This is a genomic window from Pseudomonas sp. 14A (genome assembly GCF_018132745.1).
GTDB lineage: Bacteria > Pseudomonadota > Gammaproteobacteria > Pseudomonadales > Pseudomonadaceae > Aquipseudomonas > Aquipseudomonas mercuritolerans.
Genome location: NZ_JAGRQJ010000010.1, coordinates 113568 through 228910 on the forward strand (window position 1 = coordinate 113568; position 115343 = coordinate 228910).

Here is a 115343-nt window from a genome sequence, read left to right on the forward strand (position 1 = left end):
GTGCCAGGGCGATGCCGTCCAGAGTGGTTTCACCGCTGCTCAGATCCATCGCGCCGCCCAGCGCTTGCAGCAGCGTCGACTTGCCAGCACCGTTGCGGCCGAGCAGGGCGATGCGCTCGCCGGGGCGGATGCTCAGGTCGATGTTGTTGAGCGCCGGGGTCGACTCCTCGCTGTAGCGAAAACTGGCCTGACGCATGCGGTAGTCGCCGCGAATCGCCGGCAGGTGCACGCGCTGACTGCCTTCGGGATGATCCACCGGCATCTGCATGATCCGGTTCAAGCCTTCGAGCGCGACCTTGGCCTGCTGCCATCGGGTGAGCACGTGGGTCAGTTGCGCCATCGGCCCCATCATCCGCGACGACAGAATCGACGCCGCGACCAGACTGCCGGTGGTCAGGTCGCCGGCAATCACCATTGGCGCGCCGAACACGATGACCACTGCGAACACTCCGCCCTGCACGTTCTGCGTCCACGCCACCAGGCTGTTGGTCAAGGTGCGCAGGCGCAGGCTGCTGTCCGCCGAGGCGGCGTTGTACTGGTTCCACTGTTGCTGGAAACGCTGCTCGGCCTGCAATGCCTTGATGTCGTCGAGGCCCTGAATACTTTCCACCAGCATGGCGTTGCGCAGCGCCGCTTCACGCATCGAGGCATTGGCCAGACGCGCCAGACGCGGTTGCGCGATGATCCCCGGCAGCAACATGAACACCAGCGCCACCAGTGGAATCAGCACCAGCGGCCCGCCGATCAAATAGAACACCAGCAGGAACAGCAGGAAAAACGGCATGTCCGCCAGTGCCGTGGCAGTGCTGGAGGTAATCAGATCGCGGATCTGCTCCAGCTCGCGCAACTGCGAAATGAACGAACCGGTGGACTTCGGCCGCGCGGAATTGCGCAGACGCAAGGCGTGGCCAAAGACCAGATCGGAGACGCGCAAGTCGGCGCGTTTGCCCAGCACATCGGTGATGCGCAGACGCAGAATGCGCATGACGAAATCGAACAGCAGCGCCAGCATCACCCCACCGAACAACACGTACAGGGTCGGCAGCGACTCGGCCGGAATCACCCGGTCGTACACCTGCATGGAAAACAGTACCCCGGCCATGCCCAGCAGGTTGGCCACCAGTGAGGCGATCATCACTTGGCTGTAAGGGCGCAGATCGGTGAGGACGATGCGGCGGAACCAGTGCTCGTCGTAGGGCTTGATGTAATCGTTGGTGCGCACGTCGGCCACCGGTTGCGTCGGACGCAGAATCACCGTGCGCAATGCCTGCTCGGCGAGCGCGCCAGCCTCCATGCGACTCTGCAAACCCTGGTCGCCACTGAAGCAGATGCCCAGCTCGCCGGTTTCGCCGATGCTTTCGAGCACGCCGACCTGACCGTCGCGCAGTTGCACCACCAGCGGCGTGCGCCAGCGGCTCAGGCTCTTGTTGTCGAATACCGCGAATTTCACGCTCAAACCGGCCTGACGCGCCATGTGCCGAACCACTTCTTCGACACGGCCTTCGCTGTGTACCGAGGCCAGACGCACGCTTTCCGGCGAGACGTCGAGGCGATAGTGACGGGCGACCTTCAGCACCGCTTCCAGCCACGGTGAATAATCTTCGCGAGCTTCGGCAGCAGCGGGTTCGGGAACAGTGATGCTGGCATCGGTCATGGCAGGATCTCGACATTCTGGATGGCGCTGTGGTCAATGCCGAAGACCCGGCGAATCGCACCGCTGTTGTAGAAGCAGTCGATCTGCAGGCGTTGCAGATCAGCCTGGGTGTTGACCAGATCGAAGCGCGACTGATGGATTTCCTGCTCGGCGTTGAGCAGGTCGAGCAGCGGCCGCGTGCCCAGTTCCAGGTACTGGCGGCCATACAACATGCGCGCCTCGGTGATGCTGGTCTGGCGAAATTCCAGCGAGCGCAGCCGCCGGTTCAGACCCGAGGTTTGCGCCTGGGCTTCGGCCAGACCCTGGCGCGCTTGCAGACGGGCGAAGTCTTCGGCCGAATCCGCTGCGGTCAGCGCATGCCCGGCGGCGCGGCTGCGCGCACTGATCGCACCGCCCTGGTAGATCGGCACTTCGAGGTTGAGGAAGATCCCCACCTGGGTGCGATCAGCGCGCGAGTTCTGATCGTCGTAGTGGTCGTCCAGGTATTGGTTGACCGACGGTTGCAGCGACAGGGTCGGGTAGGCCTCGGCTTTGGCCTGGGCCAGCTCGGCCTGGGCCTGAGTGCGTTGCGCGGCGGCCTGGAGGACGGCGGGCAGGGTGTCGGAGATCTGCGAGGCGTCGCAGGCCTGGGTTAGCGTCGGCGCGGCGGCGTCGCTGACCGCCGGCGGCGTGCGCCGTCCGAGCAGACTGGTCAGGGTCGCTTGCCAGCGTGCGTATTGCGCCTTGAATTCCTGCAACGTCGCCGTCGCGCCTTCGGCCCGGGACTGCGCCTGAACCATATCGGAGCGGGTGCTGGCGCCCATGTCGCTGCGTTGCCTGGCCAGGTCGACGATGCCGCCGATGCCCTGAATCTGCTCGCGCGCAACCTCGAGCAGACGCTGATAACGCTGCACCTCGATGTAGGCCCTGGCGGTGTCGCGGGCGATGTCGTCGATCGCCAGCAGAATCCCGGCCTGACTGCGCGCCACCCGGGCACGGGCGGCGTCGACCGAACTGGAAACCTTGCCGAAGTCATACAGCATCTGCTTGAGGGAAATGTTCACCGACTGGCTGCCGGCATCGCTGCCGTAACCGCTGGTGTAGCCACCCTTGATGCCGCCGGTGACCTGCGGGTAATAGCCGGATTCGGCGACGTTGACCCCTTCGCCTTGCTGGAACAGGGTGCCGATGGCCTCGCCGATGCGTGGGTGCCAGTCCACGGCGAGCCTGACCGCTTGTTCCAGCCCCAAAGTATCTGCGTTGGCGGCCGTTTTTGAAGCAGGGGCAGGGCGCTGACGATTGTCAGTGCCTGCCGGTTGTTGCAGTTGCGACGGGCTGATGCTGCGCAAGCTGATGTCGAGATTGTCGTCGGCGCGAACGCCGACGGTGAAAGCGGGGTAGAGGCCGATGGTCAACAGGACCGCCGGCCATTTCTGGCGAAAAACTGACTCCACAGACTTCCCTTACTGTTGAGAGACCAACGTTCGATGGCTTGTTTCAAACCACTTGAATGCCGTTCTGTACCCACAAGTGGTGGCTCGGATCCTCCTGCGCCGTGTATTGAACATAGTCGATGCCGTCGGCCTGTTGCGTGCCATCGGCGACCCAGCCATCGGTCATGTGCACGCTGTCCCTGTCGTCACCCTTGATCAGCAGGGTGTTGTTGTCCGAGGACGTGATCGCCAGCAGATCGCTGAGATTCAGTGTCAGCGCAACCGCACTGGAATGGTTGAGGTCGAGGATTTCGACGTTGTGGATCTTGCTCTGCAGATCGCCGAGGTTGATCGACACGTCGCCACCGGCCCAGAGCAGGGTGTCGGTGCCGCTGCCGCCATCGACTGAAGCGAACTGCTGGTCGGCGACGATCAGCGTGTCGTCGCCGCCGCCACCTTGCAGGGTGACGGCGCCCCCGTGCGAGCCGTCGAGGGTGTCGTTGCCCTCGGTGCCCTGGATCAGTTCGCTGCCAGCGACATGGGCCAGACCGAGGTCATCGCTGGCCAGCGCCGAGAACGCGGTACTGGCGAAAGCGCCGGCCTTGTTCAGGTCGATGGTCAGTGTGGCGGTATCGACCGTGCCGTTGGGGTGGGTGAGCTGATAGGTAAAAGTGTCTTCCTGACCGATCACGGCATCGGTCAGCCCGGCCTTGAGCGTGTAGGTGTAGTTGCCGTTGGCCTGCACCACCAGGGTGCCGTAATTGCCGACCAGCGAGACGCCGTTGTAACCCGGCGCGACGTAACTGCCGGCGACCAGCACGCTGAGCAAGGTGTAGACCGAGCCCAGCACATCGGCACCGCCGCCCGCGGTGTCAGTGAGCAGGTTGCCCGACACCGGTGTGTAGCTGCCGACCACGAACTGATTGTTGTAGGTCGCGACGTTGATCAGGCTGGTGTTGACGCTGGTCAGCAGGCCGAGGCCGCCTACTGCCACCCGCACCTGATAACTGCCGGCGGTCTGGTCGTCGAACTTGATCCCGTAGTTGCCACCGCCGAGATTGACCAGCGCGTTGCCGCCGTAACTCTTGACCAGTACGTACTGGTTGGTGGTGGTGTTGAGTTTGTACAGGCCCACCGTCATCGAACCGAGCAGCGCCAACAGGTTGCTCGAATTGACCACCACGGTCAGGTCACTGACGGTATCGGCCGCGACCACCGTGTTGTAGTTACCGCTGCCGCCGCCCAGCAGCACATTGAACGTGCCAAGGGCAGAGTTGGTGGTGACTTCGCGGTTGATCAAGGTGACGTCGGTCGAGGCGATGTCCGCTGTGGCATCCACCACCAGTGCCGGGCTGCCGAGGCTGGCGTCATTCCACACTTCGCTGGCTTGCGGGCTGTCGATGCGCACGTACAGATTGGCGGTGTCGCTCAAGCCGTTCGGGTGCACCAGTTGATAGTTGAACACGTCGACTTTGCCGACGCTGCCGACACTGCCGTTCGGTTTGTAGCTGTAGTTGCCGTTGGCGTCGATGGTCAGCGTGCCGTACAACCCTTGCACCGTGGTGCCGGCACCGGCGCTGACCCAGGTGCCGTTCTTGAAGATCTGCAACTGCGCGCCGTTGTCCGGGCCGGTCTGATCGGCCGTGCCATCGACGCCGACGTTGGTGATGACGTTGCCGGTCACCGCTGGCCCGGCAATGCCATTGAACTGGGTCAGGCTGCTGACGTCCAGTTGCAGCTGGGTATTGACCGTGGTCAGCACGCCGATGCCGGTGCTCGAAACCGTCAGTCGATAATCGCCTGACAGCAGGTTACCGATGTCGACCCGCACACCCTGGCCGGCCAAGGCAATCAGGTCGAGCAGGCCGCCGCTGCCATTGACATCCAGAGTCACCCAGTTACCGCTGGCATCCTTGACTTGCAGGGTGTAGACCACGCCATCGATCAGCGAAATCAAGCTGCTGGTGGTCAGCGTCAGGGTTGGATCAAGACGCGTGCCGCCGGCGACGGTGAAGGTGAAGGTTTTCGAGAATCCGGCCAGCAGCGTAGTGAACGAGTCGTTGAAGGTCTGCGAGGCGGTGACCGGGGCCAGGGTGACGGTGCCGACGGCGAGATTATCGCTGGCGACCACGGGCGCGTTGACGTCGACGTCCGGCGCAATGACGTTGGCGGCTACCGAAACGTTGCCGCGAGCGTCGCTGAGATTGACGGTGAGGTTTTCGCCGTTGATCTGCGCACTGCTCAGGGTGACGGTAAACACGCCGAGGTTGTTGACCGTGCCGGTGCCCAGAACGGTGCCGCTGGCCGACTTGATGGTCACGGTTGCGCCGACTTCGCCGGTACCGGTGACGGTCAGGCCATCGGCACCGACCAGCAGCGCCGTGGCGGCAGCGGGTGGTGTCAGGTCTGGCGCCGTCGCAGTCGCCGCAGCCGATACGTTGCCGCTCGGATCGGCCTGGGTGACGCTGAGTACCTGGCTGTTGATCTGCGCTGAGGCCAGTGCCACGGAGAAACTGCCGTTAGCGGCGACGGTGGCGGTGCCGAGCACCAACCCGCCGGCGCCGAGTACGCTGATGGTCGAACCGGGCACGCCGACGCCAGTGAGCACGGTGCCGCTGCCATTGACGCTGACGCCAGTCGGCGCGCCGGGGGCGGTGCTGTCCGGCGCTGTCAGGCTGGCGTTGGGCGACAGGTTGCCGGCCGGGTCGACCAGACGCACGGTCAACAGCTGTCCGTCGAGTTGCGCGGTGTTCAGGTCGAAGCTGAACGTGCCGCCACTGCCCACGGTGGTGGTGCCGATTAGCGCACCGCCCGGGCCGTAGACGTTGACCGTCGCACCGGCTTCGCCCGTACCGCTGAGGGTCAGACCGTTGCCAGCGAGCGTCAGACCGCTGGCTGCGATCGGCGCCTGCACGTCAGGGGCCGTCAGATTGAAGACCTGCGACAGATTGCCCGTCGGGTCGGCTTGTTGGACGTTGAGCTGTTGGCCGTTCAGTTGCGCGCTGGACAGTTGTACGGTGAAGGTGCCGCCAGCATTGACCACAGCGGTGCCGAGGACGGTACCGGCTGCGTTGGTCACGCTGACGGTCGCGCCGGCTTCACCCGTGCCGCTGACCGCCAGGCCGGTGCCGTTCAGGCTGACATTGCTCAGCGGTGCCGGCGCGGTGGTATCGGCGACGCTGAGGTTGGTAACCGGCGAAACGTTGCCCGCCGCATCGCTCTGCGTGACGCTCAGTTGCTGGCCGTTGAGTTGCGCCGATGACAAGGTCACCGAGAACGAGCCATTGCCCGCCACCGTCGCCGTGCCCAGCACCGTGCCACCCGCACCGCGAACAGTGACGGTGGCGCCGGCTTCACCGAGCCCGCCGAGCACCAGACCGGTGCCGCTGAGGACCAGCGCCGTGGGCGCCGCCGGAGGGGTGATGTCTGGCGCGGTTACGTTAAGCCCGGATGAGCTGTTGTTGGCCGCATCGGTCTGAGTCGCATTGAGCACCTGACCGTTGACCTGCGGCGTATTGAGCTGCGCGCTGAAGGTGCCATTGGCGCCAACCGTCGCATTGCCCAACACTACGCCGCCAGTGCCGGTGATGGTCACCGACGCGCCGACTTCGCCGCGACCGGTGACCAGTGTGCCGCTGGCATTGACCGCCAGATCGCTGAGTGGCGCCGGCGCCGAAGTGTCGCCTGCGGTGATTTCAGTCGGCAGCGAGGCGCCACCCAACGCAGTGTTGGCGGTGACTTCGAGGCTTTGGCCGTTGGTTTGCGCAGGCGTCAGCACCACGCTGAACGTGCCATCCCCGCCGGTGACGCCGGTGCCGATCAGGCTGTTGTCCGGCGCGTAGACATTGATGGTGGTGCCGATCGCCGCCGTGCCGGTCAGCGTCACGCCGTCGGCTGTCAGTACAAGATTGTCCGGCGCAGCCGGGGCTGGCACTGCCGGAACAGTCAGGTCGGCGTCTGCGGACACGTTAGTCGCGACGTCTGTTTGATTCACTGTCAGCACCTGGCCGGCAGTGATGCCCGGATCCAGATCGATCAGGAATGTGCCGTTGGCCGCGACCGTGCCGGTGCCGACAACATTGCCCAGCGCATCGGTCACCTCGACACTCGCGCCGGCTTCGCCACGACCGGCGAGTTGGCTCAGATCGCCGCTGATGGTCAGACCGGTGACGGCATCCGGAGCCGTGGTATCTGCCGCCGGGTAGAGCAGCTCTGGCGATGCGTTTTGCGCTTCGTCCGTCGCGATCACCGACAACAACTGACCGTTGGCCTGGGCCGGATTCAGCGTGACTGTATAGGTGCCGTCGCCCAATGCCACTGCTGTGCCGAGCACGGTGCCGGTGGCGGACAGCACAGTCACGGTGCTGCCGGCTTCGGCGGTCCCGGCGAGCAAGGTGCCGGCGCCGGTCAGCGATGTCACCGTTGGTGCGATCGGCGCAGTGCTGTCCGGCGCGTCGACCACTCCGGGCTCGGACTGGTTGTTTTGTGCGTCGGCCTGTACGACCGACAGTGCGCGACCATCGAGTTGCGCAGCCGACAACGTGACGCTGAAACTGCCATCTGCCGCCACCGTCGCTGTGCCGAGCACCACCGCACCGTCAAGCACGGTGACGGTTGCGCCGGGCTCGCCGGTACCGGTCACGGTCAAGCCGTCCTGGCTGACATTGAGGTCGGCCACTTCCAGCGGATCAGTGCTGTCGCCCGCTTGCAGAGGTGCTGTGGGTGAAATGTTTGAAGCCGGATCAGTCTGATTGACGCTCAACAGCTCGCCATTCACCTGCGGCGGATTGAGGGTCACGCTGAACGAGCCATTGCCGGTCACGGTTGCCGAGCCCAGTACCGTGCCAGTCGCGCTGAGTACACGCACCGTGGCGCCGGCTTCACCGGTACCGGTCAATGTCACGCCGTCGGGCGCGAGAACGAGGCCGCTGGGCGCAGCGGGCAGGGTGATGTCCGGCGCAGTGACGGGCACGATCGGCGAAGGGTTGCCCGCCGCATCGCGCTGGATCACCGACAAGGCTTCACCGTTGAGCAGAGGCTGATCGAGGATGACGCTGAAACTGCCATCGGCCGCCACGGTGCCGGTGCCGACGATGGTGCCCACCGCGTTGGTGACGACCACTTGCGAGCCAGCCGCACCGGAGCCGGTGATGAAGCTGCCGCTGACGTCGATCTCGACATCGGTCAGTGCGGCGGGAGGCGTGCTGTCCGGTGCGCTCAGCGTGCCGGCAGGCGAGGCATTGCCGGCAGCATCCGCCAACACCACGAACAGCGCTTGGCCATTGGTCTGCACCGGAGTCACGGTGATCTGGAAACGGCCATCGCTGCCCACGGTGCCGGTGCCCAGCTCGGTGCCGTCTGCGGATGTCACGCGGACAATGGCGCCGACTTCGCCGGTCCCGGTGAGGGTGTCGCCATCGGCATTCAGTTGCAGATCGGCCGGCGTCGCTGGCGGGGTCAGATCCGGTGCGGTGATCGACACCGGGGCGCTGACGTTGCCGGGTGGATCGGCCTGCTGCACGCTGAGGATCTGTTCATTGATCTGCGGCGGATTGAGGGAGACGCTGAAGGTGCCGTCGCCGAGCACCACGCTGGTGCCGAGCAAGGTGCCATTGGCATCGCGCACGGTCACGGTCGCGCCGGGTTCGCCAGTACCGATGACCAACGCGCCGGACGAGTTGATATCGACGTTGTCCAGTGGATCAGGCGGGGTGAAGTCCGGTGTGGTCAGGTTCACTGCCGGCGAGTCGTTGCCCGCTGCGTCGGCCTGGACCACGGTGATCACTTCGGCGTTGGTCAACGCCGGGTTCAGTGGCAGGGTGAAGGTACCGGTCGCGCTGACCACGGCGGTGCCAAGCACGTTGCCGTCGCTGTCGATGACCCGGACCTGCGCGCCCGGTTCGCCGCGCCCGGTCAGGCTTGCGCCGTCGCCGCCGATGCTCAGTTGCGAAACGGCCGCTGGCGGTGTGCTGTCGACCGAAGTGAACGGCGTGGCTGCCGAGGTGTTGCCCGCCGCATCCGTCAGCGACACGGTCAGCGCCTGGCCATTGGCTTGCGGCGTGGTCAGGGTGATCGCAAACGTGCCGTCGATGCTCACGGTGCCGGTGCCGACCAGCGCTCCGGCGGCGTTGTACACGTTGACCGTGGTGCCGGCCTCACCGGTACCCGACAGCAAGGTGCCGTCAGCGCTTGCCACCAGCGCCGCCGGCGCATTGGGGGCAAGCAGGTCCGGGGCGATCAGGTTGACGCTGTTGGATTCGTTGCCGGCGGCGTCGGCCTGGCTCAGGCTCAAAGTCTGGCCAGAGGTCTGTGCCGGGCTGAGGGTGACGCTGAAGGTGCCATTGGCCGCCACCACGGCGCTGCCGAGAACCACTCCGCCGGTGCCGAGCACGGTCACCGTGGCGCCGGTTTCACCGCGCCCGGTCAGGGCCGTGCCGTTCGGTGCCAGACTCAGTTCGCTGAGCGGCGTTGGCGCGGCGATGTCGGCAGCGGTGTAGTCGGTCGGTGACGAATTGATACCGGTGCTCGAGGTTGCCACGGCAGACAGCTCTTCACCGTTGAGTTGCGCGGCGTTGAGGGTGACGCTGAAAGTGCCATTGGCCGCCACCAGCGCGCTGCCGAGCAACACGCCCGAGGCATTGCGAATGCTCACGGTACTGCCGGCGGTGGCCGAGCCGGTCAGGGTCAGACCGTCGGCGCTGAGGGCCAGATTGGTCGGTGCACTTTCCGCCAGATTGCCCGGCGCAGTCACCGGCGCCGCCGGTCCGGTGTTGCCGGCAGCATCGATCTGCACCACGGAAAGATTCGATCCAGCCACCGCCGCCGGGGACAACGTGACGCTGAAATTGCCGTTGCTGGCAACGGTCGCAGTACCCAGCAAAACACCGCCGGCATCGCGAACTTCCACGCTGGCGCCGACCTCACCAATGCCGGTCAGGGTGGCACCATTGGCGCTGACCGCCAGATCGCTCGCCACCAACGGCGCCGTGCTATCGACCGCATTGACGATTGCCGGGGCCGACGGATTGCCTGCCGCATCGGTGGCCGTCACGTTCAGCGACTGGCCATTGGTTTGCGGACTGTTGAGGGTAATCTGGAAAGTGCCGTTTGCGGCCGCCGTGGTGGTGCCGAGAAGATTGCCCTGGCTGTCGCGTACGGTCACGGTACTGCCGGCCTCGGCGTTACCGGCCAGTTGCACGCCGGCAGCATTGAGTGTCAATGCGCTCGGAATCGCCGGCGCGGTCAAATCCGCGGCGATGACTTCAACCGCCGTCGAAACGTTGCCCGGCGGATCTTCCTGAGTGACGGTCAGCACTTCGGCATTCAATTGTGCTGCGTTGAGGGTGACAGTGAACGCGCCGCCGCTGCCGACCTGCGCGGTGCCGAGCAAGGTGCCGTCGGCGCTGCGTACAGACACGGTGGCGCCGGGTTCGCCGTGGCCGGTAACGGTGACGCCGTCGGCATTCACCGCGACTTGGGTCAGTGCCGCCGGTGGGCTGATGTCGGGTGCGTTGACACTGGTCGACGGCGAGACATTGCCGGCAGGGTCGGTCTGGCTGATCGCCAGCGCCTCACCATTGGTCGGCGCTGGCGCCAGGGTCACAGTGAACGAACCATCCGCGCCCACCACGGCGCTGCCCAGCACGGTGCCGCTGGCGGTGGTGACATTGACCGTCGCGCCAGCTTCACCCGTGCCGCTGAGGGTGCTGCCATCGGCGCTGATCAGTGGATTCTGCACAGCGGCCGGCGGGGTGCCGTCGACGGTGATCACGCCAGTGGAAGTCGAGGCGTTGCCGTTGGCGTCGGTCAGAGTGACCTGCAGGGTTTCGCCGGTGTTCTGCGCATTGGGCAAGGTGACCTGGAAGTTGCCGCTCTGATCGACTACGCCGGTGGCCAACACGTTACCGGCGGCATCGCGCACGGTCACGGTGCTGCCGGCTTCGCCCTGGCCTTTGACCACGGTGCCGACGTCATTGATGCTGACGCCAGTCGCAGCAGCTGGCGGTTGCAGATCGGTAGCGATGATGCCGGCGGGTTGCGACAGGTTGCCGGCGGCGTCGCTCTGGATCGCGGTGAGCGCTTGGCCATTAAGTTGTGCCGGCGTCAGCGTCAGGCTGAACGTGCCATTGCTGGCGACCAGTGCAGTACCGAGCACGGTGCCCGTAGCGTCGGTGACAGTGACCGTCGCCCCGGCCTCTCCGCGTCCAGTGAGTGTCGTGCCGTTGGTATTCAGCGCCAGATTGCTCACCGCGTCCGGCGCTGTGCCATCGACCGCCGTCACCGTGCCCGGAATCGACACGTCACCGTCGGGACTGGTGGCCGTCACCTGGAGAACTTGCGCGTTGATCTGTTTGCTACTGAGCAACAGGGTGAAGCGGCCGAAGCTGTTGATCAGACCTGAGCCGAGCACAGCGCCGCTGCTGCTGGTCACGGTTACGGTGCAACCGGGCGTTCCGGCGCCGGTCAGGGTGAAACCATCGGCACTCAAGGCCAGATCGGTCGGGGTCGCGACCTGGCTACCGTCCAGTCCTGCCAGCGGCACGACGGGCGAATCATTGCCGCCGCCATCCGTGCTGATGACTTCAAGATTGCCGCCAGGCTCTGCCGGTGGGCTGAGGGTCACGACAAAGCGGCCATCCGCATCCGCCGTCGCGGTGCCCAGCACAGCGCCACCGCCGGCAATGCTGACGGTGACCGTGGTGCCGGGTTCGGCAAGGCCAGAGACCTGCGTGCCGGCGGGGTTGAGCGCGAGATCGCTGACCGCTGCCGGCGGGGTGCTGTCCGGCGCGGTGACGCTGCCGGGAAGCGAACTGTTGGCGCCATCTGACACCACGACTTGCAAGGCTTCGCCATTGGTCTGAGCCGTGTCGAGGTTGACCGTGAAGGCGCCCGTGCCGTCAGCGGTCGCGGTGCCGATGACGTTACCGTCGGCATCCAGCACCTGCACCGTGTTATTGGGCTGCGTGGTGCCGGTGACCGTGGCACCCGATGGATCGACGACCAGCCCGGTCGGTGCAGGCGGGGCGGTGATGTCCGGTGCGGTGACCGGCGTGGCCGGCGAGGGCAGGGCGCTCGCGTCGGTCTGGATCACACTCAACACCTGACCGTCGAGCTGAGCCGGACTCAGGTTGACGCTGAAATTGCCGTCGCTGGCGACCACCGTAGTGCCAAGCACCGTGCCGTCCGCTGCGCTGACGGTTACGGTGCTGCCCGCTTGCCCGGTGCCGGTCAAGGTCACGCCGTTACTGGCGAGCACGACATTGTCCGGCGCCAGCGGCGCGGTGGTGTCCGTCGCCGTCAAAGGTGTGCTGGGGGAAACGTTCACGCCATCCGATTGGCTGACTTGCAGTTGTTGGCCTTCGATCTGCGGGCTGTTCAGCGGCACTGTAAAGGCGCCTGTGCCGTCGACGATCGCGGTGCCCAACACATTGCCGGCCGAATCCTTGACCGACACCGTGGCACCGGGCTCGCCGGTGCCACTCAGTTCAGTGCCGCCTGCATTCAGCGTCAGATCCGAAGGGGCAGTGGGAGCCTGGATATCCGGCGCTTCAACTGGAACTGCCGGCGAGCCCGACGGCGAGCCATCGCTCTGCACGACGCTGAGGTTCTGGCCATTGGTTTGTGGCGAGGACAGGGTGACCTCGAACCGGCCGTTGCTGCCGACGACAGCTGTTCCCAGCACGGTCCCATTGGTGTCAGTGACAGTAACGGTGGCGCCGATCTGACCCGCGCCGGAAACTATGGCGCCATTGGCGGAAATGCTTACATCGGTCACGGCTACCGGTGTGGTCAGATCGGGTGCTATCACGTTGACCGGCGCCGATGGATTGCCGTCCGCGTCGGTCTGGATCACTTGCAGTTGTTGCGCATCGGTCTGTGGTGTGGAAAGTGGAATGGTGAAATTGCCGTCAGCGCCCACCGTGCCGGTGCCGATGATGTTGCCGGCCGGATCGCGCACGGTAATCGAAGCGCCGATTTCGCCTGTGCCGGTCAGAGTCTGCCCTTGGCCGTCGAGCGTGACGCCCGTCAGCGGCGCCGGCCCTTGGGTGTCAGGCGTCACATAGTTCAATGGGGCAGAGGTGTTGCCAGCCGCATCACTGGCACTGATCTGCAACGTTTCGCCATTGTTTTGCGGACTGCTCAGTTGCAGGCTGAACGTGCCGTCCGCTGCCACCACTGCCGTGCCGAGCAGATTGCCGTTGGCGTCACGCACCGTCACGGTCGAACCGGGCTGGCCGCGTCCACTCAATTGCGTGCCATCGACGCTCACTGCGATGTCACTCGGTTGAGTCAGCCCGTCGAGGTCAACCGCGATGATAGTCACTGCTGGCGAAGGGTTGCCGGCGGCGTCGGTGACCAGCACGCTCAGCGCCTCGCCATCGATTTGCGCGGGGTTGAGTTGCACGGTGAACGAGCCATCGGCGGCGACCAAAGCTGTCCCCAGCAGCGTGCCTTGCGCATTGGAGACGCTGACTGTGCTGCCGGGTTCGCCACGGCCGGTCACCGAGAGGCCATCGCTGCTCACCGCTACATCGGTCGCCGCGGCGGGGCCGGTGATGTCTGGTGCGTTGAAGGTAACGGCCGGCGATTGCGCACCGGCGCTGTTGACCGCCACGACACTGAAGGTTTCACCGTTGGCCTGCGCACGAACCAGCGTCAGCAGGAAAGTACCGTCAGCGGCCACCGCCGCGCGCCCGAGCAATTCGCCGTTGGCGGCACGGACTTCAATGGTGGTGCCGGCCCGGGCGGTGCCGGTCAGTTGGCTGCCGTCGCTGCTCAAACCAAGATTGCCTGGCGTCGTCGGTTCGACGATCTCCGGCGCGCTGACCGTTGCGCCGGTCGAGATATTGCCTGCGGCATCGGTGGCATTCACTGTCAGCGGCTGACCGCCGGTTTGCGCAGGGCTGAGGACGACGCTGAAGGTGCCATCGGCCGCAACCACGGCGCTGCCGAGCAGGCTGCCATCGGCGGCGCGCACCTGGATGGTCGAGCCGACTTCACCGGTGCCGCCGAGTTGCCTGCCATCGGCGCTCACAGCGAGGTTGCCAGGCGCAGTGGGCGCGGTGGTATCCGGCGCAGTGACCGTACCCGGCGTCGAAACGTTGCCCGCAGGGTCGGTGAGCGTGACGTCGAGCGGCTGGCCATTGTTCTGCGGCGTACCCAGGTCGACCTGGAAACTGCCATCGGCGCCAACGGTACCGGAACCCAAAAGGTTGCCGGCTGCATCGCGTACCTGAACGACACTGCCAGCTTCGCCAATGCCACTCAGCACCCGGCCATCAGCCGACAAGGTTAACCCGGTAGCGGGCGCAGGAGGCGTCGCGTCTCCACCGCCACCATCACCACCACCGCCGCCGCCCCCACTTCCGCCGGCAGCGGCTGCTGCACCACCCGCGCCCAACAGGCCAAGCCCGGCAATCGCCCAGGCCGGCGTCGCCCCATCCACCACACCGACGCCAGCGATCAGCTCGTCCAGCGAATTGATTTCGTCAAAGGTAAAGCCATTGAACGGCTCGGCGCTGTAGCGCGCCTGCCACAGCGTCGCGTCGTCACCCTGAAAGACAATGTCATTGGGCACGCCGTCAGGGCTGGTGACAAAGAAATTGGAGATTTTGATTTGCTCGCCAGACTTCAGATTGACGATCAAATCCTGACCGCTGCGACTGGTCGACGCCAGTTGGTCGGGGCGGACCGGCATTTGTACAACTGAAGGCTGACTGAGCTGAACATTGCCCCAGTTCTGGGCAGTGAGCTGAGAATTGGCTTTGTCGGCAATGACGATGTTGTCCATTACTACTCCCTGTAAATGGGTGGGTGGACGTCCACGGATGGTTTTAAAACCATAGATAGGGAGTTTGAAATAAGGCTGCCTGATTTTTGGCGAGTTACCGAAGTGGCATTTTTCCGATGACTATCCAGCTGAAATCAAAAGAAATTTGTAAGGCTACCGTTTGTCGGGCCGTTGGATCCAACGAATAATTGGATGAAACAAAATGTGTCTTTTTTAAAATTGGCAAAAAAGACCGAAGAGGAAGCAGAATCGCAACCGTAACGTTGATGGCTAATTAGTATTGAAATTATTAAGCGCTATAAATGCATTGCGCAGTCGTCCATTGGCGAAGGTATTAATCAATAAGCGCAGGAAGGACGACAAGCTTTGTATAAGTATTTACGCTTTTTCGTTTCAGCGGATTTTTCGCCTCCACATCACTTCATGCGCTAGCTATCGATCGCCGAAGTGATAGAGAACGGATGTGCACTAGTGTTTACGTGGCACAGAGCGCATCGCGATTTCTTTCAAACTCTCTGAACCGCTCAAGGTCAATCCTTGTAACGGTCACGTCATTCACATCAGAGGTGAAGGAATGGATAACTACCACATCAGTAAAAACCAGCAGCGCTGGGAACTGGTCAAAGAGGGCGCGCAGCGTGCGTCGAAAACGGCTGCGACCAAAGCCGAGATCACCCAAATTGCCAGCGACTATCTGCAGGACAAAACCGCCTCGCTGAAAATCCATAAAGAAGACGGGACGATCCAGGAAGAACGCACCTTTCCGCGCGCAGCCGACCCGCGAAAAACCAAAGGCTGAGGAGGCTGTTCTTTTCTGTGTTCATCGTTTCTTCAGAAGGGTCTGATTTATGGTCATTGCATGTCTGGGATGGGGCTCGCTGATCTGGAAGCCGGACGGTTTGCCCTTGGCAAGCGAATGGTTCGCGGACGGGCCGCAGATCCCGATCGACTTCGTTCGCGTCAGTGACACTGGCGAGTTGACTACAGCCATAAGCGCGAACGCGCCGCCGTGCAAAGTGCTGTGGTCGGTCCTGGACGTGACCGATCTCGATCAGGCCCGCGAACTCCTGCGTATTCGAGAAGGCGTGCCGGAGGGCAGGGAGGATGGCATCGGCAGCTTCACCCTCGGTCCCTCGGCGATGGGCGTGCTTGCTGAATGGGCAATTCCTCGGCAACTCGATGCGGTGATCTGGACGGCGCTGCCCGGCAGATTCAAGAACATTGAAGGCCTGGTGCCGAATGTCGACGACGCAGTTTCTTATCTGGCCGGGTTGAGCGGCGCGGCGCACGAACAAGCGCGCGACTATATCGAACAGGTGCCGGCGCAGATCGACACGCCGTATCGCCGTGAAATCATTGCCAGGCTTGGGTGGAAATGATGAGCACCCGTAGCCAGGCGCAGATTGCCGCGATCTTCGATCAGCTGTTGGCACTGCGAGAAAGTGTGGACATTCTCCAGCACGTGGAGAGCGCCAGCGTCGAGTCGCTGCGTGGCCATCAGACCGTGGACGCTCCCGAGTCGCTGGATCTGGTGTTTCAAAAGCTGCAAGAAGACATCGCCAGCATGGAGGAAACGTTGGCGACGATTGCCGAGGCGACCGGGGACGTGCCGAAGTTGTGAGGGTGTCGCGGGGCTGGCATGCAGAGATGATGTGGCTGGTCTGGCGCCTTCGCGAGCAGGCTCGCTCCCACAATTGATTCGTGAATCGATTGATTTCCGGGGTCTGACGCAAAATCCTGTGGGAGCGAGCCTGCTCGCGAAAGCGCTGGGTCAGCCTTGCCATCAATTCACTGACTTGACGCCTTCGCGAGCAGGCTCGCTCCCACAATTGATTCGTGAATCGATTGATTTCCGGGGTCTGACGCAAATCCCTGTGGGAGCGAGCCTGCTCGCGAAAGCGCTGGATCTGGCACTTACTCTGTTGGATGTGCCGACGTTATCGCGAGCAGGCTCGCTCCTACAGCGGGGCTGGATCTCTCCACGCGCAACGCATCCACCACCAGTGAAAACGCCGGCGACGGTTGGCGGCGGCTGGGGTAGTAGAGGTGGAAGCCGCCGAACGGTTCGCACCAGTCTTCCAGCACTCTGACCAAACGCCCTTCGGCCAGATGCGCACCGAACTCGTCTTCAGGCAGGTAGGCAATTCCCAATCCGTTCACGGCCGCGTCGGTGATGTGCACGGTGGAGTTGAACACCAGTTGGCCGTCGACCCGCACTTTCAGCTTTTTGCCCTGACGCTCGAATTCCCAGGCATCGACACCGTCGTAGGTCGGAAATCGAATGTCGATGCAGCGGTGCGCCGCCAGATCGCGCGGATGTTGCGGGGCGGGGTGCCGGGCAAAGTAGTCGGGCGAGGCGACGACGGCCATGCGCAGCGGCGGGCCGATCGGTACGGCGATCATGTCCTGGGCGACGGTATCGCTGAAACGCACGCCGGCATCGAAGCGATCGGCAACGATGTCGCGGAAACCGTAGTTGATATCGAACTCGAGCTTGATGTCCGGGTACTGCAGCAATAGTGGCGTCAGCTTGGGCAGCAGAGTGGTCTTGATGATGTTGTCGCCGCAGGTGATGCGCACCGTACCGGCAGGCTTGTCGCGCAACTCGGTCAGCGCGTCCAGCTCGGCTTCGATTTCATCGAAACGATGACCCACGGTGTGCAGCAAGCGTTCGCCGGCCGCTGTCAGTGACACGCTGCGTGTGGTGCGGGTCAGCAGGCGAATTTTCAGACGCGCTTCCAGCGCCGAGACTACCTGGCTCACCGCCGATTGCGTCACGCCCAATTGCACCGCCGCGCGGGTGAAACTGCCGGTGCGGGCCACGGTGACGAAGGCGAGCAGGTCATTGAAGTTGGGTTTAGCCATGGCGTGACGCTCGGGTTTATTGATTAGCAGTGTTTATAACCGCATTAAGCACTCATTAGCTAATCAAAGCCTCGCGCTTGCGCAACAATACCTCCATCCCGGCCTCGCCTGGTTTCTCGATCAAGGACGCCCCCATGAAACGACTGTTCATACTGCTCGGGTTTCTCCTGAGTTCATTTACTGCATTCGGAGCTGACATGTCCCACGGTGCCGACAATTTCTTCAAAAGCGACAAGGTGACCGTGCAGAAGGTCAGCTTCAAAAATCAATATCAACTCACCGTGGTCGGCAATCTCTTTGTCCCCAAAGGGCTCGACCCGGAAGCGCGCAGCGCGGCGATAATCGTTGGCCATCCGATGGGCGCGGTAAAGGAGCAGAGCGCCAATCTGTATGCGCAGAAACTGGCGGAGCAGGGCTTTGTCACCCTATCGCTGGATCTGTCGTTCTGGGGCGAAAGCGAGGGCGCGCCGCGCAACGCGGTGTTGCCGGACATGTATGCCGAAGACTTCAGCGCGGCCGTCGATTACCTCGGCACACGGCCATTCATCGACCGCGAGCGCATCGGCGTGTTGGGCATCTGCGGTAGCGGCAGCTTCGTGATCAGCGCGGCGAAAATCGATCCACGCATGAAAGCCATCGCCACCGTCAGCATGTACGACATGGGCGCCGCCAACCGTGACGGCCTAAAGCATTCGCAAAGCCTTGCGCAGCGCAAGCAGATCATTGCGCAAGCGGCAGAGCAGCGTTACGCCGAGTTCACTGGCGGCAAGGTCGCATACACCGGCGGCACGGTGCTGGAACTGAAGGCCGACACCCATCCGATCCAGCGTGAATTCTTCGATTTCTACCGCACCCCGCGCGGCGAATTCACCCCGCCCAGCTCGACGCCGCAACAGACCACGCGTCCGACGCTGAGCAGCAACACCAAGTTCATGAACTTCTATCCGTTCGTCGATATCGAGAGCATCTCGCCGCGTCCGATGTTGTTTATTGCCGGTGCAGACGCGCACTCCCGTGAGTTCAGCGAAGAGGCGTTCCGGTTGGCGGGGCAGCCGAAAGAACTGGTGATCGTGCCGAATGCCGGCCATGTCGATCTGTACGACCGGGTCGAGCTGATTCCTTTTGCCAAGCTGACGCAGTTCTTCAAGAGCAACCTGAAGTAACTTTCAACGCGACGGAGCAAAGCGATGCGGACTTTTGCCAACGGCTGGAAGGGATTCGTACTGATGGCATGGCTGCCCGTTGCTCTGTCTGCACCGACCGCTATGGAGGCCAGCACGATGTGGATGACCGTCGGGGAACAGCGTTTTGCCATTGCTCTTGAGGACAACCCGAGCACTCGGCAATTGCTCACGCGATTGCCGCTGAGCCTGGACATGGCTGACCTGCACGGCAATGAAAAATACGCCACCGTGCAGCCGCCATTGCCCACCCAGCCCTACCGGCCGGGCACGATCCACAACGGCGATTTCCTTTTGTATGGCGACGATACGTTGGTGGTCTTCTATAAAACCTTCGATTCGTCCTACCGCTATTCGCGTCTTGGCCGCATCGAACGCCCGCAGGACTTGGCCGAAGTCTTGGGGCGCGGCGATGTGCGGGTGACGTTCACTCTGCATGAGTGAGGAGAGTCATTGATGAACCAGAAATCGTTAAATCAAGGGCGTCTTTTGCGCATTGTGGCCCTCGGCTGCGCGGTCCTCGCCAGTGCAGCCTGCGTGAATCCCCTCTGCGCCAATCCTTCCCGATCACCGGAGAAACCGATCATGAAAGAACAGCCTCTGACGCTTAGACAACTGGCGATCGCCCCGATTGCCGCCAACGCTGCCATCGGCGACATGCCGCGTTTGCACGACGCACTCAATCGTGGTCTCGATGCCGGGCTGAGCATCAGCGAAACCAGGGAAGTTCTGGTGCAGCTGTACGCCTACGCCGGGTTCCCGCGCAGCCTTAACGCCTTGTCATTGCTGATGAAGGTTTTGCAGGAACGCGCCGCGCGGGGCATCGAAGACGTGCCGGGACGCGAGCCGGGTCCGGTTCCGTCGGGATATGCGCTCACCGAACTCGGCACCGACAATCAGACCCGCCTGGTCGGCGCGCCAGTGTCCGGCCCACTGTTCGAATTCGCCCCGGCGATCGATCAGTTTCTGAAAGTGCATCTGTTCGGCGACATCTTTGCCCGCGACAATCTGACATGGACGGATCGGGAACTGGCGACTGTCGGCGCGCTGGCGGCAATGGCTGGGGTCGAGTCGCAACTGGAGTCGCATTTGAAGATCAGTCTGAATGTGGGATTGACGGTTGAGCAGTTGCGGCAAGTGGCGCAGGAGTTGGAGGCGCGTGGGGATTTGCAGGCTGCTGAGCGGGTGGGCGCGGGGCTGGCCAAAATCCAGCGGTGAGGGCGGCTCGGATTCATTGCCGCTCTGTTAATGCAATTCCTATAGTGCGCGCTGGCGCCGACTCGCTCCCGGTGAGTTTCCTGTTATCCGCTTGAACGCACGACTGAACGCCGCTTGGGAGGTGTAGCCCAAGCGCTGCGCCACTTCTTCGATTGGCAGTCTTTCCAGCGTCAGCCACTGACTGGCCAGGCGCATCCGCAGTTCGGTGGCGTAGCGCAGCGGCGGGGTGCCGAGGGTGCTCTGGAAGCGTTCGGCAAAGACCGAGCGTGAGGTGTTGCACAGCGTTGCCAGTTCAGCGACGCTCCAGTCGCGCCCCGGTTGTTGGTGCAGGGCCAGCAAGGCCTGCGCCAGGCGAGGGTCGCGCAGGGCGGCTACGAGACCGGAGGCATTGCCGCAAGCGCATTCGACCCAGCCGCGAACAATCATTGCCGCCACTACGTCGGCAAGGCGCGCGAGAATGCCGGCAAAGCCAATGCGCGCTGCGCTGACTTCGCGTTCCATGGTCGCGAGAATCGGCATGAGTCCCGGATAGCGCTGGCCGCCGGCGTCGATCAGCATAAGACCCGGCATCAGCCGACCGAGGCCTTGCAGGCTGCCGAGTTCGAACTCCATACAGCCACTGAAGAGCAGGGCGCTATCGGGCGAATCGGCGCTGTGCCCGACCTGCACCGCGCAGACCGTATCGCCGAGTGGCGCGGCGACGGCGCTGTCAATGTCCTGTACTTCAGCTCCAGCGTGTGACAGCAACTGGTGCGCGGCACCATGAGCAATGAATACCGCATTGCCTGCTGACAACTCGTACAGGCTGCCGTCCTCCAGTCGCAATACCGTCGATCCAGCGGCGACGAAGTGGAAATACGCATGGCCCGATTTGTCGCTGAAACCCAGACCATACGGCGGACCGGCGTGGATCCGACGATATTGCACGCCACGCAAACGCATGCTGCGCAGCAACTCGGTGATGAGGTCTGAGGACACAGAGAAGGAATCAATGCTGCTCATATTCGGGGTTTCGATCAAAAGTTCAAGACTGTGCATCATAGATCATCCGGTTTGCCGCCAATAGACTGCCCTCTCGAAATGTCCGAGGGAGTCTTGAAATGAATGAACGTGTAGGTGATGGGCGAACTGACGGGGAGCCGCTGGTGCCTGCGTGGATGGCGGTGTTTTCACTGGCGATGGGTGTGTTTGGCCTGCTCACGGCGGAATATCTGCCGGCCAGCCTGCTGACGCCGATGGCGCTCGATCTCGGCGTCAGCGAAGCGCTGGCCGGGCAAGCGGTGACGGTGACCGCAGTGGTGGCGCTGTTTGCCGGATTGCTCGTACCGGGGTTGACGCGCAGCCTTGATCGGCGCCTGGTCTTGCTCGGTTTCTCGGCACTGATGATCGCATCGAATCTGCTGGTCGCGTTGTCGTCCAGCCTCGCAGTGTTGCTGATCATGCGCATCCTTTTGGGCATAGCTCTGGGCGGATTCTGGAGCATGGCGGCGGCCGTGGCGATGCGCTTGGTGCCGGCGGCGCTGCTGCCGCGTGCGCTGTCGATCATCTTCAGCGGGATCGCCGTGGGGACCGTGGTGGCGGTGCCATTGGGCAGTTATCTCGGCGGTCAGTTTGGCTGGCGCAGTGCGTTTTTCGCAGCTGCGGCGGTTGGCGTGGTGACGCTGGTCTTTCAAATGTTCACGCTACCCAGTCTGGCGCCGCATCGTCCGTCACGCCTGCGCACGGTGCTTGAGGTGTTGCTGCGACCGGGCATTGCCATTGGCATGTTTGGCTGTGTATTGGTGCACACCGGTCACTTTGCGTTGTTCACCTACATCAGGCCATTTCTGGAAAGCACCACCGGCGTCGGCCCGCAGACGCTGGCACTGATGCTCCTTGGTTTCGGCGTGGCGAACTTTGCCGGCACGCTGTTCGCCGGCTGGCTGTTGCAGCGCAATCCACGCGCAACACTGGTGCTGATGCCGGTGTTGGTGGGCGTTGCTGCTCTGGCGTTGGTCGGGTTACCGGCGTCGGTCACCGGGCAGGCGTTCCTCTTGGCGCTGTGGGGGATGGCTTTCGGTGGCGTGCCGGTCGCATGGTCGAACTGGGTGGCGCGCTCGATACCCAATCAGGCCGAAAGCGCGGGCGGCATGGTTGTGGCGTCCGTGCAGTCGGCAATTGCCGCAGGCGCCGCCGCTGGCGGTTCGGTGTTCAGTTTCAGCGGTATCAATGGCGTGTTTGTAGCGGCTGGAATTCTGATGTTGCTGGCCGCGTTGCTGATTGCCCTGAAGGTCAATGTCGATGTGCCCGAGCCTGGCTCAGCGGCTTTGCCAGTGCATTTGTGATTTGATCAGGGCGGGGCGGTGGCGAAGCACTGAAGCCCCGCCGATCCCTCTCTTCAACCGCGCTTCGGCAGTTTCCAGTCAGGCCGGATGAAATGGCAAGTGTAGCCATTCGGAATCCGCTCCAGGTAATCCTGATGCTCGGGTTCCGCTTCCCAGAACGGCCCGGCCGGTTCGATTTCGGTTACCACACGGCCCGGCCACAGCTTCGAGGCGTCGACATCGGCAGCGGTGTCTTCGGCGACGGCACGCTGCTCGTCGTTGAGGTAGTAGATCGCCGACCGGTAGCTCGGGCCAAGATCGTTGCCTTGACGGTTGGGCGTGCTCGGGTCGTGGATCTGGAAGAAGAACTCGAGGATCTGCCGGTAGCTGATTACCGCCGGATCGAATTCAATCTCGATGGCTTCGGCGTGGTTGCCGTGGTTGCGATAGGTTGCATTCGGCACATCGCCGCCGGTATAGCCGACGCGGGTTTTCAGCACACCCGGATAGCGGCGCAACAGATCCTGCATGCCCCAGAAGCAGCCGCCGGCGAGAATGGCAGTTTCGGTTTGAGTGGTCATGGTGTGTGCTTCCTCTCGAGACGATGGGGGATACCCACTGTTATGAGGGCGGGTTGAGAGAATCCAAGGTCACGCTTATCAGAATCGATCACTGGCCTGCTGATCAAGCGGCATGCAGGCGTGTCAACCAAAGCCAAAGAACGAACGCAGCTTGCTCGGTGACTTGCGCTCGTAGAACGGTTTGGTCTCCCTGAGGAAGTAATCACTCAGCCCGGCTTGTCCCGTCAGCACGCGGCAAAAATCAACCGGCCCGCCATCAGGGGCTGTGTCCGCAGCGACATTGCCGGCTTCGCGCATGACCTGTTCGATATCACCATCCGCTTCGATGCCAACGATCAGATGCGGCTTTTCATCAACCGAGGCGTCGTGCATCAGCGCCACGAACGCGCGTTTCACATTGGCGTGTTTGGCCAGCAGTTGCGAGAGCGAATGGACCATCGTCGATGGGTAGTCCGAAGGCTGTCCAAGCAACACGTTGGTTTCTTTTTCGACGGTACGCTGCGTGGCGGGCCGGCCGATTTCGCCTGAGAGCAGGCGTTGCACTTCCTCCGGAAGGAATTCCTTGCCGTACGGCGACTTCGGATTCAGAAAGAGCCGCGCGCCCAGCGTGATTTCGAACAATGATCGGGCCGGTATCTCCACATAGCTCTGCTCGCTGTCGATGGATTGTTGCAGCGTCGGCAGTGAGGAGAAGAACGGAATGACCGGCGTGCCATCCGGCTTCTGCCAATGAGCGATGCTGATATTGCTGCCGGCTTCGAGATTGACATGGCCTTGCGCCGCACCGGCGGTGCCGAGGATGTAGACGGTCGAGTCCAGCAGGGTGCGATAGAACTCAGGGCGATGCGCGGGTTCGTCCGCGGCCAGCCGGAGTGATGTTTCCAATGGGTTTTCTTGAGAAGTATCCATGAGGTCAGTCCGTTATTTTCAATGGAGAGTGATGGTTATCTGATCAGTTCGAGGAGACGTGCTGTCACGATGATAATCGCCAAAGATTTCGAATCCTGCGCCGTTCTAACCAAAAGCACAAAGCCAACTGTGGGAGCGAGCCTGCTCGCGAAGGCGTCGTGTCAGTCAAATAATGCACGACTGATCCACCGCTTTCGCGAGCAGGCTCGCTCCCACATTTGAATCTCGCGTTGGGTGCTATAGCAAACTCCACGAAACCCCAACATAAACCCCCATCCCTTCACCCGGGGTCGACCGCGCAGCATCCAGACCTTTGTCGTCATACCCCGGGGTGACCGTTGCCGCATAACGCTTGCCGGTCAGGTTGCGCATGTCGACCCAGCCTTGCCAGTCGCCCTTCGGCGCGTTGTAGCCCAGGGTGGCGCCGAACAGGGCGTAAGGGTCGGCGTAGTAGCTGTTGGCGTAGTCCACGGCAACTTTGGACACCAATTGTGTGTTCACGGCGGCGAAGAAACCCTGCGGCCAGTCGTAACGCAGTTCGCCCTGGTAATAATGCATCGGCAGGCCCGGCAGGCGGTTGTCGCCGAAGCGTTCGTCGTCGCGGTAGTGGAAGTCGCTGAAGGTGTAGGCCTGGCGCAAGCTCAACTGGCGGCCGTCGGCGGTGGTCCAGAGTTTGCTGTTGAGGCTGGCCTCGATGCCCTGGTGCACGGTCGGGCTGGCGTTGAGTTCGTAGGGCGTGACGGCGTTGGCGTCCGGCAGTACCGAGAGCAGTTCGTGACGAACTTGCGCGTAGTACCAGGCCAGGCTCCATTCGCCCAGTTTGCTGTCGCCACGGCCACCGAGTTCCAGAGTGGTTGCGGTCTGGTTTTGCAGTTCGACCGGGTCGCGCTGGGTGCCGGTGGCGGCGCCGTTGCCGGCAGGGAAGCGCACGTTGGAGCTGTAGATCAGCGACCACGGGTGCGGTGCTTCGACGGAGCGGCTGAGATTGCCGAACACTTGCACGTCGGGGGTGATCTGATAGCGCAGGCCGATGCGCGGTGCATAGTCCCAGTCGCTGAGACTGGTTTTGCCGCCGCCCTGCGGATAGGTCACGGCGCTTTCGCGGCGGGTGTAGATCGCGGCGAGGCCGGTGGTCAGCCAGAGGTCGTCGGCAATTTCCAGGTCATTGCCGAAATGCAGGACAGTGTCCGAACCCTGATAAGTGAAGTTGCGCATCCGCGTGCCCGGTGCATAGCTGGCGGTGTTGCCACTCGGGATGCGCACGAACTCGCTGGCGCCATCGTTGGGCAGGTGCTTGGTCACGCGCAGGCCGACATTGCTGCGGCTTTCCATGCCGAACAGGGTGTCGCGGCGCTTGTAGTCGAAGGTGCCGCTGACGTCGGTATAAGCCACTTTCAACCGGTTCGGGCCTTCGCGCAAATCCATCGGGTAGTCGTGGTAGACGAGGCCGGTCTGGATGCTCGAATCGTCGTCGAGGTAGAACGTGGTCTTGTTGCCGATGAAGGTGCTGCCGGGCTGCTTGCGGCTGTCATCGCGGGCCACATACGCCGGGTTGGCGGCCCGTGGGCTGTGTTCGATGGAATGCTTGGTCACGCGACCGGCGAGGTCGTTGTCGGTTTCGCGATAGCGGAAATAGAAGCGGGTTTCCAGATTCGGGTTGAAGCGATAGCCGAAGTTGGCGATCAGGCCTTTGCTCTCGCTGGCGGTGTGGTCCTGATAGCCGTCGGCATTGGCATCGGTCAGCGACACGTAGTAATCGAAATCCCCCAGCACTTGCCCGGAGCTGACCTGGCGCTGCTGATAGCCATGGCTGCCGGTGGCGTAGCGCACTTGCAGCTTCGGCGCGGTGTAACCGGTGTGACTGACGTAATCGATAGCGCCGCCCAGCGCCAGCGAGCCGCGATCGAAACCGTTGGCGCCGCGCAGCACTTCGACATGGTCGACCCACAACGGCTCGAGCAATTCATACGGTGTGCCGCCGGGGCCGGTGAGGGGCAAGCCATCCAGCATCGTGTAGAGCCCCGAGGCGTGGGCACCGGGTGCGCGGTTGATGCCTGAACCACGGATGGAAATCTTCACGCCTTCGTTGCCCGCCGACTGTGCATACACCCCCGGCTGATAGGCGAGCACATCCTGATTGCTGGCAACACGGCCCTGCAACGGCTGGCGCATGTCGACCACATTGGCGCCGCCGGGAACCTGCTCAAGGCGTTCCCGCGCTTCTTCGACCGCTGCATCGCTGCCACTGCGCTGATCTGCCGAAATCAGCACTTGCCCCAGCTGCAGACCTTGGGTCTCGGCCATCGCCGGGCAGGCCAGGGCCAGACCGAGCAGGGCAGTGGGCAATGATTTGGACGACGGCATCGAAAAAACTCCAGCAAACAGGGGATCGGGCAATGAACAGTGCGACGTCGGAACAATCTCAGGAAACACATGGCGACAGGGCTTTTTTGCCCGGCAATGGCAAACAACCGGGCGTGAACTAACCTCACGGATCAGGCCCTTCGGGTCAATAAACAAATTCAGCGGGCTGTTGAAGCGCGAGGACAGGTTCATGGCGAAAGACAAGAAGAAACCTGCAAAGGCAATCGAACGTCCGCGCTTGAAAAACAAGGACTATCTGCAACAGCTGCGCAAGCTGCACATTGAACTGGTGAAGCTGCAGGAGTGGGTCATCGCCAAAGGTGTCAAGGTGTGTATTGTTTTCGAAGGGCGCGACGGTGCGGGCAAGGGCGGGGTGATCAAGGCGATCACCGAACGCGTCAGCCCACGGGTGTTCCGCGTGATGGCATTACCGGCGCCAACCGATCGAGAAAAGAGCCAGATGCATGTGCAGCGCTACCTGCCGCATCTGCCGGCGGGCGGTGAGGTGGTGATCTTCGACCGCAGTTGGTACAACCGCGCCGGCGTCGAACGGGTCATGGGCTTTTGCACGGAAGAACAGGCTGACAAGTTTCTCAAGTCGATCCCTTGGGTGGAGAACGCCATCGTCGATTCGGGGGTGATCCTGCTCAAGTACTGGCTTGAGGTCAGTCCGGATGAACAGACCCGCCGGCTCGAAGCGCGGATCAATGACGGGCGCAAGACCTGGAAATTGACACCAATGGATCTGAAATCCTACAGCCGCTGGTTTGACTACTCACGAGCGCGGGACGAGATGTTCAAGCATACCGATACCGATTGGGCGCCGTGGAGGGTTGCCGACTCCAATGACAAACGTCGCGCGCGGCTGAACATCATCACTGATCTGCTCAGTCGCATCCCCTATGAAGAAGTCAAGCGCGACAAGGTCGAGTTGCCGAAACGGCAGAAGCCGGGCAAGTATCGGGAGCCGGATTATCCGTATAAGCGGGTGGCGGAGCGGTTTTGACATTTGCGGGGTTTTTGGGGGCTTGGCGGCCTTTGGGCCGGCCATGCTCTGGGGGTTTTGGGTGAATATCCGTTTTTGCGGTGTTGCGGCTGGCGGTTTCGCCCTTACGGCGAGTCACCTTTTTCAGACGCCAAAAAGGTAACCCAAAAGGCTTGCTCCTACGTTCGGCCCTCGCAGGCTCGGGTTCCTTCGCTACGGGACTGATCCGGGCGCAGCGGCTACGGTTTGCTTCGCTGCACCTCCTTCCGCTGTGTTCGACTTCGTCGAACGGTCGCTGCGCTCCCACGCCCGGATCAATCCCTCCGCTCAGCCTTCCGACGTCGCCCGTGGATCAAGATCAAGATCAAAAGCACTCGAGCTTGCGCTCATTGTTGAGTGGGGCGGCTTCGCCGCGGGCAGCTGCGCTGCTTTGGTTTTGTTTTTGTGGGAACGAGCCTGCTCGCGAAGGCGGCCTGCTGGTCAACGAATTTCTATCGATTCACCCGATCCAACTGTAGGAGCTGCCGAAGGCTGCGATCTTTTGATTTTGTTTTTCTGTGGGAGCGAGCCTGCTCGCGAAGGCGGCCTGCTGGTCAACGAATTTCTGTCGATTCACCCGATCCAACTGTAGGAGCTGCCGAAGGCTGCGATCTTTTGCTTTTGCTTTTCCGTGGAAGCGAGCCTGCTCGCGAAGGCGGCCTGCTGGTCAACGAATTTCTGTCGATTCACCCGATCCAACTGTAGGAGCTGCCGAAGGCTGCGATCTTTTGCTTTTGCTTTTCCGTGGAAGCGAGCCTGCTCGCGAAGGCGGCCTGCTGGTCAACGAATTTCTGTCGATTCACCCGATCCAACTGTAGGAGCTGCCGAAGGCTGCGATCTTTTGCTTTTGTTTTTCCGTGGAAGCGAGCCTGCTCGCGATGACGGAGGCACATTCAAATTCATTTGACAGATATACCGCTATCGCGAGCAGGGTCTCTCTCACAAGGTTTTGCGCATCACCCGTCCATCCGTCGTCTTCCCTGAACCTCTGTCGCGCTGATTTTTCTACCGGGTAAGTCCTCAGGAGATACCCATATGTTCGATCAGCAAAAGAAGGCATCACTGGCGGCATGGCGCAGGATGGCGGAGCAGGCCGAGGGCGATCTGGATCCGGAACAGCAGTATGACGAGTTGCTCAAGGCTGCGGATCAGATGGAGGAGCAAGGCCTGATCACCAGTGCCGAATGGCGCCAATTGGTGCGTGACGCCGGCAACGTTTTCACCCTGAACGAGGAACAGTCACAGCGCTGACAGCTGCCATCGGAGGAGATCCCATGCTCAGTTATCTGTTTATCGGCGCCAACGATGTCGAGCGTTCGGCGGATTTTTACAAGGCGATCCTGACGCCGCTTGGCTACCGGCATGATCGCGAAGAACACTACTGTTTTTACCTGCCCGATTGCGTCGACAAATCCAATGGCCCCGGCAGTGTGCACATCTCGAAACCGTTCAATGGTGAGCCGGCGACACAGGGCAACGGCATGATGCCGGCGTTTCGCGCCGACTCGCGGCACAAGGTTGATCAGGTGCACAAGGCCGGGCTCGACAGTGGCGGCAGCGACGAAGGCCCGCCGGGCACTCGCGAGGCCTATACGCCGGACTTTTACGTGGCCTATCTGCGCGACCCCGAAGGCAACAAGCTTGCTGTGTTCTACAGCGGCTGATGGATGGAGCCTGTTGATTCGGCCCTGATGGCCGCCCGCGCCCAGTTCGCGGTCACGATCAGCTTTCACATCGTGCTGGCGGCGTTCAGCATCGGTCTGGCGAATTTCCTCATGGTGCTGGAGGCGTTGTGGTTGAGGACCGGGCGCCAGGTTTATCTGGATGTCTATCGCTACTGGCTCAAAGTGTTTGCGCTGAATGTCGCAGTGGGCACGGCGTCGGGATTGATTCTGGAATATCAGTTCGGTCTCAACTGGTCGCGGCTGTCGGTGCAGGCCGGTGATGTCATCGGTCCGCTGATGTTCTATGAAGTGATGGCGGCGTTTTTCATCGAAGCGGGATTTCTCGGCATCATGCTGTTCGGCCTGAAGAAGGTCGGCCCGCGTTTGCACTTTTTTGCAACGTGTGCGGTGGCGGTGGGCTCGCTGATCAGCGCGTTCTGGATTCTTTCTGCCAATTCGTGGATGCAAACCCCGGCCGGCTATTCGATTGGCGCGGACGGGCGTTTCCTCGCCGAGGACTGGTGGGCAATCATCTTCAATCCTTCGTTTCCCTATCGCCTGGCGCACATGCTGCTCGCCGTGTTCATCGGCAGCGCGACGCTGATTGCCGGGATCAGTGCCTGGCAGTTGCGCAAGGCCCCGGGAAACCCGCGTGCTCGTCTGCAATTTTCCATGGCGCTGTGGGTGATTGCGCTGCTGATGCCGGTGCAGATTGTCGTCGGGGACCTGCATGGCCGGCATAGTTTGCAAGCGCAGCCGCAGAAAGTGGCAGCGATCGAAGCTTCATGGACGCGCCCGGCTCAAGGGGCAGGGGAGCCACTGCGCCTGTTCGCATGGCCGGATATGGACGAGCGGCGCAACCATTGGGAAGTCGCCATTCCACGCATCGGCTCCCTCTACCTGCAGCATGACCTGACCAGCACCATCGCCGCGCTTGATGAATTTCCGGCTGAGGACATCCCGCCCGTGGCGCCGGTGTTTTTCGCGTTCCGGCTGATGGTCGGGCTGGGGCTGTTGATGCTTGGGCAGGGTGTGGTCAGCCTGATCCTGCGCCGACGCGATCGTCTTTACTCATCGCCTCGCTGGCTGGGCGCGTGCGTGCTGCTGGCACCGGCCGGTTTTGTTGCGATGCTCAGCGGCTGGGTCGTCACCGAAGTGGGGCGACAGCCGTTTACCGTTTACGGATTGATGCGCACGGCGGACAGTCTGTCATCGGTGTCGAGGGCTCAAGTCGTCGGCTCGACCTGGTTGATTCTGCTGTTTTATCTGTTGATCTTCGGCATCGGTCTGTGGGTGTTGCTGCGCCTGTTGCGCGAGCCGCCTCAGGAGGTTCAACCCGGGCCGCAGCCCACGCTTGCCGACGAAACCGGGCACTGAGGAGTCGCAGACATGGACACCGACTGGCTGACGCTGTTGTGCGCTGCCGCATTGGCGTTCTCGGTGATGAACTACGTGGTGCTCGACGGCACCGATCTGGGCGTCGGCATGCTCATGGGCCTCACGCCTTGCAGCAAGCAGCGCAGGGCTATGGCGGTGTCGATTCTGCCGGTGTGGGACGCCAACGAAACCTGGCTGGTGCTCGGCGGCGGCGGGCTGCTGGCGCTGTTCCCGCTGGCGTATGCGATCTTGCTTCCGGCCTTGTACGTGCCGTTTATCGTGATGTTCCTCGCCTTGATCGCGCGGGCCATGGCGCTGGAGTTTCGCGATTACGCATCGAACGAGCGACGCAAGCGCATCGTCGACGGCGTGTTGGCCCTGGCTTCGCTGCTGACCGGGTTTGTCCAGGGCATGGTGCTCGGCACCCTCGTGAAAGGCGTTGCCCATCAAGGCGGTCAGTACATTGGCGATGGCCGCGACTGGCTGAATCCGTTCCCGGTGTTTTGCGGTTTGGTGCTGGTGCTCGGTTACGTCTGGCTGGGGACGTGCTGGTTGTACTGGCGCACCCTTGATGAACTGCAGCAGCACTCGGCGCGAGAGGCCCGCGTGCTGTCGCTGGTCGTTGTGGCGTTATTGCTGGTGCTGATCGCATGGACGGCGACGTTGCAGCCGCAATACGCCCGGCGGCTTGCCGATATTCGGCTGTGGTTGCCGGCAGGGCTCATCCTTGGTGCTCTAGGATGGGTATTCAGCAAAGGTTTTCACAGCCGCTTCGACTTCATCCCGCTGTTCGCCGCACTGGGCATTTTCGTCTTGGCTTTTGCGGTGATGCTGGTCGCGCTATTTCCTTTCATCATTCCGCCGGATCTGACCTTGAGCGAAGCAGCCTCAAGCCCCAACAGCCAGATCTTCATGCTGGTCGGATTCGCCGTGCTGATCCCCATCACCCTGGCCTACAACACCTTCGGTTTCCGCGTGTTCAGCGGCAAGGTGCGCGTTGCCAACGATGGTTGAGATTCACGTTACCCGACCTTTTTTGCTCACCAGCGACAGACGCGAAGCTCGTAGCAGATCAGCAAAAGCCGCCTTGTCGATCGGCCGACTCATGAAATAACCCTGCACCTCGTTGCATTGATCCTTGCCGAGAATCGCCAGTTGCTCCTCGGTCTCGACGCCCTCGGCCGTCACCGTCAGCCCCATGGCCTTGCCCAAGCCAATGATCGCCTGCACCACGGCACGATCGTTGGTGCCGCTGCTGATCGAGGCGATAAAGCGTTTGTCGATCTTGATCCCGTCGAACGGATAGGCGCGCAGATAACCGAGCGACGAATAACCGGTGCCGAAGTCGTCCATGTTCAGGCGTACGCCGAGCTCCTTGAGCTGGTTCATGGTGGTCAGCGCGCCATCGGTGTCGTTGAGCATCACGTTCTCGGTGATCTCCAGTTCCAGGCGGCTGGCCGGGAAACGCGTTTCCACCAGCACTTCGCGAACATCCTCGACGACATCGCTGAGGGCGAACTGCGCAGGCGAGAGGTTGACCGACAGCAGAATGTCATGGGGCCATTCCAGCGCGGTTTCGCAGGCTTCGCGCAGCACCCAGCGGCCCAGCGGTACGATCAGGTCGGTCTGCTCGGCCAGCGGAATGAACACGTCCGGCCCGAGCAGGCCCTGGGTCGGATGCTGCCAGCGCACCAGCGCCTCCACCGAAACGATGTGCTTGCCATCGACCTTGTAGCGCGGCTGATAGTGCAGGACGAATTCGTTGTGCTTGAGCGCATGGCGCAGGTCATCTTCCATTTGCCGGCGCGTCTGGATCTGATCGCTCATGTGCGCTTCGAAATAGCACCAGGTGTTCTTGCCGTCGGATTTGGCCTGATACAGCGCGATGTCGGCGTAGCGGATCAGATCGCTGGCGACGAAACCGTGCCGACGACTCAGGGCGATGCCGATGCTGGCGCCGATGTGCAGCGGATGCTGTTCGTAGAGGATCGGCTGATGCAGGCTGCCGATCAGCCGTGTGCAGAATTTGTCGATCTCGTTATGGCTGTCCATGCCATTGAGCACCACGACGAATTCATCACCACCGAGGCGGGCGACGAGGTCATGTTCGCGGGTGCATTCGCGCAGGCGCGTAGCGACTTCCTGAAGAACCGCGTCACCGGCAGGATGGCCGAGGGAATCATTGATCGGTTTGAAGTTGTCCAGATCGATCATCAGCAGCGACAGCGGTGGCGAATGTTCCTTCAACACCAAGACCTCGTCGAGATAACGCGCCAGTTTGTTGCGGTTGGGCAGACCGGTCAGGGCGTCATGCATCGACAGGTGCTGGATCTGCGCATGGGCGGCGACTTCGTCGGTGATATCGCTGGCAGTGCCGCGATAGCCGACGACGCTGTCCTTGTCGAAAATCGGCCGCGCCGAGAGCCGGCAGTGGCGTGGCTGCCCGGAGTGATCGCGATAAGTGCAGCGCAAATCGCCGGCGCTGTTTTCTTCGCTGAGTTTGCGCAGCCACAGCTCCAGTGGTGTGGTGTCGCAAGTCAGTAATTCGCCGATGTCCTGGCCCAGCCACAGGGCCTGCGGGTAGCCGGTAACTTCGCTGAAGCGCGCCGACAGATAGGTCAGCGACAGCTGATCATCAACTTCCCAGATCCAGTCCGACGCCGCTTCGGCCACGGCGCGAAAGCGTTCCTCACTGGCTTCGAGGGCATGATTGGCGGCTTCCAGTGCCTGATTCGACGCCTGCATCGCATGGATACTGTTATCGACGTATTGCGAAGAGCGCAGGGCGTGGCGGAAAAAGTATGCCGTCAGCAGCATCAGTACCAGAAACGTCGCGCCGAGCGGTGGCACCAGCGTCCACAACAATTGCTGACCGGGCCGTTGCAGGTCGGCGACCAGGCTGTAGCCGGTGCTGTCGAGGGGCACGCTTGGATGGCCTTTTTCAATGGTGTCGTCCGGGACCAGGGTCAGGTTCGTCAGGCCATAACCGCTGCCGATCTTGCGCAGTTTGGTCGGGGTCAGCTTGTCGACGAACACCAGCACCGAGGTGTTTCTCAATTCATCCAGCGGGCGCTCGTCGTTGGGAATGATCGCGGCAGCGGTGATCAGCGCCGGCCAGCCTTCGAACAATGAATAGCTACTGATCGGCTTGGTCAGATCAGGCTGGCTCAACACCTGCTCGACCAGTGCCGAGGCGGGCGCTTGCAGTACGCCGGATACGTCGGTTTCAACCATCTGCCCGCGAATCACCGCGTACTTGGTGCGATTTCGGTCAAGGACGAACACGCCGTCGTAGCCGTCGCTGGTGAACAGGGTCTTGCCCATGTTCTGTTCGGTATAGGCCCAATTGACGTCAATCGGCCCGCTCAAGGCCTCATAGGCGCGGGTCCAGTAGGCGTAACTGGTGATGTAGTTTTTCGACGCGGTGACGCGGTTTTCCACGGCGCGCACGGAATAGAACTGGTTCTGTTCCAGGTCTTTCGCGTCAAGGGAATTGGCAATGCCAAGCAGGGTGCTGATCGCGGCAATGACACCCGCAACAAACAGTGCGCCAACGGCGATGGCCAGGCGCCGGGTCACGGCGCGTTGCGGGGTGGGGATTGGCTGCGCAGGGAGAGTAACGGCCATGTGCTCGTCCTTGATCCGGTGTCTTCTGAATCTAGAACAATGGCGAGCGCACAATGTTCAGATTGTTGTTATTGGTATCGCCTGGATTTTTTCAAAGTGTAGCGAATCCGATGGAATTTCCAGAACCGCCGGCCAGCGGCGAATCCCGAAAGGGCGAGACTTCCCGCACAAAAACCGGATAATGGCCGCCATTCGTTTAGCCGTATTCTGGTAATCCCGCATGGAAATCAAGGTCAACTTTCTCGACAACCTTCGACTTGAAGCCAAGTTCGACGACTTCACGGTGATCGCCGATCAGCCCATCCGCTACAAGGGCGATGGCTCGGCACCGGGACCGTTCGACTACTTCCTGGCGTCGTCGGCCTTGTGCGCGGCTTACTTCGTCAAGCTGTACTGCGACACGCGCAATATTCCGACAGAGAACATTCGCCTGTCGCAGAACAACATCGTCGACCCGGAAAACCGCTACAACCAGATCTTCAAGATTCAGGTCGAATTGCCCGCCGACATCTCGGACAAGGATCGCCAGGGCATCCTGCGTTCCATCGACCGCTGCACCGTGAAGAAGGTGGTGCAGACCGGCCCCGAGTTCATCATCGAAGAAGTCGACAACCTCGACGCCGATGCCCAGGCCTTGTTGATGCCGCAGTCCGATTCCCAGGCTGGCACCTACATCGCCGGCAAGGACCTGCCGCTGGAACAGACCATCGCCAACATGTCGAAGATCCTTGCCGACCTCGGCATGAAGATCGAAATCGCCTCGTGGCGCAACATCGTGCCCAACGTCTGGTCGCTGCACATTCGCGACGCGCATTCGCCGATGTGCTTCACCAACGGCAAGGGCGCGACCAAGGAAGGCGCACTGGCGTCGGCGCTGGGCGAGTTCATCGAGCGCCTCAATTGCAACTTCTTCTATAACGACCAGTTCTGGGGCGAAGACATCGCCAACGCCGAATTCGTCCATTACCCGGACGAGAAGTGGTTCAAGCCGGGTCCTAAGGACGAATTGCCAAGCGAGACTCTCGACGAATACACCCTCGGCATTTACAACCGCGACGGCGAACTGCGCGGCTCGCACCTGTACGACACCAACTCCGGCAACACCCAGCGTGGCATCTGCTCGCTGCCGTTCGTGCGCCAGTCGGACGGTGAAGTGGTGTACTTCCCGTCCAACCTGATCGAAAACCTCTACCTGAGCAACGGCATGAGCGCCGGCAACACCTTGGCCGAAGCGCAGGTGCAGTGCCTGTCGGAAATTTTCGAGCGCGCAGTCAAACGCGAAATTCTCGAAGGCGAAATGGCCCTGCCGGACGTACCGCAAGAGGTACTGGAGAAATACCCGAGCATCCTCGCCGGCATCAAAGGCCTGGAAGAGCAGGGTTTCCCGGTGCTGGTCAAGGACGCCTCGCTGGGCGGTGAATTCCCGGTGATGTGCGTGACCCTGATGAACCCGCGCACCGGCGGCGTCTTCGCCTCGTTCGGCGCGCACCCGAGCCTGGAAGTCGCGCTCGAACGCAGCCTGACTGAACTGCTCCAGGGCCGCAGCTTCGAAGGCCTTAACGATTTGCCGCAGCCGACCTTTTCCGGCCAGGCAGTCACCGAGCCGAACAACTTCGTCGAGCACTTCATCGATTCCAGCGGTGTGGTGTCGTGGCGCTTTTTCAGCGCCAAACCAGACTTCGAATTCGTCGAGTGGGACTTCTCCGGCCAAGGCGAAAACTCCAACGCCGAAGAAGCCGCGACCCTGTTCGGCATCCTCGAAGACATGGGCAAGGAAGTCTACATGGCGGTCTACGAGCACATCGGCGCCAAGGCCTGCCGCATCCTCGTGCCGGATTACTCGGAGATCTACCCGATCGAAGACCTGATCTGGGACAACACCAACAAAGCCCTGCAATTTCGCGCCGACATCCTCAATCTGCACAACCTCAGTAAGGTTGGCCTGCGCAATCTGGTACAGGGCCTGGAACGCAGCGAGCAGGATGACTACACCGATATCACCACGCTGATCGGCATCGAGTTCGATGACAACACACCATGGGGCAAGCTGACGATTCTGGAACTGCGTCTGCTGATCTACCTCGCGCTGCAGAAGTTTGACGAGGCCAAGGATCTGGTTGAGGCGTTCCTGCAATACAACGACAACACTGTTGAGCGCGGCTTGTTCTATCAGGCTGTGAATGTGGTGCTGGAGATGGAGCTGGACGAGGATCTCGAGCTGGAAGACTACGAGGCCAACTTCCGTCGGATGTTTGGTGACGAGCGTATGGATGCGGCGATTGGGTCGGTGAATGGCAGTGTGCGTTTTTACGGTTTGACGCCAACGAGCATGAAGCTGGAAGGGCTGGATCGGCATTTGCGCTTGATCGAGAGCTATAAAAAGCTGCATGCGGCGCGGGCGGGTGTGGCGGCTTTGTCGCGTTGAAGAGCTGGCTCAGGACGTTTCGCTTTCGGCGTGAGTGTGGCTGCGAGGCTTGAACCGCAGCCCCTCACCCCAGCCCTCTCCCGAGGGAGAGGGAGCCGATTTGTGTGGTGTTCAAAACCTGCATTCGACTCGGTATCTCGGGCCGGCGTACTTCGCATGTACAACTCGGTCAGTTCCCTCTCCCTTTGGGAGAGGGCTAGGGTGAGGGGCTTTGGCTTTCGCGGCCATGCGCTGAATCCGCCAACTGCCCCGTATCCACCCGCACAAACACCGAATCACCCACTGCCGTCAGCACTTCCCCCGCATACACTTCGCAAATCACCCGGGTCTTGCGCCCGACTTCGCCTTCGACCCGTGCGCGCAAGAGCAGCGGTACGCCCATCGGCGTTGGCTTGATGAACTTGATCCCAAGGTTACCGGTGACGCAGTCGATGCGCGGCAGGCTGCCGGCTTCGCGGTTTTCTGCGCGGTAGTGCCAGGCCATGGCGGTCCAGTTGGAGTGACAGTCGACGAGCATGGCGATCAGCCCGCCGTAAACCAGATCCGGCCAGCCGCAATATTGAGCTTCGGGCATATGCTCGGCGATGACGTGGTTGCCGTCCTCATCCCAACGACTTTTTACGTGCAGGCCTTGCGGATTGCGGCCGCCGCAGCCGTAACAAACGCCTTCGGGGGCGGCGAGGTCTTGCAGCGGGGTGTCGTGGCTGGACATGGCTGGGTTCATCCTGGAGTGGCGAGGCCGGACAGGCGCAAGCGGTTGCGTCCGCCGCGTTTGGACTCGTAGAGCGCGGCGTCGCCAAGTTCGATCAGCGCCGCGAGACTGGCCGGCGGTTTGTCGAACAGGGTGGCGCCGATGCTCAAAGTCACCGCGGCGGACGTGGGATAGGTGTGCGACGCCAAGGCCAGAAACTGTTCGCGCAAGGCATTGCCCAGTTCAAGGATAGCTTCGGCTGAGGCGTTGTTGAGCAGCATCAGAAACTCATCGCCACCCAGCCGCGCCGTCAGCGCATGGGGCGGCAGCTGGGCGCGGATCATCTCGCTCAGAGCAATCAGCAAGCGATCACCGGCGATATGCCCGTACTGGTCGTTGACCAGTTTGAAGTTGTCGATATCGATCAACAGCAACGCACCCGGTCTTTGCGCGGAGACACCGGCCAACAGGCGTGGCGTGCGTTTTTCCAGGGCCCGGCGGTTGTAGAGGGCAGTGAGTGGATCGCGCTCGGCGAGGCGGGCGATCTGCTTTTCCCGGCGATAACGCTCGGTGCCGGTCATCGACAGGGCGATCAACATGATCGCCATCGCGCCTTCGACCAGCGAGATCTGAATGATCTCGCCGCGAAATGCCGCCAGATCGATCAGCGTGCCGGGGATCACCACGGTCAGGGCCTTGGCCACATAAAAGATGCCGTGGCCGAGCAGCACATAGCGCAATTGCACCGCGCCAACGCTCAACGACTTGCCGTGTGGACGCAACAGCGAACTGGCCTTGAGTGTCGGGATCGCCACCAGCAGCGAGTTGGCCACCAGCATGGCCTTGGACCACAGCGGGCCGTCCGGCAACATCAACATGATCAGCCACGTCGCGAAAATCAGGTACCACGCCGGCGACAGTCGGGTCTGGGTGAAGCGCGCCACACCGAGCAGGAAAAAGAAGTGCGCGGTCACCAGCAGGCCGTTGGCGAACCAGATGCCGAGCAGCAGAAAACCGCTGCTGCGCAGCAGCGCCAGGGTGGAACCGATGGTGATGGTGGCGAAACCGGCGCTCCAGAACAGTAGCGAAGGCTCACGGATGCTGCGCCACTCGACCGCCAGGTACAGCGCGGCAGCGGCTGCGAGGGCGATCGTGATGGTCAGCATCGTTGGCGGGTCGAGCGGCATTTCCGGGCAAGCCTGTTTGTATGGCAATAGGCCTGCGATTGTAAGCGTTTGGTCAGGTTTTTCGCAGGGGGCGCGTTGCCGGGCAGACCACTGGCGCTTCAGCGGTCACTCTTGCGGGCTTAGCCAGGTGTTTACCACGCGGCGATCGAGCTCTTCCCAATAGGCCATGCCCAGCACCCGCGTGGTGTTGAGCCCGCGCAGATAACCGCGCAGTTGCTGGGCAGTGTCGCGGATCACTTGCGCATCGCGGGCGTTTTTGTCCAGCAGGATGCTTTCGTACTGCATCAGGTATTCGGCTACGCGGTCGCGATATTCGGGCAGCACGGCGTCACGGATCAGATCAAACGTTCTCAAGGCGAGACCCTCATCATTTTTCTTGAATGTGCTCAGTGTGCATCAGTCTGCGCGACGCGCAACTATTGCTGGAAGTAATAGTGACCATCAAGAAACGCAAGTTCTGCTTTGCCGGCGATCGGCGGAAAATCGCCTCCATCGAAGACGCAGCTCAAGGAAATTGCGCGATGAACATTCTGACTCGACTGGCAATGATCGCCCTGCTGATGGGCGGGGTGGTTACTGCACCGGCTTACGCAGACGACGCCCGGTCGTGTCACCTGCAACCCATCGCCGCCAGCGCCTCGGCGTTGCAGCACACGCAGACAGTGGGTGTGTTGTTGAGCGAAAACACGTTGCAGAACCTGCAATACCTGGAGCGCTACCACGACATGGCGCTGAACGGTGCGAAAGACGCACTGGATTCGCGTATCCGCGACGCCTTTGTCGGCAGCTCCGACCCGGAACTGGCCCTCGACTGGCTGGTGAGTTCGCTGCAACAGCAGTTCGTCTCGGTGACCGTCTACGACAATCTGGATGCGCTGGTTCAGGCCCATCCGGACGTGGTGGTCAAGCTCGACACGTTCAACCGCTTGCTGACTCAGCGCAACAGTTTGGTCGAGGCGCGCTTCTCTGCACGGTTCTACGACGCCGACCTGCAATACATCGGCAAGGCCGAGGGGGCGATTGAGCAAGAGTTGCCTTCGGTGTGGGTGCACAACCAGGCGGCGCCACAAATCGCCGCGCAGATCAATCAGCAGCGTGACCTGCAACTCAATGCGCTGAAGCAATTCGATGTGTCGCTCAAGGCCCTGGTGGCGTCGAGCTGATTCTCAAAACGTAAATGGCAACGGCGGCGCCGTGAAGTCGAACCGTTGCCGGTTGAACCGAACCTTTATTTTCAGGATTTACCCCATGCGTCCTTTATTCGTGCCAGCCATGGCTTTTGTTTCCCTGTTGCTCGCCGGTTGTGCTTCGGCGCCGAACGATCCGACCCTGACGTTGCAGACCAGCAAGACGCCGGCGCAGTACGCCGAGTGCGTGGTGCCGAAGTTGCAGGGCAGTGCGTTGAATCCGACGGTTTCGCAGAGTCAGCGCAGTTATCGGATTGTGGTGCCGAGCAAGGTGTCGGCGGATAACGTGCTTGAGGCGTACAAGGCGGGGAAGGGTGGCAAGGTGTTCATTTATGAACGGCATTTGCTGGCGTCGAATTTGTTGCCTTCGAGTTTTGAGCGGGCGGCTCAGGATTGCATTTGATCTGAGCGCTTGACGGGTTTTGACAGAGCTCCTTTGGTTGGCCGCAACCAACCAATTTTTTGGCCCCACACTGGTTTTCGGTTGTGGGGTTTTTTTTGGGTCTTGGCGGCCTTTGGGCCGACCATGCTTTGGGGGTTTTGGGTGAATATCCGTTTTTTTGGGTGTTGCGGCTGGCGGTTTCGCCCTTACGGCGAGTCCCTTTTGGCAAACGCCCCAAAAGGAACCAAAAGGTCTTCGCCCTGACGTTCGGCCCGCTCGCTGGGGCTCGGGGTTCCTTCGCTCCGGGATCGATCCGGGCGCAGCGGCTACGGTTTGCTCCGCTGCACCTCCTTCCGCTGTGTCTGGCTGCGCCAGACGGTCGCTGCGCTCCCACCCCCGGATCAATCCCTCCACTCAGCCTGCCGACGGGCTCCAGGATCAAAAGCTTTCTCGAGCTAACGCTCATCGTGTTGGGTGGCGGGACGGCCTGCTTGGTTTGCTTTTGCTTTTCTGTGGGAGCGAGCCTGCTCGCGAAGGCGGCCTGACAGCCGACCGTTTTCTCACTGCATGCATCCGATCAAAACTGCAGGAGTGAGCCTGCTCGCGATGGCTGTGTATCAGGCAACACGATGATGATTGGGGAGTGTTCTTTTGTCTTGCGATCCGGTTTCTCCAGGGACGGCCCTCACCCTAATCCTCTCCCAGAGGGAGAGGGGACTTGGTCGAGGTGTTTGTTGAAGATGCGCCGACCTGAGACTCTGCGTCGAGCTCGTTCTTGGATTCAACGAAGATCGGCTCCCTTTCCCCCTCGCCCCCTGGGGGGAGAGGGCTGGGGTGAGGGGGCTGGATTTCACTGACTCAACGCAATCTGCAGCCTATCCCAAACAACCATTCACCCGGTCACACACCCAACCGGCACTTTCCCCGCAAACGTATCAACCAGACTCGCCACGACCATTTCCCCCATCCGCGTACGCGTCTGCAATGTTGCGCTGGCCCGATGCGGTTGCAGCACCACCTGTTCGTTACCAAACAACGCTTCCGGCACATTCGGTTCATCGACAAACACATCCAGCCCCGCCCCGGCGATTTCCCCAGCCGAAAGCGCGGCAACCAGATCCGTCTCATTCACCAGTTTGCCCCGGGCGACGTTGATCAGATAACCGTCCTTGCCCAGCGCTTGCAGCACTGGGGCGTCGATGATCGCTTCGCCCTTGTCCGCTGCGGCGGCGAGGATCAGGGCGTCGCTGTCGCCGGCCAGTTGTTTGAGGTCGGCGACGAAGGTGTGGGGGACGTCGCTCATCGGTTGCAGGTCGGTGTAGCTGATCGGGCAGCCGAAGGCGGCGGCGCGGGTGGCGATGGCGCGGCCGACGCGGCCCATGCCGACGATGCCGATGCGCATGCCGGAGACTTGTCGGGCCAAGGGCAGCGGGGCGAGTGGGGTCGGGCTTTGTGGCCATTGGCCCGAGCGCACGTAGCGGTCGCTGGTGCACAGGCCGCGACAGACCGAGATGAGCAGGCCGATGGCGAGGTCGGCGACGTCTTCGGTGAGGGCGCCGATGGTGGCGGTGACGCGGATGCCGCGGTCGCGGGCGTAGGCCAGGTCGACGGCGTCGGTGCCGACGCCGTTGACCGCGACCACTTCGAGGTTCGGCAGCTGCGCCATCAGCGCTTGGCTGATGCCAGTGTGGCCGCCGGTGATGACGCCGCGAATGCTGGCGCCGTGTTCCTTTATGTAGGCGGGTTTGTCCGCTTGCTGGAAGTAGCGGCGTACGGTGAACAGTTCGTCCAGACGCGCGTTGATTTGCGGGATCAGGATCGGGCTCAGTTGCAGGATTTCTGGCTTCATGGCTACCTCGTTACGCAATAAAAAGGCCGGCTCAACCGCGGCCGGCAAACGGCATGGCGCTGGCCATGACGGTCATGTTCAGGACGTTGGCTGACAGCGGCAGGCCGGCGATGTAGCGCACCGCGTCGGCGACGTGTTTGACGTCGACCATCGGTTCGACGGCGATGCTGCCGTTGGCCTGGCGTACGCCTTTGGTCATGCGCACCGACATTTCCGTCAGGGCATTGCCGATGTCGATCTGGCTACAGACGATGTTGAATTCGCGGCCGTCCAGCGCCAGGGATTTGGTCAGGCCGAGCACGGCGTGTTTGCTCGCGGTGTAGGCGCTGCTGAACGGGCGCGGTGTGTGTGCGGAAATCGAGCCGTTGTTGATGATTCGTCCGCCCTGCGGCTGTTGTTTGCGCATCAGCCCAAACGCGCCGCGAGCGCAGAGAAAGACACCGTTGAGGTTGGTGTCGATCACGTTGCGCCACTGCTCGAAGGTCAGCTCGTCCAGCGGCACGGCGGGGGCGTTGACGCCGGCGTTGTTAAAGACCACATCGAGGCGCCCGTAGACCTCGGCAATGGTCGCGAACAGCACGTCGACACTGGCCGGATCACGCACGTCGGTGGGCACCGCCAAGGCTTGATAACCCTGGCTCAGCGCCAGTTCGGCCAGCGCTTGCAAGGGCTCGGGCCGGCGACCGGCGAGCACGAGGGTGAAGCCGTCGGCCATCAGGCCCAGCGCCACAGCGCGGCCGATGCCACTGCCGGCGCCGGTGACCAGCGCAACTTTCAAAGAGGTCGTCATATTGTTGTTCTCCTTTTTTCTCAATCCGCTGGAATCAGGGCCGTGGGCCGACGCGCATTTCCAGGTGGCCGATGCCGTCTATGCCAGCGCTGATCACGTCGCCCGGTTGCAGGCTGTCAACGCCGGCGGGGCTGCCGGTCATGATCAGGTCGCCGGCGCGCAGGGCCACGGATTGCGAGATGCGCGCGATTACTTCACTGACCGACCAGATCTGGCTGTCGAGATTGTCGCGCTGGCGTTCTTCGCCGTTGACGTTCAGCCACAACTCGCCCTCGGGATGGCCGCTGCGGCTCACCGGGACGACGGCAGTCATCGGCGCGGCGCCGTCGAACACCTTGGCGCCTTCCCACGGCAAGCCGTTGCTCTTGGCTGCGCGTTGCACATCGCGGCGGGTCAGGTCGAGGCCGGCGGCGTAGCCCCACACGTAGGCGAGCGCTTGATCCTCGGGGATATTGGCGCCGCCTTCACCAATTGCGACGACCAGTTCGATTTCGTGAACGAAGTCCTCGCACACTGAGGGGAAGGCGATGTCGCCGACGGCGTCGACCACGCAGCTCGGCGGTTTCATGAAAAACACCGGCGGCTGGCGCGACTGGCCTTGAGAGTCCGGCCATGGGTAGTTGCGGCCGACACAGAACACCCGGCCGACGGGGAAGCGCTGCTCGGTGCCGAGTACCGGCAAGGTCACCGGCAGATCCGGGGTAAAGACGTATTCGGTCATGTTCATCCTGCGGGTCATCCTGTTTGAAAGGGCAGCGTACGGCGGCTGGCGTCGGCGAAGTTGGACGAAAGCCGCCTGTGTTTGGACAAATCCGGGTTCTTGCCTCAGCGCACCTTCAGCTCGATGCGATACAGGCGTCCGAGCAGTAACGAATAGGAGAGGGTGCCGATCAGCGCGACGCCGCCAATAAACCAGAAGGCATAGGCGAAGGTGCCGGTGGCGTGGACGATGGCGCCGATCACGATCGGCGTGACGATGCCGCCGATGTTCGCCGCCAGGCTGGTAATGCCGCCGGTGAGGCCGATCAGCTCTTTCGGCGCGACTTCCGATACTGCCGCCCACGACGAGGACGCGATGCCCTGGGCGAAGAAGGCGATGGTCAGCACGGCGATGCAGATCAGGTTGGAATCGGTGAAATTCACCAGCACGATCGACATGCCCAGCATCGAACCGACCACCAGCGGCAACTTGCGTGCAAACGACATCGAGTAGCCGCGACGGATCAGCAGATCGGAAACGATGCCGGCCAGCAGAATCCCCACCGTCGCACCGACGAAGGGCAGCACGGCGAAGATCCCTGCCTTGATCATGGTCAGTTTGCGTTCTTCGATCAGGTAGGTCGGGAACCAGGTAAGAAAGAAGTACAGCGCCGAGGTGCTGGCGAACTTGCCGATGCAGATCGCCCAGATCTGCCGATAGCTGAACAGCTCGGCAATCTGCCGCCAGTTGAAGCGGGTGCGCTCCTGGCTGCTCTTGACCAGACCGCCGCCGGTTTCGATGTACTTCAATTCTTCCTGGCTGACTTTCTTGCAGTTCAGCGGATCGCGATACAGGTACAGCCACAGCACACCGAAGACGATGCCGAGTGCGCCGGTGCTGTAAAACACGTGCCGCCAGTCAAAAGTGGTCGCCAGCCATAACAGCGCGCCGGTGAACAGCGCCGTGCCGAGGTACTGGCCGCACACGTAAATGCTGCTGGCCATCCCGCGTTCCCGCGCCGGGAACCACACCGTCACCGCGCGGCTGTTGGCCGGAAAAGCCGGGGCTTCCATGGCGCCGACCGCCAGGCGCAGGCCAAACAGCGAGGCAAACCCCGTGGCGAAACCCTGGCAAACGGTGACAGTCGACCAACTGATCAGCGAAACGCCGTAGGTGAAGCGCGAGCCAAACCGATCAGCGATGAAGCCGGCCGGCACCAGCGCCAAGGCATAGGTCCAGGCGAACGCGGAAAAAATCAGGCCCATCTCGATCTTGTCCAGGCCCAGATCCTTGGCCATGAACGGCGCGGCAATCGAAATGTTCACCCGGTCGATGTAATTGATGATCGTCGCAATCAGCAGCAACGACAGCATGAACCAGCGCCGCCGCGTAGGCAGGCGCTGCGCCGTAACGGCATCGCGTGCACCGGCAATCACCGGCGGCACCGTGGCACTGGAAGAATGGGAGTTGGACATGCGGAGACCTCGTTATTGTTAGAAGAGTCGAGATTTTTCGAGCAGCCGATGCCGTTGCCCGCAACGTGTGGGGCAAGGCAATCGAACGGGTTGCAGCGCGGCTTTCAGACGTTCAGGAACGTCTTTGTGCGATTGATTTCAAGGGGAGGTCGGGCGGGGCGGCGAGGGGAAATAGCAGGATCATGACGTGCGCACCTTTGATTGTTTTTGAAAGAGGTTGGGCTGCGTTGGTCATTACAGTGGTCGTACAACGGTTCTAAATCAACCGATGGGTTAGAACGTTTTTTCTTGAAAAAAGTGGGTTTGGCGAACGTGTCCAAAAAAATAAATACGATTTGTCATGAGAATAAAGATCAGGTTTAAATCCCAAATAGCTGAAATATATGGACTATCTGTATTTTTATAGTAATGCGGTTTTTGGACAGGCTCATCGCGAGGCTTCTTTCAAAAAATCCGGTGTCATCGTATGACTCATTGCCGCCCACCGCCCAACCCTGCAAGATGACAGGCGCCACCTCACTGCCCGGAGGACCTTCTGCCCATGTCTTCACCCAGCCGTATCCCGACCTATGTCATGCAGCAACGCAGCGAATTGACCGATTTCTACATTCGCGACAAAAAGGGTCGGCGCGCCGAAACCGCGCCGCACCGGCACGAGTACTTCCAGATCCAGATCAACCTCGGTGGCGACACCGTGCAGCACATCGGCAGCGTGCAGCGGCCATTCCCGCGCAACACTCTGGCGTTCATCCTGCCGCACCGCGTGCATGTGATTCCGCATCCCGCAGACAGTAATTTCATCGTCATCAATTTTTCCCAGACGTTTCTATTGCCGCATCTGCAATGCGACCCGATGGATCTGGAAGAGGTGTCGATCCTGCTCGCGCCTGAGCTGTCGCCGTTCCGCTTTCAGGAACATCTGGATTTCATTTTGGGCGATGAGGATTTCGCTCAGGTCTGCGGCCTGATCGAACAGATGCGCGCACTCGATGAGAACCGTCAGTTCGGCACGCGGGAAATGCTCAAGGGCTTGTTGCTGCAGATGATCGGCAGCGTGTGTTTTCTCTACGCCGAGCCGCTCAAGCGCCTGGCCGAAGAGAATGCTGCCGAGAACAGTCGTCGCGACGCCTTGAGCCGCATGTTCGAGTATTTGCGGAAGAACATCGCCGATCCTGATCTCAACCTGATCAAAGTCGCCGCTGCGACCTATCTGTCACCGACCTACCTGACGCACTGGTTGCGCAAAGAGATCGGCAAGACCTTCACCGAGCTGGTGCTGGAGCGGCGCATGCACGCGGCGCGCAACTTCCTCCTCAACAGTACGCGCTCGGTGGGCGAGGTGGCGCGGTTGTGCGGGTTCGCCGATGAGGCCTATTTTTCCCGGCGGTTTCGCCAGATTCATGGCCAGCCACCGGGGCAGTTCCGCCGCCGCCAGCTCAACCCCGACACGCCGCAGACGCCACTGAATACTTAGAACGGCGCTCAGACCCACTTGAAGCGGGCAGGGAAGCGCGCGACAAAACAGGTGCCCGTTTCACGGTCGGACGTCACGCTCAAGGTGCCGTTGTGCGCATTGGCAATCTGCCCGGCGATGTACAAGCCCAGTCCCAACCCTTCATGACGCTGGCCTGCTTCGGAACGGGAAAACGGTTCGAACAGCAGTGGCATCAGCGCAGGCGGGATTGGCGTGCCCTGGTTGGTCAGCGAAATGACGATCTCGTCGCCCTCGGCAAACGCCTTGAGCAAGATCGGCTCGGCAATGGAACCGTGAGTGACGGCGTTGCCCAGCAGATTCGATAACAGCTGGCTGATCCGCAGCGGGTCGCAATAGACCCCGGCCGGCACCTCCAGCGAATCAATAAATTTCGCCTGCGGGTACGCCACCTGGATTTCTTCAAGGGTCTGGCGCAGCGTTTGCTGCAAGTCATCGACCAGTTTGCGCTGTACCGGAATTCCACTGCCGAGCCGACCCCGGGCGAAGTCGAGGATGTTTTCGATCAGCACGCCCATGCGCACCGAGCTGGTGCGGATCGCTGACAGCAGCGTGCGCGAGCGCTTGTCCTCGACTTTGCTTTCCAGCAGATCGGCGCTCATGCGAATGGCGCTGAGGGGCGTGCGCAAGTCATGGCCCAGTACGGCGATGAATTGTTCGCGCAGACGGCCCATTTCGTTGGCATCGGCCAGCGCGGTTTTGGTCGCGTGCAAATGGCCTTGGGTATCCAGGCTCATCGCAATCAATTGGGCGAAGAGGGTGAGGGTCTTTTCGATGGCCGGGTCGTCGAGGTTCGCCGGCACCGAATCAATGGCGCACAGCGTGCCGAAGAACTCGCCATCGGCCTTGATGATCGGAATGGAAATGTAGCTTTCCAGACCGTAGGTTTTCGGCGTGTGATGCGTGGAGAACAGCGGGTGCTGGCTGGCATGGCCGAAGATCACCGGCTGATGGTGCTGACGGATCTCATGACAAATCGTCGATTCCAGCACCAGTTCGCCGCCGGGCAACAGGCCGAAGTCAATCGAATCATCCACGGCGCAGGCGATCCACTTGCTCTCGGTGACCCGCGCTACGGCGGCGAAGCGCATGCCGGTCATATGCTTGACCATGCTCAGGATCACCGGCACAGCGTCAATGCTGCCGATGGCTTCGAGGTCGGAGGAGAAATCTGTCTGGGGCATGGCCGGTGCTTCGCGAAAGTGTCGCCAGAGACTATCGGTAATTACCGGCCTTGCCTAATGAACCTGCAAAAAAGGGCACCGGGAAAACTCCCGGCGCCCTGTGTGGTGCTTGCTGAGCGCTATCGCCTCAGAACTTGTACTTGGCGGTCATCATGTAGCTGCGCGGGGTGCCGTAGTTATCGGTCGAGCCCCAGGTCACGTCGGTGCCGATGGAGGAATAGTACTTGCGGTCAAAGATGTTGTTGGCGTTGACCTGCAGGTCGAGGTGCTTGTTGACCTCGTAACCGGCCATCAGGTCGGTGACCGCGTAGCCACCTTGTTCGAGGCGATAGCTGCCGCCGTTGGCCAGAGCAATGTCGTTGTACATGCGGCTCTGCCAGTAGACGTTGCCGCCCACGCGCAGTTTTTCCAGCGGGCCTTTGAAGCGGTACACGGTCGAGACCTTGAACAGGTGCTCGGGCATGTCGGTGTCGAATTTCTGGTTATTGTTCGCTGGGTTTTCGTCCTTGATGTAATGGGCGCGGGTGTAGGTGTAGCCGGCGCCGACTTGCCATTGCTCGGTCAGTGCACCTTGCAGTTCCATGTCCACGCCTTGGGCGCGAACCTTGCCGGAGGTTTCATAGCAGGTCAGTTCCGGGCAGCCGAGCTGGGTTGCTGCCTGAGTGGCGCGGTTGGTCTGGTCCATCTGGAACACCGCCACGCTGCCGTTCAGCGCACCGTCGAAATATTCGCCCTTGATGCCGACTTCGTAGTTTTCGCCGACGATCGGCTCAAGCACTTTGCCGCCGAGATCTTTCTGGGTTTGCGGGGTGAAGATGTCGGTGTAGCTGGCGTAGACCGAGTGATGGTCGTCGAGTTTGTAGATCAGGCCGGCGTAACGGGTCAGGTTGCGCGTGACCTTGAAGTCACCGTCGGCACTGCGATCGTCGTAGTCATACCAGTCCAGACGACTGCCGAGGATCAGCGTCAGCGGATCGGCCAGGCTCAAGCGCGTGGTCAGGTAAACCGCGTCCTGGGTGGTGACGTTGCGCGACTTGCCACTGCGCACGAAGTCAGGCTTGGGCGCGGCGATCGGCAGGCCGGTGTCGTAGGGCGCGTATTCCTTGGTGGTGGCGTCGTACACGCGATTGCTCGCGCCGACTACCAACTCGTGGGTGCGGCCGAACGCTTCGAACGGGCCGCTGGCGAAACCGTCGAAGGCGCGTTGCTTGTCGGTGTGGTGCGATTGGTAGGCGGTGGTTTCCAGCGGGCCGTCGTAGCGCGACAGGTACGTGCCGGAGAATTCGCCCTCGAGGGTTGAGGTCGAACCGCCGAGGTGCAGTTTCCAGTCGTTGTCGAAACGGTGTTCGACTTCACCGAATACGGTGTCGACTTGCAGCTTGCGGTTTTCCCAGTCGGTGCCCGGGTAAGTGGAGCGGGGCAGGTCGAGGTGGTGGCCGTCTTCGCCGATCGGCAGGCCGCCCCAGAAATAGTTGGTCTGATCGTTCTGCCGGGAGAAACCGAGGGTCGCCGTGGTGCTGTCGCTCAGGTCGGCTTCACCGATGGCGTAGAACAGGCCGTGATCGTTTTCTTCCTTGTCGCGGAAACTGTCGGCGCCCTGATACGACGTCACCACCCGGCCACGCAGGGTGCCGCTGTCGTTCAGCGGGCTGGAGGCATCGACTTCGCCACGGTAGTCATCCCAGCTGCCGGCGGCGCCGGTGAGGGTCACGCGCTGGTCAGCGGTCGGACGCTTGCGCACCATGTTGATCGCCGCCGACGGGTTGCCGGCACCGGTGACCAGGCCGGTCGCACCACGGACGATTTCCACCCGGTCGAACATCGCCAGATTCGGTTGCACTGCCAAAGTGAACGGCGAATACGAGCTGGGCAGACCGTCGTACATGATGTTGTCGATGTCGAAACCGCGCGCCTTGTAAGTCTGCCGGCCCGGGCCGCTGGCCTCGCTGAGGAACAGCCCCGGCGTGCCGCGCACCACGTCGTTGACGCTGGTCATGTTCTGGTCGTCCATGCGCTGGCGAGTGATCACCGTCACCGCCTGCGGCGTTTCGCGCATGGTCAGCGACAGCTTGGTCGCGGTCTGCATCGGGCCGGTGGTGTAGGACTGCGTGTCTTCGGTGGTGCTGCTCATCTGCGTGGCGCCGATTTCGGTCGCTTGCAGTTCCAGCGGGCCATTGGTGGGCGCAGTGGCTGCGGTTTCTTCAGCCAACGCAGGAGCGATGCTGGCCATGCCGATGGCGATTGCGAGGAGGTTAGGTGAAAGGTTCGAGCGGCGGTGAATGGTGTGAAACGACATCTATCTGCTTCCCCAGGATTACCCAAACAATACTGATACGAGTGCGTGTAAGAATTATTCGCATTAGTATGTCGGAAGTTTCCGGGGGAATAAACCCGTACGAGTCAGTTAGTTAATGATTTTTTCACAATTGGATTTGAGCGCTTGTGCAAACAAATGTGGGAGCGAGCCTGCTCGCGAAGGCGGTGTGTCATTCAACAGATGCGTTGTCTGATACTCCGCTTTCGCGAGCAGGCTCGCTCCCACAGGGTTATACGGTTTTTTGAAATCAGTCCAGATCCTTCGCCCCATGCCGCTCCGGCACCTGACTGTCTTCATCACCCCAGGTGCGATTCACTCGCTGCCCACGCATGACCGCCGGCCGCTTGGCGATTTCTTCGGCCCAGCGCTGCACATGGGCGTACTCGTGCGCCGCGAGAAATTCCGCCGCCGAGTAAACGTTGTTGCGCACCAGTTGCCCGTACCAGGGCCACACGGCGATATCGGCGATGGTGTAATCGTCGCCGGCCAGATAGGCGTTGTCGGCGAGACGGCGGTTGAGCACATCCAGCTGCCGTTTGGCTTCCATGGTGAAGCGGTTGATCGGGTATTCGAGCTTCTCCGGCGCATACGCGTAGAAATGCCCGAAACCGCCGCCCAGATACGGCGCCGAGCCCATTTGCCAGAACAGCCAGTTGAGGGTTTCGGTGCGACCGGCCGGATCCTTGGGCAGCAAGGCGCCGAACTTTTCCGCGAGATACAGCAGGATCGAACCGGACTCGAACACCCGGATCGGCGGCTCGACGCTGCGATCCAGCAGCGCCGGGATTTTCGAGTTCGGGTTGACTTCGACAAAGCCGCTGGAGAACTGATCGCCCTCGCCAATGCGGATCAGCCATGCGTCGTATTCGGCCTCGCTGTGCCCGAGTGCAAGCAGCTCTTCGAGCATGATGGTGACTTTCACACCGTTGGGCGTGGCCAGCGAATACAGTTGCAGCGGATGCTTGCCGACCGGCAGTTCCTTATCGTGGGTCGGCCCGGCGATCGGCCGGTTGATGCTGGCGAAGTGGCCGCCGGAAGGGGCTTCGTGTTTCCAGACCTTGGGCGGAACGTAAGACGCATTGCTCATGAAACGGACCTCGTCGATGCTGGGAGAGAACAGGTAGACACCGTAGGGAAAATTTCCGGCGGGTGCCAGCGGTGAGTGCGGTTATTCATATTGAATGATGTAAGCCGATCTGCCGCCTTCGCGAGCAGGCTCGCTCCCACAGGGGTATGTATTGGACAGAGAAACAGGGTTCACCCGTATTTATTGTGGGAGCGAGCCTGCTCGCGAAAGCGTCGGCAGGGTCGCCGCGCCTAATGGCTCCAATACCGCCCAACCGCACCCCCGAGTCCCTGCACCGGATCTGTCTCAGGAAACGCCAGCCCCGCAATCCGCGCCAACTGCGCATCACTCGGCGCGGCCCGGCAAATATCCGCCTGCTGCCCCGGCGGATAAGCACCGACCACGAGAAAATCCTCACTCGAGCCCAGATTGCAGTGCCCGGTCCCGGCCGGCAGCAACAGCACATCCCCGGCGCTGACGTCGACGACTTGGCCGTCAGGCCCGCCCAACATCAACCGCGCCTGACCGGCCGCCACGCCAAGCACTTCGTGGCCTTCAGTGTGGTAGTGGTGATAGTCATAAATGCCGTAGCGCCACTGCGCCGGCCAGCCATTGGCACCGAACGTCTGCTCGAAGCGCGCGGCCGGATCGTCGCCTTCAACGGCAATCGCGCTGCGGTAGATCAGCACCGGCAGACGCGGATTGTTCGGCACCCAGTCATTGCGTTGAAGCAGCAGGGTTTGCACTTCAGTCATGGCCAATCCTCCTTCGCTCGATTTATCAGTCGACCGCAGCGCAGGGCAATCGCCTCAAAAAATCATTCCCGCGCAAACACGGCGCCGAAATTGATACCCGGAAAATCCAGCGAAACTTCATCGCGCAGCGGGCTGTCCAGACCCTTACATGTCCATGCAGCGGTAAATGGCGAGGGTCAAGATGACGATGACAGTTGGTGATTTTCTGGTTGAGCGGCTCAGCGAATGGGGCGTCACGCGGATTTTTGGTTATCCGGGGGATGGCATCAACGGCGTGTTCGGCGCCATGAGCCGGGCCAAAGGCAAGATCGAATTCGTTCAGGCACGGCACGAGGAAATGGCCGCGTTCATGGCCTCGGCCCACGCCAAGTTCACCGGCGAGCTGGGCGTTTGCATCGCCACCTCCGGCCCCGGCGCCTCGCACCTGATCACCGGCCTGTACGATGCGCGCATGGACCACATGCCGGTGCTGGCCATTGTCGGTCAGCAGGCGCGCACGGCGCTGGGCAGTCACTACCAGCAGGAGCTGGATCTGGTGTCGATGTTCAAGGATGTCGCCGGTGCGTTTGTGCAGCAGGCTTCGGCGCCGTCGCAAGTGCGCCATCTGCTTGATCGCGCGGTGCGCACTGCGGTCGGCGAGCGCCGCGTCACCGCGCTGATTCTGCCCAATGACTTGCAGGATCTGCCTTACGAGCAACCGGCGCGCGCCCATGGCACCGCGCATTCCGGGGTCGGTTACAGCAAGCCGAAAGTCGTTCCTTATGCCGCCGATCTGCAACGCGCCGCCGAGGTACTGAACAGCGGCGAGAAAGTCGCGATTCTGGTCGGTGCCGGTGCGCTGGAGGCGACCGATCTGGTCATCGCCGTGGCGGAGAAACTCGGCGCCGGTGTCGCCAAAGCGCTGTTGGGCAAAGCAGTGTTACCTGACGATTTGCAGTGGGTCACCGGCAGCATCGGCCTGCTCGGCACCGAGCCCAGCTACAAGCTGATGAGCGAGTGCGACACCTTGCTGATGATCGGTTCGGGCTTCCCGTATTCCGAGTTTCTGCCCAAGGAAGGCCAGGCGCGCGGGGTGCAGATCGACTTGCAGCCGGACATGCTCAGCCTGCGTTATCCGATGGAGGTCAATCTGGTCGGCGATTCAGCGGAAACCCTCGCTGCGTTGCTGCCGCTGCTGGAACAAAAGACCTCGAACAAATGGCGCAAGAAGATCGAAGGCTGGCGCAGCAGCTGGGAGAAAACCCTGGAAAAACGCGCCATGGCCAAAGCCGATCCAGTCAACCCGCAACGAGTGGTCTACGAGTTGTCGCCGCGTTTGCCCGAGCAGGCGATTATCACCAGCGACTCTGGCTCTTGCGCCAACTGGTTCGCCCGCGACCTGAAAATCCGTCGCGGCATGAAATGCTCACTTTCCGGTGGCCTGGCCTCGATGGGCGCGGCGGTGCCCTATGCGATCGCGGCCAAGTTCGCCTTCCCGGAACGCCCGGTCATTGCCCTGGTCGGCGACGGCGCGATGCAGATGAACAACATGGCCGAGCTGATCACTGTCGCCAAATATTGGCGCCAGTGGCAGAGCCCGAAATGGATCTGCGCGGTGTTCAACAACGAAGACCTCAACCAGGTCACCTGGGAGCAGCGGGTGATGGAGGGCGATCCGAAGTTCGAAGCGTCGCAGAGCATTCCCGATGTGCCGTATCACCTGTTCGCGATTTCCATCGGTCTGAAGGGCATTTTCGTTGATCGTGAAGAAGAGGTCGCCGCTGCGTGGGAACAGGCACTCGCCTCGGAAGTGCCGGTGCTGATCGAATTCAAGACCGACCCGAACGTGCCGCCGCTGCCACCGCACATCAAGCTTGAGCAAGCGAAGAAATTCGCCACGACCCTGCTCAAGGGCGACCCGGACGAAGCCGGGGTGATCATGCAAACCGCCAAGCAGGTACTGGGCGCCGTGTTGCCCGGGAAGAAATGACGGTGGGCGCTTGAACGAGTCAACCATCTACATCGGTTGCGCCGGCTGGAGTCTCGGGCGCGAGCACTGGCCGGCATTCCCCGCCGAAGGCACGCACCTGCAACGCTACGCCGCGCGCTTCAACTGTGTGGAAATCAACAGCTCGTTCTACCGCCCGCATCGGCGTCAGACCTACGAACGCTGGGCCGACTCTGTAGCGCCGGACTTTCGCTTCGCAGTGAAAGTGCCGAAGCTCATCACCCATGAACAGCGGCTGGCGGACAGCGCGGCCGCGCTCGATGAATTTCTCGGCCAGTGCCAGGGCTTGGGTGATCGACTCGGCTGCCTGCTGATGCAACTGCCACCGAAACTGGCGTTTGAGGCACCGGTCGCCGAGGCTTTTTTTCATGCCCTGCGCGAGCGGTTCAAGGGCAGTGTGGTGCTGGAACCGCGACACGAATCTTGGACTGGCGCTGAGGCCATGCTGGTGGACCTGCAGATTGCCCAGGCGGTGGTCGATCCCTCGCGGATCAGCAGCGACACCGCGCCGGGTGGCTGGCAAGGCCTGCCGTATTGGCGCCTGCACGGCTCGCCACGGATTTATCACAGCGCTTATGAAGCGGCCTATCTGCAACAGCTTGCTCAGAACCTGCGGCGCGCGAAGGCCGACGGCAAAGACATCTGGTGCATCTTCGACAACACCGCCAGCGGCGCCGCCACGGCCGATGCGCTGGCTTTGAAGGCCTTGATCGAAGGCGTCGAACGCTGAACGACGACGCTCTCACCAACCCACACAAACCATCCGGCTACAGGTAAACTCCGCGCACTTTTTCAAGGAGTTCACATGAGTTACTACCAGCCGGGCATTCTCGCTACCCCTGTTCCTGCGCAAGCACGTCATCTGTTTTTCGCCCTGGCGTCGGTGGAAGCCTTGCCGCAAGCGATCGACAACCTGCTGATGCTGGTGGATGGCAAGTCGGCGGTGGTTGGCTTTGGTGAGTCGTTGACCAAGGCGCTGAATGTCGAAATCGCTGGCCTGCGCAGCTTCCCGGCGCTGACCGGCGTTGGCGTGAACAACCCGTCGACCCAGCATGCCCTGTGGATCTGGCTGCACGGTGTCGACCGTGGCGAGCTGCTCAACCGCTGCAACGCTATCGAAGCCGCGCTGGCCCCGGCCTTGCGTCTGGTCGAGATGCAGGAAGCCTTCCGCCACATGGACGGCCACGACCTCACCGGTTACGAAGATGGCACGGAAAACCCTCACGATGACGCCGCTGTCGCCGCCGCACTGCTTAGCAGTGGCGCGGACGGGCTGGTCGGTGGCAGCTTCGCCGCGATCCAGCAGTGGCAGCACGACCTCAAGGGTTTTCATCGCCTGTCTGCCGGGGCCAAGGACGACATCATGGGACGGCGCTTGAGCGATAACGAAGAAATCGACGACGCGCCGATCTCCGCCCACGTCAAACGCACCGCGCAAGAGAGCTTCGCCCCGGAAGCGTTCGTCGTGCGCCGCTCGATGCCATGGATTGAAGGCGATCGTGCCGGTTTGATGTTCCTCGCTTTCGGTTTCTCCCTCGATGCCTTCGAAGCACAGCTGCGGCGCATGAGCGGTCTGGAAGACGGTATCGCCGATGGCCTGTACCAGATCAGCCGGCCAATCACCGGCGGCTACTACTGGTGTCCGCCGCTCAAGGACGGACGCCTTGATCTGCGCGCGTTGCGCATCGGCTGAGGACTGCATATGAACGTGGTGCGCTGGGGCATGATCGGTTGCGGCAGTGTCGCTGAACGCAAGAGCGGACCGGCCTTTTACAAGGCGCCCGGTTCGGCGCTGGTTGCGGTGATGGGCCGACGCCTCGAAGCGGTGACCGACTATGCCGCGCGCCACGGCATCAGCCGTGTCTATACCGATGTCGATGCGCTGATCAACGATCCCGAAGTGGATGCGGTGTACATCGCCACGCCACCCGACAGCCACCACGCCTACAGCCTGAAAGTCGCCGCCGCCGGCAAGCATTGCTGCGTGGAAAAGCCCATGGCGCTCAACGCCGGGCAAAGCCGCGAGATGCAGCAAGCGTTTGCCGCTGCCGGTCTGCACCTGTTCGTCTCCTATTACCGCCGCTCGCTGCCGCGCTTCGCCCAGGTGCGGCAATGGCTGGAGGAGGGGCGCATCGGCGAGGTTCGCCATCTGAGCTGGACACTGACCAAAGCACCGTCGCCGGCTGATCTTGAAGGTCGGGAGAATTGGCGCACCGACCCGGCGGTGGCGGGCGGCGGCTACTTTGCCGACCTGGCCAGCCACGGCCTGGACCTGTTTCAGTACCTGCTTGGCGACATCGTTGAAGTCGCCGGTTTCACCGCGCGTCAGGCGGGGTTGTACGCGGCGGAAGATGCGGTCAGCGCCACTTGGCGATTCGCCTCCGGGGCGCTAGGCATGGGCTGCTGGAACTTTGTCGCGGACCGCCGTGAGGATCGCGTCGAGATTATCGGCAGCCAGGGGCGGATCGGTTTTTCGGTGTTTGACGAGCATCCGGTGCAGCTGTTTGCCGATGAGCAGATCAGCCTGGAGATTGCTCATCACGAGCATATTCAGTGGCATCACGTGCTGGGAATGAATGCGCATATTCGTGGTGATTCACAGCATCCCGCCGTGGCCGAGCAAGCCGTCAAGACCGATTGGGTCATGGACTGGATCCTCAAACGCTGAATAGCTCACAATCCCCTGTGGGAGCGAGCCTGCTCGCGAAAGCATTCTGTCAGTCAGTATTTTGGGTGACTGACACACCGCTTTCGCGAGCAGGCTCGCTCCCACAGATTTTGCCGGCGCAACGCGCATCTAAGGTTATGCCCAAACAATATTTCTCAACCTCGTCATAACCTCCCTAAGATCACGTCATAACTCGTTATGACAAGTGATCCCGCGATGACCGATAACGTTCTCTCCCTCAATAGCGTTCCGCTGCACACCCAACTGCGCGACGTTCTGCGTGCGCGGATTCTCGACGGTGAATACCCGCAAGACAGTCAGATGCCTTCCGAAAGCGAACTGGGCGCGCTGTTCAAAGTCAGCCGCATCACCGTGCGCCAGGCACTCGGTGATCTGCAAAAGGAGGGCCTGATCTTCAAGATCCACGGCAAGGGCACCTTCGTCGCCAAACCGAAAACCTTTCAGAACGTCAGCAGCCTGCAAGGCCTCGCCGAGTCGATGACCGGGCGCGGTTACGAGGTGATCAACCGCCTGCGCAGTTTCAAATTCATTCCGGCCGACAAGCGTGTCGCCGAGCGTCTGCAGGTGGCCGAAGGTGAGATCGTCGCGCAGATCAAACGCGTACGGCTGATCAATCGCGAGCCGATTTCGCTGGAAATTACCTACCTGCCCAAAGCCGTCGGCGAACGGCTGGAGAAGGCTGATCTGGTCACCCGCGACATCTTTCTGATTCTGGAAAACGACTGCGGCATCGCCCTCGGCCACGCCGATCTGGCCATCGACGCAGTGCTGGCCGATAGCGACCTGACCCAGGCGCTCAACGTCGAAGCGGGCTCGCCGATCATGCGCATCGAGCGCCTGACCCATGATGCCCAGGGCCAGCCGCTGGACTTCGAACACCTTTATTACCGTGGCGATGCGTTCCAGTACCGCCTGCGGATCGACCGGCAGAAAGGGGAGCAGGCATGACCCGCAACGTTCTAGAACAGGAATACGACATCGTCGTGATTGGCGGCGGTACGGCCGGGCCGATGGCAGCGATCAAGGCCAAGGAGAAGAACCGCGATTTGCGCGTGTTGCTGGTCGACAAGGCCAACGTCAAGCGCAGCGGCGCGATCAGCATGGGCATGGACGGCCTGAACAACGCGATCATTCCCGGCCACTCGACACCAGAGCAGTACACCAAGGAAATCACCATCGCCAACGACGGCATCGTCAATCAGGCGGCGGTGTATGCCTACGCCACCCACAGTTTTGAAACCATCGAACAACTCGACCGCTGGGGCGTGAAATTCGAGAAGGACGAGACCGGCGACTACGCGGTGAAAAAGGTCCACCACATGGGTGCCTATGTGCTGCCGATGCCGGAAGGGCACGACATCAAGAAAGTCCTGTATCGGCAGTTGAAACGTGCGCGGGTGAGCATCACCAATCGCCTGGTCTGCACGCGTTTGCTGACCGACGAGGAGGGCGCGGTAAACGGTGTGATGGGCTTCGATTGCCGCACCGCCGACTTCCATGTGATCAAGGCCAAAGCAGTGATTCTCGCCTGCGGCGCGGCCGGACGCCTCGGCTTGCCATCGTCGGGCTACCTGATGGGCACCTACGAAAACCCGACCAATGCGGGCGACGGCTACGCGATGGCCTATCACGCCGGGGCTGAGCTGGCCAATCTCGAGTGCTTTCAGATCAACCCGTTGATCAAGGACTACAACGGCCCGGCCTGCGCCTACGTCACCGGCCCGCTGGGTGGCTACACCGCCAACAACAAGGGCGAACGCTTCATCGAGTGCGACTACTGGAGCGGACAGATGATGTGGGAGTTCCATCAGGAACTGGAAAGCGGCAACGGTCCGGTGTTCCTCAAACTCGATCACCTGGCCGAGGAAACCATCCAGAACATCGAGGAAATCCTGCACAGCAACGAGCGCCCGAGCCGTGGCCAGTTCCACGCCAACCGTGGCACCGACTACCGCACGCAGATGGTTGAAATGCACATTTCGGAAATCGGCTTTTGCAGCGGCCACTCGGCGTCCGGCGTGTGGGTCAACGAGCGTACCGAGACTTCAGTCAAGGGCTTGTACTCGGCCGGCGACATGGCTGCGGTGCCGCACAATTACATGCTCGGCGCGTTCACTTACGGCTGGTTCGCCGGGCACAACGCCGCGGACTTTGTTGCCGGCCGCGAGTTTTCCGCACTGGACAGCGAGCAGATCGCCAAGGAGAAAGCCCGGGTCTACGCGCCGCTCGATCGCGAACACGGTCTGCCGCCGGCGCAGGTCGAGTACAAGCTGCGGCGCTTCGTCAACGACTACCTGCAACCGCCGAAAGTGACCAAAAAAATGCAGATCGGCCTGCAACGCTTCAGCGACATCGAGCGTGATCTCGAGCAGATGAAAGCCAACAACGCTCACGAACTGATGCGAGCGATGGAAACCAGCGTGATCCGCGACTGTGCCGAAATGGCCGCCCGCGCTTCGTTGTTCCGCGCTGAAAGCCGCTGGGGCCTGTACCACTATCGCGTCGATCATCCGCAACGCAACGACGCCGAGTGGTTCTGCCATTGTCATCTGAAGAAGGGCGAGGACGGCAAGATGACCAGTTTCAAGAAAGCCGTCGAGCCCTACATCATCCCGCTCGATGCCGAAGAAATGCAGGCGTATGACCGCCTGCGGGTCGGCGCCTTCGCCGCTTGAGACATCATTTTTCAGAGAGTCCGAACCATGGCTTATCAAGCTCAGGAAATCTTCTTTCGCTCCAACGCGCCGGTCACCGTTGACGAGGACAAATGCATCGCGGAAAAGGGCTGCACCGTGTGTGTCGACGTCTGCCCGATGGACCTGCTGGCGATCAACCCGGCCACGCAAAAGGCCTACATGGCGTTCGATGAATGCTGGTACTGCATGCCGTGCGAGAAGGATTGCCCGACGGGGGCGGTGAAGGTCGACATCCCCTATTTATTGCGTTGACCCCAAATCCATTGTGGGAGCGAGCCTGCTCGCGAAAGCAATCGTTCATTCAACAATGATGGTGACTGACCCGCCGCCTTCGCGAGCAGGCTCGCTCCCACGTTGCAATTGTGATTATCCAATAGCCATCCGGTGAACCCCGGACGCTGAATTGCAAATAACCCCTCGTTTCCCACCGCGCCCCGATCGCGGCGGAGACGAACTTCAAACCAATGATTCGAGGGGAAACACTCATGTTGCGTGCAGCACTCGCTGGGCTGGTCCTGGCTTCGTTCACCTTGTCGGCCTCGGCCGAAACCATCCGCATCGCCATCGGCACCCAGGACACCACCATCAACTGCGCCGCCGGCGGCCTGTTGATCCGTGAACTCGGTCTGCTGGAAAAATACCTGCCCCACGATGGCGCCTACAAAGACGCGAAGTACGACGTGCAGTGGAAGAATTTCACCAGTGGCGCGCCGCTGACCAATGAGATGGTCGCCGGCAAACTCGATTTCGGTGCCATGGCCGATTTCCCCGGTGCGTTCAACGGTGTGGCATTCGAAACGGCGGGCAAGCACAGCCTGTTCATCAGCGTGCTGTCGGGCAGCATCAAGGGCAGCGGCAACGGCATCGTCGTGCCGAGCGCTTCGTCGGTGCAGAGCCTGAGCGAACTCAAGGGCAAGACCATTTCGGTGCCGTTCGCCTCGACGGCTCACGGCATGTTGCTGCGCGCCGTGGCAGAGCAGGGCTGGGACCCGCTCAAGGATGTCAACATCATCGCCCAGCCACCGGAAGTCGCCGGCTCGGCATTGCAGGCCGGCAAGATCGACGCCCACGCCGATTTCGTGCCCTTCGCCGAGCTGTTCCCGAGCCGTGGTTTCGCCCGCAAGATCTACGACGGCGCCCAGGCCAACGCGCCGACTTTCCATGGCGCACTGGTGGATCAGGCCTACGCCAAAAAGTACCCGGAAATCGTCGTCGCCTACCTGCGTGCGAGCATCGAAGCCAACCAACTGCTCGCCGCCGAACCGGAGAAGTACAGCGAACTGATCGCCAAGGTCACCGGCGTCGATGCCGAGGTCAACTACCTGTTCCACGGCCCGCTCGGCGTACAGACCCGCGACCTGAGCTGGAAGCCTGAATACCGCCAGGCCGTCGGAACCGCCATCGATACCCTGAAGCTTCTGAAGAAAGCCGATCGCGGGCTCGATCTGAACAGCTTCATCGACGACCAATACATCCGCGCCGCCTTCAAGGCCTCAAATCTCGATTACGCCGCGCAACTGGCCAACTACGCGCAGACGCCGTTGCCGGGTGTGGATGCGGCGACGGGCAAAGCCATCACCGACGTCAGCCATGTCGCGGAGATCTGGGTGCGTGGCGAGGAAAAAGTCCGCCGTTACGGTTCGGCTGAAGCGGCGTTCACCGCGCTGGCGGGGTTGAAGCAGGTGGGCAAGAACATTCGCGCGGTGTATGCGCAGGCCAGCGACAGCGGGATCAAGCTGCTCGCTGAACAGGCGTGGTTTGCCAGCGACGGCAAGGGCCGCCTCAGCGCATTCCTGCTCAAGGGCCAGGCCCAGCAATACGCTGCGGCGCAGGGTGGCAAGGTGTTCGATTTCAGCGATGCCACTGCGCAGGTTGTTGCTGCGCGCTGAAGATCAAAAGCCCCTCACCCTAACCCTCTCCCGGAGGGAGAGGGGACTGACCGAGTTGTTTGTGAGAGATACGCCGACGTGAAGTACCGAGTCGAACTCAGGTCGTGAAAAGCACGCAAATCGGCTCCCTTTCCCCTCGCCCCCCCTGGGGGAGAGGGCTGGGGTGAGGGGGTAAATCGCAGCCATCACACAGAACCCGAACTGGAAACCGGACTATGAAAACACCGTTGCGCTGGACATCAAGAGCCGCCTCACTGCTGCTCTGCCTGCTCTTCTGGCAACTCGCCGCCAGCCACCACTGGAACCTCGGCCTGGTCACCTTTGCCAACGTGCCGACGCCACTGGCGGTGATCGAAGCCGCGCTCGGCCTGGGCGACTCGGGCAAACTCTGGCAGCACCTGAGCAGCAGCCTCGGCCGCGTCTTCGCCGGTTACGTGGCGGCGTTGATCATCGGCATCGCCCTGGGCCTGGCCATCGGCCGTTCGAAATGGGCCGAAGACCTGCTGCTGCCCCCGCTCGAAGTCCTGCGCCCAATCCCCGCCGTCGCGTGGATTCCGCTGGCGATCCTGATGTTTCCGTCCTCGGAATTGTCGATGGTGTTCATCACCTTCACTGGCGCGCTGTTCCCGATCCTGCTCAATACCGTGCACGGCGTCGAAGGCGTCGATCCGCGCCTGATCGCCTCGGCAAAAAGCCTCGGGGCCGGGCGCCGGGCGATCCTGCTGGAAGTGATTCTGCCGGGCGCTGCGCCGAGCATCATCACTGGCCTGGCGATCGGCATGGGCACTTCGTGGTTCTGTCTGGTGACGGCGGAAATGATCTCCGGGCAGTTCGGCATCGGGTACTACACCTGGGAGTCCTACACCATTCAGAACTACGCCGACATCGTCGTCGGCATGCTCTTGATCGGCGTGTTGGGCATGGGCAGCAGCTGGCTGATCAAACGCCTGGGCGGTTTGTTCACGCCTTGGCATCGACCGCGAGGCAAAGCCTGATGAGCGTCATGCAAACCCCGGAAGGGCGGATCGACATTCGCCAGTTGTCCATCGTCCTCGGCCAGGGCCGCGAAGCCTTCGAAGCGGTGCAGGGCCTCGATTGCCAGATCGAACCCGGCCAGTTCGTGTGCATTCTCGGCCCGTCCGGATGCGGCAAGTCGACCTTGCTCGGCGCTCTGGCCGGACATTTGAATGCCAGTACCGGCAGCTTGAAAGTCGACGGCAGCGCGGTGACCGGCCCGTCGCCGCAGCGCGGCATGGTGTTCCAGCATCACACGCTGTTCCCGTGGCGTACGGTGCGCGACAACGTCGCCTTCGGCCTGAAGATGCGCGGCGTCGGCAAGGCTGAGCGCCGTCGCGCCGCTGACGACATCCTCAAACTGGTCGGCCTCGAAGGCTTTGCCGAACGCTGGCCGGATCAGCTCTCCGGTGGCATGCAGCAGCGGGTGGAGATCGCCCGGGTGCTGGTCAATCGACCGCGCCTGTTGCTGATGGACGAGCCGTTCGGCGCGCTGGATGCGCTGACCCGCTTGAACATGCAGGAACTGCTGCTGGACATCTGGACGCGCATCCGCACCACCGTGGTTTTCGTCACTCACGACATCGACGAGGCGTTGTTTCTAGCCGATCGCTTGCTGGTGATGAGCGCGCGACCGGGGCGGATCATCGAAGACCTGCGTCTGGATTTTCCACGCCCGCGTACCAGTGAACTGGTGACCAGCCCCGAGTTCGCTCGCCTGAAACGCCATTGCCTCGACCTGCTGCGCCACGACAACGACCGACCGCTGCCGCGCCTCAATCCGCTCGGCCTGCCTCCTGAAAACCCTTTGCCGCGATTTGCCCTATGACCTCTATTTTTGCTGTGACCGACAACGAAGACATCCTCGCCCTGCAACCGCGCCTGACGGCGGAAGACCCGGGCGTGCGGCGCATTGCCCTGATTGATCTCGCCGATCTTGAGGAGCCGGATGGTTTGCTCTGGCTGGTTGATCGACTCCGGCAGGATCCCGCCGAGGACGTCCGCGCTGAGGCCGCGCGATTGCTCGAAGCGTGGGAGGAGGAAGCGGTCGTGCAAGCCTTGTGCGAAGCACTGACGGATCCGGCGCCCGCGGTGCAATCGGCGGCGGCGCAAAGTCTGAGCCTGCTCAAGACTGCGGAGGCGGGGCGGGTGATTCTGCCGTGGACCGCGCATGCCGAGGTCAGTGTGCGCATCGCCGCATTTCGGGCGTTACGCGAATTGCGCTTCGCCGAGGCCGCGCCGGCTGCCGTCGCAGCGTTAGAAGATGCCGATGCCAATGTCCGACGCGAAGCGGTGGGCGTGCTCGGCTGGCTCAAACAGCTCGACGCGCTGCCAGCTCTGGCGCGCCTGGCCAGTGACGACCCGGACACCGAAGTGCGACGCGCCGCGACCGGTGCCCTCGGCTTGGCCAGCGACGCCGAAGTGCTGCCGGCGCTGCGCCAGGCCTTGCACGACCATGCCTGGCAAGTGCGCGAAGAAGCTGCGACCACATTGGGCAAAGTTGGCCACAGCGACGCTGGCCCGGCCTTGGTCGCAGCGCTGAGCGATGATTATTGGCAAGTGCGCCTGCGCGCCACCCGCAGCCTCGGTCGCCTGCGCTTCGTCCCGGCGCTGGATGCGCTGATCGAGACCCTCGGCCACCGCATTAGCAACCTGCGCAAGGAAGCTGCGCTGGCCCTCGGTGAATTGAACGATCGTGGTGCCTTGGCCGCGTTGCAGGCAGCGCAGGACGACGGCGACCCGGAAGTGCGCAAAGCCGTGCGCATCGCGTTGAGTCAGTTGCAATGAACCCACTGTCGGTGGGCAACTCGCAGAGTGCACGCACGCTGCGCCTGAGCTGGCCGGACGGGCGCGAATCGCTGCTCAGGCATGCCGACCTGCGCCGGCAATGCCCATGCTCGCAATGCCGCGCATTTCGCCTGCGCGGTGTCACGCCGCTGGTTGATGATCGCGTGCGCCTGATCGAGGTCAATCCGCAGGGGTATGGTGTGCAACTGGTGTTCAGCGATGGCCATCAACGCGGGATTTACCCGTGGGCGTACCTGGCGCAACTTGATTCTTCGCATCTCCCCATTCTTACAGAGACATGAGGATTCTGTAGGAGCTGACGAGTGAAACGAGGCTGCGATCTTTTGACTTTGACTTTGACTTTTAAAAGCAAGATCAAAAGATCGCAGCCTTCGGCAGCTCCTGCGTCGGCTTGCGCCGACTGGCGGTTCTTGTCAGGCATTTTCCACAGGAGTACAAATGTACTCCATGACAAACCTCACTCCCCGCCGTACCGCCATCCTGACCTTTATCCGCGATCGCATCGCCGAGCACGGTCAGCCCCCAAGCCTCGCTGAAATCAGCGAGGCTTTTGGTTTTGCCTCGCGCAGCGTGGCGCGCAAGCATGTGCTGGCGCTCACCGAAGCCGGTTTCATCGAGGTCAATCCGCATCAGGCCCGGGGCATTCGCCTGCTCGGTCAGCCACCGCGTCCGGAATTGCTGGAGATCCCCGTACTCGGTCGCGTGGCTGCCGGCGCACCGATTGGCGCCGATGCCGACATCCATAACCGTTTGCTGCTCGACCCGGCGCTGTTCTCCCGCACCCCGGATTACATGCTGCGGGTGCAGGGCGACTCGATGATCGAAGACGGCATTCTCGATGGCGATCTGGTCGGTGTGCGGCGCAATCCCGAGGCGCTGAACGGCCAGATCGTCGTTGCGCGTCTGGACGGTGAAGTCACCATCAAACGCTTCGAACGGATCGGGGATGAAGTGCGCCTGCTGCCGCGCAACCCGGCCTATCAGCCCATCGTTGTGCGTAACGATCAGGATCTGGCCATCGAAGGCGTGTTCTGTGGTCTGGTGAGGCAAGGCTGATGGGCGCCGTCGTTGCGTTGGATACGCTGTTCAATGGCGGCCAGGTCTGGCGCGGCCGGCCTGCGCCACCGGCGGCGAGCCCGCAGCCGACCGGGCATGCGGCACTGGACGCAGCGCTGCCCAGCGGCGGCTGGCCGGAGGCGGCGCTGAGTGAAATTCTCTTGGCCGGCCCCGGTGTCGGCGAGCTGCAACTGGTCTGGCCAACCCTGGCGCGATTGTCCGCGGCCGGTGAGCGCATCGTGCTGGTGGCGCCGCCGTTCGTGCCGTACCCGCAGGCTTGGGCCAATGCCGGAGTCGATCTGCGCCAGTTGTCGGTCATTCAGGCCAGCGAACGCGATGCCTTGTGGGCGGCGGAGCAATGCCTGCGCTCGGGCAGTTGCGGCGCGGTGCTGTGCTGGCCGAACAAGGCCGATGACCGAGCCTTGCGGCGTTTGCAGGTAGCGGCGGAAACCGGCCAGACCCTGGCCTTTGCCTGGCGCCCGTTGAGCGAAGCGGTCAACCCGTCACCGGCAGCGTTACGGATTGCCATCGATGCCAAACCGGCGCAGCTACGCGTACTCAAGTGCCGTGGCGGGCTAGCGCGGGCGGCGCCGATTGCATTTACCGTGGGGCACTGATCGTCATGCGCTGGGTATGTATCCTGTTTCCGCAATTGGCCCTCGACGCCGTACTGCGTCAGCGGCCCGACCCTGAAGAGCCGCTGGTCCTGCTCAGCGGCCCGGCCCAGCGCCGGGTGCTGCAAGCGGTGAATCCGGCGGCGCGCAAACTCGGCCTGCGCCCCGGCATGTCGATGAGCGCCGCGCAAGCCATGAGCAAAGGCTTTGCCACCGCTGATTACGAGGTGGCCGAGGTTGAACACTGGCAACAGTTTCTTGCCGCGTGGGCCTATCGTTTCAGCGCACAGGTCAGCGTGCATTACCCGCGTACCGTGGTGTTCGAGATCGAATCCAGCCTGGGCCTGTTCGGTACCTGGCCGCAATTTGAAGCTCGCCTGCGCCAGGAGTTGAAAGATCTAGGCTTTCGTCATCGCATAGTCGCCGCGCCGAACCCGGTTGCGGCGCGAGTGCTGGCCAATGCCTACGATGGCCTGGTGGTGCCGGACGGTGAGGCTTTGCAGCATCATCTCGGGCAATTGCCGGTCGACCGCGTCGGGCTGGAGCCGAATGTCGCCACGGCGCTGTCGCGCATGGGCCTGCGCAATCTCAGTCAGGTGCAAAGCCTGCCACGCCAGGCACTGGCCCGGCGTTTCGAAGCGCAGATGCTCAAGCACTTGGATACGCTGTTCGGCGCACGACCTCTGGCGCTGGCGTTCTATCTGCCGCCCGACCGTTTCGATATCCGCATCGAACTGAATTTCGACGTGCAATCCCATCAGGCCTTGCTGTTCCCGTTACGGCGCTTGACCGGCGATTTGTCGGCGTTCCTCTGTGGGCGCGACAGTGGCGTGCAGCGTTTCGATTTGCTTCTGGAACACGCCGGGCTGCCGGACACAGTGATCAAGGTCGGCCTGCTCAGCGCCGAGCGTGACGCGGCGATGCTCTTCGAACTGGCCCGTGGCCGGCTGGAGCAAGTCCAGGTGGAGGCGCCGGTGCGTGGTTTTCGCTTGCGCGCTGAAGACCTGCCGAGTTTCGTTCCGCAGTATCAGGAACTGTTCGACGACCGCCCGCAACAGACCTTGCCCTGGGAGCAATTGCGCGAGCGTCTGCGCGCACGGCTGGGTGATGACGCGGTGCAGGGGCTGCGATTTCAGGCCGATCATCGCCCTGAGTGCGCATGGCAGAACGCTGCCGATAAACAGCCTTGCACGGGGTTGCCCAGCGTGCAGCGTCCGGGCTGGCTGCTCAACGAACCGCAGAGCGTGCCGGAAGGTTCGGCGCGGATTCTCATGGGGCCGGAGCGCATCGAATCCGGTTGGTGGGACGGTGGTGACGTGCGGCGTGATTACTACCTGATCCAGAACCGCGCCGGTCAGCAGGGCTGGGCATGGCGGGCGGTGGGTGAGGGCGGTCCGCTGTGGCTGCAAGGCTGGTTCGCATGAGTGCCGATTACGCCGAACTGCATTGCCTGTCGAATTTCAGTTTCCAGCGCGGTGCCTCCAGCGCGCTCGAGCTGTTTCAACGAGCGAAAAAGCACGGTTACCAGGCGCTGGGGATCACCGACGAATGCACCCTGGCCGGGATCGTGCGTGCGTGGCAAGCGGCGAAGTCCGTTGAGTTGCCGCTAATCATCGGCAGCGAGATACGCATCGACAACGGCCCGAAACTGGTGCTGCTGGTGGAAAACCTTGCCGGTTATCAGGCCTTGTGCGGCTTGATCACCCAGGCCCGGCGGCGTACGCAGAAAGGCCAGTATCAGGTGCTGCGCGAAGACTTCGCCGAAGCGCTGCCGGGTTTGCTGGTGTTGTGGGTGCCGGATTCTCTGGATGACCGCGAAGAGGGTCGCTGGCTGAAACAGACCTTCGGCGAACGCCTGTGGCTCACGGTGCAACTGCATCGCGGGCAGAACGATCAGCAGCGGCTTGCGGCATTGTTGGCTCTGGCGGCTGAGTTGCAGATTCCAGCCGTGGCCAGCGGCGATGTGCACATGCACGCCCGTGGGCGCCGTGCCTTGCAGGACACCATGACCGCGATCCGTCATCACGTCCCGGTGGCTGAAGCGGGGCTGCGCCTGCACCCCAATGGCGAGCGGCATTTGCGCGGTCTCGATGTGCTGCGCGAGTTGTATCCGCCGGCCTTGCTCGATGAATCGGTCAACCTGGCCCGGCGCTGCACTTTCGATCTGAGCGAGCTGCGCTATCAGTACCCGAAAGAGCTGGTGCCCGAGGGGCACAGTGCCAGTTCCTGGTTGCGCCATCTGACCGAGGAGGGCATTGCCTGGCGCTGGCCGAAAGGGCCTCAGGCCAAGGTGCTCAAGCAGATCGATGACGAGTTGCAATTGATCGCCGAGCTCGGCTACGAAAGCTATTTCCTCACCGTGCACGACGTGGTGCGCTTTGCCCGCACACAAAAAATCCTCTGTCAGGGGCGTGGTTCGGCAGCCAACTCGGCGGTGTGTTATGCCTTGGGTATTACCGAAATCGACCCGGAGCGCACCACGCTATTGTTCGAACGTTTCATGTCCAAAGAGCGCAACGAGCCGCCGGACATCGACGTCGATTTCGAGCACGAGCGCCGCGAAGAAGTCCTGCAATACGTGTTCAACCGTTACGGCCGGCGACGTGCGGCGCTGACGGCGGTGGTCAGCACCTATCACGCCACCGGTGCCGTGCGCGATGTGGCCAAGGCCCTCGGCCTGCCGCCGGATCAGATCAACGCACTGGCCGATTGTTGCGGGCGCTGGAGCGATGAAACGCCGCCGCTGGAACGCTTGCGTGAAGGCGGCTTCGACCCGGATAGTCCGGTGCTGCGCCGGGTACTGAGCCTGACCGGGCAACTGATCGGCTTCCCCCGGCATCTGTCGCAGCATCCCGGCGGTTTTGTGATCTCCGAGCAGCCGCTGGACACCTTGGTGCCGGTCGAAAACGCGGCAATGGCCGACCGCACCATCATCCAATGGGACAAGGACGACCTCGATGCGGTCGGCCTGCTCAAGGTGGATATTCTCGCCTTGGGTATGCTCAGTGCGATTCGCCGCTGCTTCGACCTGCTGCGCCGGCATCGCGATCTGGACCTGACCCTCGCGACGATCCCCGCCGAAGACAAACCGACCTACGCAATGATCAGCCGCGCCGATACTGTCGGGGTGTTTCAGATCGAGTCGCGGGCGCAGATGTCGATGCTGCCGCGCCTGAAACCGCAGACGTTCTACGATCTGGTGATTGAAGTGGCGATCGTCCGCCCGGGGCCGATTCAGGGCGGCATGGTTCATCCCTATCTGCGCCGACGTAACAAGGAAGAGGCGGAAACCTATCCGTCGCCAGCGCTCGAAGTCGTACTCAAAAGAACCCTGGGCGTGCCGCTGTTTCAGGAGCAGGTCATGCAGATCGCCATCGTCGCTGCCGACTACAGCCCCGGCGAGGCCGATCAACTGCGTCGTTCCATGGCCGCGTGGAAGCGCCATGGCGGACTGGAGCCGCACAAGGAACGTCTCACCGCCGGTATGAAAAAGAACGGCTACACACCGGAATTCGCCGCGCAGATCTTCGAGCAGATCAAAGGCTTCGGCAGTTATGGCTTCCCCGAATCCCACGCCGCCAGTTTCGCCTTGCTGACCTACGCCAGTTGCTGGCTCAAGTGTCACGAGCCGGCGGCGTTCGCCTGTGCATTGATCAATAGTTGGCCGATGGGCTTTTACAGCCCGGACCAGATTCTGCAGGATGCGCGCCGGCACCAATTGCAGATCCGTCCGGTGGACGTGCGCGCCAGTGACTGGGATTGCAGCCTCGAGCCGCTGAGTGCCGGGCAACCGGCGATTCGCATGGGCCTGCGCATGATCAAGGGGTTTCGCGAAGAAGATGCCCGGCGCATCGAAGCCGCGCGCCGCCACGGGGCGTTTGCCGATGTTGCCGATTTGGGCGAGCGCGCCGCCCTCGACAGTCGTGCGCAGGCCTTGCTGGCAGACTCCGGCGCTTTGCGTGGCCTGGCCGGGCATCGCCATCGTGCGCGTTGGGAAGTGGCTGGGGTGCAGAAACAACTCGGCCTGTTCGCCGGCCTGCCCAACGAGGAAGAAGTGAAAATTGTTTTGCCCAAACCCAGCGTCGGCGAAGACCTGCATGCCGATTACGCCACGGTGGGGACGACGCTGGGTCCGCATCCGTTGGCTTTGTTGCGTGGCGAGTTGCAGGCCCGGCGCTGCCGCAGCTCGCGGGAATTGATGGATATCGAACATGGCCGGCCGGTCAGCGTGGCCGGGCTGGTCACCGGCCGGCAGCGCCCCGGCACGGCCAGCGGTGTGACGTTCGTGACCCTGGAAGACGAGTTCGGCAACGTCAACGTGGTGGTCTGGCGTGACCTGGCCGAGCGTCAGCGACAAGTGCTGGTCGGTTCGCAATTGCTCAAGGTCGACGGCCGCTGGGAGCGCGAAGGCGATGTACGCCACCTGATCGCCGGGCGCATGAGCGACCTGAGCCCGCTGCTCAACGGCATTCACGTGCAGAGCCGCGATTTCCACTAACCCTTGTGGGCGAGCCTGCTCGCGAAAGCGGTTGTTCAGGCAATGACGATGTTGAATGTGCCGCCGCCTTCGCGAGCAGGCTCGCTCCCACAGGGATTTGGTTGCGATGAAGATGGTCGATCTGCCCCGTATCAGTGTGGGAGCGAGCCTGCTCGCGAAAGCGCAGTGTCAGGCAATGACGATGTTGAATGTGCCGCCGCCTTCGCGAGCAGGCTCGCTCCCACAGGTTTTTGGCTGTCTATCCAAAATCGAGATAAATCAAAAGGCTGCATCTTTGGGCCGAAGGCAGATATTCTGCGCTTCACACTGGTACGGGAACCCGATCAACTCCATGGCCAGCCACTGCCAGGATGAATTGCCCGACGCCAAAGGAGTGTTCGAATGAGCGAAAAGAAGCTGGAAACCACGGTCGATCGCGTCTACCAAGGGGTTTATGCGGCGATCAGCAAGCGTTCGTTGCGCCCGGGCATGAAGCTGGGCGAGGCCTCGCTGGCCGAGCTGTTCAATGTCAGCCGCACCTCGGTGCGGGCTGCGCTCAAGCAGTTGGAAGCCGATGGTCTGGTCACCACCGAGCCCAACAAAGGTGCATCGGTGTCGCTGCCCAGTGACGCAGAGCTGCGTTCGTTGTTCGAAACCCGGCGGCTGATCGAGATCGGCATCGTCACCGAACTGTGCCGGCGTAAAGACAGCGTTGCCATGCAGGACCTGCGCGAGCACTTGTTACTGGAAGATGCCGCGCATGCGGCCGGCGACCATGAACGGCTGATCCATCTCCTCGGCGAATTCCACCTAAAGCTGGCGCGCAGCCTGAACAATCCAGTACTGCTCGACTGGTTCCAGAAGCTGATCTCCCGGGCCTCGCTGTATGCCGCCGCGCTCGATGACGACAGTCATCAAGCCTGCCGCGACGATGAACACCTGCGTTTGCTCGAGTACATCGAAGCCGGCAATCAGAGCGCCGCAATCGAACTGACCTGCACGCACCTCAACGGAATCGAGAAAGCGATCCTCGACGTCGCGGCAAAAATGAAAACCGGCTATCACCCACTCAAACACTTGATTGGCGTCTGAATGGCTCTGCGTCGCAAATCAGCTATACCTGCGATGAAACCAATGCGTTTCCACAGCCTCGAAACACACGGGCGTCGCGTCGTTGTAGCGTTGCGATAGATCGGAAAACCGCAAAAAAGGACACTGAGTCAGGCGATGCAGTTTTTATCCGAAAGCCACGGTTGTGAAGGCTGGAAAGGCGAAATGGCCGAGCGCATCCGTGCGTTCGACTGGAGCCACACCGAACTGGGCGCGCTCGCCGAATGGCCGGCCAGCCTGTGCAACACCGTGCAACTGATGCTGGCTTCGCCGTTGCCGATGGTGATGCTCTGGGGCCACGCCGGATACATGATCTACAACGACGCCTATTCCGAATTTGCCGGTGGCCGCCACCCCTATCTGCTCGGCGTTCCGGTTGAGCTGGGCTGGCCGGAAGTCGCCGAATTCAACCGTCACGTCGTCGACACCTGCCTGGCCGGCGGCACCTTGTCCTATCGCAACAAAGAGCTGGTATTGCTGCGCGACGGCGTGCCCGAAGACGTCTGGATGGATTTGTATTACAGCCCGGTGGCCAACGACGAAGGCGTGCCCGGCGGCGTCATGGCGATGGTGGTCGAAACCACCGAACTGGTGCATTCCGAGCGCCTGCGCCAGGCGGCCGAAGATGCCTATCGCGCCGACAACGAGCGCGTGCGTCTGGCGCTGAATGCCGGCGCACTGCTAGGCTCGTTTGTCTGGGACATCAAGAACAATCGCTTCTCCGCTGACGAACGTTTCGCCCGCACCTTTTCCTATCCGCCGGATCAGGACCTGAGCGATCTGCAACAAGAGATCGCCGAATCGCGCATTCATCCCGAAGATCACCGTTGGGTGCAGGAGCGGGTTGCCCATTGCGTGCGCACAGGCGAGCCCTATAACGCCGAATACCGTGTGCGCCGCGCTGACGGCCAGTATCTGTGGGTGCTGGCCAGTGGTGCCTGCGAGTTCGATGAGCAAGGCAAGCCGTTTCGCTTCCCCGGCGTGCTTATTGATATTCATGAGCGCAAGAATGCTGAAGAGTCGCTGCTCAAATTCACCCGCAACCTCGAACAGCGCGTGGCCGCCGAAGTGGATGCGCGACTGGCCGCAGAAGAACAGTTGCGTCAGTCGCAGAAACTCGAAGCCATCGGCGGCCTCACCGGTGGCGTTGCCCATGACTTCAACAACTTGCTGCAAGTGATTGCCGGCAATCTGCACCTGCTGGCCCGGCATGAGCCGAACAATGCCAACGTGCAGCGCCGGGTCGGGGCTTCGCTGGCCGCGGTCGAACGGGGTGCCAAACTGTCTTCGCAACTGCTGGCGTTTGCCCGCCGCCAACCGCTTTCACCCGCCGTGTGCAACCCCGAGCAGATTTTCGAAGGCGTTGGCGAGTTGCTGCAACGCGCCTTGGGCGAAACCATTCAGATCGACGTGCAACTGCCGCCGCAGCCTTGGCATATCAACGTCGACCGCAACCAGTTGGAAAACGCGATTCTCAATCTGGCGATCAACGCCCGCGACGCGATGAAGGGCGAGGGCGTCATCGGCCTCAGTGCCGCCAATGTCTGTCTGGACAGTGAATACTGTGCCGGCAAGGGCATCGCGGCCGGTGAGTATGTTCGCGTGGCGGTCACCGACACCGGCGTGGGCATTGCTCCACAAATGCTGGAACAGGTCTTCGAACCGTTCTTCACCACCAAGGCCGACGGCCAGGGCACCGGCCTCGGTCTGAGCATGGTTTTCGGCTTCGTCAAACAGAGTGGCGGCCACGTCGAGATCGACAGCAAGCTCGGCGAAGGCACGCGGGTGCAGTTGTATTTCCCGCGCAGTCTGCGTCCGGTTCGCGAAGAGACCGCCAGTGTCTGCGAACGCAAGAGCGGTGGCCACGAAACCATTCTGGTGGTGGAAGACAATGACGCCGTGCGCGCTTCGGCGGTGGAGTTGCTGCGCGAAGAAGGTTATCGGGTGATGACCGCGTGCAATGGCGACGTGGCCATGCAGATGTTGCTGGAAGGCATCGACATCGATCTGATCTTCACCGACGTGGTCATGCCCGGGCTGATCAAGAGTTCCGATCTGGCCGCGTGGGCCAAGGTGCAGACGCCGCCGGTGCCGGTGCTGTTCACTTCCGGGCATACCCGCGACATCATTTCCCGCGACCACCAGCTCAGCCCCGATACGCATCTGCTCGGCAAACCCTACAGCCCGCAAGCTTTACTGCAGATGATTTGCGAGGTGCTCGGCACCTGATGCCGAGCGCTGCCCAGTTTTTCAATCAAGGCAGGCCGATGATTTCCAAGCGCAATTCCAAAGCACCCGCCGGCATGGTTCGCGTGCGCGGCGCCCGCGAACATAACCTGAAGAACGTTGATGTCGATATTCCGCGCGATGCGCTGGTGGTGTTCACCGGCGTCTCCGGTTCGGGCAAGTCGTCGCTGGCATTTTCCACGCTGTATGCCGAGGCCCAGCGGCGGTATTTCGAATCGGTGGCGCCGTACGCGCGGCGGTTGATCGATCAAGTCGGCGTGCCGGATGTCGATTCCATCGAAGGACTGCCGCCCGCCGTCGCTTTGCAACAGCAGCGTGGCACGCCCAGTGCGCGTTCATCGGTGGGCAGCGTGACGACGCTGTCGAGCCTGATCCGCATGCTTTATTCCCGCGCCGGCAGTTACCCGCCGGGGCAGCCGATGTTGTATGCCGAAGACTTTTCACCGAATACGCCGCAGGGCGCCTGCCCGGAGTGTCACGGACTTGGCCGCGTCTATGAAGTGACCGAAGCGCTGATGGTGCCGGACCCGAACCTGACCATCCGCCAGCGCGCCGTGGCGTCCTGGCCTTTGGCGTGGCAGGGGCAGAACCTGCGCGACATCCTGGTGACCATGGGCATCGATGTCGACATTCCGTGGAAAAAACTGCCGAAAAAGCAGCGCGACTGGATTCTCTTCACTGAAGAGACGCCGACGGTGCCGGTGTACGCCGGGCTGACCCCGGAAGAAACCCGCGTCGCCCTCAAGCGCAAGATGGAACCGAGTTATCAGGGCACCTTCACCGGCGCCCGACGCTACATCCTGCACACCTTCACCCACTCGCAAAGTGCGCTGATGAAGAAGCGTGTTTCACAGTTCATGCGCGGCAGCCCGTGCCCATTGTGCGAGGGCAAACGGCTCAAGCGCGAGGCGTTGTCGGTGACCTTCGCCGGTTACGACATTGGCGAGTTGTCGCAGATGCCGTTGCTGCAAGTGGCCGAAGTGCTGCGGCCGGTAGCGGCGGCGAATTATCTGGAACAGACTGAGGAGAGCGGCGACACCCTCAGCCATGCGCAAACTCGCGAGGCGCGTCAGCAGCGGGTCGCCCATGGCGCCAGCGGGCATGCCAGCGCGCCGGACGTGCGCCACACGCCGAACCTGTCGCTGGAAAAACGCTTGGCGGCGCAACGCATTGCTGAGGATTTGCTGGAGCGGGTCAGCACCCTGACCGATCTCGGCCTGGGGTATCTGGCGCTGGAACGCAGTACGCCGACGCTGTCGTCGGGCGAGTTGCAGCGTTTGCGCCTGGCCACGCAATTGGGTTCGCAGCTGTTCGGGGTGATTTATGTCCTGGACGAACCGTCTGCCGGTCTGCATCCGGCGGATGGCGAGGCGCTGTTCGAGGCGTTGCAGCGCTTGAAGGCTGACGGCAATACGCTGTTTGTGGTCGAGCACGATGTCGAAACCATGCGCCGTGCCGACTGGCTGATTGACGTCGGCCCGGCGGCGGGCGAAAAGGGCGGCCGCGTGTTGTACAGCGGTCCGCCTGCGGGACTTGCTGATATTGCAGACTCGCAGACCCGCGCCTATCTGTTTGCCGAAAATCAACGCCCTGAGCGCGCCGCGCGCAAGGCGAGCGGATGGCTGAAGCTGGACGGCGTGACGCGCAACAACCTGAATAATCTCAGCGCCGAATTCCCCTTGGGCTGTTTCACCTCGGTGACCGGGGTGTCTGGCTCCGGCAAATCGAGTCTGGTCAGTCAGGCCTTGCTGGAACTGGTCGGCGCGCAGCTGGGCCGTCCGGTGGCCGAGGCAGAGTCAGAAGAACCGAGCCTGGAAGATGACACGCCGCCGCCCAGCACCGGGCAGATCAGCGCCGGCCTGGAGTCGATCAAACGGCTGGTGCAGGTGGACCAGAAACCGATCGGGCGTACACCGCGTTCCAATCTGGCCACCTATACCGGGCTGTTCGACAACGTGCGCAAGCTGTTTGCCGCGACACCCGAGGCGCAAGCGGCGGGCTATGACGCCGGGCAGTTTTCTTTCAACGTCGCCAAAGGCCGTTGCGCCACATGTGAGGGCGAAGGTTTTGTCAGTGTGGAATTGCTGTTCATGCCCAGCGTGTACGCGCCGTGCCCAACCTGCCACGGCGCGCGGTATAACCCGCAGACATTGGCGATTCTCTGGCAGGGCTTGAGCATCGCCCAGGTGCTGCAACTGACGGTTGATGAAGCGGTGTCGGTGTTTGCCGAGCAGGCGGGGATTCGACGTTCGCTGGAGGTGCTGCGCGATATTGGTCTGGGTTATCTGCGTCTCGGGCAACCGGCCACGGAATTGTCCGGTGGCGAGGCGCAGCGGATCAAACTGGCGACCGAATTGCAGCGCAGTCAGCGTGGCGCGACCTTGTATGTGTTGGATGAACCGACTACTGGATTGCATCCGCGAGATGTCGATCGATTGCTCGAGCAGCTGGATACGCTTGTGACGGCGGGGCACACGGTGATTGTCGTCGAGCACGAAATGCGTGTCGTCGCGCAGAGCGACTGGGTCATCGACATCGGCCCAGGAGCGGGCGATCAGGGCGGCAGGATAGTCGCCGCCGGCACACCGCAGAAAGTCGCCGCCAGCACGAAGAGCAAGACTGCGCCGTTTCTGGCTCGGGCTTTGAGCCGATGATGGCAGCGACCTGCCGAACGCCTTCGCGAGCAGGCTCGCTCCCACAGTTTTGCAGCCTGTACCCAGAAAGGTGGCCATCCCCGGATACCCTTGTGGGAGCGAGCCTGCTCGCGAAAGCGGAATGTCAGTCACAGATGAGCTGACTGGACGAACGCCTTCGCGAGCAGGCTCGCTCCCACAGTTTTGCAGGCTGTACCCAATAAAGTGGTAACGCAGCAGACCCCTTGTGGGAACGAGCTTGCTCGCGAAAGCGGTGTGTCAGTCGCAGATGAACTGACTGGATGGACGCCTTCGCGAGCAAGCTCGCTCCCACAGTTTTGCAGGCTGTACCCAATAAAGTGGTAACGCAGCAGACCCCCTGTGGGAGCGAGCCTGCTCGCGAAAGCGGAATGTCAGTCGCAGATGAATTGACTGGACGGACGCCTTCGCGAGCAGGCTCGCTCCCACAGTTTTGAATGGTGTACCCAGACAGGTCGTCACACACCAGATCCCCTGTGGGAGCGAGCCTGCTCGCGAAAGCGGAATGTCAGTCGCAGATGAGCTGACTGGACGAACGCTTTCGCGAGCAGGCTCGCTCCTATACGGGGGATGTGTGTCAGTTCAGGCGCCATCCAGCGTGCGGCGGACCTTGTCGAGCAGTTCGCTGATCTGGAACGGTTTGACCAGCATGTCCATGCCGGTGCCAAGGAAGACCTGGCGGTTGAGCGCGGTTTCGGCGTAGCCGGTCATGAACAGGATCGGCAGCCCTTCGTGCCAGCCACGGGCAACATCCGCCAGTTCACGGCCGCTCATGCGCGGCAGGCCGACGTCGGTCAGTAGCAGATCGATCGACGGATCGTTCTGCAAGCGCTCCAGCGCCGACTCGATATCAGCCGCCTGTGTGCAGCGATAACCGGCATCTTCCAGCACTTCGGTAACGAACAAGCGCACCGTGGCCATGTCCTCGACGATCAGCACATGCTCGCCACTGCCTTTGGCATCAGGCACAGGCACAGGCGCGTCGGCCCCGGTCGGGTCGTTGGTGCCGGGCAACATGATGGTCACTTCGGTGCCACGCCGGGCGACGCTGCGAATGTGCGCATCACCGCCCGACTGACGGGCAAAACCGTAAATCGTCGACAGACCAAGCCCGGTGCCCTGGCCCAGCGGCTTGGTAGTGAAGAACGGCTCGAACACCTTGTCGATCACGTTGTGTTCAATGCCGGTACCGTCGTCGCGTACCGACAGCGCCACGTACGCACCATCGGCCAGATTCGGATCGCCGTGGGAATAGGCGGCGTAGGTGTTGACCCAGATATTGCCGCCGGAGGGCAGGGCGTCGCGGGCGTTGATCACCAGGTTGAGCACGGCGCTTTCCAGCTGTACCGGGTCGACCAGCGCAATCGCCGGTTTGTTGGTCAGTTCCAGCTTGAGGGTGATGCGCTCGCCGATGGTGCGCACCAGCAATTCTTCCAGCGAGCGGACATGCTCGTTGATGTCCACCGGCCGTGTATCGAGCGGCTGCTGGCGGGCAAATGCCAGCAGACGATGGGTCAGCGAGGCCGCGCTCATCGCTGAGTTCAGCGCTGCTTCGGTGTAGAACTGCACCTTGTCCAGACGCTCATCGGCCACGCGTTTCTGGATCAGTTCCAGACTGGTGATGATCCCGGTGAGCAGGTTGTTGAAGTCGTGGGCGATACCGCCGGTGAGCTTGCCCAGTGCATCCATTTTCTGTACTTGCAGCAATTGCGCTTCGGCATGCACGCGTTCGGCGACTTCCTTGGCCAGCTGCGTGGTGGTGTCGTCCAGCCGCGCCAGATGCGAGCGCTCGCGGTGGCGGTGCTCGGTGACATCCTCGACGAACACCAGGCTCAGTTCTGGTGTGCGATAAGGTGAAATCTGCCATTGCGTCTCGCGAATCTCGCCCTGCACGCGCATGTTCAGCGTGCCTTTCCAGCGCTCGCCGTCGACCAGACGCAGACGCAGTTCATCGAGGATCGAAGATTGATCATCGGCGAAGCATTCACGCAGCGCCTGCGCGTCGCGGTTATCGACGATCAACTGGGCAAAGGCATGGTTGCATTCATGCACTTTGAGACTGGCATCGAGCACCGCGATCGGCGCCGAGACGTTGGCGAAAATCTCGCGGAAACGTGCCTCGCTTTCGCGCAGGGCATTCTCCGTGTCGCGCACCCGCAGCAGGGTACGCAGCGTCGCCAGCAGCACATCGGGGTCAACCGGGTGAATCAGATAGGCGTCGGCGCCGGCGTTGAGACCGGTGATGATGTCGCCGGTCTGGATCGACGCCGCCGACACATGAATCACCGGCAACAGCGCGGTGCCCGGGTCGGCGCGCAGCAGGCGGACGATGTCGAAGCCGCTCATGTCCGGCAGGTTGACGTCGAGGATCAACGCATCGAGGGCTTCGCTCTCGATCAGGGCCAGGCCGTCGCTGCCGGTGCCGGCTTCGAGCACCGTGTAGCCGTGGCGCTCCAGGCGCCGACGCAGGGCGTAACGGGTGGCGACGTTGTCATCGACGATCAACAGGCGGATGTCACGATTCATCGACGTTCTCCAGAGCGATTGCCAGCGGGATGATGACAAAGAACGTCGAGCCCACGCCCGGCGTACTCTCGACCCCGACTTCACCGCCGAGCAGGGCGGCGAAACGCTTGCACAGTGACAGGCCCAGACCGGTGCCGCGCAGACGCTTCTGCAATGGCGAATCGACTTGGGAGAAGTCCTCGAACAGTGTGTCATGCAACTCGGCAGCGATGCCGATGCCGGTGTCGCTGACGGCAAAGCGCACCTTGTCTTCACCTTCCAGTCGCGCCGACACGCGCACTTCGCCACGGGTGGTGAATTTCAGCGAGTTGGAAATAAAGTTGCGCAGGATCTGCCCGAGCTTCTTGTCATCGGTATACAGGCGCGGCAGGCCCAGCGGCTCTTCGAAGATCAGATCCACCGCCGAAGCATCGACGATTGGCCGGAACATCCCGCGCAGGGCCGAAAACAGGTCGAACATGTCGAACCAGGCCGGCGAGATGCTGATGCGCCCGGCTTCGATCTTCGCCAGATCGAGCAGGTCATCAACCATGTCGCTGAGCTCGCGGGCAGCGGTGCTGACGAAGGCCACCTGCTTGTGCTGTTCAGGGCTGAGCGGGCCGTCGAGTTCGTCAGCGAGCAGACTGTTGATGCTCAGGATCGAGCCCAGTGGTGTACGGAATTCATGGCTCATGTATGACAGGAAGCGGCTCTTTAGATCCGATGCCTGTCGCAGTTCTTCAGCCTGAGTGTCGAGCTCGGCGTACAGCGCCAGCACGCCCTGGTTGGTTTCATCGAGCTCTTCGCGCAGGGCAGTGGTTTCGCGCTGCAACTGAGCGATGAGCGCCGCCTGTTCGGCATGGCTCAAGGTAGTCGATTCAGCCATGGGCGGCCTCCAGAGCAACGACCAGTACCGTCACGTCATCGCGGCCACGACAGAAGTCGCGGTGCAGGACGCTGGCTATCACGGACGGATGGCGATGCACCAGGCCGGGGTAGTCTTTGAGATTCCAACGGGACTGTAAGCCGTCGCTGTACATGATCAATAAATGTCCGTTCACGTGAGCATAGTCAAAGGGTTTGGCTTTACGGTACTGCCCGCCAACGATACCGGGGTGCGAGGCCAGGCCACGGGATTTGCCAGCCTCGAGCAGACTGGCGCCAATGTTACCGACACCGGCGAACGTCAGGCCATCGCGCTGGCTGTCGAATTGCGCGAAAGCGACCGCGCCGCCGCGGGTGCCGAGCATTTCCTGATGCAGGTCTTCCATCAATACCACAGGATCGGCAAACGGCGCCCGCGCGAATGCCTGAGCCCCGGCCAGGCCGGCACGTTCGGCGTCCTCGCCATGGCCGAGGCCATCGACCACCAGCGCGCTGATCCGCGAACCTTCATACGCCAGATGCCAGACGTCACCGCAGGCCGGATCGGCATGCAGCGAATGCTGGCTGACCCCGAAGCGGATATCGGCCTGACGATCGCTGCGCGCAAAGATCCGCGTCAGCAACACCGCGCCACGGTGGTCGGCGTAGACATCGAAGACATTGGTTTGCCGAGATACGGCGCCGAGGCCGATGCCCTGCGTACCGCCAGTGGAAAAGCCATCCGCCAGACAGGCATCCAGATCAAAGCCCTGCGCCCGATCCACGGTCTGCATTTCGATGCCGAAACCATTATCCGGCCGAGTCAGCACACGCAGGTGAAACTCGCCGCGCTGGGCATGCTTGAGCACGTTGCTCGCCAGTTCCGTCGCGACCAGTGCCACGCGGCCGGCATCGTTTTCGTCGAAGCCATGCTGCTCGGCGAGTTTCTGCGCGGTGCGCCGGGCGTGGCCGATCTGGCTGCTGTCCTCGATCGGCAGAACCTGGGTCAACGACCCGGTGATATTCATGTCCATCGTGTGATCGTAATGCGCGTGCCTTTGCCGGGCTCAGTGTCGAGTTCGAATTCATTGACCAGGCGCTTGGCGCCGGTCAGGCCGAGGCCTAGTCCGCTGCCGGAAGTCCAGCCGTCGGTCATCGCCAGTTTGATGTCGGGGATGCCCGGGCCTTCGTCGCGGAACGTGATGCGCAAACCGACCCGGCCGTTTTCCTCGAGGATCTGCCAGTCCATGTCGCCGCCGCCGCCATAGACCATGGTGTTACGCGCCAGCTCGCTGACGGCGGTGACCAGTTTGGTCAGGTCGATCAGGCGCATGCCGCATTCGGTGGCGAGCTTGCGCGTGGTCTGGCGCGCCAGTACCACGTCCTGTTCGATCAGGATGGGTTGAGTACCACTGCTGCGTACGGTCATTGCAGGCGTACTCGATCCTGCAGCAGTTTCATCCCGCGTTCGACGTTGAGGGCGGTGCTGACGCCCGGCAAGGTCATGCCCAGCTCAACGAGCGTGATCGCCACCGCCGGTTGCATGCCGACCAGCACGGTTTCGGCGTCCATGATTTTCGACAATCCGGAAATCGTGCCGATCATGCGCCCGATGAACGAGTCGACCATGTCCAGTGCGGAAATGTCGATCAGCACACCACGGGCCGAGGTCCGGCTGATGCGCTCGGACAGATCGTCCTGCAGGGTCATGGCGAGCTGGTCATGCATGTCGACCTGAATGGTCACCAGCAGCAGATCGCCCATTTGAAGAATCGGAATACGTTCCATGGTCAAGCCGTCTTGACGAGGCTGACACCCAAGCGGGTCAAGGCCAGTTTCAATGCGTCGGCCAGATTGGCCTTGGTGACTACGCCTTGCAGATCCAGACCCAGGTGAACGATGGTTTGGGCGATCTGCGGACGCACGCCACTGATGATGCAATCGGCGCCCATCAGGCGAATCGCGGTCACGGTCTTCAGCAGGTGCTGGGCGACCAGGGTGTCGACGGTCGGCACGCCGGTGATGTCGATGATGGCGATCTCGGAACCGGTGTCGACGATGCGTTGCAGCAGCGATTCCATGACTACCTGGGTGCGTTGCGAATCGAGGGTGCCGATCATTGGCAGGGCGAGGACGCCATCCCACAGCTTGACCACCGGCGTCGACAGTTCCAGCAATTCTTCCTGCTGACGCTTGATCACCGCTTCGCGGGATTTCTGGAAGGTGCCGATGGTGTGCATGCCGACCGTATCAAGCAGTTCGGAAACTTCCAGCAGTTGCTCGGCGAGCAGTGCCGGCTGGTCCTGATAATGGTTTTGCAGCAGGGCGAACAACGGGCCCTTCAGGGCAAAGATGAAATTGGCGGTTTGCTGGGAATCCTGGCCGAGCAGGGCGCGGCTCTGCGACAGCTTTTCAAGAAACTGACGGGTGTCTTCCCAGCCTGCGGCGGCAATCTTGCTGCCGTTGCCGTTTTCCAGACCGGCCAGCAGCAGGCCGAGCAAGTCGCGGGTTTGCTGAGCGAGGTCGTGTTCCTTGAGATTGCGCGTGGCACCGCTGGCTTCGAGGCGTTTGGTCCATTCGCTCAGCAGTTGAGCCTGGTTGTTTCTGATTGCTTCAACTGTGCTGTTCTGCAGTGCTGCCATGTGCGTGTCGCTCCGTTACGTAATGGTGCCGGGTCAGCGAAATGACCGGCGCGAATTGACTGACATTTGCCGCTTGAAATAGTTGTTCACCCAGCGGCGAATTTTTCTGCCTGCCGCGTCGAACGCCCCGCTAACTCTAGTCGGCGTGGCAGCAGGCAACGATGTTTTGAACGAATCTACGGCGTCAGGCTTCGAATCTGCATGCCCGACGTTTTCCAGTCGTGCTGGAAGAAGGAGGCAGGACTATGAATGAGGTGGATATGAACGAGCAAGCGCCGCAACAGCAAAATCAGTCCTCAGAGTCAAATAACCGCAACGACCCGGCCATCGACCCGCAGGCACCGGGACAAAATACCCCCGCGCCGGCTGAACAAGGACAGGCGGACAGCGCGGCTGCCGAGGTCGATCAGAAGCAGCATCACAATGACAACAGCAACGATTTCAGCCCCGGCTTCAAGCCTGACCCGGACCGTCCTGAACCGGGCGAGAGCACCGACGCCGATATCGACACCGATGGCGGTTGATCGCTGAAACGCAAAAAGGCCGCATCGAGGATGCGGCCTTTTTATTGCCGGGCGGTTACTTGCTCGGATGTTTGGCTTGCAGCTCTTTGGCGTGGGCCAGGTGTTTTTCCAGCGCTGGCAGCATCTTCTGCGCGAACGCTTTCAGTTCAGTGGCGCCTTTGGCCTTGTCATCGGTCACGGTGTTCGCCTGTTTCTTGAACAGCTCGATGGTTTCTTCATGAGCCTTGACCTGGTTGTTGGCATAGGCCGCATCGAAGGATTCATCGCGCATGTCGAGAATCTTTTCCTTGGCCTGTTTGACCAGGGTGGTGGTGTCCGGGACTTCGATGTCGTTGGCTTTGGCGATCGCCGCCAGCTCATCGTTGGCCTTGCTGTGATCGGTGATCATCTGGTTGGCAAAGGCTTTGATGTCTGCTGACTGGCTTTTTTCCAGAGCCAGGCGGCTGGTTTCGATTTCAGCGATGCCACCGGCGGCGGCGTTATCGACAAAATCGTTGTCGGTCGCGGCAAAGGCGCTGCCCATGCCGGCAGACAGTGCAACAGCCAGAGCGAGATGACGCAGGTTGAATCCGTCCATTGGGTATCTCCACGCAGGTTTTTGTGAGCGTTATCCAATGGAGCGAAGGCACAAGCCAAAGGTTTTATCGCATTTACGACAGGGCGACGAACGGCAACCGCTGGTCTGACAGGGTGTCGACAGAAGCCATTGCGCAAGGCCATGCTGATAACGAGTCAGCGCATCGGTCGCGCTGGTTGTCGATCAATTTGATGGAGGTGTTTCATGCCGGTTTCACATGATCTGTATCAGGACCTGGGGTGCAAGAAGGAAGAGATCGAGCAAAAACGCTCCGAGGATGCGAAGCTGGATTCGCTGCTCAACAAGTATTTCGAGGTGGATGCTGAAGTGGTCGAGGCCGAGAACGCCCAGTCAGACGCCCCCAGTGACGACGAATTGAAGAAGCTCAAAGAGAAGCGGGTGATCGTCAAGGAGCAGATCGTCGCCCGGTTGGCCGGGCAGCCGCTGACCGGTCAGTAGTTACCTGACCCGTGGTCGCCATCCGAAGGGAACGGCGACCACCCACGGCACCTCCAATGTGCAGAGTCTGCAAACCATCGACTCGTTGCGAGGTGCCTTATGAACGATCCGAAATTCCCCAGTGAAGAGCAGGGCGGCTTCGACCCGATTCCGACCCGCCCTGAACCGAACAGCCCGGCGCATACCACAGCGCATCCGGAAAAAACCGTAAAGGAATTGCCGGAGGATGAAGATCCGGAGAAGTTCGACCGGTCCAGCAACTGACAGACTGCCTTCGCGAGCAGGCTCGCTCCCACATTTGGAATTCGTTTCCCCTGTGGGAGCGAGCCTGCTCGCGAAGGCGCAAGTCCATTCCCCCGCAAATCGCGCAGGCTCACTTCAGCGCCGCATCCAACCCCATTCGCCCCATATGCATGGCCTTCAACGATCCGAAATACAACCACTGCCCATACTCGCGCACTGTGGTAATCGGCGAATAATTGCCTTCGCTCGCGTCCTGCAAATTGGCAATCACCTTGCCGTCCAGATCCAGCCCCAACACGAACCCACGCTTTTCAACAGGCTTGGGCAAAACCGTCAACGCCCGCACGATCATCTTGCGTACGAACGGGTGCTGCGCGGTGCCATCGAGTAACGCGTTGCGCGGCGCGTACAACGCTACCCAAAAGCGATTGCTGCCATTGAACGAGAGGTTGTCCGGAAGCCCCGGCAAGTTGTCGATGAACACATCATGGGTACCGGCCTTCGGCCCGCTCAGCCAGTAGCGGCTGATGCGATAAGCACCGGTTTCATTGACCAGCACATAGGCTTCGTCGGGGCCAAGGGTGACGCCGTTGGCGAATTGCAGCTTGTCGAGCAGCACGCTGGTCTTGCCGCTCTGAAAGTCGTAACGCAGCAAACGGCCGTCGGCGCCGTGCTCGATGATCGCCTCACCGTCATGGCCATAGCCCCAGCGGCTCGAGGCATCGCTGAAGTAGGCGTAGTGGCCTGACTTGTCGACCGCCACATCATCGGTAAATCCAAATGGCACGCCGTTGGCCTCGGTGGTCAAGGGGATCACGCGGCCCTGTGCATCCAGCGACAGCAAGCCTTTGACCGCATCGGCAATCACCAGCATGCCGTTCGGATGACGGGCCAGGCCCAGTGGACGGCCACCGGTGTCGGCCAGGACCTTGCGCTGCGTGCCGTCGAGGCTGCTGCGGATCAATCGACCGTCATGCAAACCGGTGATGAGAAAGTCGTCTTCGAGCAACAACGCCTCGGGTCCTTCGATGTCGCTCGGCCCGACCTTCGCCACAGCTTTGAGGCGCTGGTTGTCCGCGTAGATGCCTTCTTTCAGCGAGGGCGCCGGTGATGGTGTCCATGCTACCGGTTCGACTTTGGTTGGCAGCAAAAACAAGAAGGCGATGACGAGAGTGATCAGCAGGCACAGCAGATAACGTAATTTCACGCGCTGGCCCTCGCCGCGCCGATGTACTGCGCGGTCGTGTCGCGCAGGGCAAGCATGGACGCGGCAGACTCGCGCTCTATGCGTCGCTTGAGCAACAGGCGATTGGCCAGACGCATGAGCAAACCGTCAAAGCGATATTCCAGCGTACGCACGAAACGCGTGCCGCCAGCCTCCGCCGAGCATTCGTAAGTCAGCTGTAGCGACAGGCCCTGATCACTTTGCGCGCGTGCGCACCAGCGCCGGCCCGGCAGGTATTCAGTGACTTCCCAGCGCAAGTGACCGGCACGTCCGCCGGCATGGATGTCCTCTTCGAAACGCGCACCGGCATGCAGTGGACCGTGCGGACCGTCAATCTTCAATGAGGAGGGATGCCAGTCCGGCCAGTGACTGACGCTGGCGGCATAGGCCAGCACGGCGACCGGTTCGCCGGCGATATCGATCTGGTGCTGCATGCGCGTCATGGGCATTCGCGAATCACTCAAAGGGGCGGGTTCCGGCTCGAGATACAGCGTGCCGAACAGGTAGTCCATCAAGGGCAGAACGATGTTGAAATTGCGCTCCTGCATGCGCTCGCGGCGGTGATGCAGTTCATGCAGACGGCGCATCTGGCGAATCCACGGCAACCGGGTCAAGGGATTTCGCGGCGGCAGATGTTCACAGGCGTGAAAGGCTTCGTAGAGCAGATAACCGAGCACCATGCACCCGGCGAAAAGCCCGGCGACATTGGCGTTGACCTGCGCGAGCAGCCACCAAAGGGGCAGGGTGATCACCAGGGTATGAATGACGATCAGCCAGGCAGGAAACAGAATCACCCGCCAGTCCCTCGCGCTGTCGTAGGTCATGTGCCCGGGGGTAAAAAAGCTGTGATGATCGCCGGCATGCCGCGCGTAGAACATCTTTGCGAAGGCTTTTTTGTGATGGCCCAGATGGCGATGGACCATGTATACGCCGAAGTTGAACAACAACAGGCTCAGCGGCACCGTCAGCCATTCCAGCCAGTTCACTGAATGCACCGTGCGCCAGAACGCAGCGATCGCGAAAATGCCGAACAGCAACACGAACGCGCCATGCAGCCACGGGTTGTACAAAGGATGAATGGCCGCGCGGTAGCGGCTGCGGAATGCCTCGGTGGTCTGCCTCAATGCGTTTCACCTGCAGGTATTGTTGTTATACCCGGCAGATTAGCCGATCCGCTGACTTGTGCAGCGCGAACCTTGCGGCCTTAAGCGCCATGCTCTGGACTGAGGCTGTCCGTCAGCTCAACGGATTCCAGCGCTGCGACCAGTCGTCATCGGTGCGGATCACTTCGCGCAACAGATCGAAGGCCTGTTGCAGCACTGCCGAGTCGCGATCACGGGAATACACCAGATAGGTCGGATAGCCGAATTCCGGCGCTTTGGTGACGGCTTCCAGGGCGCCGGTCTCCAGGTAAGTGCGCACAACGCGAGTACGGAAATAGCCGCTGCCGCCATGTTCGAGGATGTATTGCAGGGCCAGCGGGCCAAGGTTGAAGCTCAGCGCGGCTTTGGCTTTTTCCGGCAGGGCGGCGTCGTGCTGACGGCGGAAATCCGGGCCCCAATCGATGTAGACGTAAGGCTCCGGACGCTCGGGGGCGCGCACCAGAATCAGTTTTTCCTCCAGCACTTGCTCGACCTGCAGACCCGGCCAGTATTCCGGTTGATAAACCAGCGCCGCATCGAGCACACCGAGTTCGAGCTGACGCAACAGATTCTCGCCATCGCGGATTTCCATGCGCAGAGCATGGCCGGGGATTTTCTCGCGCAGTTCCGCCGCCCAACTGAGCATCAACGGGTTGCACAGGCTGACCTCGCCACCGATGTGCAGAACGTTGTGATAACCCTCGGGCAGCGGCAAGTCGCGGCGCGCGGCTTCCCAGGTCTGCACCAGTTGATTGGCGTAGATCACGAACGCTTCGCCATTGGCCGTCAACTTCGCCCCGGCGCGATTGCGCACAAACAGCGTACTGCCCAACTGGCTCTCGAGTTTCTGCACCCGCGCGGTGATGGCTGTCTGCGTGACGAACAGCTTCTGCGCGGCGGCGGCGAGACTGCCGTGACGGACGATTTCGAGGAAGGTGCGAGCGAGGTCGATGTCCATGGGGCAGGGCCGATTTCTGGAGGTGGGGCGCATTGTAAGTCAAAAGTCCCTCTCCCTAGACCTCTCCCGGAGGGAGAGGGAACTGATTGGGTTGTCCCCTTGTAATGCATCCTCCAGGAATCGTGTCGGTCATGGATTCACTGCTTGAATTCAGGTCGCTGAAGGTGCCGAACATCCCCGGCTCAGTTTCCTCTCCCTGGGAAGAGGGCTAGGGTGAGGGGCAAACAGTCACCAGAAATCTAACTTGCCAACTCGGTCCGCTCCACCAACCCCACCCGCGCCCACTCCTCTACCAAGCGCGCCGGCGTGCCACACACCCTGCGCTTGTAAACGAAGTGCTCACACCTGTCAGCAAAGCGATTGCGGTCATGCAGCATGTCTTGCTGCATTTGTTCCAGCTCAGCTTCTCGGCATCGATGGATCAACGCCTGATCAATCCGCGATTTGCGCTCACGTACCGGCGCATAAGTCGGATCGCTCAGCGCGCTGTTCGCTCGTTGCAGCAGCCACAGGGAAAACTCGTCCGGGCAGCGTGGGCCGATCTCCTGAACCATCCCCAGTTGCCACGCTTCAATCGCACTGACCGGCAAACAGGCCTGAGTCAACTGCTCGGCCAGTGCCGGGCCGACGGCGCGGGGCAGGCTGTAGGTCCAGTACTCAGAGCCATACAGACCCATGCTCTTGTAGTGCGGATTGAGCACGATATCGGCGCGGGCGAACACGGTGTCCGCCGCCAGCGCCAGCATCACACCGCCCGCACCGGCGTTGCCTGTCACGCCGCTGACCACCAGTTGCCGCGCGCTGAGCATTTCTGCGCAGACGTCGTCGATTGCCTGAATATTCGCCCAGGCTTCGGCGCCGGGATCCTGCGCGGCTTGAATCACGTTCAGGTGCACGCCGTTGGAAAAGCTACCGCGACCGCCCCTGATCAGCAGCACTCGCGTGTCCCGAGCCTTGGCCCAGCGCAGCGCCGCGGCCAGACGCTGGCATTGCTCGGTGCTCATCGCGCCGTTGTAGAACTCGAACGTCAGTTCCCCGACGTGCCCGGACTCACGGTAACGAATCGGCTGATACGCTTCGTCGCTGAATGGCTGTGTGGCGATCGACCAGTCCAGCACCGGCACATGGTTGAGTAGTCCGGCCAGCACATGCCGCGCCGGTCGCTTGAAGGTTTCCTCAGCGTGTTGAGGCTTGCGCCGCAGCGCGCCGATCCACAGGCTCTGGTCGCCGGCAGCCACCAGCACGGCGTCGCCATGTACCGCAAGAATCTGGCCGGGCATCCCGCTGCGCGAATCAAGGTGCGCGTCATACAGGTAATACTGCCCGCCAGCCAGACTCGCCAGTACGCCGGGTTGGCCGTCGGCGGCGTCTATGCAGCGCTTGATGAAGCGCGCGCAATCGTGCCAGCTGAAACTGCGATCAGCCTGTCTCATGTTCGGTTGCAGACGGCCACGCACGCTGGGGTGGGTGTAATCGAGCTCGACCGGCTGAAACCCTTCGACGAATTTTTCCACCACCTCGTGGATGCACACCATCGCCGCGTCGCTGACCCGGCCGTTGTACAGCTCGGATTTGCGCAAGCCCGCCGGCAGATTGAATTCGCACGTCGCCCACACTGGGCCGGCGTCCATTTCCTCGACCGCTTGCAGCGCGGTGACACCCCAGACCGAGAGTTCGTTAGTGATCGCCCAGTCCAGCGCACTCGCGCCCCGGTCGCCAACGATGCCGGGATGAATGATCACCACCGGACGCCGGGAATCGCTCCACAGCGCCTGTGGCACGCGGTCCTTGAGGAACGGGCAGATCACCAGATCGGCGCCGCTGTGCTCGATCTGTTCACATACCGCAGATGCCTCGGTAAACAGCACCACGCTGGGCGAGTGTCCGGCCTGACGCAGTTCCAGCCAGGCCCTTTGCGTCAGGCCGTTGAACGCTGACGCCAGCAGGATGATCTTGAGCGATTGCATGGGGATTCTTCCTTGAGTGAGATCGGCCGCAGGCTCCCGGTGAGCCTTCCTTGGCTGTCGATGGAGCAGCAAGAGTACGCAGTGCTTGCACGTACACAGCTGACCGAGGTCAAGGTTGTGTCAGGCAAGGCGTCGGTCAGTCGCTGGAATTTCCGTTTAAGTCCTACGGAAACAGGAGCGTTTCGATCAGATATGTGGATATTTCTGACGACTTTTTCAGGTTGGTCGTCGGACGCCGGGTCTATAGCATCAGTCCTGACATTGAAGTCATCGAGCGCACAGATCGCTCCGGCCCCGGACAAAGGATGGAATATGCGAATCCCACTGATTGAAAGCCATACGCCTGCTTACTCGCCTCGCCATTATTGGCGCGACGATCGCGCCAGGTGTCCCTCGGAGGACGTTGCCATGCCGAGCGCCAAAGTGCCCCGGCTCACGGGCTTGAAGAAGCTCGAGGGCAAACCTCTGGAGTTGCTGTTGCGTGGGCAGGACACCGGCGACGATCCGATGCTCATCCTGCGCTGCACAAGCGAAGGATTTGAGCTGCTTGATGTGGTGAACATGATCGCAACCTCCGAGCTGTACCAACAGGGCGAGATGGTCAAACGCATCACCGGCAGATCCGTAAGAACCGTGCGACGTCTGCTCAAGGAAGGCGCGTCGGTGCGCCTGGACACGCCGCAGAGCGTGATCGCCTACCAGTATGCCGCTGCGCTGGAACTGGCCATCGAAGTATTCGGGCGTCAGGCCAAGGCCGAATCATGGCTGGAACACCGCGCCACTTACTTCTACGGATATGTGCCGCTCGATCTGGTTGGACATGCGCTGGGCTTCAGGATGGTGGAGGAGTATCTGAACCAGATCAAATACGGGGTTTATCAATGAACCCCTTGCCCTGGGATGATCGCTGGTACGCCTGGCGGCTGGATCGCGAGGTGTACAGCGAGACCTGGGACAGCGGCCTCGGATCGAAACGGGACGGCGGCCGCTGGAATACGCCCGGCCGCAGAGTCGTTTATGCGTCGGTCGACCCCTCCACGGCGATACTGGAGGTGGCCGCCCATGGCAGCTTCGATGCGCTTGATCAGGAGCCCTATGTGTTGACCTGTTTTGAAATCACCCACGACGCCAGCGTCAGAATCGTGCAACCGGAAGATGTGCCCAATCCCCATTGGCTCACCCCGATCAAAACCTCGCCCAACCAGCGAAAGTTTGCCGATGCACTGTTGGCTGAACATCCATTTGTTCTGGTGCCTTCGGTGGCCACCCGACACTCATGGAATTTGCTGGTGAGTTGCGATCTGGCGGAAGGTCAGTTCAGGATGGTTTCGCAAGAGCGGTTTGGGCTGGATACGCGGTTGTTGCAGGAGGGTTGATCGTATCGGTAGAGATCTTCAGAGTCGCTGCAAGGATTCGTCGCGGCGGCTCGGGCGCGGGACACCTAGCGAAAAGCTACTTCCAGGCACTGTGTTGGCCCGGTAAATTCCCCGCTTTATCGCAGACAAGGAAGTTCAACATGGCAAAATTGAAATGAAGGCTGCGAACCTATTGGGTAACCACTGGTTTTCGTGTGCTCTGCTGGTTTCCGCTTGCTTCACCGGCAATCTTGTTCATGCAAAAGAACCAGAGAGTCACCCCCGGGTGATTATGTATTACGGCCCGTGGAGTCCGGAAGAAAACCGTTTCGACGCCAGCCGGTGGTTCAGTTCAGGTATGTATCGCCCGCGTCTCATGGGCACTCCGCCTGAAGAGAGCCCAGTGACCATGCTGCGCAATAGGCCTGAAAGTTTGCGACATATTGAGAATGATGTTCTCTTGACAGAAGCGTTATTCGCTGTAGGGCGACAGTTTCCGAAGTTGGACACCGAAGACCTCATTCTGAATACGCCGGACCTGCACCGCCAGATACGGTATGCCTATAGTTCATTTGCCGAGCCTGACAGGCCGGTGGATTCCTATTGGCTTTTCATCACGTTTGCAAACAAGACCGTGGTCGTTACGATCGATTGGGACGTGACAGAAAAGAAACTCTTGCCCCGCTCGATGGCTTCGAATCTGATCGAAAAAAGTGATGAAGAGGCGGCATACCTTCAGGTAAAAAAAGAGCTTGATGGGACGGCTTCAGCCAAGCGTTAACTCACGTTGCCATGTCTTCAATGGTTGAAACGACAAATCCCGCCAATAAGCGGGATTTGTGTTTTACCAAGAAGCTTCTTACGAAGGGAACAGCTCGGACAGTTTCATCGACAGCATCATGTCGCCTTCAACGCGCAGCTTGCCGCCCATGAAGGCCTGCATGCCGTCGGTTTCGCCGCTGACGATGTCTTTCAGGGTCTGGCTGTCCAGCACCAGCGTGCAGTTGGCGTCCGGGTTTTCGCCTTCCTGGATGTCGCAGGTGCCGTCTTTGACGATCAGTGCGTATTGCTTGTCTTCGTCGGTGATGTTGAAACCGAAGACCAGGTCCAGACCGGCAGCGGCGGCTGGGTTGAACTTGGCTTGCATTGCTTTTACGGCATCAGCTACGGAGGTCATGGTTCGATCCTTTCTTGGTCATGGGAGCTGGGTGGTTACAGCCAGGGTCACAGTAAGCCGGACTCAGCGAAAAGTGATGAGTTCCGGGGCCTTCAGCAGTTGCAGGTGTGCGTGACTGTTGAAGGAAGCCAGAGCCACCTCGCGACCACGAAACTTCAATTGGTTGAGCGAGGTGTTGACGATTTGCCAGTTCAATTCAAAGGCCTGTCTGGCAGGCATTTGCGTAATCAGGTGGAGCAGGGCAGTGATGGTGCCGCCGGAGGTGAACACGGCGATTTTCTGGTTCTTTTCCGCCAGGTCGAGGATGCGGTGCAGCCCGGCCTGAACCCGTTCGACGAAACCCAGCCAGCTTTCCAGTCCGGGTGTGTCGTAGGTGCCAGCAAGCCAGCGCTCGACGATCAGGGCGAAGATGCGCTGGAATTCACCGCGGTTCTGCGCGGCGTTGCGCAGGATGTCGAGGGCTTCCGGCTCTTCCGGCAACATGGCCGGGAGTAGAGCGCGGATCACCGCATCGGCATCGAATTCGTTGAAGGCGGAATCGGTTTCGAGGACAGGGACTGGCAGGCCTCGGGCACTGAATTGTTCCAGTGCACTGGTGGCGGTGTGCTGCTGGCGGCGCAGATCGCCGGCAATGCAGCGATCGAAGCTGATGCCGAGGTCAGCGAGGTGCTGGCCGAGGATTTCTGCCTGACGCTCGCCGGTCGGTGACAGCACGTCGTAATCGTCTGCACCAAAGGAGGCCTGGCCATGTCGTATCAAGTAGATGCTGCCCACGTCCGCGTCGTCCCGGTACGTTGAAGGTCAGGCGAGGTTATGAGGATGACGTAAGGCTGTCAATGAAAAAACATACGCTTGTTTGAAATGCCCGTTACAGGGGTGTTGCCAGAGGTTTCACGGCTGGCCGACGAGCCGGCGCATGGGTATGCTGGAGTCATTCCGCGTGTAATACACCGTCACGCATTGCTTTGAGGAGTCTCTGTGGATTTTTTCACCGAATACGCCAGCTTCCTGGCCAAGACCGTTACTTTGGTGATCGCCATTCTGGTGGTGCTTGCCAGTTTTGCCGCATTGCGCAGCAAGGGCCGGCGCAAATCGGCGGGTCAGTTGCAAGTCAGCAAGCTCAACGATTTCTACAAAGGCCTGCGTGAACGCCTGGAGCAGACCCTGCTCGACAAGGATCAGCTCAAGGCACTGCGCAAGGGCGAAGCGAAAACGGAAAAAAGCGCGAAGAAACAGAAGAACAAGCCTGAGACCAAATCCCGGGTGTTCGTGCTCGACTTCGATGGCGATATCAAGGCTTCCGCCACCGAGAGCCTGCGCCACGAGATCACCGCACTGCTGACGCTCGCCACGCCGAAAGACGAAGTGGTCCTGCGTCTGGAAAGTGGCGGCGGCATGGTGCACAGCTACGGTCTGGCGTCGTCGCAGCTGGCGCGAATCCGTGATGCGGGCGTGCCACTGACCGTTTGTATCGACAAGGTCGCAGCCAGCGGTGGATACATGATGGCGTGCATCGGCGACAAAATCATCAGTGCACCGTTCGCCATCCTCGGTTCGATCGGCGTGGTCGCGCAATTGCCCAACGTCAATCGCCTTTTGAAGAAGCATGACATCGACTTTGAAGTGCTGACCGCCGGTGAGTACAAGCGCACTCTGACCGTGTTTGGCGAAAACACCGAAAAGGGTCGCGAAAAATTCCAGGAAGATCTCGACATCACCCATCGCTTGTTCAAAAACTTCGTCGCCCGTTATCGCCCGCAACTGGCGATCGATGAGGTGGCTACCGGTGAGGTGTGGCTCGGTATCGCTGCGCTGGAAAACCAACTGGTGGACGAACTGAAGACCAGCGATGAATACCTGGCACAGAAGGCCAAACAGGCCGAGGTCTATCATCTGCACTACGCCGAGCGCAAAAGCCTGCAGGAACGCATCGGCATGGCTGCCAGCGGTTCGGTGGACCGCGTGCTGTTGAGCTGGTGGAGCCGTCTTACCCAGCAACGCTTCTGGTAAACCGCAGATATAAAAACGCCGGTCACATGACCGGCGTTTTTATATCTGCAACAACGTCCGACGCTTAGCGGCGACGGAACAGCGGCAGTGGTTCGTCAGCGGCAGCCTGGTAAGTCACCGAGAAGTCCTTGAGACCTTCCAGTGCTTCGTACGGGTCTTTATCCGCGCGAATGGCAAAGGCATCAAAACCACAGCGGTGCATGTAAAACAGCTGGTCGCGCAGCACGTCGCCAATAGCCCGCAGCTCGCCTTTGAAACCATAACGGTCACGCAGCAGACGGGCATTGGAGTAGTTACGGCCGTCGGTAAACGCCGGGAAGTTCAGGGCGATCACCTGGAACCTGGCGACGTCCTCACCGATTTCCTCGGCCTCTTCATCAGCATCCAGCCACACACCCAGGCCACCATCGCGGGCCAAGAGCATGCGGCTGTGTTCGCGCCACAGGTTCAGCGGCACGATCAAGTCGTCGCAGTTGCTGATCTCGTCGATATTGAAATCCTTGGGCAACAGGTGCCAGGTCTCGTCGACGACTTCGTTGTTCTTAATGATTCGCTGCATAGACGCGTTCCTTGAAGAGGTCGATGCCAATACGCTGATAAGTGTCGATGAAGCGCTCGTCTTCGGTGCGTTGTTCAACGTACACGTCGATCAGCTTCGAGATCACGTCAGGCATGGCTTCCTGTGCGAAGGACGGGCCGAGGATCTTGCCCAGGCTCGCGTCACGGCTGGCGCTGCCACCGAGGGAAACCTGATAGAACTCTTCGCCTTTCTTGTCCACGCCGAGAATGCCGATGTGGCCAACGTGGTGATGACCGCAGGCGTTCATGCAACCGGAGATGTTCAGGTCCAGCTCGCCGATGTCGAACAGGTAATCCAGATCGTCGAAGCGACGCTGGATCGATTCGGCAATCGGGATCGACTTGGCGTTGGCCAGTGAGCAGAAGTCACCGCCCGGGCAGCAGATGATGTCGGTCAGCAGGCCGATGTTCGGCGTGGCGAAACCGCCTTCACGCAACTCGCCCCACAGGGTGAACAATTGGCTCTGCTCGACATCGGCAAGAATGATGTTCTGCTCGTGGGAGGTGCGCAGTTGACCGAAGCTGTAGCGGTCGGCCAGATCGGCGACGGCGTCGAGCTGTTTGTCGGTAATGTCGCCCGGGGCAACACCGGTCGGCTTCAACGACAGCGTCACAGCCACATAGCCCGGCTTTTTGTGCGCCAGGGTGTTGCGGCTGCGCCAGCGAGCGAACCCCGGGTGCTCTTTGTCCAGATCGGCCAGTTGTGCGGTCTGATTGTCGAGGGTCTTGTAGTCCGGATCGACGAAGTGCTTGGCGACGCGATGCAGTTCGGCTTCGGTCAGCGTGGTCTGGCCACCGCGCAGGTGCTCCATTTCCGCATCGACTTTCTGCGCGAACACTTCAGGCGTGAGCGCCTTGACGAGGATCTTGATCCGCGCCTTGTATTTGTTGTCGCGACGGCCGTAGCGGTTGTACACACGCAGGATGGCGTCGAGATAGCTCAGCAGGTCTTGCCAAGGCAGGAATTCATTGATGAATGCGCCCACCACCGGCGTACGACCGAGGCCACCGCCGACCAGCACGCGGAAGCCCAGCTCGCCAGCGGCGTTGTAGACAGGTTCCAGGCCGATATCGTGAACTTCAATGGCCGCACGGTCACTGGTCGAGCCGTTGACGGCGATCTTGAATTTGCGCGGCAGGTAAGCGAATTCCGGGTGGAATGTGGTCCACTGACGGACAATTTCGCACCATGGACGCGGGTCGATGACTTCGTCGGCAGCGACACCGGCGAACTGGTCGGTGGTGACGTTGCGCAGGCAGTTGCCGCTGGTCTGGATCGCATGCATCTGCACGGTCGCAAGTTCAGCGAGGATGTCCGGGATGTCTTCCACCGCAGGCCAGTTGAACTGCACGTTCTGCCGCGTACTGATGTGGGCGTAGCCCTTGTCGTAGTCGCGGGCGATTTTCGCCATCATGCGCACCTGACGCGAAGTCAGCTGGCCGTAAGGCACCGCCACGCGCAGCATCGGCGCGAAGCGCTGGATGTACAGGCCATTTTGCAGGCGCAGGGGGCGGAATTCTTCTTCGCTCAGCTCACCTGCCAGATAGCGTCGGGTCTGATCACGGAACTGCTTGACGCGGTCCTCGATGATCCGCTGATCGTACTCGTCGTATACGTACATATAAGTCCTGTTCTCAGGCTTGGGCTACTCGGAAAACGCTGCGTTTTCGCTTGCTGGAGTCCGATGTTGCCTCTGCAATTCTGCGCGCACGGCCGCGCACTCCGTCACGGAGCCGGGGCAATATACCCGTTTGCAGTTATGCGCAAAAGTGATGTTTGAGTATATGTAAAGAACCAAATCGCCTAACGCGAACGCCTGTCATCTATTCCACATTTGTCGTGCGGACAATCATCGTCTTAACTGTGATCGAGTCTTTGTGCAATCACCGATAAAACCGACAAGAGGCGATGCAATGAGCAATCCGACCAAAGCCAGAAAAAGCGACAGCAGCGTCGATGCGTGGGCCATTTTGTTCCTGATCATTCTCGTTGTAGGGACAGCGGTCTTCTGGGTAAGCCATCAGTAGACGACATTCCGGGCCCGCTTTCCGGCCCGGATTACTGGCTCGCCATACCATGCCCGGTCATCTGACGGAAGCCTTCAGACGCCCGCGAAATGCAGCACCAGTTTGACGATGGCAAACAGCGTCAGGCCAAACACTGCCGTGAACAAAACGCCCAGAATCACGAAGTGGCTGGGTTTACCGTGGGTGAAGTCCCGTTCCCGGTTCTTGCCGCTTTGCACGCCGAACGCTGCAGCCATGACGCTGTGCAGCATTTGCCAGAAGCTCGGCGGTTTGTTGTCGACTGGATCGTCCATAAATCCCTCTGCTCGATGTCGTGCCCCACAAGCATAGTCAAACAGTGCGCAGATGCCTGAACACGCTGCGCCAGATACGCCGTTACAACAATTGCCAGCCGCTATAACTATGTACCGCTGCCCGGTCGGGCACAGGTGATGTGCTGTCGCTCCATTTACAGGAGCGATGTATGTCCCCAGATTCCCTCGATTTGCGAACTGCTGACCGACCGATCCAGCCTTCGGCGACGGATAGTATCCACGGGCCTTTCCTGGAAACCGCAGTGCCGCAGTGGCTGATTGGCGCTTCGGCGCAACGCAAGGCTGAATTCAAGCAGGCGCGTCCGCTCATGCCTGCCTGGTACGCCAGAGCCACAGCCCGGCAACGTCAGGTGCTGCATGCCAGTTTCCGAAGCAGCTTCAGGGCTCAGATGCGGTTGGACAAAACGATGTCCGGCTTCAAGGACATCGATGCGTTTGCCCGACCGATACTGTTGCAGGCCTTGAAGTCCCGTTTTCAGGTTGAGGTTGATGTCGACAAGACCCTGCTATCCCTCAGGCGTGCGGTACGCGCGGGAATCATTTCTGTGGAATTTGGCACGGTCGAAGCCCTGACGCTGCCTATGCTGCAGGCGGCGCTGCACAATTTTGAAAGTGACGAATGCGTGTTCGGCGCGTTTCACGGCAGCTCCGGTTTTGTCATCGAAACCGCAACAGCCGGCACTTACAAGTCGGTGCCGGTAAACGTGTCGGTGAGAAACTTTCTCAGCCTGTGTCGTGACCTGGACATCGGTACGAAATATCAGGCTTACCTCAAGACTTTTTTCCATCCCGCCGATCCGAAGGCGCAAGAAACCTTGCGCCGCGACTTCATTGCCAGTCAGAAAGCTGCCATGCGCGCAGCGGCCGAGCGGGCTTTATTGACCAAGGAAATCCGCCCGCAGGATCACGCAATGATTGTTTCCGTGCTCAACGGCGAAAGACGTCCCCGGGTGGACAACAAACCGGTGTGGTTCCACGACATGGGCCTGATGCAGCACCGACTGGTCGGCTGCGTGGCATTCACCATCGCGGAAAAATATCAGTCGGTCGAAGCGGTCATTCTCTATGTGCCCAATGATCCCGAACATCCGCTCAAACGCTATACCGGTACGCAGATGAGCGACACTTTCAAACGGTTGCTCAGTGCCCGCCCTGCGCATCAGGCAAAAACCGCTGAGCCTACCGCTTATCAGCGGTTCTTCAGCCAGTTCATGCCTTATGAGAAGCGTGCTTATTACTTCAGCCAATTCGTAAAATCAGCCGACCCCTGGTCCGATTGGCTGTCATCGGTCTGGCGGGCGGTGCTGCAGACGTCGCCGATTTTTTCCGACATCTGGAAAGTCTCTGCCAAGCCTCCAAAAATGCAGCCGGAGCCCGACCCCTACGTTGCCGCTTCGTTGATGCCGCACCGGCAAGTGTATCCCTGGCAACCCAACAACGACCTGTGGCAATACCTCTACGAGAAGCACCGGGACAAGGTGATCGCTGACGCCCGCGCGCATGCGGTGCCGACTCGTGACATCGATGCCAAGGCGCGTGATGCCAAACTCGCCGGCCTGGAGCAGCTCGGACTGCTGGCGTTCAATGTGGCCTCGATGTTCGTGCCGGTAATCGGTGAGATCATGATGGTGGTGATGGTCGGGCAACTGCTTTATGAAACCATCGAAGGCGTCGTCGAATGGAGCGAGGGCGACAGGCACGCGGCCAAGGAGCATCTGCTGGATGTCGCCGAAAACCTGGCCCAGATTGCCGTTATGGCCGGCGGTGGCGTGGTGTTCAATAAAATCAATGCCGTCAGACCGGAACCGGTCATCGAGCAACTGCAGCCAGTAACGTTAGCCAACGGCCGGACACGCCTGTGGAAGCCTGACTTCACCGGTTATGAGCACGACATCGCACTCGCCCAGGCCGCGGTGCCCAATCACTTGGGGCAGTACCGGATTGACGGCAAGACCTGCATTCGTCTGGGCGGTGAAATCTACGTGCAGGTCTTCGATCGCTCGACCGGGCAATGGCGTCTGAAACACCCCACCGAGCGCAACGCCTACAGGCCGGCGCTCGCCCATAACGGCCACGGCGCCTGGCGACTGGTATCGGAGCAGCCGATGACATGGCAGCGACTGGAGCTGCTACGGCGCATGGGCCATAGCACTGACGGCTTCTCCGATGACAGATTGCTGATGCTGGGTGATATCAGCGGCGTCAGTGACAGCACGTTGCGCCAGATGCACATGGATCATCTACCGCCGCCGCCCGAATTGCGCGATGCCATGCAGCTGTTCGAAGCCGATGCCGCGGCCCGACAGATGATCGAGCAATTGCGTGGTGCCCGAGCGATTGACGAGCGTTATCTGCATGCGCTGCCGCTGGTGACGGAACTGCCACGCTGGCCGCATGGCCGAGTACTGGAGATTTTCGCCGGGGCGCAGGAGACTGAGCAGTCGATTCAATATGGCCTGGAAAATGTGTTGCCGGGGATTGAACGCAAACCCGTGATCCGCATCAGCCGCGCTCAGGTATTGAACGGCGAAATGCCGGCGCGGATTGTGGCAGCGCTGGAGGAAAACGAAGTCATTCGGCTTCTGGGCAGCAGGGCCGCGCAGTTCCGGCCGGCAAGGCCGGATGAGTTCATGCGCTTGCTTGCCGAGTTTGCATACACCCGTCAGTCGGCGATTTTCGACAGCCTCTACCGCGGCACCGAGCCGCTGAGTCTGCGCGCGCGGATCCTGCAACGTGAGTGCCCCGGGCTGAGCAATGCCGCCGCACAGGACGTGCTCGGTCATGCGACGGCAGCGGAGCTGGCCCGCATGGATCACACCGGGCGTTCGCCGTTGAAACTGCTCGAAGAGGCGCGCTGGCATGTTCGCCGGGGGCGCCAGACGCGCGCCTTTGCCGGCCTGCACAGCGAAAACCTTGCCTCGGCCGACAGTCGACGGCTGGCGTTGTTTGCCTTGGAGCGATTGCCTGAATGGTCGCCAACGTTGCGTCTGGAGATTCGTGAAGGCAGTACGACCGGCGCATTGCTTGACAGTGTCGGTGAGCCTTCGGCGCCGGTAAAACGCTATCTGGTCAAGAACGGACCTTTCTACCAGGCATTCAATGCTCAGGCGCAGGTGCTCAACAGAATTTCCAGGGTGGAAGACAGTTTCTATCGTTCGCTCATGTATGCGTTGCCTGATGACATGCGTGCGGCACTGGGCCTGTACGAGGGCAGCAAAGGCGGTGAGCTGCAGCACCAGATTATCCTGTCGGCCCGCGTGCATTGGCGCGAAGCTCTGCACATGCTGGCACCGCGAGCCAAATGGTTCAAACCGCCAGTACGGGTTCGGGCCAGGATGACGGGCTATTACGCGAGTGGGCGAGGTGGAGGCTGGAGCACTTCGCTCGAAATGCGCGTGGCGCAGTTGTATCCGTTGCCGCGACAGGCAGCTGCCTTTCTTGCTCGACAGCGAGGCCGCAGCGATGCGCAGATTTATCAGGAGCTGGAGTTTCGCCGTCGGGAATGGGAGTCGCTCAATGTCACACTCGAGCGATGGCAGGCGGTCCCAGGCAGCAGCCTGACTGCCGAGCACAGGGCGCGATTGGCGCGGACTTTGAGAGAGGCGTGGCGCAATGGCCCGTTGGCCGGCCGGGTTGCCGATGTGGCCCGCCTGTCACTGGTCTGTGATGCGTCTGTCCCCGCGTTGAGTACTCGTTTTCCCCATGTGCGTGAACTGGCAGTGAGCGGCATTGGCCTCACGGATGCCAATGTCGATGGTTTGCTGGCGGCGTTTCCGAACGTCACTGACCTGCAGATTGGCGAGGTGAGGGATCCACGTGTCTTTACCGTTGCTGGCCGATCACTCACGACCGTGCCGCAAGCACTTGGCCAGCTGACCGGATTGACTCAACTGCGCTTCGTTACCGACGCGCCGTTTCTCGCGCCCACCTTTGCACAGAGGCTGCGGGCACTGACCTCACTGGAAACGCTGCATATCAACTATTCGGGAGCCGATGCAAGCACTCTGAATGATCTTGAACTGAGCACGCTGACGCATTTGCGCAGTTTGCGCATTGACGCCCCGAATGCCTTGTGGCGGTGGCCGGCGTATGTCGAACGGCTGCCGCGGCTTGGACGCCTGGACCTGACCCACACCTTGATTGAAACCTTGCCCGACTCGCTGTACCACGGACACGAGCAACTCTGGGCCGGCCTGTCGTTGAATTGGGCGAGGGTCACCCCGACCACGTTTCGGCGTGCTTACGACTACGTCAGCCAGTATTCCGGCCCGTTCGGCCATTTGCTCGACCTGCATCAAATGGTCCGTGGATTTTGCCGTGCCGAACTGGACACCATGGCCCCGGCGTCGGGTTTCGTCGATCTTTTGCCCGAAGCTTTTTATACCGCTCTGGCAACGCCGCAAGCGCGGGTGACAGCGATCGAGAGTATCAGGGCCGAGCATGAGGCAATCTTTGCGCAGTTCTACACACCGACACTCAGGCATGGCACACGCTACTCGACAGTCAGAAGCCGCTGGGCAACCGGACCTGATGCCGAAGTCCTCCGGGCGCTGAAAACCAATTGGTATGGCACGCTGCGCCAGCGTTACGGGCTGACTGCGAACGTGGACAGGTTCGAGCTGCCTGGCCCACGATCGAGCAGCGAAGCGCTGCCGGCGGCAGAGCGCTTTCGCGAATTGCCGCAACTGCCAGCCGGCAGCTTTGCCCATGTCCGTACTGTCCGTTTGCGGCAGCTGGATGTCCCCATCGACCAGGCACGCGGGTTTCTCCGTGCATTCAGTCACGTCGAAAGCCTTGAAATCAGCGGCAACCGCTTTACCGAACTGCCCTTTGCGGCGGACGATCTGCGTGCGCTGAAGAACCTTGATGCATCAGACAATGCCATCGTCGTAACGCCTGGGGTACAGAGGCAACTGAGCGGCTTGCAGCAAGTCCGATGGTTGAATCTGCGTGATAACCCGCTGCATGCCGTCGACGTCAGCGCGTTGAGCCGATTGCGGGCGTTGAACCTGAGATCGACTTCGTTGCAAACCTGGCCCCTCGGCGCCGAACGCCTCGCGCGTTTGTCCTGGCTCGATCTGCGCGACAACCGGATCGCCTCCCTGCCAGAGCCAGTCTTGTCCCACCCCGATGTGCTGATGAGGAGCAACCTGACGGGCAACCGTTTCAGTCCCGAGGGGCAAGCGAGCCTGGACGCGGCATTTCAGCGAATCGAGCAGCAAAAGGCTTTGGAACAGGGCACGTTGGCGCAGTTCGCAGCGCAACGTGTGCCGGACACTTTCCCGCCGGCCGAAAGCGGTTGGTCGTTCATCGAACTGCTGTTGCCGCTGCCTGAAGAGGCGCTGGTCAATCCGGCTCAGAGCGGAACTTCGCTGCATGTGCAACGATTGAATCAGCTCATGCCGCGGCAGCAGGCTGAACTGAATGTGCACCATCTGCAGGCTTCGGGATTGAGCGATGCGCAAATCGAAGCCCGGATTACCGAATGGCATCGCAGCTGTGAGGCGTTGATTCGACGACTCAATGGCTGGTTGTACAACCGCGAGATTCCAACGGCCGATGGCCCGATCACGGCTGGTAGACGATCCTCTGCGGGGCGGCTGATCAGGGACGCGTGGCTTGGCGGACTGACTGAAGCCAGTGGCAGCGTGGTACGGGAACTTGAGCTTGCAGATCTGCGAATCGGCGACTTGCCTGAACTGCCCGTGCAGTTTCCAGCGGTGACAACGCTGGACCTGAGCCGCGTGGGCCTGTCCACGCGGGGCTCCGACGGCTTTCTCAACGCCTTTCAGGACCTTCGTACCTTGCTGCTCAGTGGCAATGAGCTGGGTGCATTGCCCGGCCCGGTGTTGCGGATGCGGCATCTGCAGCATCTGCGAATGCAGCATTGCAATCTCCAGAGTGCGACCAGCTTCTACCCGTTGCTGGGGCGCGGGCGTCTACACATGCTTGACGTCGGGTATAACCAGCTTCGTGTATTCAACCCACCGGACTTCAGTGCCTTGCAGCTTCTTGATCTACGCACCAACCACCTGAGCGAATGGCCGGCCGGAGCTCAACAGGCCGCTCATTTACGCGGTTTGAATCTGCACAACAACCGGATCGTGGACCTTCCTGGTGAGCTGTTCAACGGCAATCACGAGCGTCTGCTGCAAGGGACTGACTTGTCCGCGAATGCACGCCTGTCCCTGACTGCCTTGCTGGATCTGCGGCGCTACGCCCGCGAGCGCGCAGCCCCTTATGTGATGCAGCTTTCACAAGAATCCATCGACGAATTGATCGATAGACATGTTATCGGGCCCGATCAACCGCAGCCGCCAGGCGCAGTGGAGGGGGCAGGTAACAATGCCGTCGCCCCCGATCCATATGCAGGCGTGCAGCCGTCTGAAGCGATTTTTGATCCGGCCAATGACATCGCGCCGGAATCTCGCGATCCCTGGCTGATGGACAGTGACTTGGCACTGGCGGCGCAACGACGCTCGATCTGGACGCAATTGGCGCTTGAGCCGAATCACCAGCGGTTTTTTCAGTTACTGCGTTTGCTGCGTGACACCGAGGAGTTCAGGCGTGTGCCGGCCGATCTCACCCACAGAGTGTGGCAAGTCATGGAGGCGGCTACCGAAAATACCGAACTGCGCAACTCGCTGTTCAACGATGCGGAAACGCATGGCACCTGTCCGGACGGGCGGATTCTTACGTTCAGTGACATGCAGGTGCGGGTTTGGGTCTATCGCACATTGCAGGGAATACCTGTCAGCCGAACGATGGCCAGGGGCCGGGCCTTATGGCAAGTGTCCCGACAGTTGTTTCGTCTGGAGTGGGTCGAGATCTTTGCCGAAGTCTTGGCGAAGGGCCAGGATCGTGCCGAGGTTCGCCTGCAATCGCGCATCGATTTGACCCGTGGCTGGGGTGATGGACTGGACCTGCCGGGGCAACCCTCCCATATGTTATACGCACGTCCATTGACCGATGAGGTCCTGGCGCAAGTTCGCATTTGGGTACTGGAGGCGGAGCAGACTGATGAACTGCCGGCGAACATGGGCGAGCGCGATTACTGGATCGCTTATTTGCAAGAACGCTATCCGCAGGAAATGGAGGCGATCGATGTCGAGATCGAAGAGCTGCAACAGGTTGGCGGCGAACTGAAGGAACGACGCGAACGGGGGGAACTCACCGAGAATCAGTACGAGCTGGAATTGAAAGCACTGGCCAGAGCTGTCCACGCATTGCGTCGACAGAGACGGCTCGAGTTGACGCGCCGTGAAATCGACCTCCTGCGGGCTTTCGCTGATGACTCGCAACAGCCTGGACGCCTTGAACCGCAGCCCGGGACTTCCTCGCTCCCGTGACGGCCGCATGGTGCGGTTGCAAGGCTCGTCGAAGCAAGTTGTTACCTTTCGCCGGTGAGTCATAAGCGGATACCGCAGTCGGGGTAGCCGGAAATGGTCTGCTGCACACTTCATTGACAAAGGAGTGACCATGATCGCTATCCCATTCAATCCGCCGTCGACGGCATCTTCATCCTCGTCACGCACGACCGACGCGCCGGCCCCGAAACCGCTGAAGGCAACACAGAGCCTTCACGGTGATTTCCTCGAAAAGTCGATCCCCACCTGGCTGACTGACGTGACGGCGCAACGACGCCAGGCGTTCAAGGACGCCCCTGCGGCGATGCCGGCGTGGTATCAGGATGCGACGCCTGCCCAGCGCGCAGCCTTGAATGACAGCTACAAGGCCAGCGTGCAGGCGCAAAACATGCTCGATAAAAGCATGTCGAGGTTTGAGCAGGCCGAAGTGTTTGCCAGACCCTTGCTGATCAAGGCATTGAAGGACGAATATCAGCTGCAAGTGGACATCGACAAAACCTTGTTGTGCCTGCGACGCCCGATAGAGGTGGGCATTCAGGCCACAGAGCTGGCGTCCTTCGAAATTCTCAAGCTGTCGCTGCTGGAGGCGGCACTGCACAACTTCGAAGCCAGCGAGTGTGAGGAGGGGGCTTATCACCACACCTCGGGATTCATGGTGGCGACCGATACTGCGGAGACTTTCGAGTCCGTTAGTGTCGCGCTGACGGTCAGCCAGTTCATGTCGCTGTGCCGTCGCCTGGATATCGGCAAGCAATACCAGGACTATCTGCAGGAATTTTTTCACCCGGCCGATGTGGTGGTGCAGGGCGTGCTTCGCGAGCGGTTCATCGCGAGTCAGAAGGCAACCATGCGCGCAGCCGCAGAGCAGGCGCTATTGCAGAAGGATATAGAACCGGCGGACTACACCATGATCCGGTCGGTCATCGATGGCGAGATGAATCCCTGGATGGGCAACCGACAGGTATGGTTCAAGGACCTGGGCCTGATGAGAAAACGTCTGACTGGCTGTGTGGTGTTCGTGATCAGCGAAAAATACCGCTACAGCGATGAATTGATCGTTTACATTCCTCACGACCCGCAGCACCCGTTCAAACGCTACAACCACCAGCAAATGCGTGAGGAGTTCAAACGCTTGCTGACTGCGCGCGATGAACCGCTCGCTGGCGGGGCTCAACCGACGCCTTATCAGCGGTTCCTCAGTCAATTTCTGCCCGTTGATCAGCGGCCCGATTATTTCAGTCAGTTCACCCGAAAGGCTGCTGACTCACCGAAGGATGCCTGGTCGACATTGCGCTCTCCATGGGTCGCGTTCATTCAGGCAATCAGCGGTACTTCAGTGTTCACCCGGATCAAGCAACTTCCTCCCGAGCGCGGGGTGAAGATGGAGCCGGAGCCCGATCCCTACATTGCGCCTTCGGCGGTCGGACGCAGAGGGCATGGCCTTTGGGCGGCCAATGAAGATCTCTGGCTCTATCTCTTTACCCAGAACCGCGCCAAGGTACTGGCCGACGCCCGCAGCCATGCGGTACCCAGCGACGACGTCGAGGTCAAGGCGCGCGACGCCAGGCTGGCGCACCTGCTGCAGATCGGTCTGCTTGGTTTGAACATGGTGTCGATGTTCGTTCCGGTGCTGGGCGAAGTGATGATGGTGGTGATGGCCGGCCAGCTGATGTACGAAACACTGGAGGGCGCGATCGAATGGAGCGAAGGCGACCGGCGTGCGGCCAGGGATCATTTGATCGACGTGGCGGAAAATCTGGCGCAGATCGCGGTGATGGCGGGGGTAGGCGCCGGGGTGCGGAAATTCTCCAGCGCCAAAGCCGTGCCAGTGATTGAACAGCTGGAACCGGTGCAGTTGCCTAGCGGCAACACCCGCCTTTGGAAACCCGATCTTGGCGCGTATGAGTCAACGATAGCTTTGCCGGACAGCCCCGGTCCGAATCCGCAGGGGCAACATGTACTGGACGGCAAGACCTACATTCGTCAGGCCGGCAAGGTTTACGAGCAGTACTACGATTCATCGCTCGGCAAGTGGCGCCTCCGCCACCCGAACGATCCCGATGCCTGGCAGCCGGTGCTCGAGAGCAATGGTTACGGTGCCTGGCGATCCACGCTTGAGCGCCCGCTGGAGTGGGACCGCCTGACCCTGTTGCGACGCATGGGGCATGCAACCGAAGTGTTTTCCGACGCAGAGCTGCTCAGGGCTGCCGATATCAGTGGCGTCAGTGACGGCGCCTTGCGCAAGATGCACCTCGACCACGCGCCGCCACCACCGGAGCTGGCGCAGGCGATGCGCCTGTTGAAAGCGGATGCAGATGCGGCATTGGTCGTGGAGCAGTTGCGTGGGGAACGCCCCATCGATGAGCTCTACCTGTATACCTTGCCGCTGATCACCGAAATGCCGTTGTGGCCGCAAAACCGTGTGCTTGAAGTGTTCGATGGCGAGTCATTGTCCGGCAGTTCCGTAAGGTATGGTGCTGCGCGGCGCTTTCGTGACGTGGGTGTCAAGCCGCCAATCAGGACTTCTCGGGCCGACATCCTTGGCGGAAAACTGCCAGCGCATATTCTTGCATCGCTCGAAGAAGCGGAAATCAATCGCTTGCTCGGCAAGCTGGTCGCACGTACTCCCGAGGCAAGGCTTCAGGAATTCAACAAGCGAATTGCCAATTACGCCAACACCCGTCAAGCGGCGATATTCGAAAGCATCTACAAGGGCACCGACCCCATCGCCCCCGAGGTCGCCGGTTTGCAAAAGGAATGTCCCGGGCTGGGCGAGTCGGCAGCACAAGCCGTGCTGACGCATGCCCATGCCGGTGAGTTGCAGGCGCTGCGGTCGGGCCAGCGAGCACCGCTGCGCCTGCTGGAAGAAGCGCGCTGGTATGCGCGTCAAACCCGTCGAGTCACCGCGTATGCCGGTCTGCGCAGCGAAAATGTCGCTTCGGCGGACAGTCGGCGTCTGGCATTGCACACGCTTGAGCAGTTGCCGGGTTGGCCTGACAACCTCCGTATCGAGGTTCGCGAGGATCATGATGCTGGCACGCTGCTTGACAGCATCGGCAGTGAAACAGCCAGCGAGAAAAAATACCTGATAAAAAAAGGTGCTCAGTTTCAGGCATTCAACGAGCGCGGTGAGGCACTCAACAGCCTGCCCGAACACGGCGACAATTTTTACCCATCGATCATGCACGCCCTGCCTGACGAGGCGCGCCGCAGCCTCGGTGTGCCAGCGGTCGGGCAGTCGGTCCAGCTGCGGGAAAAGATCATCCGCCACGCCGATCTGCACCAGGCCGAGGCGCCTGCGCTGCTGGAACCCCAGGTCAAATGGATCAAGCCGCCCGTTCGCGTCAGCGATACTCTGATTGGTTATCCTGCCAGCGGACGTGGCCCTGGATTGTCACCGAACCTGATAGCACGCACGCGTGATATTTATCCGCAGCTGACAAATGAACAGGCGCGCGGCTATCTCCTTGAACAGTATCGGGCGGGAAATGACGACAGAGACATTTTCCAGTTGCTGCTGTCGCGTCGACAGGAATGGGCGCAGCTTGAAGCGACGCTGGATGAGTGGTCGGGACTAACGAGAGTACCGGCTTGGGCCCGTTCCGAGTGGAACTATAAAGTACGTACCGCACAGGCGCTCAAGGACTGTTGGCGCAACGCACCGATCGCCGCCCATCTGCCCGGCGCCGATCAGCTTCATCTTGTCCTGTACGACCCGCTGCCAGCTCTGACAGCAAATTTTGATCACGTACGAGAACTTTACATCGCTGGGGATGGCATCACGGACACCGATGCCGACGCGTTCCTGGAGCGGTTTGGCCGTCTCGAAAAGCTCTCGCTGGGCGAGCGTGGCAGTCTGTTTGGCAGTTATATGGGGCGCGAACAGTCATTGACGACATTGCCTCTGGCCGTCACTCGCATGCCGAGCCTGAAAAACCTCAAGTTCAGAACCACAGCGGCTGCGCTGGCGGCTGATCTGCCGACAAGATTGCGCATGCTGACTGCTATAGAAGAGCTTCATCTTGATCTTTCGAGGGGCACCGGCGTCACGGCGAATCTTGACCTCACACCGCTCAGGCGATTGAGGAAACTCAGGATCGATGCGCCGGGAATGGTCCAATGGCCCGATTTTGTACAGGAGCTGCCTGAGCTGGAGCGCCTTGATCTGACGCAGACGGCCATCTCGTCCATTCCACAAGCACTCTACACAGGGCATGAGAAGTTGTGGGCGGGGCTGTCGCTCGACTGGTCGAATTTCGCGCATGAAAATTTCAAGCCCGCCTACGAGTACGTCAAAAATTACCGGGGCGTGTGGGGACATCTGCTGGATCTGGACCTGATGGTCCGCCAGTACTGCGCCGGCGAGCTGGAATTCCTGACTGGACGGCGCGGAAATATCAATCGCTTGCCTGAGCGCATCATGAGTCTGTGGAATACACCCGAGACCCGGCTCAAGGCTGTCGAGCTGCTGCGCCTGGAGCACGCCGGGATTTTCCGGCAGCTTTACCTTCCGACGACGTCCGATGGATTGCGCACCGCTACGCTTGCTCCGGTCTGGGAAACGTTGCCGAACCTTGCAGTGGTGCGTGAACTTGAGCACAACTGGGCGGCTGCCGTGCGCGAACGTTATGGCCTGCGCAGAGAAGCGCAGGTCCCCACTCCAGGGAATCCGAACGGGGTCGCCCCGCTGGAAAGTGGCGAAGTGTTCAAGTTATTCGATGATGGACACTTTGGCGACGAGCCATCCATAAGCGAGCTTCCGTCATTGCCGGCCGGTACGTTTTCTCATGTGAAAACCGTTTCCCTTGATCATCTGAACGTGCCTGCGGCACAGATGCGCGCGTTTCTTCAAGCATTCAGCGGTGCGCGTACGGTAGAAATCACAGGCTGCAATTTGACTGAGGTGCCGTTCAGCCCGAGCGACTTTGCGCAATTGACTCGACTGGATCTGTCACACAACCTGATCGGCACCACGCCAGAAGTCCAAAGCCAAATTGATGCACTTTATAAACTCGATTTCTTGGATTTGCGCGAAAACCAGCTGACTGATCTGAATGTCGCGGCTCTGAAGAAGCTTGAACTTCTGGACCTCAGTTCCAATCGTCTCCAGGCATGGCCGGCGGGTGCCGAAACGCTGCCAAGGTTGCAATGGCTTGATCTGCGCGAAAACCCAATCAGTACGTTACCTGAGCATGTGCTTGCCGATGACAGGGTGATGCTCAACACCAACCTGACGCAAAGCTCATTGAGTGCCGAAGGTGCGGCAGCCCTGAAAACTGCGCAGCGGCGTATCGAGACCGCAATCGGCTTGCCTGATGACACCCTCAAACAGTTTGAAATTTACCCCAGTGGCCCTCGAAGCGTGGGCGACGCGCGCGTACCGAGAACTGCACTGGCATTTGCGCACGAATTTCTGTTGCCGCTGCGTCCTCTGGCACCTGTCGCCGAAGGTGCCGCAGACATTGCAAGTCGCTTACAGGACGTCAATCCGCTTCTTTCTACAGAACAAGCGCAGCAATGTCTGGCGCGATTGCGCAGCGAGGGACTGAGCGATGCACAAATCGACGCCCGTCTGACCGTCTGGCGAGACAGCGACGAGGCCCTGACGCGTGAGTTGAACGGCTGGATCTTTACTCGGGCGATACCATGGAACAGAGGGGATAAATCCAAGCACCGATCGTTTCTGGCGATGAAGGTCAGAGATTGCTGGGCTGAGGGTCTGACACGCCATAGCGAACACTCAGGATCCACACTTGATCTCACGGGGTTGAACACCGGAGATCTGCCGCGCCTGTCGAAAGTGTTTTCCCCAGTCAGAACGCTGAATCTCACCGGCGTGGAATTTTCGGCACAAAGCTTCAACGAATTCTGTGCCGCTTTCCCTGAAGTCACCACCCTGGTACTCAACGGCAACGCCCTTGATACGCTGCCAGACGCCGTTGGCGGTCTGAGCGGGCTCGAGCGGCTGGAGCTGAGCGGGAATAAACTGGCCACCGGGGAGTCCCTGTACACCCAGGCGGGTGGAAATCGCCTGCGCTGGCTGGACCTCAGCCACAATCAACTGGAGGAGTTCAGTGCCAGCGCCTTCAGTCGGCTCGAAACCCTCAAGCTTGACCACAATGGCCTCGATTCCTGGCCGGACGGCGTGCTGGAACTGCCGCATCTGCGCGCACTCGATCTGACGGGCAACAACATCAGCGTGTTCCCGGACAGGCTCTTGGACGGTAGTCACAGGGAACTGGTCGCTGGCACGGTTCTGTCGGAAAACACCTTGACACTCAACAGCCTGCGACAACTGCGCGATTACAGCGCCGCCAATGCAAATCGTGACGTCATGGGCTATTCGCGGGCGCATCTCGATCGGGAGATTGACCTGCGCTTACGCGGAGCCGACAGTGAACCCGGCTCCGGCTCGGATGGCGACAGCGATGACAGTGACGGCTTCGGAGGCGGTGGTGTTGGCGGACGTGTGGATGTGCACGCACAGGTCGAGGCCATTGAGGCCATCGCTAACCCAGCGCAAAATGTCGCCGCGCCAGCCATGGAGACCTGGCTGACATTCACCCCGGCTGATGTACGTGCCGCCCGGCAGGCTTTGTGGGCGCAATTGGCCAGGCAGGCCAATCATGATGCGTTCTTTCATCTGCTCTCGACCTTGCCTGACACCCTCGAATTCAGATTGTCGGGGGCCGATCTCACCCATCGGGTCTGGCAAGTCATTCAGGCTGCCACGGAAAACGCCGAATTGCGCGAGCAGTTGTTTGTCAACGCCGAAACCCACGACACATGCCTTGATGGGCGGATCCTGTCGTTCAGCGAACTGGAAGCCCGCGTCTATGAATACAACACCCTGCGCGATATCCCGCAGCATCGCCCCGAGCAACGCGGCAGAGCCTTGCTCAATCTGACCCGCCGCCTGTTTCGCCTGGAGAGAGTTGACCGACTCGCTGAAGCTGCTGCGATAAACCAAGACCGTGCGGAGGTCCGACTGCAATACCGGATCGGCATGACCAGCGGCTGGCCGGATGGCCTGGAACTGCCGGGACAGCCGGCGCATATGCTGTACGGCACGCCTATTCGTGGACAGGTATTGATCAACGCTCGCGCCTCGGTGCTTGCCGACGAGGCGTCGCCAGCGTTCCTGGAGGATCTGATTTCACGCGACTATTGGGTCCGTTACCTGGAAGATCGCCACAGCGAGGTGTTCGAGGCGTTGAAACTCGAAGAATCGAGGCGACATGGTGCGGTAGAGGACGCCTATCCTGACCTGTCGAGCCCCGAGTATCTGGATGCCATGGGGGTGCTTGAGGTCGAGTTGCCGGCGACGCGTATGGAAAAGCTCAAAGAACTGTCCCGCACAGAGCTTGAGAGTCTTTCGTCGCCAGGTAGCGGCGCGCCGCAGCCACGCCCGTCGTCACCGCAGCCCGGCCCTTCGAGCCGCCCGTGAACGGATGAATGACCGTGCCCGAGAGCAAGATGCTCCCGGGCATGGTGCGGCTCAGCTGTCGTAACCCAGATTCGGCGCCAGCCAACGCTCGGTCACGCTCAGATCCTGACCTTTGCGCGCGGTGTAGCTCTGCACCTGATCCTTGTCGATCTTGCCCACGGCAAAGTACTGCGCCTGCGGATGGGCGAAGTACCAGCCGCTGACCGCTGCGGCGGGGAACATTGCGTAGTGCTCGGTGAGGAATACGCCACTGCGCCCGGCGCGCATTTCGGCAGCCTCTGGATCGAGCAGTGTGAACAGCGCGGCTTTCTCGGTGTGATCCGGGCAGGCCGGGTAGCCGGGCGCGGGGCGGATGCCACGGTATTGCTCTTTGATCAGCGCATCGTTGTCGAGGGTTTCGTCCTTGGCATAACCCCAGTGCTCTTTGCGCACTTGCTGGTGCAGCCATTCGGCGCAGGCTTCGGCCAAGCGGTCGGCGAGAGCCTTGACCATGATCGAGTTGTAATCGTCGCCGGCGTCCTGATAGGCCTTGGCGACTTCTTCGGCGCCGATGCCAGCGGTGGTGATAAAGCCGCCGACATAGTCGGTCACTTCGCTGTCCTTCGGCGCCACGAAGTCGGCGAGGCAGAAGTTCGGCTTGCCGTCGGTCTTGATGATCTGCTGACGCAGGTGATGCAGCCTGGCTAGCGGCTTGCCGTTATCGTCGTACAGCTCGATGTCGTCTTCGTTGACCTGATTGGCCGGCCAGAAACCGAACACCGCACGGGCGCTGATCAGTTTTTCGTCGATCAGCTTGGTGAGCATTTCCTGGGCGTCCTTGTACAGCGCAGTGGCGGCTTCACCGACCACTTCATCTTCGAGGATGCGCGGGAATTTGCCGGCGAGGTCCCAGGAAATGAAGAACGGTGTCCAGTCGATGTATTCGGCCAGTACCTTCAAATCGATGTTGTCGAGCACCTTGCTGCCGGTGAAAGTCGGTTTCACTGGCTGGTAATTGGCCCAGTCGAACTGCGGCTTCTTCGCGATCGCGGCGGCGTAGCTCAGGCGTTCGGTGCGGGCGCTGCGATTGGACGTGCGTTCGCGCACGTCGATGTATTCAAGACGGGTCTTCTCGACGAAACCGGCTTTCAATTCCTTGGACAGCAACTGCGTCGCCACGCCCACGGCGCGTGAGGCGTCAGTCACGTAGACCACGGCATCGTTGCTGTACTTGGGCTCGATCTTCACGGCGGTGTGCGCTTTCGACGTCGTCGCGCCACCGATCATCAGTGGCAGGTGAAAGTCCTGACGCTGCATTTCACGGGCGACGTGGACCATCTCGTCCAGCGACGGTGTAATCAGGCCGGAAAGGCCGATGATGTCGCACTTTTCTTCTTTGGCGACCTGCAGGATCTTTTCGGCCGGAACCATCACGCCTAAGTCGACAATGTCATAGCCGTTGCAACCGAGCACCACGCCGACGATGTTCTTGCCGATGTCGTGCACGTCGCCCTTGACCGTAGCCATGAGAATCTTGCCCTTGGCTTCCGGCTTGTCGCCTTTCTCCAGTTCGATAAACGGGATCAAGTGCGCCACGGCCTGCTTCATCACGCGGGCGGATTTCACCACCTGCGGGAGGAACATTTTGCCAGCGCCGAACAGGTCGCCGACGATGTTCATGCCGGACATCAGCGGGCCTTCGATCACTTCGATCGGCCGCGCAAACGACTGGCGGGATTCTTCGGTGTCTTCAACGATGTGCGTGGTGATGCCCTTGACCAGTGCGTGTTCCAGACGCTTGTTGACGTCCCAGTTACGCCACTCTTCGGTCTCGGCTTCCTTGACGCTACCGTCGCCCTTGTACTTGTCGGCAATGGCGAGGAGGGTGTCGGTGCCGTCCGGGGTGCGGTTGAGGATCACGTCTTCGACGGCGTCGCGCAGCTCGACCGGGATCTGATCGTAGATCTCCAACTGGCCAGCGTTGACGATGCCCATGGTCAGCCCGGCGCGGATCGCGTAGAGCAGGAACACCGAGTGAATCGCCTCACGCACCGGGTTGTTGCCACGGAACGAGAACGACACGTTGGACACGCCGCCGGAGCTCAGCGCGTACGGCAGCTCATCGCGGATATAGGCGCAGGCATTGATGAAGTCGACGGCGTAGTTGTTGTGCTCTTCGATGCCGGTGGCGACGGCGAAAATGTTCGGGTCGAAAATGATGTCTTCCGGTGGGAAGCCGACTTCGTTGACCAGAATGTCGTAGGAGCGTTTGCAGATCTCTTTCTTGCGCGCTTCGGTGTCGGCCTGCCCAGCTTCGTCGAAGGCCATCACCACCACGGCGGCGCCGTAGCGTTTGCACAGTTTGGCGTGATGGATGAACTGCTCGACGCCTTCTTTCATGCTGATCGAGTTGACGATGCCCTTGCCCTGGATGCACTTGAGGCCGGCTTCGATGACTTCCCATTTCGACGAGTCGATCATGATCGGCACGCGCGAGATATCCGGTTCGCCGGCGATCAGATTGAGGAAGGTGACCATGGCCTTCTTCGAATCGAGCATGCCCTCGTCCATGTTGATGTCGATGATCTGCGCGCCGGCCTCGACCTGCTGCAGAGCGACTTCGAGGGCTTCGGTGTAATTGTCTTCGCGGATCAGGCGGGCGAATTTTGCCGAACCGGTGATGTTGGTGCGCTCGCCAACGTTGACGAACAGCGAGCTGCGATCGATGGTGAACGGCTCCAGACCCGAGAGGCGGCAGGCCTTGGGAATGTCCGGAATCTGACGTGGCGCGTAACCGGCCACGGCTTTGGCGATGGCTTCGATGTGGCCCGGCGTGGTACCGCAGCAACCGCCGACGATGTTGAGGAAACCGCTCTGGGCGAATTCCTCGATGACTTTGGCGGTTTGCGACGGCAGTTCGTCGTACTCGCCGAATTCATTCGGCAGGCCGGCGTTCGGGTGCGCGGAGACGTGGGTGCTGGCCTTGTTCGACAGCTCTTCCAGGTACGGGCGCAGTTCGCTGGCGCCGAGGGCGCAGTTGAGGCCAACGGAAATCGGCTTGGCGTGGGCCACCGAGTTCCAGAACGCTTCGGTGGTCTGGCCGGACAGGGTACGACCGGAGGCGTCGGTGATGGTCCCGGAAATCATGATCGGCAGTTCGATGTGCAGCTCCTCGAACACGCCCTGCACGGCAAAGATCGCCGCTTTGGCGTTGAGGGTGTCGAAGATCGTTTCGATCAGGATCAGGTCGGCGCCGCCCTCGATCAGGCCTTTGGTGGCTTCGGTGTAGTTTTCCACCAGCTCATCGAAGGTCACGTTGCGGTAGCCGGGGTTGTTGACGTCGGGCGACAGCGAGCAGGTACGGCTGGTCGGGCCAAGCACGCCGGCAACGAAGCGTGGCTTGGCCGGGTTTTCGGCGGTCTTGGCGTCGGCAATCTTGCGCGCCAGACGTGCGCCTTCTACGTTTAACTCGTACGCCAGCTCTTCCATGCCGTAATCGGCCATGGAAATGCGCGTGGCGTTGAAAGTGTTGGTTTCGAGAATGTCGGCGCCGGCGTCCAGATAGGCTTTTTCGATGCCGCCGATCACGTCCGGACGGGTGATCACCAGCAGGTCGTTGTTGCCCTTGACGTCGCTTGGCCAGTCCGCGAAGCGTTTGCCGCGATAATCCTGCTCTTCGAGCTTGTAGCTCTGGATCATCGTGCCCATCCCGCCGTCGAGAATCAGGATGCGCTCTTTGAGGGCTTGCTTGAGAGCTTGAAGGCGGACGCTGCGATCGGACATGTGGACTACTCGAAAAGACCATTACGAAGGAGCGAGATCATAGCAAACCTGTGCGCTTTTAGAGCATGTGCAGCTTTTGCATGAATATCGCTCATGTTGGTACGGACGTCATAACGGTAGAATCGCAGCATTTTTTTACCACCAGGATCAGCAGCATGCCTTACCGCTTCATCAGTTTATGGTTGCTGGTCCTGAGTGGGAGCGTCGCGGCGCAAGATCCCGCTGTTTCTTCTTCTATCTCCTATAGCCGAGATATCCAGCCGATCTTCACCGAGAAATGCGTGGCCTGCCATGCCTGTTATGACTCGGCGTGCCAATTGAATCTGGGCAGCGGCGAAGGCGCCGCCCGTGGCGCGAGCAAGATGCCGGTGTACGACGGCGAACGCACCCAGGCCGCACCAACCACGCGCTTGTTTTACGACGCCTTCGGCAAGCGCGCCTGGCAGCAGAAGGATTTCTATTCGGTGC

At 61.2% G+C, this 115343-nt stretch carries 84 protein-coding genes (2 of these 84 cut by a window edge); 47 read left to right on the forward strand and 37 right to left on the reverse strand.

Annotation, left to right across the window (positions count from 1 at the left end; genetic code table 11):
- The 3 genes in view from PS14A_RS10755 to PS14A_RS10765 are tightly spaced (at most 43 nt apart) and all read right to left on the reverse strand, a layout consistent with a single transcriptional unit that may run on beyond the window.
- A protein-coding gene (locus PS14A_RS10755) for a type I secretion system permease/ATPase (protein WP_110645708.1) crosses the window boundary here: on the reverse strand, nt 1-1654 show its 5' portion. Its footprint begins 509 nt before the window's first position; 1654 of the gene's 2163 nt are visible here — the first part of the coding sequence; it begins with the start codon at nt 1652-1654; the stop codon falls past the left edge of the window.
- A complete protein-coding gene (locus PS14A_RS10760; protein WP_212616137.1) occupies nt 1651-3087 on the reverse strand; it encodes a TolC family outer membrane protein in 1437 nt (478 codons plus the stop codon). Before PS14A_RS10760 ends, PS14A_RS10755 begins: the two co-directional genes overlap by 4 nt.
- A 43-nt stretch (nt 3088-3130) precedes the next feature.
- Nucleotides 3131-14857, reverse strand: a complete 11727-nt coding sequence (locus tag PS14A_RS10765; protein ID WP_212616138.1) for a BapA/Bap/LapF family large adhesin — start codon at nt 14855-14857, stop codon at nt 3131-3133.
- Nucleotides 14858-15431: 574 nt separating this feature from the next.
- Between PS14A_RS10765 and PS14A_RS10770 the strand changes: the two genes are divergently transcribed.
- The 3 genes from PS14A_RS10770 to PS14A_RS10780 are packed head-to-tail and all read left to right on the forward strand — an operon-like array spanning nt 15432 to nt 16478.
- The gene (locus PS14A_RS10770; RefSeq protein WP_039758787.1) at nt 15432-15656 is read left to right on the forward strand and encodes a DUF2188 domain-containing protein; all 225 of its coding nucleotides are present in this window, start codon (nt 15432-15434) and stop codon (nt 15654-15656) included.
- A gap of 49 nt (nt 15657-15705) precedes the next feature.
- Nucleotides 15706-16236 (forward strand): hypothetical protein, encoded by a 531-nt coding sequence (locus PS14A_RS10775; RefSeq protein ID WP_212616139.1) that lies wholly within the window; start codon nt 15706-15708, stop codon nt 16234-16236.
- Nucleotides 16236-16478 (forward strand): hypothetical protein, encoded by a 243-nt coding sequence (locus tag PS14A_RS10780; protein ID WP_122507439.1) that lies wholly within the window; start codon nt 16236-16238, stop codon nt 16476-16478. Before PS14A_RS10775 ends, PS14A_RS10780 begins: the two co-directional genes overlap by 1 nt.
- A gap of 293 nt (nt 16479-16771) precedes the next feature.
- Here the strand turns inward: PS14A_RS10780 and PS14A_RS10785 are convergent, their stop codons facing one another.
- Entirely contained in the window at nt 16772-17722 is a 951-nt protein-coding gene (locus tag PS14A_RS10785) for a LysR family transcriptional regulator (RefSeq protein ID WP_212616140.1), read from the reverse strand.
- A gap of 134 nt (nt 17723-17856) precedes the next feature.
- On the opposite strand from PS14A_RS10785, the gene PS14A_RS10790 reads away from it, so the two are divergent.
- From PS14A_RS10790 to PS14A_RS10800, 3 genes are all read left to right on the forward strand, one after another.
- Nucleotides 17857-18885, forward strand: coding sequence for an alpha/beta hydrolase (locus PS14A_RS10790; protein WP_130912173.1), 1029 nt, complete (start codon nt 17857-17859; stop codon nt 18883-18885).
- A gap of 24 nt (nt 18886-18909) precedes the next feature.
- Nucleotides 18910-19347, forward strand: coding sequence for a cyclophilin-like fold protein (locus PS14A_RS10795; RefSeq protein ID WP_241662941.1), 438 nt, complete (start codon nt 18910-18912; stop codon nt 19345-19347).
- A gap of 141 nt (nt 19348-19488) precedes the next feature.
- Complete coding sequence (locus tag PS14A_RS10800) at nt 19489-20121, forward strand: carboxymuconolactone decarboxylase family protein (protein WP_249121247.1); 633 nt, start codon at nt 19489-19491, stop codon at nt 20119-20121.
- A 39-nt stretch (nt 20122-20160) separates the two neighbouring features.
- Here PS14A_RS10800 and PS14A_RS10805 read toward each other — a convergent pair whose 3' ends face one another.
- Nucleotides 20161-21159 carry an AraC family transcriptional regulator gene (locus tag PS14A_RS10805; RefSeq protein WP_212616296.1) on the reverse strand — a complete coding sequence of 333 codons (999 nt, stop codon included), beginning with the start codon at nt 21157-21159 and terminating at the stop codon, nt 20161-20163.
- A gap of 62 nt (nt 21160-21221) precedes the next feature.
- Here PS14A_RS10805 and PS14A_RS10810 point away from each other — a divergent pair, with 62 nt between their 5' ends.
- Entirely contained in the window at nt 21222-22445 is a 1224-nt protein-coding gene (locus PS14A_RS10810; protein WP_212616142.1) for an MFS transporter, read from the forward strand.
- A 53-nt stretch (nt 22446-22498) separates the two neighbouring features.
- Here the strand turns inward: PS14A_RS10810 and msrA are convergent, their stop codons facing one another.
- From msrA to PS14A_RS10825, 3 genes are all read right to left on the reverse strand, one after another.
- Nucleotides 22499-23005, reverse strand: coding sequence for a peptide-methionine (S)-S-oxide reductase MsrA (gene msrA, locus PS14A_RS10815; RefSeq protein ID WP_071172004.1), 507 nt, complete (start codon nt 23003-23005; stop codon nt 22499-22501).
- A 123-nt stretch (nt 23006-23128) separates the two neighbouring features.
- Nucleotides 23129-23914, reverse strand: coding sequence for an enhanced serine sensitivity protein SseB (gene sseB / locus PS14A_RS10820; RefSeq protein ID WP_212616143.1), 786 nt, complete (start codon nt 23912-23914; stop codon nt 23129-23131).
- Between the two features lie 237 nt (nt 23915-24151).
- Entirely contained in the window at nt 24152-26278 is a 2127-nt protein-coding gene (locus PS14A_RS10825; protein WP_212616144.1) for a TonB-dependent receptor, read from the reverse strand.
- A gap of 190 nt (nt 26279-26468) precedes the next feature.
- On the opposite strand from PS14A_RS10825, the gene ppk2 reads away from it, so the two are divergent.
- From ppk2 to cydB, 6 genes are all read left to right on the forward strand, one after another.
- Nucleotides 26469-27284 (forward strand): polyphosphate kinase 2, encoded by an 816-nt coding sequence (ppk2, locus tag PS14A_RS10830; RefSeq protein WP_130912183.1) that lies wholly within the window; start codon nt 26469-26471, stop codon nt 27282-27284.
- A 250-nt stretch (nt 27285-27534) separates the two neighbouring features.
- Entirely contained in the window at nt 27535-27894 is a 360-nt protein-coding gene (locus PS14A_RS10835; RefSeq protein ID WP_212616145.1) for a hypothetical protein, read from the forward strand.
- Nucleotides 27895-28337: 443 nt separating this feature from the next.
- A complete protein-coding gene (locus PS14A_RS10840) occupies nt 28338-28553 on the forward strand; it encodes a hypothetical protein (RefSeq protein ID WP_212616146.1) in 216 nt (71 codons plus the stop codon).
- 23 nt (nt 28554-28576) lie between these two features.
- Nucleotides 28577-28966, forward strand: coding sequence for a VOC family protein (locus tag PS14A_RS10845; RefSeq protein WP_212616147.1), 390 nt, complete (start codon nt 28577-28579; stop codon nt 28964-28966).
- 3 nt (nt 28967-28969) lie between these two features.
- On the forward strand, nt 28970-30343 hold the full coding sequence (locus PS14A_RS10850) for a cytochrome ubiquinol oxidase subunit I (protein ID WP_212616148.1): 1374 nt from the start codon (nt 28970-28972) through the stop codon (nt 30341-30343).
- A 12-nt stretch (nt 30344-30355) separates the two neighbouring features.
- The gene (cydB, locus tag PS14A_RS10855) at nt 30356-31357 is read left to right on the forward strand and encodes a cytochrome d ubiquinol oxidase subunit II (protein WP_212616149.1); all 1002 of its coding nucleotides are present in this window, start codon (nt 30356-30358) and stop codon (nt 31355-31357) included.
- 3 nt (nt 31358-31360) lie between these two features.
- On the opposite strand, the gene PS14A_RS10860 is transcribed toward cydB, so the two are convergent.
- Nucleotides 31361-33970, reverse strand: a complete 2610-nt coding sequence (locus tag PS14A_RS10860) for an EAL domain-containing protein (RefSeq protein WP_212616150.1) — start codon at nt 33968-33970, stop codon at nt 31361-31363.
- A gap of 220 nt (nt 33971-34190) precedes the next feature.
- Here PS14A_RS10860 and PS14A_RS10865 point away from each other — a divergent pair, with 220 nt between their 5' ends.
- Nucleotides 34191-36395 (forward strand): OsmC domain/YcaO domain-containing protein, encoded by a 2205-nt coding sequence (locus PS14A_RS10865; protein ID WP_212616151.1) that lies wholly within the window; start codon nt 34191-34193, stop codon nt 36393-36395.
- A gap of 196 nt (nt 36396-36591) precedes the next feature.
- Here PS14A_RS10865 and PS14A_RS10870 read toward each other — a convergent pair whose 3' ends face one another.
- The 3 genes from PS14A_RS10870 to PS14A_RS10880 form a co-directional block, all read right to left on the reverse strand.
- Complete coding sequence (locus tag PS14A_RS10870) at nt 36592-37107, reverse strand: PaaI family thioesterase (protein WP_212616152.1); 516 nt, start codon at nt 37105-37107, stop codon at nt 36592-36594.
- Between the two features lie 8 nt (nt 37108-37115).
- On the reverse strand, nt 37116-38273 hold the full coding sequence (locus PS14A_RS10875; RefSeq protein WP_073474876.1) for a GGDEF domain-containing protein: 1158 nt from the start codon (nt 38271-38273) through the stop codon (nt 37116-37118).
- A 105-nt stretch (nt 38274-38378) separates the two neighbouring features.
- Nucleotides 38379-38627: a hypothetical protein gene (locus PS14A_RS10880; RefSeq protein WP_212616153.1), complete on the reverse strand. Its 249-nt coding sequence runs from the start codon at nt 38625-38627 to the stop codon at nt 38379-38381.
- A 167-nt stretch (nt 38628-38794) separates the two neighbouring features.
- On the opposite strand from PS14A_RS10880, the gene PS14A_RS10885 reads away from it, so the two are divergent.
- Both PS14A_RS10885 and PS14A_RS10890 read left to right on the forward strand, forming a co-directional pair.
- On the forward strand, nt 38795-39436 hold the full coding sequence (locus PS14A_RS10885; protein ID WP_051600691.1) for a class II glutamine amidotransferase: 642 nt from the start codon (nt 38795-38797) through the stop codon (nt 39434-39436).
- Nucleotides 39437-39521: 85 nt separating this feature from the next.
- The gene (locus PS14A_RS10890) at nt 39522-39863 is read left to right on the forward strand and encodes a hypothetical protein (protein WP_130911692.1); all 342 of its coding nucleotides are present in this window, start codon (nt 39522-39524) and stop codon (nt 39861-39863) included.
- A gap of 871 nt (nt 39864-40734) precedes the next feature.
- Here the strand turns inward: PS14A_RS10890 and PS14A_RS10895 are convergent.
- From PS14A_RS10895 to PS14A_RS10910, 4 genes are all read right to left on the reverse strand, one after another.
- Nucleotides 40735-41691 carry a 2-hydroxyacid dehydrogenase gene (locus PS14A_RS10895; protein ID WP_212616154.1) on the reverse strand — a complete coding sequence of 319 codons (957 nt, stop codon included), beginning with the start codon at nt 41689-41691 and terminating at the stop codon, nt 40735-40737.
- A gap of 31 nt (nt 41692-41722) precedes the next feature.
- Nucleotides 41723-42481 (reverse strand): SDR family oxidoreductase, encoded by a 759-nt coding sequence (locus PS14A_RS10900; protein WP_137213404.1) that lies wholly within the window; start codon nt 42479-42481, stop codon nt 41723-41725.
- A 34-nt stretch (nt 42482-42515) separates the two neighbouring features.
- Nucleotides 42516-43208, reverse strand: coding sequence for a fumarylacetoacetate hydrolase family protein (locus PS14A_RS10905; RefSeq protein WP_212616155.1), 693 nt, complete (start codon nt 43206-43208; stop codon nt 42516-42518).
- A 98-nt stretch (nt 43209-43306) separates the two neighbouring features.
- Entirely contained in the window at nt 43307-44656 is a 1350-nt protein-coding gene (locus tag PS14A_RS10910) for an MFS transporter (RefSeq protein ID WP_122507058.1), read from the reverse strand.
- A 541-nt stretch (nt 44657-45197) separates the two neighbouring features.
- On the opposite strand from PS14A_RS10910, the gene PS14A_RS10915 reads away from it, so the two are divergent.
- Complete coding sequence (locus PS14A_RS10915; protein WP_024012697.1) at nt 45198-46130, forward strand: AraC family transcriptional regulator; 933 nt, start codon at nt 45198-45200, stop codon at nt 46128-46130.
- Between the two features lie 8 nt (nt 46131-46138).
- Here the strand turns inward: PS14A_RS10915 and PS14A_RS10920 are convergent, their stop codons facing one another.
- The 4 genes from PS14A_RS10920 to PS14A_RS10935 form a co-directional block, all read right to left on the reverse strand.
- A complete protein-coding gene (locus PS14A_RS10920) occupies nt 46139-47332 on the reverse strand; it encodes a GAF domain-containing sensor histidine kinase (protein ID WP_249121248.1) in 1194 nt (397 codons plus the stop codon).
- Between the two features lie 127 nt (nt 47333-47459).
- Nucleotides 47460-49628: a TonB-dependent siderophore receptor gene (locus PS14A_RS10925; protein ID WP_212616156.1), complete on the reverse strand. Its 2169-nt coding sequence runs from the start codon at nt 49626-49628 to the stop codon at nt 47460-47462.
- A gap of 268 nt (nt 49629-49896) precedes the next feature.
- Complete coding sequence (gene yghU / locus PS14A_RS10930; RefSeq protein ID WP_212616157.1) at nt 49897-50736, reverse strand: glutathione-dependent disulfide-bond oxidoreductase; 840 nt, start codon at nt 50734-50736, stop codon at nt 49897-49899.
- 230 nt (nt 50737-50966) lie between these two features.
- Nucleotides 50967-51470 carry a cupin gene (locus tag PS14A_RS10935; RefSeq protein WP_212616158.1) on the reverse strand — a complete coding sequence of 168 codons (504 nt, stop codon included), beginning with the start codon at nt 51468-51470 and terminating at the stop codon, nt 50967-50969.
- 181 nt (nt 51471-51651) lie between these two features.
- On the opposite strand from PS14A_RS10935, the gene PS14A_RS10940 reads away from it, so the two are divergent.
- The 20 genes from PS14A_RS10940 to PS14A_RS11035 all read left to right on the forward strand — a co-directional run bounded on the left by PS14A_RS10940 (nt 51652) and on the right by PS14A_RS11035 (nt 75712).
- On the forward strand, nt 51652-53439 hold the full coding sequence (locus PS14A_RS10940; protein WP_130911699.1) for a thiamine pyrophosphate-requiring protein: 1788 nt from the start codon (nt 51652-51654) through the stop codon (nt 53437-53439).
- Between the two features lie 10 nt (nt 53440-53449).
- Nucleotides 53450-54187 carry a DUF72 domain-containing protein gene (locus PS14A_RS10945; protein ID WP_212616159.1) on the forward strand — a complete coding sequence of 246 codons (738 nt, stop codon included), beginning with the start codon at nt 53450-53452 and terminating at the stop codon, nt 54185-54187.
- Nucleotides 54188-54262: 75 nt separating this feature from the next.
- On the forward strand, nt 54263-55150 hold the full coding sequence (locus PS14A_RS10950) for a Dyp-type peroxidase (protein WP_137213410.1): 888 nt from the start codon (nt 54263-54265) through the stop codon (nt 55148-55150).
- Between the two features lie 9 nt (nt 55151-55159).
- Nucleotides 55160-56125 carry a Gfo/Idh/MocA family oxidoreductase gene (locus PS14A_RS10955; RefSeq protein ID WP_212616160.1) on the forward strand — a complete coding sequence of 322 codons (966 nt, stop codon included), beginning with the start codon at nt 55160-55162 and terminating at the stop codon, nt 56123-56125.
- Between the two features lie 216 nt (nt 56126-56341).
- A complete protein-coding gene (locus PS14A_RS10960) occupies nt 56342-57094 on the forward strand; it encodes a GntR family transcriptional regulator (RefSeq protein WP_137213412.1) in 753 nt (250 codons plus the stop codon).
- Complete coding sequence (locus tag PS14A_RS10965; protein WP_212616161.1) at nt 57091-58821, forward strand: fumarate reductase/succinate dehydrogenase flavoprotein subunit; 1731 nt, start codon at nt 57091-57093, stop codon at nt 58819-58821. The genes PS14A_RS10960 and PS14A_RS10965 overlap by 4 nt, the downstream gene beginning before the upstream one ends.
- A gap of 27 nt (nt 58822-58848) precedes the next feature.
- Complete coding sequence (locus PS14A_RS10970; protein ID WP_003225615.1) at nt 58849-59094, forward strand: ferredoxin family protein; 246 nt, start codon at nt 58849-58851, stop codon at nt 59092-59094.
- Nucleotides 59095-59306: 212 nt separating this feature from the next.
- A complete protein-coding gene (locus tag PS14A_RS10975; protein ID WP_212616162.1) occupies nt 59307-60731 on the forward strand; it encodes an ABC transporter substrate-binding protein in 1425 nt (474 codons plus the stop codon).
- A gap of 215 nt (nt 60732-60946) precedes the next feature.
- Nucleotides 60947-61726: an ABC transporter permease gene (locus tag PS14A_RS10980; RefSeq protein ID WP_110599314.1), complete on the forward strand. Its 780-nt coding sequence runs from the start codon at nt 60947-60949 to the stop codon at nt 61724-61726.
- On the forward strand, nt 61726-62574 hold the full coding sequence (locus PS14A_RS10985; RefSeq protein ID WP_212616163.1) for an ABC transporter ATP-binding protein: 849 nt from the start codon (nt 61726-61728) through the stop codon (nt 62572-62574). Before PS14A_RS10980 ends, PS14A_RS10985 begins: the two co-directional genes overlap by 1 nt.
- Nucleotides 62571-63533: a HEAT repeat domain-containing protein gene (locus tag PS14A_RS10990; protein WP_212616164.1), complete on the forward strand. Its 963-nt coding sequence runs from the start codon at nt 62571-62573 to the stop codon at nt 63531-63533. Before PS14A_RS10985 ends, PS14A_RS10990 begins: the two co-directional genes overlap by 4 nt.
- Nucleotides 63530-63835, forward strand: coding sequence for a DUF971 domain-containing protein (locus PS14A_RS10995; protein ID WP_212616165.1), 306 nt, complete (start codon nt 63530-63532; stop codon nt 63833-63835). Before PS14A_RS10990 ends, PS14A_RS10995 begins: the two co-directional genes overlap by 4 nt.
- A gap of 157 nt (nt 63836-63992) precedes the next feature.
- Nucleotides 63993-64610, forward strand: coding sequence for a transcriptional repressor LexA (gene lexA / locus PS14A_RS11000; protein ID WP_212616166.1), 618 nt, complete (start codon nt 63993-63995; stop codon nt 64608-64610).
- Nucleotides 64610-65227, forward strand: a complete 618-nt coding sequence (gene imuA / locus PS14A_RS11005; protein ID WP_130911982.1) for a translesion DNA synthesis-associated protein ImuA — start codon at nt 64610-64612, stop codon at nt 65225-65227. Before lexA ends, imuA begins: the two co-directional genes overlap by 1 nt.
- Nucleotides 65228-65232: 5 nt before the next feature.
- Nucleotides 65233-66648: a DNA polymerase Y family protein gene (locus PS14A_RS11010; protein WP_212616167.1), complete on the forward strand. Its 1416-nt coding sequence runs from the start codon at nt 65233-65235 to the stop codon at nt 66646-66648.
- Nucleotides 66645-69722, forward strand: coding sequence for an error-prone DNA polymerase (locus PS14A_RS11015; protein ID WP_212616168.1), 3078 nt, complete (start codon nt 66645-66647; stop codon nt 69720-69722). The genes PS14A_RS11010 and PS14A_RS11015 overlap by 4 nt, the downstream gene beginning before the upstream one ends.
- A 106-nt stretch (nt 69723-69828) precedes the next feature.
- The gene (locus PS14A_RS26610; RefSeq protein ID WP_249121249.1) at nt 69829-70107 is read left to right on the forward strand and encodes a hypothetical protein; all 279 of its coding nucleotides are present in this window, start codon (nt 69829-69831) and stop codon (nt 70105-70107) included.
- Entirely contained in the window at nt 70104-70793 is a 690-nt protein-coding gene (locus tag PS14A_RS11025; protein WP_016774461.1) for a GntR family transcriptional regulator, read from the forward strand. Before PS14A_RS26610 ends, PS14A_RS11025 begins: the two co-directional genes overlap by 4 nt.
- A gap of 135 nt (nt 70794-70928) precedes the next feature.
- The gene (locus tag PS14A_RS11030; protein WP_137213421.1) at nt 70929-73040 is read left to right on the forward strand and encodes a PAS domain-containing hybrid sensor histidine kinase/response regulator; all 2112 of its coding nucleotides are present in this window, start codon (nt 70929-70931) and stop codon (nt 73038-73040) included.
- 38 nt (nt 73041-73078) lie between these two features.
- Nucleotides 73079-75712 carry an excinuclease ABC subunit UvrA gene (locus PS14A_RS11035; protein ID WP_212616169.1) on the forward strand — a complete coding sequence of 878 codons (2634 nt, stop codon included), beginning with the start codon at nt 73079-73081 and terminating at the stop codon, nt 75710-75712.
- Between the two features lie 600 nt (nt 75713-76312).
- Here PS14A_RS11035 and PS14A_RS11040 read toward each other — a convergent pair.
- From PS14A_RS11040 to PS14A_RS11065, 6 genes are read right to left on the reverse strand one after another with little or no spacing between them, the layout of a single operon-like run.
- Nucleotides 76313-78256, reverse strand: a complete 1944-nt coding sequence (locus tag PS14A_RS11040) for a response regulator (RefSeq protein ID WP_212616170.1) — start codon at nt 78254-78256, stop codon at nt 76313-76315.
- The gene (locus tag PS14A_RS11045; RefSeq protein ID WP_212616171.1) at nt 78246-79121 is read right to left on the reverse strand and encodes an ATP-binding protein; all 876 of its coding nucleotides are present in this window, start codon (nt 79119-79121) and stop codon (nt 78246-78248) included. The genes PS14A_RS11040 and PS14A_RS11045 overlap by 11 nt, the downstream gene beginning before the upstream one ends.
- Entirely contained in the window at nt 79114-80127 is a 1014-nt protein-coding gene (locus tag PS14A_RS11050) for an ATP-binding protein (protein ID WP_212616298.1), read from the reverse strand. Before PS14A_RS11050 ends, PS14A_RS11045 begins: the two co-directional genes overlap by 8 nt.
- Nucleotides 80124-80528: an anti-sigma regulatory factor gene (locus PS14A_RS11055; protein ID WP_016774465.1), complete on the reverse strand. Its 405-nt coding sequence runs from the start codon at nt 80526-80528 to the stop codon at nt 80124-80126. Before PS14A_RS11055 ends, PS14A_RS11050 begins: the two co-directional genes overlap by 4 nt.
- Nucleotides 80525-80887, reverse strand: a complete 363-nt coding sequence (locus PS14A_RS11060; protein WP_016774466.1) for an STAS domain-containing protein — start codon at nt 80885-80887, stop codon at nt 80525-80527. Before PS14A_RS11060 ends, PS14A_RS11055 begins: the two co-directional genes overlap by 4 nt.
- A 2-nt stretch (nt 80888-80889) precedes the next feature.
- Nucleotides 80890-81741: an STAS domain-containing protein gene (locus tag PS14A_RS11065; RefSeq protein ID WP_130909935.1), complete on the reverse strand. Its 852-nt coding sequence runs from the start codon at nt 81739-81741 to the stop codon at nt 80890-80892.
- A gap of 260 nt (nt 81742-82001) precedes the next feature.
- On the opposite strand from PS14A_RS11065, the gene PS14A_RS11070 reads away from it, so the two are divergent.
- A complete protein-coding gene (locus PS14A_RS11070) occupies nt 82002-82265 on the forward strand; it encodes a hypothetical protein (RefSeq protein WP_212616299.1) in 264 nt (87 codons plus the stop codon).
- A gap of 55 nt (nt 82266-82320) precedes the next feature.
- Here PS14A_RS11070 and PS14A_RS11075 read toward each other — a convergent pair whose 3' ends face one another.
- Nucleotides 82321-82842, reverse strand: coding sequence for a DUF4142 domain-containing protein (locus PS14A_RS11075; RefSeq protein WP_016774469.1), 522 nt, complete (start codon nt 82840-82842; stop codon nt 82321-82323).
- Nucleotides 82843-83046: 204 nt separating this feature from the next.
- Between PS14A_RS11075 and PS14A_RS11080 the strand changes: the two genes are divergently transcribed.
- On the forward strand, nt 83047-83301 hold the full coding sequence (locus PS14A_RS11080) for a DUF465 domain-containing protein (protein WP_016774470.1): 255 nt from the start codon (nt 83047-83049) through the stop codon (nt 83299-83301).
- Nucleotides 83302-83400: 99 nt separating this feature from the next.
- The gene (locus tag PS14A_RS11085; RefSeq protein ID WP_165368399.1) at nt 83401-83565 is read left to right on the forward strand and encodes a hypothetical protein; all 165 of its coding nucleotides are present in this window, start codon (nt 83401-83403) and stop codon (nt 83563-83565) included.
- 109 nt (nt 83566-83674) lie between these two features.
- Here PS14A_RS11085 and PS14A_RS11090 read toward each other — a convergent pair whose 3' ends face one another.
- The 4 genes from PS14A_RS11090 to PS14A_RS11105 all read right to left on the reverse strand — a co-directional run bounded on the left by PS14A_RS11090 (nt 83675) and on the right by PS14A_RS11105 (nt 88836).
- On the reverse strand, nt 83675-84751 hold the full coding sequence (locus PS14A_RS11090) for an SMP-30/gluconolactonase/LRE family protein (RefSeq protein WP_212616172.1): 1077 nt from the start codon (nt 84749-84751) through the stop codon (nt 83675-83677).
- Nucleotides 84748-85893 carry an SRPBCC family protein gene (locus PS14A_RS11095; protein ID WP_212616173.1) on the reverse strand — a complete coding sequence of 382 codons (1146 nt, stop codon included), beginning with the start codon at nt 85891-85893 and terminating at the stop codon, nt 84748-84750. The genes PS14A_RS11090 and PS14A_RS11095 overlap by 4 nt, the downstream gene beginning before the upstream one ends.
- Nucleotides 85894-86005: 112 nt before the next feature.
- Nucleotides 86006-86869 carry a LysR family transcriptional regulator gene (locus PS14A_RS11100; protein ID WP_024012724.1) on the reverse strand — a complete coding sequence of 288 codons (864 nt, stop codon included), beginning with the start codon at nt 86867-86869 and terminating at the stop codon, nt 86006-86008.
- Between the two features lie 239 nt (nt 86870-87108).
- Nucleotides 87109-88836, reverse strand: coding sequence for a hydrogenase maturation protein (locus PS14A_RS11105; RefSeq protein ID WP_212616174.1), 1728 nt, complete (start codon nt 88834-88836; stop codon nt 87109-87111).
- Between the two features lie 12 nt (nt 88837-88848).
- Between PS14A_RS11105 and PS14A_RS26820 the strand changes: the two genes are divergently transcribed.
- The 3 genes from PS14A_RS26820 (at nt 88849) to PS14A_RS11120 (ending at nt 90972) form a co-directional block, all read left to right on the forward strand.
- A complete protein-coding gene (locus PS14A_RS26820; RefSeq protein ID WP_330221326.1) occupies nt 88849-89721 on the forward strand; it encodes an MbcA/ParS/Xre antitoxin family protein in 873 nt (290 codons plus the stop codon).
- Nucleotides 89718-90212 carry an RES domain-containing protein gene (locus PS14A_RS11115; protein ID WP_016774476.1) on the forward strand — a complete coding sequence of 165 codons (495 nt, stop codon included), beginning with the start codon at nt 89718-89720 and terminating at the stop codon, nt 90210-90212. Before PS14A_RS26820 ends, PS14A_RS11115 begins: the two co-directional genes overlap by 4 nt.
- 154 nt (nt 90213-90366) lie before the next feature.
- Nucleotides 90367-90972 carry a hypothetical protein gene (locus PS14A_RS11120; protein WP_137213429.1) on the forward strand — a complete coding sequence of 202 codons (606 nt, stop codon included), beginning with the start codon at nt 90367-90369 and terminating at the stop codon, nt 90970-90972.
- Nucleotides 90973-91050: 78 nt separating this feature from the next.
- Here the strand turns inward: PS14A_RS11120 and PS14A_RS11125 are convergent, their stop codons facing one another.
- Nucleotides 91051-91368 (reverse strand): SCP2 sterol-binding domain-containing protein, encoded by a 318-nt coding sequence (locus PS14A_RS11125; protein WP_016774477.1) that lies wholly within the window; start codon nt 91366-91368, stop codon nt 91051-91053.
- Between the two features lie 63 nt (nt 91369-91431).
- A complete protein-coding gene (locus PS14A_RS11130) occupies nt 91432-92142 on the reverse strand; it encodes a histidine phosphatase family protein (RefSeq protein WP_212616175.1) in 711 nt (236 codons plus the stop codon).
- Nucleotides 92143-92346: 204 nt separating this feature from the next.
- On the opposite strand from PS14A_RS11130, the gene sohB reads away from it, so the two are divergent.
- Complete coding sequence (gene sohB / locus PS14A_RS11135; RefSeq protein WP_016774479.1) at nt 92347-93378, forward strand: protease SohB; 1032 nt, start codon at nt 92347-92349, stop codon at nt 93376-93378.
- A gap of 64 nt (nt 93379-93442) precedes the next feature.
- Here sohB and PS14A_RS11140 read toward each other — a convergent pair whose 3' ends face one another.
- From PS14A_RS11140 to PS14A_RS11150, 3 genes are all read right to left on the reverse strand, one after another.
- The gene (locus tag PS14A_RS11140) at nt 93443-93937 is read right to left on the reverse strand and encodes a DUF934 domain-containing protein (protein WP_130911571.1); all 495 of its coding nucleotides are present in this window, start codon (nt 93935-93937) and stop codon (nt 93443-93445) included.
- Entirely contained in the window at nt 93921-95579 is a 1659-nt protein-coding gene (locus tag PS14A_RS11145; RefSeq protein WP_130911570.1) for a nitrite/sulfite reductase, read from the reverse strand. Before PS14A_RS11145 ends, PS14A_RS11140 begins: the two co-directional genes overlap by 17 nt.
- 480 nt (nt 95580-96059) lie before the next feature.
- A complete protein-coding gene (locus PS14A_RS11150) occupies nt 96060-96278 on the reverse strand; it encodes a DUF2970 domain-containing protein (RefSeq protein WP_130911569.1) in 219 nt (72 codons plus the stop codon).
- Nucleotides 96279-96649: 371 nt separating this feature from the next.
- Between PS14A_RS11150 and PS14A_RS11155 the strand changes: the two genes are divergently transcribed.
- Complete coding sequence (locus PS14A_RS11155) at nt 96650-103648, forward strand: DUF6543 domain-containing protein (protein ID WP_349251719.1); 6999 nt, start codon at nt 96650-96652, stop codon at nt 103646-103648.
- Between the two features lie 130 nt (nt 103649-103778).
- On the forward strand, nt 103779-111113 hold the full coding sequence (locus PS14A_RS11160; protein ID WP_212616177.1) for a DUF6543 domain-containing protein: 7335 nt from the start codon (nt 103779-103781) through the stop codon (nt 111111-111113).
- Nucleotides 111114-111164: 51 nt separating this feature from the next.
- Here PS14A_RS11160 and metH read toward each other — a convergent pair whose 3' ends face one another.
- Nucleotides 111165-114875 (reverse strand): methionine synthase, encoded by a 3711-nt coding sequence (gene metH / locus PS14A_RS11165; RefSeq protein ID WP_212616178.1) that lies wholly within the window; start codon nt 114873-114875, stop codon nt 111165-111167.
- A 155-nt stretch (nt 114876-115030) separates the two neighbouring features.
- On the opposite strand from metH, the gene PS14A_RS11170 reads away from it, so the two are divergent.
- Nucleotides 115031-115343, forward strand: partial view of a fatty acid cis/trans isomerase gene (locus PS14A_RS11170; protein WP_212616179.1) — the 5' end (the start) only. Its footprint extends 1982 nt past the window's final position; the window shows 313 of its 2295 coding nt (coding positions 1-313); its start codon is at nt 115031-115033; its stop codon lies beyond the right edge, outside the window.

Bases quoted from the DNA above. Each gene is read 5' to 3' on its own strand.
- PS14A_RS11060 (WP_016774466.1), bottom strand. From the start codon at position 80,887: ATGGAACGTATTCCGATTCTTCAAATGGGCGATCTGCTGCTGGTGACC.
- PS14A_RS10970 (WP_003225615.1), top strand. From the start codon at position 58,849: ATGGCTTATCAAGCTCAGGAAATCTTCTTTCGCTCCAACGCGCCGGTC.
- PS14A_RS10910 (WP_122507058.1), bottom strand. From the start codon at position 44,656: ATGTCCAACTCCCATTCTTCCAGTGCCACGGTGCCGCCGGTGATTGCC.
- PS14A_RS11120 (WP_137213429.1), top strand. From the start codon at position 90,367: ATGAAGGCTGCGAACCTATTGGGTAACCACTGGTTTTCGTGTGCTCTG.
- PS14A_RS10865 (WP_212616151.1), top strand. From the start codon at position 34,191: ATGGAAATCAAGGTCAACTTTCTCGACAACCTTCGACTTGAAGCCAAG.
- PS14A_RS10975 (WP_212616162.1), top strand. From the start codon at position 59,307: ATGATTCGAGGGGAAACACTCATGTTGCGTGCAGCACTCGCTGGGCTG.
- PS14A_RS11050 (WP_212616298.1), bottom strand. From the start codon at position 80,127: ATGAATATCACCGGGTCGTTGACCCAGGTTCTGCCGATCGAGGACAGC.
- metH (WP_212616178.1), bottom strand. From the start codon at position 114,875: ATGTCCGATCGCAGCGTCCGCCTTCAAGCTCTCAAGCAAGCCCTCAAA.
- PS14A_RS11160 (WP_212616177.1), top strand. From the start codon at position 103,779: ATGATCGCTATCCCATTCAATCCGCCGTCGACGGCATCTTCATCCTCG.
- PS14A_RS10850 (WP_212616148.1), top strand. From the start codon at position 28,970: ATGGAGCCTGTTGATTCGGCCCTGATGGCCGCCCGCGCCCAGTTCGCG.
- PS14A_RS10775 (WP_212616139.1), top strand. From the start codon at position 15,706: ATGGTCATTGCATGTCTGGGATGGGGCTCGCTGATCTGGAAGCCGGAC.
- PS14A_RS10995 (WP_212616165.1), top strand. From the start codon at position 63,530: ATGAACCCACTGTCGGTGGGCAACTCGCAGAGTGCACGCACGCTGCGC.
- yghU (WP_212616157.1), bottom strand. From the start codon at position 50,736: ATGAGCAATGCGTCTTACGTTCCGCCCAAGGTCTGGAAACACGAAGCC.
- PS14A_RS10780 (WP_122507439.1), top strand. From the start codon at position 16,236: ATGAGCACCCGTAGCCAGGCGCAGATTGCCGCGATCTTCGATCAGCTG.
- PS14A_RS11040 (WP_212616170.1), bottom strand. From the start codon at position 78,256: ATGAATCGTGACATCCGCCTGTTGATCGTCGATGACAACGTCGCCACC.
- PS14A_RS10895 (WP_212616154.1), bottom strand. From the start codon at position 41,691: ATGAAGCCAGAAATCCTGCAACTGAGCCCGATCCTGATCCCGCAAATC.
- PS14A_RS10770 (WP_039758787.1), top strand. From the start codon at position 15,432: ATGGATAACTACCACATCAGTAAAAACCAGCAGCGCTGGGAACTGGTC.
- PS14A_RS10890 (WP_130911692.1), top strand. From the start codon at position 39,522: ATGCGTCCTTTATTCGTGCCAGCCATGGCTTTTGTTTCCCTGTTGCTC.
- PS14A_RS10935 (WP_212616158.1), bottom strand. From the start codon at position 51,470: ATGACTGAAGTGCAAACCCTGCTGCTTCAACGCAATGACTGGGTGCCG.
- PS14A_RS10860 (WP_212616150.1), bottom strand. From the start codon at position 33,970: ATGGCCGTTACTCTCCCTGCGCAGCCAATCCCCACCCCGCAACGCGCC.
- PS14A_RS11085 (WP_165368399.1), top strand. From the start codon at position 83,401: ATGAACGATCCGAAATTCCCCAGTGAAGAGCAGGGCGGCTTCGACCCG.
- PS14A_RS10990 (WP_212616164.1), top strand. From the start codon at position 62,571: ATGACCTCTATTTTTGCTGTGACCGACAACGAAGACATCCTCGCCCTG.
- PS14A_RS10840 (WP_212616146.1), top strand. From the start codon at position 28,338: ATGTTCGATCAGCAAAAGAAGGCATCACTGGCGGCATGGCGCAGGATG.
- PS14A_RS11145 (WP_130911570.1), bottom strand. From the start codon at position 95,579: ATGTACGTATACGACGAGTACGATCAGCGGATCATCGAGGACCGCGTC.
- PS14A_RS10955 (WP_212616160.1), top strand. From the start codon at position 55,160: ATGAACGTGGTGCGCTGGGGCATGATCGGTTGCGGCAGTGTCGCTGAA.
- PS14A_RS10905 (WP_212616155.1), bottom strand. From the start codon at position 43,208: ATGAACATGACCGAATACGTCTTTACCCCGGATCTGCCGGTGACCTTG.
- imuA (WP_130911982.1), top strand. From the start codon at position 64,610: ATGGGCGCCGTCGTTGCGTTGGATACGCTGTTCAATGGCGGCCAGGTC.
- PS14A_RS10875 (WP_073474876.1), bottom strand. From the start codon at position 38,273: ATGCCGCTCGACCCGCCAACGATGCTGACCATCACGATCGCCCTCGCA.
- PS14A_RS11055 (WP_016774465.1), bottom strand. From the start codon at position 80,528: ATGACCGTACGCAGCAGTGGTACTCAACCCATCCTGATCGAACAGGAC.
- PS14A_RS10950 (WP_137213410.1), top strand. From the start codon at position 54,263: ATGAGTTACTACCAGCCGGGCATTCTCGCTACCCCTGTTCCTGCGCAA.
- cydB (WP_212616149.1), top strand. From the start codon at position 30,356: ATGGACACCGACTGGCTGACGCTGTTGTGCGCTGCCGCATTGGCGTTC.
- PS14A_RS11140 (WP_130911571.1), bottom strand. From the start codon at position 93,937: ATGCAGCGAATCATTAAGAACAACGAAGTCGTCGACGAGACCTGGCAC.
- PS14A_RS10900 (WP_137213404.1), bottom strand. From the start codon at position 42,481: ATGACGACCTCTTTGAAAGTTGCGCTGGTCACCGGCGCCGGCAGTGGC.
- PS14A_RS11105 (WP_212616174.1), bottom strand. From the start codon at position 88,836: ATGCAATCGCTCAAGATCATCCTGCTGGCGTCAGCGTTCAACGGCCTG.
- PS14A_RS10825 (WP_212616144.1), bottom strand. From the start codon at position 26,278: ATGCCGTCGTCCAAATCATTGCCCACTGCCCTGCTCGGTCTGGCCCTG.
- PS14A_RS10800 (WP_249121247.1), top strand. From the start codon at position 19,489: ATGAAAGAACAGCCTCTGACGCTTAGACAACTGGCGATCGCCCCGATT.
- PS14A_RS10805 (WP_212616296.1), bottom strand. From the start codon at position 21,159: ATGCACAGTCTTGAACTTTTGATCGAAACCCCGAATATGAGCAGCATT.
- PS14A_RS10915 (WP_024012697.1), top strand. From the start codon at position 45,198: ATGTCTTCACCCAGCCGTATCCCGACCTATGTCATGCAGCAACGCAGC.
- PS14A_RS10940 (WP_130911699.1), top strand. From the start codon at position 51,652: ATGACGATGACAGTTGGTGATTTTCTGGTTGAGCGGCTCAGCGAATGG.
- PS14A_RS10980 (WP_110599314.1), top strand. From the start codon at position 60,947: ATGAAAACACCGTTGCGCTGGACATCAAGAGCCGCCTCACTGCTGCTC.
- PS14A_RS11035 (WP_212616169.1), top strand. From the start codon at position 73,079: ATGATTTCCAAGCGCAATTCCAAAGCACCCGCCGGCATGGTTCGCGTG.
- PS14A_RS10960 (WP_137213412.1), top strand. From the start codon at position 56,342: ATGACCGATAACGTTCTCTCCCTCAATAGCGTTCCGCTGCACACCCAA.
- lexA (WP_212616166.1), top strand. From the start codon at position 63,993: ATGTACTCCATGACAAACCTCACTCCCCGCCGTACCGCCATCCTGACC.
- msrA (WP_071172004.1), bottom strand. From the start codon at position 23,005: ATGACCACTCAAACCGAAACTGCCATTCTCGCCGGCGGCTGCTTCTGG.
- PS14A_RS11015 (WP_212616168.1), top strand. From the start codon at position 66,645: ATGAGTGCCGATTACGCCGAACTGCATTGCCTGTCGAATTTCAGTTTC.
- PS14A_RS10985 (WP_212616163.1), top strand. From the start codon at position 61,726: ATGAGCGTCATGCAAACCCCGGAAGGGCGGATCGACATTCGCCAGTTG.
- PS14A_RS11125 (WP_016774477.1), bottom strand. From the start codon at position 91,368: ATGACCTCCGTAGCTGATGCCGTAAAAGCAATGCAAGCCAAGTTCAAC.
- PS14A_RS10925 (WP_212616156.1), bottom strand. From the start codon at position 49,628: ATGTCGTTTCACACCATTCACCGCCGCTCGAACCTTTCACCTAACCTC.
- PS14A_RS11045 (WP_212616171.1), bottom strand. From the start codon at position 79,121: ATGGCTGAATCGACTACCTTGAGCCATGCCGAACAGGCGGCGCTCATC.
- PS14A_RS11100 (WP_024012724.1), bottom strand. From the start codon at position 86,869: ATGGACATCGACCTCGCTCGCACCTTCCTCGAAATCGTCCGTCACGGC.
- PS14A_RS10965 (WP_212616161.1), top strand. From the start codon at position 57,091: ATGACCCGCAACGTTCTAGAACAGGAATACGACATCGTCGTGATTGGC.
- PS14A_RS10810 (WP_212616142.1), top strand. From the start codon at position 21,222: ATGAATGAACGTGTAGGTGATGGGCGAACTGACGGGGAGCCGCTGGTG.
- PS14A_RS10795 (WP_241662941.1), top strand. From the start codon at position 18,910: ATGCGGACTTTTGCCAACGGCTGGAAGGGATTCGTACTGATGGCATGG.
- PS14A_RS26610 (WP_249121249.1), top strand. From the start codon at position 69,829: ATGAAGATGGTCGATCTGCCCCGTATCAGTGTGGGAGCGAGCCTGCTC.
- PS14A_RS10765 (WP_212616138.1), bottom strand. From the start codon at position 14,857: ATGGACAACATCGTCATTGCCGACAAAGCCAATTCTCAGCTCACTGCC.
- PS14A_RS11115 (WP_016774476.1), top strand. From the start codon at position 89,718: ATGAACCCCTTGCCCTGGGATGATCGCTGGTACGCCTGGCGGCTGGAT.
- PS14A_RS10790 (WP_130912173.1), top strand. From the start codon at position 17,857: ATGAAACGACTGTTCATACTGCTCGGGTTTCTCCTGAGTTCATTTACT.
- PS14A_RS10785 (WP_212616140.1), bottom strand. From the start codon at position 17,722: ATGGCTAAACCCAACTTCAATGACCTGCTCGCCTTCGTCACCGTGGCC.
- PS14A_RS10885 (WP_051600691.1), top strand. From the start codon at position 38,795: ATGAACATTCTGACTCGACTGGCAATGATCGCCCTGCTGATGGGCGGG.
- PS14A_RS10920 (WP_249121248.1), bottom strand. From the start codon at position 47,332: ATGCCCCAGACAGATTTCTCCTCCGACCTCGAAGCCATCGGCAGCATT.
- PS14A_RS11150 (WP_130911569.1), bottom strand. From the start codon at position 96,278: ATGGACGATCCAGTCGACAACAAACCGCCGAGCTTCTGGCAAATGCTG.
- ppk2 (WP_130912183.1), top strand. From the start codon at position 26,469: ATGGCGAAAGACAAGAAGAAACCTGCAAAGGCAATCGAACGTCCGCGC.
- PS14A_RS11070 (WP_212616299.1), top strand. From the start codon at position 82,002: ATGAACGAGCAAGCGCCGCAACAGCAAAATCAGTCCTCAGAGTCAAAT.
- PS14A_RS10845 (WP_212616147.1), top strand. From the start codon at position 28,577: ATGCTCAGTTATCTGTTTATCGGCGCCAACGATGTCGAGCGTTCGGCG.
- PS14A_RS11010 (WP_212616167.1), top strand. From the start codon at position 65,233: ATGCGCTGGGTATGTATCCTGTTTCCGCAATTGGCCCTCGACGCCGTA.
- PS14A_RS10870 (WP_212616152.1), bottom strand. From the start codon at position 37,107: ATGTCCAGCCACGACACCCCGCTGCAAGACCTCGCCGCCCCCGAAGGC.
- PS14A_RS11030 (WP_137213421.1), top strand. From the start codon at position 70,929: ATGCAGTTTTTATCCGAAAGCCACGGTTGTGAAGGCTGGAAAGGCGAA.
- PS14A_RS11065 (WP_130909935.1), bottom strand. From the start codon at position 81,741: ATGGCAGCACTGCAGAACAGCACAGTTGAAGCAATCAGAAACAACCAG.
- PS14A_RS11080 (WP_016774470.1), top strand. From the start codon at position 83,047: ATGCCGGTTTCACATGATCTGTATCAGGACCTGGGGTGCAAGAAGGAA.
- sseB (WP_212616143.1), bottom strand. From the start codon at position 23,914: ATGGATACTTCTCAAGAAAACCCATTGGAAACATCACTCCGGCTGGCC.
- PS14A_RS11075 (WP_016774469.1), bottom strand. From the start codon at position 82,842: ATGGACGGATTCAACCTGCGTCATCTCGCTCTGGCTGTTGCACTGTCT.
- PS14A_RS11025 (WP_016774461.1), top strand. From the start codon at position 70,104: ATGAGCGAAAAGAAGCTGGAAACCACGGTCGATCGCGTCTACCAAGGG.